The organism is Rhodoferax potami (assembly GCF_032193805.1).
Classification (GTDB): Bacteria; Pseudomonadota; Gammaproteobacteria; order Burkholderiales; family Burkholderiaceae_C; genus Allorhodoferax; species Allorhodoferax potami_A.
On the sequence record NZ_JAVBIK010000001.1, the window covers coordinates 3,473,745 to 3,589,087 of the forward strand.

The following is a 115,343-nucleotide window of genomic DNA, read 5'->3' on the forward strand; positions in this document are numbered from 1 at the left end:
ACACCAGGCGTACCTGTGCGACCGAACTTATTGAGATAGTTGATAACGCCCGAGATGTTGTAGGTGGTGTCTCCATCAGGGTTGGCACGTAGCACACCGGTGGTTTGATCCCACTCGATATTGGGGTTGCCGGTAACAGGGGTGTTCTCTTGGCCGGTTTCGTTAAAGGTGCGGTTGCCGACGTACTTCATGGGCGCACGCAGCACACCACCGTACCTGCCAGAGCTGTAGCTGGCCGTTTGCTCAAGCGCGTAACCAAAGGCGGCCAGGCGCAAGGCATCGCTGTATTTTTGGATAACCCCAGTGGGCTTGTACTTGCCGTTGGGGTATTGCTTGCAAAGGTTGTAGTCGCGAACATCTGTAAGGGTGCCTGCAGTGCTGGTGCAGACACTTACTCGGGCATAAAAAAAGCCATCGCTATTAAGCCCTGCAGTGCCTGCGGGCGGTGTGCCGTCTCTGTAATAGCAACGCTTGGCAGTACCTACAATGGGATCACCGAAAGTTGCGTTGTTGCACGCTACCCCAGTGGTGCTGGTGACGGGGGCGACTTTCCAAGTTGTGCCTGCGCCGTACCACACCTCTTTGCTGCCACTAAACGAGCATGTCCCGTTCTCTGCTGCACAGTTGGTCATTCCGGTTGTTGGGAGTGCTGAGGATGAATTGGCGACCGGTCCAAAGGCCGGCGCTGGAACCGCAACACCGAGCGTGTAGGCTGTGGTGTCCCCGCAGCTACCGGTTCGTGATGTACCGAAATAAATCCGGTTCAGAGTGTTGGCGACCCAAATGTCGTTGGCGCCCGCTTGGGTAATCAACAAGTTGGGCACGGCGCCCCAATACCGGCCAGTGCCTCCCCCATCTCTTGATAGTTGTTTTGCCGGGAAGTTGCCGTTGTTCCACATACAGGTGGGATTCCCGTTGGGAATGACCGCGCGCTGTAGCAGGGTAAGCGAATCGGTATCGATATAGCGATCGCCCCCTGAGAGCGCGAGCCGTAGCATGTCAATCGCTGAGCTGGATGCCCAATTCAAAAAGTTGCCGCTGAAGGCGTCAGTGCACATCCGGGACACGGCAGCCCCAGAACGGTCAAAGCGCTTGTAGTCTGCCGTGGTCTCCGTACCGGTTAGGGTTTCAGTTGGAGCATTGTTATAGGTGTAGCAACTCTCTGCGTCGTAGTAACCCAGGTACTCTGTGGTGTTGGAGTAGTTGTTATCTGTGCCGGAGCCGGAAGGGTATTGAGACCCCACTGTGGGGAACTCTACTGATAGCGAGAGTGCAATCGCCGGTTTGTCGCTGGCGGGTGGGGCATACAGCGGGTCTGCGGCCAAATTCACGGCGGGTATGTTGGGTGGGGCGAGTTGGCTGTTAGCGAAGAATGCAACTCCGATGCCCCCGAAAAGTAGGGCAGCACTGACCACGAGGCTGGTCTTCGACTTCAGGAGTCGGGGGATGTTAGACAGATTCAGTTGCATGTGAGGTCTCCGGTTATTTCCGGTAAATCATTTGGAGTACGGCTTGCGCCTCCAGGCGCGGGCCAAAGCCCATCGCAGTGACTCGGTAGATGTGCGCGGGAGTAGGGTTGCTCAGATCGCGGTCTGCCGGGTCTCTGATAGGTTCAATCACATAGCGCGGACTCTGGAAGGGTTGAATTCCGCTGCCGGTTTGTAGGGTACGACCGGTGTATTGCCCGTATCGTGTGGTCTGGGCACCGGTGGTTGTCGTTTCAAAGTTAACGGTCAGCCACGCGGGCTTGCCGGAGCTCACCATGGCGCAGAGCCCGATAAAGTTGCCTGTAGAGCCGCACCCGGCAGCGAAGCCGGAGATATCTTTAGGGTCGTTAAAAAGCGCGCGGCGGGTGGATGTGCCGGGGCCGAAGATGTCGTTTTCAGCATCGACCAAGCCTGCCTCCGCTGACTGCCAGGCGACTTGCATATCCCGATCGGACCGTGCGCTCCTTTCACTCAGCATGGAAATTTGCACACCGGCAATGCCCGCGATGGAGACCACCGTGAGGATCATCAGCACCACAATCAAAGAAGAACCCTTGTGCTTTGCAGGCAACGCCGGTGCTGGATGGAGGGGGGAGTTTTTGCTCACAGGTTTTGCTCGTTTCGGAGGTGGATCGTGAAGCTTGTCTGGAGACGCAGGCGTCTGTCGGCAGGGGCACTCACGACAGTGCCCGGGTCATTGGCAGAGTTTGCAAATGCAGAGCCCAATGCTGCACTGGCTGACGCTCGGGCATTGCCAAAGGGGTAGAGAGTTTGAGAAGCTGTTTCTTGGGTTGCGCCAACGCCACTGCGCAAAATCAAGCCGATCTTGATGCTCCGGACCATGTCCCAATTGGCTTTGGTCGCAGCATCGTTGCCAGCCACGATCAATTGATCGGCTCTCATGTATCGGTCGGTAACGGAATCGTTATCACCATCAACCCCATAAAGGACTTGGAAATTTTCAACGCCTTCGACCAAGGGTTGTCCCGAGCCTGACTCGGTACGACACATAAGGGCTGGTTGGCCGCGACTTTCGGCCACATATAAGACGCTGAGTAATCGATCGTCGCGATCTATCGGTATGTCATCGTCGTCGGCCTTCGATCTCCCCATGCAATCGATAATCCCTTTGTCCACCTTGCCCGAGCCGGGGTAAGTTTCCGGTGCTTGGTAACGCAAAATGAGTACATCACTGCCATACCCTGTGGTGCCCAAGGCTTTTGTGGTTGACGTAACCAGGATTCCAGAAACACTGGGTGTGCCGTTAGTAAATCCCGAAACGTTTGCGGGCGCGGTGCTCGAGGCCGGTCTTATAGTTGCTGAGTAAGCAACATCCTGATAGCCGGTCTGTAGCGCAAGTCTTTGGATAATCTCCGTAGCAAACCGTGCGTTGTCTCTCAGCTGTGAGGCGGCATCGACCGTAGCAAAACCTTGCCGACTTACCACGATGGCAGAGAATGCTGCGAGTGCGATCACCGAGCTGATGACCAAGGCCACCAACAGTTCAATCAAAGTCAGGCCGCCCTGCTTGTTTTGGAATGTAGAGTTCATTACAGGCTGTTCCCCGGGGTCAGAGCCAGAATCACTGAGGGCGCCGCAGCGCCTGCGCCGGTTGCCTTTTCTATTGCACTTGCAGCGGTCAACGCTTTGTTGGTGGACGTTTTGGTCCAACCTATCTTTACCACTTTCGTGGCGTCCGTACCCGCTGTGCACGCCCATTGTGGTTGTCCGCCAGCTGTATAGGGGGCCGCATCATCGCAAACGACGACTCGTGCGCCGGGCAGCTCTTCCTCTACCCTTGCAAGCCATTCCGTCATAGAAGCGTTGGCAATATTTGTTTGAGTTTCTGTTGTATTTGCTCCTGCACAAGGGGTTGCTGCTGCTGTCGTCAATGAGTTACTGACCTTCAAGCAATATGAAGGTGTGGGAGCAGTCATCGGTGTACTAAAGTCACCATGAAAAGGGTTGCTGGTCGTGAGCAACGCAACGTCTTTGTTGCCTCGAATCATTTCTGCTAGTTCTCTCGCCAAGGCTAGCGCGGATGATTGGATGCGCGCCTCCCTGTTAGATTGAAGGGCGGAGGCTTGCAGCCCCACGGCTCCCAATAGTCCAAAGGACAAAACCACAACTGAGATCAACACCTCAATTAGGGAAAAACCACCCATCTTTGCCGCGTTTGGTTTTTCAAAGCCTAGTGAGTGACATATAGATTTCTGCATGACTGGAGTTTATTTATCCATGCTGAGGGAGCAAGGCCCCACTTCACCGCTCATCCAATTGAAGTAGCCGCTTGGCAGGGGTGCCCGAGGTAAATGAACGAATACTTCTTTCATTGTTATTTCCTAGCTCGATGGGCTCTTAGGAGATTGGGTCAAATAGAATAAGACAACAATTTTGGGGGCGAATGTCGATGTATTTGGCGGGTTTTTTCGTGACTGCGCTTGCGGCTGTCTTCTTGGTGCTCTCAAAGGATTGGCATGGTCACTTCAGTATGGACGGCACCTCTGGAGTGCAAAAACATCATGTAAATCCGACGCCGCGTATCGGCGGTGTGGCTGTTATGTGCGGATTGGCAGCTGTTTGGCTGCTTGCAGCTGAACCAGTTAAAGAATTGCTGAGTCCGATGCTGATTGCGGGCCTGCCCGCGTTCGCGGCTGGTTTGATTGAGGATGTCACTAAAAAGGTGGGCGTTTTACCGCGCTTGCTCGCGACGATGTTTAGTGGTGCTGTTGCTTGGTACATCACTGGCGTAGCGATGCAGAACACAGGCGTTGACGTGCTTGACCAACTACTAGCCTTTACTCCAGTTGCGGTTTTGTTTACGGCGTTCGCTGTTGGGGGCGTTGCCAACGCGGTCAACATCATCGATGGCTTCAACGGCTTGGCCTCGGGCTCTATCGCGATCATGCTCGCTGCAATGGGCCTTATTGGTTTGCAAGTTGGCGACGTAGCCGCAGCAACCGTCTGTTTTTCAGTGGCAATTGTTGCTCTTGGCTTTGGTGCCGTAAATTGGCCACTGGGCAAGATTTTTCTGGGCGATGGTGGTGCTTATTTACTGGGTTTTTTGTTGGCATGGCTCGCGGTACTGCTACCCATGCGAAATCCAGAACTTACTGCTTGGACGACCATGCTCGTGTGTGCCTATCCTGTTTTAGAGGTGGCGTTTTCTGTGCAGCGTCGCAGGAAGCGTGAGGGGCATCATCCAGGCCAACCTGATAAGGCTCACTTGCACCACTTTATTCACCGACGTGTGGTCAATAAACTTTTTCCTGCCTACGGTGCTGAGTTGAAGAATGGGCTTACCAGTCCTTTTTGTTGGCTGTACGCTGCTCTTCCGTCGGGATGGGCCGTTATATTTGCAAAAAATCCGGCTATGTTGGCAATGGGTATGGTCTTGGCCGTTGTCACCTATGCCTTGGTTTATGCTCGGCTCACTCAGTTTCGGTGGCGTTTGACTTGGCAGAAGGGGTGAGTGTTTTCAATTGTTTGGGATGCGCTCCCAAAGCAGCACGTGCGGGGCACGCTCCCCGCCTTTGCATCGATTTTGGTGCGCTGCTGGTAGCCGACCTTCGGTCAGGCGCTATTTGTCCCGGTTCGAGCACTGTTCGTGATCCGAAGAACCGTAACGTGTACCACGCTTTCTAAGCGTTAACGACTTACCTCATCCACCAACGTCTTGAATTCATCAATGTCTTCAAAGCTACGGTAGACGCTGGCAAAGCGCACATAGGCGACCTTGTCCAGTTTCTTGAGTTCGCGCATCACGAGTTCCCCGATGCGGGTGCTCTGGACTTCGCGCAGTCCCAGATTCAGGAGTTTTTCTTCGATACGCTCGATGGCGCTGTCGATTTGTTCGGTGCTTACTGGCCTTTTGCGCAGGGCCAAGTTCATCGAGGCCAATAGTTTGGCGCGCTCGAATTCGATACGGCGGCCATCTTTCTTGACGATGGACGGAAAGTTGACGTCCGGCCGCTCGTAGGTGGTAAACCGTTTGTCGCAGGAGCCGCACTGGCGCCTGCGACGGATGAAGTCCCCATCTTCAGAAATTCGTGTCTCCACCACTTGGGTTTCGGAATGGCTGCAGAAGGGGCACTTCATCGTAAATATTGACCTTGCTTACTTGTAAACCGGGAAGCGTGAGGTCAGGGCATGGACCTTAGCGCGAACGGCAGCAATGTTGGCTTCGTCGCGGGGGTTGTCCAGCACATCGGCAATCAGGTGGGCCGTGGCGCGGGCTTCTTCATCTTTGAAACCGCGTGTTGTCATGGCGGGGGTGCCTACTCGGATACCACTGGTCACCATGGGCTTTTCGGGATCGTTGGGAATGGCGTTCTTGTTGATCGTCATGTGGGCAGCGCCCAAGACCGCTTCAGCTTCTTTGCCGGTAATGCCCTTGGAGCGCAGGTCCACCAGCATCACATGGCTTTCAGTACCGCCGCTGACGATACGCAGGCCACGTGCAGTCAAGGTTTCTGCCACGATCTTGGCATTGCGCACCACCTGGGCCTGGTAGGCCTTGAACTCGGGGGTAAGAGCTTCTTTGAAGGCGACTGCCTTGGCAGCAATCACGTGCATCAGAGGGCCGCCTTGCAGGCCGGGGAAGATGGCGCTGTTGATGGCTTTCTCATGCTCGGCCTTCATCAGGATGATGCCGCCGCGGGGGCCACGCAGGCTCTTGTGGGTGGTGGATGTCACCACGTCTGCGTGAGGCACGGGGTTGGGGTACACGCCTGCAGCGATCAGGCCGGCGTAGTGGGCCATGTCCACCATGAAGATAGCGCCAACGTCTTTTGCCACTTTGGCAAAACGGGCGAAGTCAATGGCCAAAGAGTAGGCAGATGCGCCGGCAATGATCAGCTTGGGCTTGGTTTCGTGGGCCTTGCGCTCCATGGCTTCGTAATCGATGGCTTCATTGGCGTCCAAACCATAGGACACGACGTTGAACCATTTGCCGCTCATGTTCAGAGGCATGCCGTGCGTCAAGTGTCCGCCTTCAGCCAAGCTCATGCCCATGATGGTGTCGCCAGGCTTCAAGAATGCCAGAAATACAGCTTCGTTGGCCGATGCGCCGCAATGGGGCTGCACGTTGGCGGCATCTGCGCCAAAGATTTGTTTGATGCGATCGATAGCCAGTTGTTCAGCTACATCGACGTGCTCGCAGCCACCGTAGTAGCGGCGGCCGGGGTAGCCTTCGGCATATTTGTTGGTCAGCTGGCTGCCTTGGGCAGCCATGACGGCGGGCGAAGCGTAGTTTTCGCTGGCAATCAGCTCGATGTGGTGTTCCTGGCGAGCGTTTTCGGCCAGGATGGCGTTCCAGAGTTCGGGGTCGGCTTGTTCAACAAGAATGTTGCGGTCGTACATGGCAGTCCTTTGAGGAGATCGGGCCTGTGGGTCAATGGTGACAACAGGGCTGCCCAGGCGAACGGCTGATCGCACAAACTGTGAAAGTAGTGCGGCACGCTTCCCAGTGGTGTCCCACGTCAGCAACCGGCTTCCTGAGGAAGACGGTGCCTATCGCCAGTCGCGTGCGGATGAGAGTTTAACCGACTCGGGGCGCCCCGCGTCTGGTCAGGAAGGTTGAGTCAGCGCCGCCACATTCTCAACGGTGGGTGGAGCAGACGGCTCAACCACGGGCGTTATCACCGCAGGGTTAGGCTGAATGCTCTGGATAGGTTTGCCGGACACAACACTTTGCAAGCGCGCGTATTCGGCCAAAACTTTGGCTGTATAGCCGCCATCTGATTCCATGTTGCCGGCCCCTACATACAGCTTGAGGCCGCCCTCGACCGAGCCAGCGCGGGCTATGCACTCTTTCAAAACCTTGGCACCAACCCGCAAATTGGAGACAGGATCGAACGCTGCCAACTTGCCGCCATAGCCCTCGTATTTTTCGCTGTGTACTTTGGTCATGACCTGCATCAGGCCTTGGGCGCCTACATGGCTTTGTGCGAAGGGGTTGAAGCCTGATTCCACCGCCATGACCGCCAGGATCAAGGTGGGGTCCACCTTGGCTCGTCGACCTGTTTCAAAGGCTTCTGCCACCAGTGCACTCAGGGGTTCCGGTGCGACGCCGTACTTTTTGCTTAACCAAAATGCAACTGCTGCCTGTTGTTTGGGCAGTTCTTGGGGGTTGGTGGCTGTTGCACGCTCGATAGCCTCTGGCTCCAAGTTAACGCTGGCTGTTGGCGCGTGGCGGTCTTGGAGCCAGCCCATCAGGCGAACTTCGCTTTCGGTGCGGATTTCGGGGTGTGCAACCAGAGTAATGATTGCGAACATGACGGCTAAGCCAAGAAGTGCAAAACCGTTGTGTGTAATTTCAAAAAAACCTTGGGCGATGTCGTTCGCAACAGTGCGAATGCCTTTGGTGATGCGGGTAGTCGCTGTCATAGCTCTTCCTTCTTTGGCGGGGGTGGCCGACTAGGTTTGCCAAGTCGGCAAGTCCTTGCAGGTCCCCTCGTTTGGGTTGGTACGCTATCAATATCCTGCGGCGTCGTCTCGACATGTGCAGCGATTTGAATATGCCGGGTTCGGCAGCGGGGCGGGTAATCCCTAGGCGGGATTTGGATTGGGCGGATTCTATGGGTGCTTTATATGCCAAGTCAACCATATCAATCCTATTTGATATGGTTGACAGATTCTAAAAGACCGATTTTTCTCCGTTTTTGGGCTGAGACCTAACTTAGGGCAGGGTACTTGCAATGCAAGTCCAAAGGGTGCAAGAAAGGCTTTGCTTTTTCATCGGGTGTGTTTCTGGGGACCTATGCAGCATCTATATATAGAGCACCCGCCGCTGCAGTGCACTTACCCTAAGGGGAGGTCGGAGTGTCCGAATGAAGCCGCCACCCCTTTACATTTTTGGTCTGCAAAGCTTACGCCTGAAGCACGCTCTTCGGTCAAGAGAGGAGGGGCAAAACTCGCTGCCGTCGAGGACTTGCTCCCCGGCTTTTTCGGCTCCTGCGTGGAATGCGCCAAAAACAATGCGGATTGTGTTGAAAACGCAGCGAAAATACGAGGTTGCTTATTTCATACCCACTTTACTCTGAGCTCGCTGTGACGTCGAACCAATCTGCTAAAAACACTGATATCGCCTCTCTGGACCGTCTGACTGGCGGAGCCTTTACCGCTGCCACTGCGGGGGAGCGTGCGTCCCGCATTCGTGACTGGTTGTTGACCCAGCCGGGCCACGAACAGTTGGCCGACGTCTTCAAAGAGCTGAGCGTGAAGGACAAGGGCGCCGCCAAATTGGTGCGAGAAAAGCTCGATGAGGCCCGTCGTGCCAAAGGTCAGGAAGCACTGGGTGCTGAATGGTCTGCCAAAGCGCAAGCCCTGATCGATACCGCCAAACTCAATATTGCAGACGCCCTTGCTTGGCAACGTGATGCCGCCAAAGCGGGTGCACCGTTGAGTAAAGAGCCATTGCTCACCCTGAAGGGACAGCTTTCCGAGCGCGTGAAAGGGATCGAAGACCTGCAACACCAGGTGCAGGTCCAGCGCGAAGCGGCAGTATTGCTGGCTCAGCGTATTGAAGTGCTGTCCACCAAAGCATTGGCAGATGCTCAAACGGCAGTTGATGCCCTGCGCACCGATGTGCAGCACTGGCAGAGCCAAGCCGAAACCTTGGTTTCCAACAGCAACTGGGTGAGTGTGGATGTCAAGTTCCCGGCTTTGTTGGATGCGTCCAAAGGCCAGTTGTTGGTGGTGTGGGACGCTTTCCAGGCCGCATTGGCACTCGCCCTGACTGCCGCGCAAGATGCGGCGGCACCTTTGCCTCCAGTGCCGGTGTGGGCCGACGAGATCCGTGCGCTGCGCGGCGTGCCGGCAGAGGTGGCCCCCAAGATTTCCAAGCCCAAGGTAGATCCCGAGTTGCGCGCACAAGCGCAAGCTGCGGTCAAGGCAGCGTTGGCCACCGTTGAGCAAGAAGTGGGCGAAGGCCATGGCAAAGCTAGCGCCGGTGCCGCTGCAGGCTTGCGCAACGCCCTAAAAGAATTCGGCAAACTGATTGATGCCAAGCTTGAAAACCAGGCCCACGCCGCTTTGTCTGCTGCAGGTGAGTTGGAAGGTTGGCAGCGCTGGCGTGCAGACCAGATTCGTGAGGAGCTGGTGGGCAAGGCTGAAGGCCTGCTCAAGCGCCCCGATGGACAGGCGATCGGTGGCCGCAAGATGCAAGAAACCTTGCGCAGTCTTCGTGACCAGTGGAAGCAAACCGACCAAGGCGGTGTGCCCAACCATGCGCTTTGGAAGCGTTTTGACGAAGCCTGCAACGAAGCTTACAAGGTGGTGGAGAGCTGGTTGGAAAAGGTCAAGGCGGAGTCTGCCGAGCACCGTGCCCAACGATTAGCGCTTATTGACGAGGTCAAGGCATGGGCTGCGGCAAACCGCACCGCATTGGATGATGACTGGAAAGGTTTCAATCGCATCCTCTATCAGTTTTCCGACCGTTGGCGCGAAGCTGGCCATGTGGGCGAAAAAATGTTTGCGGAGCTGCAACCCTTGTGGAAAGCAGCTTTTGCAGAGGCCGCGGCTCCGCTGGAGGCGGTTCAGGCTCAGAGCCTTGCAGCTCGCCAAGCCATGATCGAAGAGGCCAAGCAGCTCGGTGCCATGCCGGTACTGCGGATCGATGCGGTCAAATCCTTGCAGCAACGCTGGCAAGCCCAGGCCCACGCGATCCCGGTCGATCGCCGCCAAGAGCAAAAGCTGTGGGATGCCTTCCGTAAGCCCATTGACGATGCCTTTAATCGCAAAAGTGCTGACCGTGAAAAAGCGGAAGCTGCCTTGGGTGCGCGCGACCGCGCGGTGCTTGATGCAGCCAAGGCGTTGGAAGCTGCTAACGCCTCTGGCGATGCAACCGCCATCCGCGCAGCCATGACAGCGCTCGACGCTGCGCTGCATGGTCAAGCCCAAGCCCAGGCGGATGTGGCCGCGGAAGGCGCCGGTGAACAGGCAGCACAAGGCTTGGTTCAACAAGAAAATCCGGTGTCTACCCAGGCGGAATCTGCGTCGGTAGCTATCGAAAGTGTAGCAATGGAAGCAGCTGCTGAAGAAGTTGAGTCCTCGGCCGCCGTAGCGCCTGTGGTCGCTCCCAAGCCAGCTCCTAAGCCGGTGGTGGCGGTGCGCGGAGACGACCGTCCCGGTATGAAGAAGGAAACGCCTGCAGATCCCCGCGCGTCCAAATTTGGCGACCGCAAAGATGCAGGGCGCGGTGGGCGTGATGCCGGCAAGCCCGGGTTCGGCGACCGTGCGCCTCGTCGCGATGACCGCGCCGGCATGGGTGACCGCAACCGTGCGCCCATGAGCAGCGCGCCACGTTTGGGTGACACCGCTTTCCGTGCGCAACGCGAAGCGATGGAAAACGCCCAATTCGCACTCAAAAAGTTGGCGGCCCAAGCCCACGGCGAAGCCTTGGTGCAGTTGTTGTCTGCGTGGGAAAAGCGCGATGCTGCCCTGTTACCTACGGCTCAAGACTTGGGTGGCCGTGCCGCGGGTCAGGCCCGTAATGCTTGGGTGAAGGCTGTCAGTGCCTCGGCTGCTGTGAAGTCCGAGGTGGCTTCGCAACACTTGTTGCGCCTGGAAATGGCAGCGGAGGTGCCGACTCCCGCCGAGCATTTGGATGCCCGACGCGGCATGCAGTTGCAACTGTTGACCCGTCGCAATGACCCCGCACCCGCTCAAACCTGGGCTGAAGATACAGCGCAGGTATTGGCAGCAGCGTACGACGCGACACAAGCGCGCCGTTTGCAAAATGTGTTGAAAGTTCTGTTGAAGCGTTAAACACGCAGCTCCGTGCCGTTTGGCTCTGCGGCACGGAGCACGCTATCAATCTGCCTGATCAGCAGGCGTTGTGCGGGTCGAGGCGGGTCCACATGAGCGAGTCCGAGATCGGCTGCCGTTCTAGCCTCAGTACCTCTGCTCTGTCACTAGCTTTTCCCTGGATATGCCAGTCGCTCAGGACCCAGCGCTGTGTTCCGTGTTCCATCTCGTGGGTAGCGGGTTTATGCGTGTGGCCGTGGATGAGGTAGCTTGCGTCGGCGGACGCGAGCGCTTCTTGCGCTACGGAGTGGTCCACATCTGCGTAGCTGGCCACTTCTTTCTTTTTTTCACTCTGCAATCTGATATCGCTCGCAATCGCCCTGCGTTCTGGTAGCGGGCGCTTGAGAAAGTTGGCTTGCCAGTCGGCAGACCTTACGGTGCGACGGAAGGCTTGGTAATCCACATCGTCCACACACCAGGCGTCTCCATGGGTCAACACAATCCGGTGAGATGCGAAAGTCAGCGTAGTCGGGTCGGGCAAGAGCTGAGCTTGTGCCGCAGCAGAAAACGTTTGGCTGAGCAAAAAATCGCGATTGCCGACGATGCAATACACCGGTATCCGCGCTGCGGTGCTGCGAATAGTCGATACACAGGCGGACTCAAAACTCTGGGCATCCGTGAGGGTGTCATCGCCCACCCAGACTTCGAACAAATCGCCGAGGATGAAGAGTGCGTCTGCCTTGGTGTCTCGCATATAGCGGGCCCAAACTGCGTGTGTTTGGAGCTCGCTGGAGTGCAGGTGGAGATCCGAGATGAAATCCACCCGCCGCCAGTGGGGCTGTGCAATCAGTTCCACCGGCATTTTTCCATTTACAGCGCCACGGCTTTTTCGATGATCACATCCTCTTTCGGCACGTCATCATGGAAGCCTTTTTTGCCGGTCTTGACGGCCTTGATTTTGTCAACCACTTCAGAGCCGGCGATCACTTTGCCGAACACAGCGTAGCCCCAGCCTTGCATGCTGGGTGCGGTGTGGTTCAGGAAGCCGTTATCCGCGACGTTAATAAAGAACTGTGCAGTCGCAGAGTGCGGGTCGCCAGTGCGTGCCATAGCCAGGGTGTACGTCGAATTCTTCAAGCCATTGTTGGCTTCATTTTCGATAGGAGCGTCGGTTGGCTTCTGGGCCATTCCCGGCTCCATGCCGCCCCCCTGGATCATGAAGCCCGGAATCACGCGGTGGAAAATTGTGTTGTTGTAGTGGCCTTTGTTCACATACGCCAGAAAGTTGGCGCTGGACTTGGGGGCTTTCTCTTGGTCCAGCTCGATGGTGATAACGCCGTAGCCGGTGATGTGGAGTTCGACTTGAGGATTGCTCATGATTTAAGGGGCCAAAGTGGCCGAGTTGATAACGACAGGGGTTTGTGGCACATCTTGATACATGCCTGCATTGGTGGTCGGAACACCACGAATTTTGTCAATCACATCCATGCCCTGGACGACTTTGCCGAAAACAGCATAGCCATGGCCATCAGGGCGAGGTGCATTCAGGTTTTGATTGTCCACCACATTGATAAAGAACTGCGCGGTCGCGCTTTGCGGGTTGGCAGTGCGTGCCATCGCGATAGTGCCCCGGTCATTCTTCAAACCGTTGTTGGCTTCCAAGGGAATCGGCTCCCGGGTCGTTTTTTGCTGCATATTGGGCGTGAAGCCGCCGCCCTGCACCATGAAATTGGGGATGACGCGGTGAAAGATAGTGCCGTTGTAATGCTTGTCTTTCACATACCGCAGAAAGTTTTCGACGGTCTTGGGTGACTTGTCTGGATAAACCTCCACCGTGAAATTGCCTTGGGTCGTTTGAAACACGACTTTAGGGGCAACATCTTGAGCCACCGCTGCTTGTTGCAAGAGCAGGGCGGTGCAAACGGTCAGGGCTTTGAATCCTCGTTGAATCCATACGTGCATCACAGTACTCCTTCGTAAAAAATTTTCCATTGACCATTCTGGTAGCTCCAGTACTGCCGCTTTGTCCAGCCAATACGGGAGCCTTCGGCCACCTCGCCGAAGGTGGTCACCATGGTTTCGTTGCTATCAATCCAGTGGAGGTAAGAGACATCCTTCAGCTGGATCGTTCTTCCCCTGATTTTTTCCATCTCTCCGCGCAACAAAGGAGTCCATTGCTGGAGCGTTTTCCCGTTGCTGTTGAAGTCCGGGGTGTAGAAACTCAGCACCTGCTGCACATTACCGCCAGTTTTTGCATTGCGCCAGGCGAGAAGGGCACTTTCAAATCCCTTCGCGGCGTTTTTCGCGTTCACTGCCGGCACCCATTGCAGTTGCGGCGCGATGACGACCGGTGTTGCCCGGATCGCGACTGTTTTGATGATGCGCTCCAAGTCCGGATTGGCAAGGACGATACAGCCATCCGTTGCCAGAGGTGCACGGGCGAACTGAGTGGGCGGGGTTCCATGCAGCCAGATGCCACTGCCGGTTTTCCCGCGTTTCGTATCCAAAACATTCGGATAGTTGATGGGGAGGGCACCGGACCCGTAAAAGTCTTTAAGTGTCTTGGGGTCCAAATTGCTGGTGATGTAGTAGACGCCCAAAGGCGTTCTCTGGTCACCCTCTACGGCTTTGGAGATTCCCGCTTTTCCGACGGAAATGTAATAGTCCGCAATCAGCGTTAAGCCGTTTCCTGAGTTCTCAAACAAATACAAGCGTGACCGGGAGGCGTCGACTGCAATCGCGTGGCGGGTGGTCGGGGCGAGTTGCAGAAACTGCGCAGGAACCATGCCTGTCGGTGGCCGCTCTTTCAGCGCCTTCACCCGCTTGCTGGATTCCTCACGCAGTTCCTTGAGCGCTTCGCTCGCGCTTTTGGCCATCGCAGGCGGAACGTCGCCCAGTGTGGTCACCTGCCGTACCCGTGAGGCCAGCAGGTCGCCGTAGACCAGTTGTGCAAGCTGGAAGGTGGGGAAGTCAGCCGCAAGGCGTTCTGCTTTAAGAAGGGCAGACCGATTTTCACCCCGCCCAATGAGGCCGTAGACCTCAATCAGCCGGGCTTCTGCAGCACCAGTGTCGTCCTTGGCAGGATTTTTCGAAGCTGGGCTAACTGCCGGTTTTTGAGCCGGAATAGTCTTAACAGGATTTGCCGATGCATCGCCTGGATACAAACCCAGTCCTGCGGCAAACAACGGGAGGGTCCACAGAAAGGCACGGATATGGAGCACATTGGATTTCAATGTGCGCAAAAGGCTATCGAACACGTTCCGACAGTGCTCCGACGCCTCAGTTGCCAACAGATTCGCGAACAATCAGCCAGCGATCACCAGTTTTGGTGAGCTCCAGAACTTTCCGGCTGGACACTGCCAGCTCGTTGGCTTTGTAATCTTGGCGAAATTTCGCGGTCGCCTTCGAGCCGTTAACAGTGATGTTGAGGTTGCTGACTGTCACGGAGATCTTTGACTTTCCGGTAATGCGTTGGCGACGCTCTTCTTCCCAGGCAGACCGCTTCACACCACCTGGTGTATCGAAGTCCCGTCCGTAGGCTGACAAGTAGCCTTTCATATCGCGGGCAGCCCACGCTTTCGCCCAATTCCGTACCGCAGTTTCGACGTCTTTGCGTACATCGGCACCTGACGCTGGTTCGGCTTTAGGTTGGGTAGCAGGGGCGGCTGCCGCTGTTGCCGTCTGCGCCGGTGTTGCGTTCGCTGCCGGCATGGCGGGGGTTGCGGGCTTGCTGGCTACAGGCTCTGGGGCCGGCTTTGCCGGCGCTGCCACGGTTGGAGGCGCCGCGGGTGCCGGGGTAGACAGTGTTGACGCCGGACGCTGGCCTTTGGATGTGGCCGGATTAAACAGCTCGCGGATTAGAGCGAGCTTTGGTGGCACCGCTGCGTTGTTCGCATCGAGTTGCAATGCCTTTCCGTAGGCTTGGCTAGCCAACTTGGCATACACATCCCCCAAGTTCTCGTGGGCCGTGGTGTAGCTGGGGTTGGTGCGGATCGCCATCTCAAGGGCTGTACGCGCTTTGTCAAATTGACTTTGACCGGCGTACAGGACCGCCAGGTTGTTATAGGGCTCCGGGAGCTCAGGATAGTCTTCAGTTAACCGTGTGAAGGTTGCGATCGCTTCGGTGTTTTTGCCGGAATCACGTTGGATCACGCCCTTCAGGAAGCGCATTTGTGGGTCACGGGGTTTGGCTGCAAGATACTGATCCGCCTTGGCCATGGCCTCCGGGAGCTTTCCATTGCGCACCAGTTGCGCAACATCTGCGTAGTCGTCGGCATGGGCTACTCCAAACGACAAGGTAGCGGCCAGTGCAACCCAGCGGATTGCGGAAAAAAGCGGGGATGGGGCTTGCTTCATAGTGCCTTTGAAAACTTGCTCGGTGAGTCACCCTCGGCGCAGGGCTTTATACTGGGGGCATTATAGCCGAGGGGTTAGCGTGCAGCCCCGAGGACATCCCCCCCGATTTGATTGTTTGCGAGCCCTCTTTGCGTCCTTTTGTGATGTAGCGGGCTCGTTGTTTTTGTGTTCAGGTTTTTGATACCCATGAGTTTGCGCATTTTCAACACGCTTACGCGTTCGTTGCAACCCTTCACTCCTCTTGAGCCCGGTCACGTGCGCATGTATGTCTGTGGCATGACGATTTATGACCTGTGTCACATCGGCCACGCACGAATGATGATGGCTTTTGATGTGGTTCAGCGGTGGCTGAAGGCCAGCGATTTGAAGGTGACCTATGTGCGGAACATCACTGATATCGATGACAAGATCATCAGGCGTGCTCTGGAGCGCGGCATCACGATCCGCCAGTTGACCGATGAAATGATCGAGGCCATGCATGCCGACATCGGCGCGCTGCGCATTGAGGCGCCTACGGTGGAGCCTCGCGCCACTGAATATGTGCCGCAAATGCTGTCGCTGATTGGTGAGCTGGAGGCCAAGGGCTTGGCTTACCGATCGGGCAATGGCGATATGAATTACTCCGTCCGCAAGTTTGAAGGCTACGGGAAGTTGTCCGGCAAGTCTCTGGATGAGCTGCGCGCCGGCGAGCGAGTAGCAGTTCAAGACGGAAAGGAAGACCCCTTGGACTTTGTGCTCTGGAAGTCTGCTAAACCCGAGGAGCCACCTGAGGCGAAGTGGGATAGTACTTTTGGTTCAGGCCGACCCGGTTGGCATATTGAATGCTCGGCCATGAGCTGCGCCACGTTGGGAAAGACCTTTGATATTCACGGTGGCGGCGCGGACTTGCAGTTCCCCCACCACGAAAATGAAATTGCCCAAAGTGAAGGCGCCCACGGCCAGCCGCTGGCGCAGTTTTGGATGCATAACGGCTTTGTGCGCGTGGACAACGAAAAGATGAGCAAGTCGCTCGGAAACTTCTTCACCATCCGCGACGTACTGAAGCAGTACGACGCTGAAACCGTTCGCTTTTTCATCGTGCGGGCCCACTACCGCAGTGCCCTGAACTACAGCGACGCGCATTTGGATGATGCCCGCCAGGCACTCAAACGCCTGTATACCGCACTGACGGTCGCGGCGCCGTTGGACCTGGCCATTGATTGGGCCAACCCCTTCGCGGCCCGTTTCAAGGCTGCGATGGACGAGGATTTTGGGACCCCTGAAGCCATTGCTGTGCTTTTTGATCTGGCGGGCGAGGTCAACCGTACACGCTCGGTGGAGAGTGCTTCGCTCCTCAAGGCCTTGGGCGGCTGCATCGGCCTGCTGCAAGCGGACGCGAAGGCGTACTTGCAATCCGGAGCAGGGCTGGACGAAGCGACCATTGCGCAGCGTATTGCTGAGCGCGCCGCGGCGAAAGCCGCCAAGGACTTTGCGTTGGCAGACACGATCCGCAAAGAACTGCTCGCCCGGGGCATTCTGCTGAAGGACTCCGCCGCAGGGACGACCTGGGAGGCGGCAGAGTAATGGCGGTTGGAATTCCTGCGACTGCCGAAGCAGTCATTACCCCTTATTTTTGGGAAGAGGCCTGCAAACATCTGATGAAAAAGGATCGGGTGATGAAGCGCCTGATCCCGCAATTCGGGGATGCGTGCCTCCAAACCCGGGGCGACGCCTTTGTGACCTTGGCGCGCAGCATCATCGGTCAGCAGATTTCGGTGAAAGCCGCCCAAACGGTGTGGGACCGGTTTAGCCTGTTGCCCAAGAAGCTGACGCCCGCCAATGTCTTGAAGCTCAAGGTGGATGACATGCGCGCAGCTGGCCTCAGTGCCCGCAAGGTCGAATATCTGGTGGACCTGGCTTTGAACTTTGACAATGGTGCCTTGCACGTCAAAGATTGGGACAGCATGGACGATGAAGAAATCATCGCAGAGCTGGTATCCATACGCGGTATAGGCCGCTGGACGGCAGAGATGTTCATGATTTTCCACCTCATGCGTCCCAATGTGCTGCCATTGGATGATGCCGGTTTGATCACCGGCATCAGCCAGAACTATTTTTCGGGTGATGTGGTGAGCCGCAGTGATGCACGCGAAGTCGCGGCAGCCTGGGCGCCATATTGCAGTGTTGCAACTTGGTATATTTGGCGGTCTCTCGACCCCTTACCGGTCGCGTACTAACGGGTGGAGCGCTTGGGCGCTCGTACCGCAAGAAGGAGAAAAACGTTGGCAAAAAAGACTTTCCTCGATTTCGAGCAGCCCATTGCGGAGCTCGAAGGCAAGATTGAAGAGTTGCGCTACGTGCAAAACGAGTCCGCGGTCGATATTTCTGCGGAAATCGACCAGCTGAGCAAAAAAAGCCAGCAGCTGACCAAAGACATTTACAGTGACCTGACTCCTTGGCAGATCACCAAAATCGCTCGCCATGCAGAGCGCCCCTACACCTTGGACTACGTGGGCGAAATCTTCACCCATTTCGTGGAGCTCCATGGTGACCGCCATTTCGCGGACGATCTGAGTATCGTGGGTGGCTTGGCCCGGTTCAATGGCACGCCTTGCATGGTGGTCGGCCAGCAAAAAGGGCGTGACACTAAAGAGCGCGGCTTGCGTAACTTCGGGATGAGCAAGCCCGAGGGTTACCGCAAAGCTTTGCGCCTCATGAAGCTGGCGGAAAAATTCAAACTCCCGGTCTTCACCTTCGTCGACACACCCGGTGCCTATCCGGGGATTGATGCCGAAGAGCGTGGACAGTCCGAGGCGATTGGCCGCAACATTTTTGAAATGGCGCAGCTCGAAGTTCCGATCATCACGACCATCATCGGCGAGGGCGGTTCAGGCGGTGCGCTGGCGATTTCGGTGGCCGACCAGGTCATCATGCTGCAGTACTCTGTGTACTCGGTGATCAGCCCTGAAGGATGCGCCTCGATCCTCTGGAAAACCTCTGAAAAGGCGCAAGAGGCCGCTGACGCATTGGGCATCACAGCCCACCGCCTCAAGGCATTGGGCTTGGTGGACAAAATTGTGAACGAACCGGTGGGCGGTGCTCACCGCGATACCAAGCAGGCAGCCGCTTTCTTGAAGCGGGCGCTGGCCGATGCGTACCGCCAAATCAGTGACTTGAAGGTCAAAGAGCTGCTGGATCGCCGTTACGAGCGTCTCCAGAGCTACGGCCGTTTCACCGACACCAAAGCCACTGGGAAGTAAATGCCTGGCCGTGTTGCATGACACAGTCTCTTGAACACGCAATGCGGGCCTTCGGGCCCGCATTGCCTTTGGGGGTAGCCTACAGTGGCGGCGCAGATTCCACCGCGCTGCTGTTGGCGTGTGTAGCGCAGTGGCCGGGACAGGTTGTCGCAATTCATGTGAATCATGGTCTGCAGTCTGCGGCGCAACAGTTTGAACAGCATTGCCAAGAAACCTGTGCGCGCCTTGCTGTGCCTTTGCACATTGCGAAGGTGGCCGCCCACCCGGCACCGGGTCAAAGTCCTGAAGATGCTGCCCGCATCGCGCGGTATAAGGCTTTTGAGTCTCTAGCCGTCACCAATATTGCGGGAGGTGCTATTCAATCGATAGCACTGGCTCAACATGCGGACGACCAGGTCGAGACCATGCTGCTGGCGCTGAGCCGCGGGGCGGGCATGGCAGGCCTCAGTGGAATGCCGGCACACTGGCAGCGCGGCGGTTTGCATTTCCACAGGCCGCTGCTTCAGGTTGCCGGCAAGACATTGCGTGAGTGGTTGGCGCAGCAAGGCGAATCATTCGTAGACGACCCTACCAACGCGGATGTCCGTTACACCCGCAACCACATTCGTGCCCAAGTGATGCCGGCACTGGAGACTGTGTTTCCGCAGTTTCGCGATACCTTCAGCCGCAGTGCGCGACATGCTGCGCATGCGAACACGCTTTTGGAGGAGTTGGCATCTGAAGACTGGACCAAAGTTGCGCACGCCGAGATGCAATTGCCGCTGATCCGGCCTTTGCAAGCCATATCTATTGCGCGCCAAGCCAATGTCATTCGCCATTGGCTTAAAACGCTGTATGGCGAGATACCGCAAGCGGCACAGCTATCTGAGCTGCTGCGTCAGATCAAGGCCTGCACCACCCGAGGCCATCGCATTCATTTGAAGGTCGGCTCTGGCCATGTACAGCGGCGGGGAAGTACGTTGGTCTGGTTGAAAGAGCTTAAATAGGTGCTTGTGCGCCGATGAAATGTGGCTCTCACGCAAGCTTTTGTGATGAAGGTACGCGAGTTTGGAAAAAAGCGCCCAGACTCATGCGATAATTCTGGCTGCTAGGAAACGTGACCGAGTGGCCGAAGGTGCTCCCCTGCTAAGGGAGTATGGGGTGTAGAGCCTCATCGAGGGTTCGAATCCCTCCGTTTCCGCCAAAAATGAAAAAAGCCCATGTCAATCATGGGCTTTTTTTTGTCCGAAATTCCGGATGGCAGGAGGTATTCACCATGCGCATTATTTTTCTGGACTTCGATGGCGTACTCCACAAAGCGACAGAGATCGTCGATTGGCCGACCTCCGGGCTCAGCCTGAGTGAGTTTTCCGAACGCTTGCAGCTTTTCTATTGGGCACCGTATCTGGCCGGGCTCTTGGAAGCGCACCCTGAGGTGCAAATCATCATCCATTCCACCTGGCGCAAGCAGTGCTCTGTGGAGCAAATGCAGGTCTTGTTGGGCCCACTGGGCCCTCGTGTATTGGGAATGACCCACCGTGGGTTGTTACGGGTGGAGTCGATAGCTGACGCCATCAAACGCCACGATATCGAGGACTACCTTATCCTAGACGATGATGCAGGCGCGTTTCCCGAGGGTACGACCGGTTTGGTTCTGTGTGACCCACTCACCGGTGTTTCAGATCCTCACACTTTGGCGCGCATCGAAGCCTGGTTGAAACGCGCATAGCGCTTCTTTGGTAGCGATGCCTGCACTCTGCTGGCGTTTTGTCGGCTACTTTTAAAAGGTGATGCCTGCGGGGTTAGACGGGGAGGGCGCTGTTGGTCGGGGCAGCTCTGCAGGCTCAATGGGCGGCTTGGCCGCTTCTGGCGCTTTCGCAGGTGCTGCTTTCTGGATGCTCACCAGAGGCGTAGCTGCCGGATAGCGATAGGTTTTTGGCAGAATGGAGTCTTTCGGATAGCCTGCCGCATCCAGATACTGCACCCATTCCGCGTCTGAATAGCCTTTGAGTTTTTGCCCACCGATGGTGGCAAACGGCAACGTGGATTCGCCAGAGAGCCGTTGCAACGCCTCGTTGTCTTCCGCGTTGGAGACGGTTTTTTCGTTGAAGGGAACACCGCGGGACTTCAACAAGGTGCGGCCGGAGTCACAAGGAGCGCATTGTGCAGAGGTATACAACGTGACAGGAAATTTGGCCACGATCTGGCGCAGCTCATAAGGCAGGCCTGCGGTGGCACCCGCTCCCCCTGCATTGGCCGCTTGTACGTTTGCGCCGCCTGCTGCCTGTGCTGCGCTAGGGGGCTTGTCGGAGAAAGTCACCTTGCCATCCGGCCCCACAATTTTGTATACCCCTTGTGCCTGAGCCAGTCCGGTTAAAGACGCGGCGATCAATCCGATGGCGATGGTAGTTCGAGTCTGCATGATCGTAGAGGGCATCAATAGGTGTAAAAAACTAAAAAGGCAGCAGGGGAGCGGTGTTTACTGTACGGACATTCCTTGGTGCCGCAACAGCGCATCGATGGACGGCTCCCGACCCCGGAATGCTTTGAAGGACTCCATGGCCGGGCGACTTCCACCGGCCTCCAGGATCGCGGTGCGGTAGCGTTCGCCGGTTTTGGGGTCGGCTGTTCCATCCGCCGCGGCGGTTTCCTCGAAAGCCGCATAGGCATCTGCGCTGAGCACTTCCGCCCACTTGTAACTGTAATAGCCCGCAGCGTATCCGCCCGCGAAAATGTGACTGAATGTGTGCGCCGAGCGGCTCCAGCTCGGAGATTGGAGCACGGCGACTTCGGTGCGCACCTGCTGCAGCAAGGGCATGATGTCGTCGCCGGGCGTGTGCTGCGAGTGCAGCAGCATGTCGAACAATGCGAACTCAATCTGGCGCAGTGTCTGCATGCCACTTTGGTAGTTCTTGGCGGCCAACATCTTGTCAAACAATGCGCGGGGCAATGGTTCACCAGTGTCGACGTGGGCAGTCATGTGCTGGAGCACATTCCATTCCCAGCAGAAGTTTTCCATGAACTGGCTAGGTAGTTCCACGGCATCCCACTCGACACCGCTGATGCCCGACACATCGCGCTCGTTCACCTGGGTGAGCATGTGGTGCAGTCCATGACCGAACTCGTGGAACAGGGTGGTCACGTCGTCATGTGACAGCAAAGCCGGTTTTTTGACGCCATTCACTTCAACACCATCGGCAAAGTTACAAACCAGGTGGGCCACCGGGGTTTGCAGGGTGCCGGTGTCTGGGCGCAGCCAACGGGTGCGCACGTCGTCCATCCAGGCGCCACCGCGCTTGCCGCTTCGGGCGGTCGGGTCCAGGTAAAACTGGCCGATCAGGCTGCGGCCTTGCGGGCCGACGCGCTCCATGCGGTAGAACTGGACGCCGGGATTCCAGACCGGTGCGGTGTCGGGGCTGATTTCCACATCGAACAGCGTTTCGATGATTTTGAACAAGCCGGCCAGCACTTTGGGGGCGGTGAAGTACTGTTTGACCTCCTGCTCGCTGAAGGCGTAACGGGCTTCTTTGAGTTTTTCCGAGATGTAGGGCCAATCCCAGGGCTGCGGGTCGTTGAGCTGCAACTCATCTTTCGCAAACGCGCGCAGGTCAGCCACATCCTTTTCGGCGAACGGACGAGCCTTGCGGGCCAAGTCGCGCAGGAACTGAATCACGGTATCTGGGGAGTCCGCCATTTTGGGCACTACCGACAGCGTGGCAAAGTCGGGGTAGCCCAGCAACTGGGCCTCTTCTTTGCGCAGGGCCAAGATGCCGTTGATCACGTCCGTGTTGTCGAACTTGCGAAACTCCTCGGCCGCTTCCTGGGACGCACGGGTTGCATAGGCTCGGTACAGCATGCCCCGCAGTGCGCTGCTGGTCGCAAACTGCATGACCGGCAGGTAGCACGGCATTTTGAGGGTGAGTTTGTAGCCTTCCTTGCCTTCGGCTTCTGCGGCACTGCGGGCAGCTTGCACCACATCGGCCGGTACACCATCGAGTTCTGCCAGGCTGGCGTAGTAGCTGAAGGCGTCGGTGGCATCGAGTGTGTTCTCGCTGAACTTCTGTCCCAGTTCTGCCTGCTTTTCCTGGATTTCGGCAAAACGTTCGCGCGCTGCGCCTTGCAGGTCCGCGCCACCCAGCACAAAGTTGCGCACCGCGTTTTTGTGGGCCTGCAGTTGCTCCGGGTTCAAGGTGGCTTTGTCAATGGCCTTGTACTTGGCAAACAGGCGCTCGTCTGCACCTAGGCGCGTCCAGAACTCGGTCACTTTGGGCAGCGCCTCGTTGTAAGCAGCTCGCAGCTCAGGGCTATCAGCGACGCTGTTGAGGTGGCTCACGGCGCCCCAAGACAAACCCAAACGCTCGGTAGCGACATCGAGTACCGATGCGATAGCTTTCCATTCGGCAGGAAAGTCGTCTGCTGTCACCTGCTGCAACGCTGCATCGGCCTGTGCCAGCAGCGCATCCACCGCAGGGCCGACTTCCGCCGGGGCGATTCGGTCAAAAAGGGGCAGGGGCGCGTTTTGGAGCAGTGAATTCATGGTGCCAGAGTGTGTGAGGTGAATACAGGTCAGATACGGGCGAGGGCGGATTAAACAAGCCCCCGTGCAGCCGCATCCCGCTCGGCCGACTCCATGGTGTTGACCAGCAGCATAGTGATGGTCATCGGGCCGACGCCGCCGGGCACCGGGGTGATGTGGCTGGCGACGGTGCTCACGCCGGCAAAGTCGACGTCGCCGCAGAGTTTGCCTTCGTCGTTGCGGTTCATGCCCACATCGATCACTACTGCGTCGGGCTTGACCATATCGGCCGTCAAAACATTACGCTTGCCGACGGCAGCCACCACCACGTCGGCCTGCAGGGTCATGGCTTTAAGGTCGGGTGTCGCGCTGTGGCAGATGGTGACGGTGGCATTTTTTTGCAGCAACATCATGGCCATGGGCTTGCCCACGATATTAGAGCGGCCGATGACTACTGCATGCTTGCCGCGCAGGTCGTAGCCGATGCTCTCGAGCATCTTCATGCAGCCATAGGGCGTGCAAGGCCAGAAACCGGGCTGACCGACCATCAAGGCACCAGCGCTGGCGATGTGGAAACCATCCACATCTTTGGCGGGGGCAATGGATTCGATCACCTTGTTCGCATCAATATGGGCGGGGAGTGGCAGCTGCACCAGAATGCCGTGGATGGCAGGGTCATTGTTCAAGGCTTCGATCCGCGCCAGCAATGCGTCCTCGGTCATGGTGGCTTCGTATTTTTCGAGCACCGAGTGCAAGCCTGCGTCTGAGCAGGCTTTGACTTTGTTGCGCACATAGACCTGGGAGGCCGGGTTGTCACCAACCAGTACTACGGCTAGACCGGGCGTGAGCCCTTTGGCTTTGAGCGCTTCGGTGCGGCGCGCGACATCCGCGCGGAGTTGGGCGGCGAGGGCGTTGCCATCGATGATTTGGGCGGTGTGGGAGGTGGTCATTCCGGATCTTGAAGTAAAAACGCCCGCAGCGGAGGCAGAGCGGGCGCGAGTAGCTATAAAAGTGATAGCGTCAAGTTTTGGGGGCGTTTTGGCCGAGTGCGATTTTCAGCAGATCGGCCACGGTGTTGGCGCTGAGCTTTTCCATGATGTTGGCGCGGTGCGCCTCCACCGTCTTGATGCTGATGCCCAGGTCGTCGGCGATTTGCTTGTTCAGGCGACCCGCAACAATGCGCTCCAGCACTTGGCTTTCACGCAAGGTGAGTTTGGCGAGCAGTGCGTCGCGGTTCACAGCCAGCTGGTAGTCGGCAAAGGTGTCTTTGGCGTGTTCCAGCATGCGCTCAACCAAGCCCACCAGCTGCTCTTCATTGAAAGGCTTCTGGATGAAGTCCATCGCGCCTTTTTTCATGCTATCGACCGCCATGGGCACGTCGCCGTGGCCGGTGATGAACACGATAGGCAGAGGCGATTTGGTCTCAATCAAGCGGGTTTGCAGCTCCAGCCCGGTCATGCCGCCCATCCGGATGTCAACAATCAGGCAGGCGACTTCGCGCGCGTCGTAGCGGCTCAAGAAAGATTCTGCGGAGTCGAAGCAACGTACCCGGTACCCCTTGCCCTCCAGCAACCATTGCAGCGAATCGCGCACTGCTTCGTCATCATCGACTACGTAAACCGTTCCTTTTTTAGGGATCAAGCTCATTCAGTTATCCGAGGTTGGGTTGGGAGGGCGGCTCCGAGAAAGTCAGCGTGCCGTTGTCGTTCAAGGGCACCCAGAAAGAGAATCTGCAGCCCACAACGTCGGGCCCATTGTAGATGTTCTCCGCCGTCATTCGGCCCAGGTGCGACTCCACGATCGAGCGGCACAAAGACAGCCCGATCCCCATGCCATCGGCCTTGGTGGAGTAGAAGGCTTCATACAGCCGTGCCATGACTTCCGGCGCCAAGCCCTTGCCGGTGTCTTGGACCGAAAACTCGACCACGGGCTTGCCTTCAATGCGCTTGGGCCCGACCCGCAGCTCCACGATGCGGTCGGATGTTTGGCGCAGGGCCGAGTCAATCGACTCTGCTGCGTTTCGCAGCAGGTTGACCAGCACTTGCTCAATCAAAATCGGGTCCACCATCACCATGGGAATGCGGGCTGCGACATAGGGGTTGAGCCGGACATTGAAGCGACGCAACTCAATTTCAGCCAGCTCCACCGCCTCTGCCACCATGGTGGTGACCTCGGACAGGGTGCGGTTGGGCTCGCTGCGCTTCACAAAGCTGCGGATGCGCTGAATGATTTGCCCTGCACGTTGGGCTTGTTTGGCCGTCTTTTCAAGGGCGACCAACAGGTCCGGCTCCGAGATCTGTTTGTCTTTGATGCGGGAGACCATCCCGTTGCAATAGTTGTTGATCGCGGTGAGTGGTTGGTTGAGCTCGTGGGCCACACTGGAGGCCATCTCGCCCATGGTGATCAGGCGGCTTGCGGTTTGCGCCCGTTCAGTCTGGATGGCTGCTTGCTCTTCGGCCAAGCGACGCGTTGTGATGTCGGTGGCAATCACCATTTGGGCAAGGCGGCCATCGACCCAGCTCAGGTAGCGGGTACGCACCTCCAGCCATTTCCCAAGTGCGGTGATAAAAATCTCGGCGCTTTCGGAGTCGCTGTCTTGCAGGGTGGTGGTGGGCAGGCCCGCAAAAGAGTCCACACTGTCGTCGGAGTCGTGATTGGTCGGGCTGCTGGGCATGCCTGCTTCCGCCACCAATTGCAAATGCCCGCCGGCCTGCACGCCAAACCACTGGCGGTACAGCTTGTTGGCAAACAGCAGCTCATCACTGCCCAAGGGGGCGACCGAGATGGACGCGTCCAAGGCTTCCAGCACCGTGGTGAACCGCTGGTGCGAGGCGGTAAGTTGCTCGCGCACCCGGTTTGGCTCGGTGATGTCGGTCATCGATGTCACCCAGCCGGTCTGGGTGCCAATGGCATCAATCAGCGGGGAGACATAAAGCCGTGCATCAAACAAGCTGCCGTCTTTGCGCTTGACGCGCACTTGGATGCCGCCCGGGGTGGCGTTTCCGGTCAGCTCTTCCTCCAAGCGGGCTGCCACGTGTTCACGCTCGCTATCCGGCCAGTAGGGGAACGGCGCGGTGCGGCCGACCAGATCGGACTCTGTCCAGCCGGTCATCTGGCAGAAGGCAGCATTCACATAGGTGATGCGCCCTTGCAAGTCCATGGCTCGCATGCCGGTCAGCATCGAGTTCTCCATGGCGCGGCGGAAGTTGGTTTCCGACATCAAGGCTTGCTGGGCCTGCAAGCGGCGGCGGGTGTGGCGCCAGTTGGCGATCAACATCCAAGCCGTCAAGATACTCAGTGCACTCACCAGCCAAAAAAGTCCGCTGCCGATGACGCCCAGCGAAGCGCGATAGGCCTGCGCCCGGATCACCAGGCCGGACCCCACGGGCGAAACCGGCATGGAGTACTCGTTGCTCGGGGCAGCCCAAGGCAAGAACCGGCTCACCAGCTTGCGGGTGGGGATGCTGGTTCCAGCCAAAAGGCGACCGCTGGAGTCTTGGAGGGAGATCGCGTAGCGGGCAGACACCTCAGACGGAACGCCATAACGGTACAAGCCATCGACCGAGTACTCGGTAATCAATACGCCCGAAAAGCGATTTTTGGCATTCAGCGGGATCAGCAGCTGTAGCAGAGGCCCTTCGTCTTTATTTTGAGGCGGCTGCACGTACAGCAGCTGGTTCAGCTGGCGGGCGAGCGTGTAGCCGGCATCGCGGTCTTCCTTTACCAAGACATCGCCCGGCATTTGGTAAGGGCCTGACGAGTTGGCGCCCATGCCCAAGCTGGCACGGGTGCGCTTTCGGTCGTCCACCCAGGCGAGTGCTTGCACTTCCGGGTACTGGTCGACCAGGTTGGATGCGCGGGATTTGAATTCCGAAACATCCAGCTCTCCGGTACTGATTTCTTGCGCGATTCGGCTGATTTGCTCTTGCCGCTCCAGGAGCCGCAGGCGCAAGCGCTGCTGGGTGTATTCGACATCGCGTTGAACGGCTTCTTGCTCGCGGTCCATCTCTTCGAGCCGCAGGTACCCCAAGGCGGCAACGATGGCCGCAAAAAACAACATCACAGCGGCCAGAGGGGCCAGCATGGCGACCCGGTCTTGGCGGTGGGGTGTTAGCCGGTGCCACCAGCGTTTGGCGCCATCCACCGTCGGGATGCTGAGCGGCTTGGGTAAGGAAATCACTTTGGAAAAAGGCATTTCCCAAGTGTAGGGGAGGGGGCTGGCGTGACACGTAAGCAAGTGCTGCAAAGCAGCATAAATATTTCAACAGGTGAAACGCATGGGCATGATTTGAAATTGTGGCGTAAATATGCGAAACTAGATCACTCGCACTAAATTACGCCAAGCATTAGGAGGCATCGATGGCAGCAGTTCCCCAGAATCCTTTGGGCGTGTCCGATATGGACAGCCAGGAAACCCGCGAATGGATGGATGCGCTCAGCGCTGTCATCGAGGCCGAAGGCCCCGAGCGCGCGCACTTCCTGCTGGAGCAACTGCTCGAGCACGCACGCCAGAAGAGCATCGACATGCCTTTCTCGGCCACCACCGGTTATGTGAACACCATCGAGCCCCAGGACGAAGAGCGCTCCCCCGGCAACCTAGAAATCGAAGAGCGCCTGCGCGCCTACATGCGCTGGAACGCCATGGCCATGGTCGTTAAGGCCAACCGCCACAACCCCGCAGATGGTGGGGATTTGGGTGGCCACATCGGCTCTTTTGCATCGCTGGCCAGCCTGTTTGGCGCCGGCTTTAACCACTTCTGGCACGCTGAAAGCGAAAACCACGGCGGCGACTGCCTCTACATCCAGGGCCACGTGTCCCCCGGTGTGTATGCCCGTGCGTACCTAGAAGGTCGCCTGACCGAAGAGCAGTTGCTCAACTTCCGCCAGGAAGTGGATGGCAAGGGTCTGTCGAGCTACCCGCACCCCAAGTTGATGCCCGAGTTCTGGCAGTTCCCCACGGTGTCCATGGGCTTGGGCCCATTGATGGCGATCTACCAAGCCCGTTTCCTGAAATACCTGCACGCCCGTGGCATTGCAAATACCGAAAACCGCAAGGTGTGGGTGTTCTGTGGCGACGGCGAGATGGACGAAGTAGAGTCTTTGGGCGCGATCGGCCTGGCGGCCCGCGAAGGCTTGGATAACTTGGTGTTCGTGATCAACTGCAACTTGCAACGCTTGGACGGCCCAGTGCGCGGCAACGGCAAGATCATTCAGGAGCTGGAAGGCGAATTCCGCGGTGCAGGCTGGAACGTCATCAAGCTCTTGTGGGGCTCCGGCTGGGACCCACTGCTGGCACGCGACAAAGACGGTGCCCTCAAGAAAATCATGATGGAAACGCTGGACGGCGACTACCAGGCCATGAAGGCCAACGACGGTGCCTATGTTCGCAAGCATTTCTTCGGCAAAGACCCCCGCACCCTAGAAATGGTGTCCAAGATGTCGGACGAAGAAATCTTCGATCTGCGTCGTGGCGGCCACGATTCCAAGAAGGTGTACGCCGCTTTCCACAAGGCCGTGAACCACAAGGGCGAGCCGACGGTCTTGCTGATCAAGACCGTCAAGGGCTTCGGCATGGGCAAGGCCGGTGAAGGCAAGAACACCGTGCACCAGACAAAGAAGCTGACCGACGAAGACATCAAAGCCTTCCGCGACCGCTTCAACATTCCTGTGCCGGACAGCGAATTGCCCAAGGTGCCGTTCTACAAGCCCGCAGACGACACCCCGGAAATGAAGTACCTGCACGAGCGCCGCAAGGCCTTGGGTGGCTACCTGCCGCACCGCCGCACCAAAGCGGACGAGAGCTTCACCGTGCCTTCACTCGAGGTGTTCAAGGCCGTCATGGAGCCGACCGCTGAAGGCCGTGAGATCTCGACGACCCAGGCGTATGTGCGTTTCTTGACCCAGTTGTTGCGCGACCAGGCCTTGGGCCCACGCGTGGTGCCGATTCTGGTGGACGAGGCCCGTACCTTCGGTATGGAAGGCTTGTTCCGCCAAGTGGGTATCTACAACCCCGCAGGCCAGCAGTACACCCCGGTCGACAAAGACCAGGTCATGTACTACAAGGAAGACAAAGCCGGCCAGATCCTGCAGGAAGGCATCAACGAAGCCGGCGGCATGAGCAGCTGGATTGCAGCGGCGACTTCCTACTCCACCAGCAACCGCATCATGGTGCCGTTCTACGTGTACTACTCGATGTTCGGCTTCCAGCGCATCGGCGACCTGGCCTGGGCGGCTGGCGACATGCAAGCCCGCGGCTTCCTGTTGGGTGGCACTTCCGGACGCACTACGCTGAACGGTGAAGGCCTGCAGCACGAAGACGGCCACAGCCACATCATGGCTGGCACCATCCCCAACTGCATTTCTTACGACCCGACCTTCGCCCACGAAGTCGGCGTGATCCTGCACCACGGTTTGAAGCGCATGGTCGAGAAGCAAGACAACGTCTTCTACTACCTGACCCTGTTGAACGAAAACTACCCCATGCCCGGCCTGCAGCCCGGCACGGAAGAGCAAATCATCAAGGGCATGTACCAGTGCAAGGCCGGCCCTGCGCTCACTGCCAAGGCACCTCGCGTGCAGTTGCTGGGCTCCGGCACCATCTTGCGCGAAAGCATTGCAGCGCAAGAGCTGCTGGAAAAAGACTGGGGCATCGGCGCCGACGTATGGAGCTGCCCAAGCTTTAACGAACTGACCCGCGACGGCCAGGACGCTGACCGCTGGAACCTGTTGCACCCGCTGGAAACACCACGCGTGCCTTTCGTGGCCGAGCAACTCAACAAGTCCACCGGCCCCGTGATCGCGTCTACCGACTACATGAAGGCCTATGCCGAGCAGATCCGTCCGTTCGTGCCCAAGGGCCGTACGTACAAAGTGCTGGGCACCGATGGCTTCGGTCGCTCCGACTTCCGCAGCAAGCTGCGTGAGCACTTCGAGGTAAACCGCCACTACATCGTGGTTGCCGCCCTGAAGGCCCTGAGCGAAGACGGTACCGTGCCGGTGGCCAAGGTGGCAGAAGCCATCGCCAAGTACGGCATCAACACCGACAAGGTCAACCCCCTGTACGCCTAAGAACTCCGGAGACAACAACATGGCATTGGTAGAAGTAAAAGTCCCGGATATCGGTGACTTCGACGAAGTCGCAGTCATCGAACTGCTGGTCAAAGTGGGTGACACCGTCAAGGTCGAGCAGAGCCTGATCACCGTGGAGTCTGACAAGGCCTCCATGGAGATTCCTTCCAGCACCGCGGGTGTGGTCAAGGAAATCAAGATTGCGCTGGGCGACAAGGTCAAGCAAGGCTCCGTGGTCGTCATGGTGGAAGCCGCTGGTGCTGTTGCCGCACCCGCTGCAGAGCCAAAAGCGGCTCCAGCGCTCGCAGCATCTGCGCCAGCAGCTCCTGTTTCTGTAGCGGCCACTCCGGCTGTGGCACCTGCAGCCTCCGGCCCTGTGAATGTGTTTGTGCCCGACATCGGCGACTTCAAGGACGTCGCCGTCATCGAGCTGCTGGTCAAGGTCGGCGACACCGTCAAGGTGGAGCAGAGCCTGATCACGGTGGAGTCTGACAAGGCCTCCATGGAGATTCCTTCCAGCACCGCCGGTGTGGTCAAGGAAATCAAGGTCAAGCTGGGTGACACCGTGAACATCGGTGACTTGGTGGTCATCTTGGAAGGCGTAGCTGCTGCTGCACCAGCGGCCGCCCCCGCAGCGGTTGCCGCCGCACCTGCTGCTCCCGCAGCGGAGCCAGCACCCGCTCCGGTAGCCGCTGCTGTTGCAGCGCCTGCTGCTGTGGCTGTGCCCGCGCATGCGCCCGGTAGCACCACGCTCGGTTTGCCCCATGCATCCCCCTCCGTGCGCAAGTTTGCCCGCGAACTGGGTGTGCCTTTGAACGAAGTCAAGGGTTCCGGTCTCAAGGGCCGTATCACCGAGGCAGACGTGCAAGGCTTCACCCGTTCCGTGATGAGCGGTGCGGTGCAAACGCTGGCCATTGCAGCGCAAGCCAAGGCTTCCGGCAGCAACGACGGCGCCGGCTTGGGCCTGATCCCTTGGCCGAAGGTGGACTTTGCCAAGTTCGGCCCGATCGAGCGCAAGGAAATGTCCCGCATCAAGAAGATCAGCGGTGCCAACCTGTTGCGCAACGCGGTCATGATTCCGGCCGTCACCAACCACGACGACGCCGACATCACCGACCTCGAAGCCTTCCGCGTCTCTACCAACAAAGAGAATGAGAAGTCGGGCATCAAGGTGACCATGCTGGCCTTCCTGATCAAGGCCTGCGTGGCCGCGCTCAAGAAGTTCCCTGAGTTCAACAGCTCGCTGGACGGCGATGCTCTGATCTACAAGCAGTACTACCACATCGGTTTTGCGGCCGACACGCCTAATGGTTTGGTAGTGCCCGTGATCAAGGACGCCGACAAGAAAGGCATTTTCCAAATCAGCCAGGAAATGGGTGAGCTGGCCAAGAAGGCCCGCGACGGCAAGCTCGGCCCTGCCGACATGAGCGGCGCGACCTTCACTATCTCTTCATTGGGTGGTATCGGTGGCCGTTACTTCACGCCCATCATTAACGCGCCTGAAGTCGCCATTTTGGGCGTCTGCAAGAGCCAGATGGAACCCGTGTGGGACGGCAAGGCCTTCCAGCCACGCCTGATGCTGCCCTTGTCGCTGACCTGGGACCACCGTGTGATCGACGGCGCCGCTGCGGCGCGCTTCAACGTGTACCTGGGCCAGATTCTGGGTGACTTCCGCCGCGTGCTGCTTTAAGACAGGAACCTGAATATGGCAATCGTAGAAATCAAGGTTCCGGACATCGGTGACTTCGACGAAGTCGCGGTCATCGAGTTGCTGGTCAAAGTGGGCGACACCATCAAGCCCGAGCAAAGCCTGATCACCGTGGAGTCCGACAAGGCCTCCATGGAGATCCCGGCCAGCCACGGTGGTGTGGTGACCGAACTCAAAGTCAAAATCGGCGACAAGGTCAAGCAGGGTTCTGTGGTCGTGATGCTGGAAGCCGCTGGTGCAGTTTCTGAAGCTAAACCGGCTGCAGCCCCCGCCGCGTCTGCGCCAGCAGCTCCTGTTTCTGTAGCGGCGGCTCCGGCCCCAGTGGCCAGCAGCTTCGGTGGCAGTGCAGACTTGGAGTGCGACGTGGTCGTCATCGGTGGCGGCCCCGGCGGTTACTCCGCGGCCTTCCGCGCGGCAGACTTGGGCCTCAAGGTCATCGTGGTCGAGCGTTACGCCACCCTGGGCGGCGTGTGCCTGAACGTGGGTTGCATTCCTTCCAAGGCGCTGCTGCATGTAGCAGCTGTCATGGACGAAGTCAGCCACATGGCCGACCTGGGCGTGGACTTCGGTGCGCCCGTGGTGAACATCGACAAGCTGCGTGGCCACAAAGAAAAGGTCATCGGCAAGCTGACCGGTGGCTTGGCTGCCATGGCCAAAATGCGCAAGGTCACGACCGTGCGCGGTTACGCCAATTTCGTAGGTGCCAACCACCTCGAAGTGGAAGAAACCAGCGGCACAGCGCAAGAGAAGACCGGCAGCAAGAAAGTTATCGCTTTCAAACGCGCCATCATTGCGGCCGGTTCGCAAGCCGTGCGTTTGCCTTTCATGCCCAACGACCCGCGCGTCGTGGACTCCACCGGCGCTTTGGAGCTCAAAGAAGTCCCCAAGCGCATGTTGATTTTGGGTGGCGGCATCATCGGCCTGGAAATGGGCACCGTTTACAGTACGCTGGGCGCTCGCCTGGACGTGGTGGAAATGATGGACGGCCTGATGCAAGGGGCCGACCGCGACCTGGTCAAGATCTGGCAGAAGATGAACGCCAAGCGTTTCGACAACATCATGCTCAAAACCAAGACCGTGTCGGCGCGCGCCTTGCCTGAAGGCATTGAAGTCACGTTCGCACCAGCGGAAGAGGGCGGCACCGCCCCCGCACCGCAGGTGTACGACCTGGTGCTGCAAGCCGTGGGTCGCACACCCAATGGCAAGAAAATCAGCGCCGAGAAGGCCGGTGTGGCGGTGACCGACCGTGGCTTCATCAACGTCGACATCCAGATGCGCACCAACGTGCCGCACATCTTCGCCATCGGCGACATCGTGGGCCAGCCCATGCTGGCGCACAAGGCGGTGCATGAAGCGCACGTGGCAGCCGAAGTGATTGCCGGTGAACTGCAAGGCAACAAGGAACTGGCCGCTGCGGCGTTCAACGCGCGCGTCATTCCTAGCGTGGCCTATACCGACCCCGAAGTGGCATGGGTGGGCTTGACGGAAGACCAGGCCAAGGCCCAAGGCATCAAAGTCAAGAAGGGCCTGTTCCCCTGGACCGCATCAGGCCGCGCGATTGCCAACGGTCGCGACGAAGGCGTTACCAAACTGCTGTTTGATGACTCCCCGGAAGCGCACGGCCACGGCAAGATCCTGGGCGGCGGCATGGTCGGCACCCATGCGGGCGACATGATCGGCGAGATCGCACTAGCGATTGAGATGGGTGCTGATGCAGTAGATATCGGCAAGACCATCCATCCGCACCCCACGCTGGGCGAAAGCATCGGCATGGCAGCGGAGATTGCGCACGGTAGCTGCACGGATGTGCCGCCAGCTCGCAAATAAATCTTTGCCATTGCTACTGATTCAGTAGCTAGCTGCGCAGATTCCGTAAGGGCTGCGCGGCTTTTTTATTTGTGGGTGAGAGGTTTTTGAGGCTCTTTGAGGTTTCTGCGACTTTCTAGCCTAAACGGTTAGCTGGTGGTGCTCGGACCCTGGCATCAGGCAGTTGTGTGTGTAAAACCGGTTGTTTCAGACTCTGGGAGCAGGGGATGTCACCGCAGGTGCGCTGTTGAATGAAAAAAGGCCGCCTTATTGGCGGCCTTTTTTTAAGGGGAAGCGTCAGAATTTTTGTGGAGCTGAGGCTGCATCAAAAACAGCCTTAGCCTGAGCATGGCAGAAAGGGGGCTCGTAGGTGCCGTGGTAGTTGCCGTAATAGGTTGCAGGTGAGGCCGCTAACACTTTGCCGTAGGTCGCTTTGATGAGTGGGTCTACGTCTACCGAACTTACGTTGCTCAGGTTGCGCGTATCAAAGTCTGCTTTCATCACCGATTGGTGCACCGCAGGTGGAACTGTGGGATCCCCAGAACCACCACAGAGCAAGAGCTTGGACTTGGGGCTCCAGCCCAAAAGATCATTCTTCTTGCCAGCCAGATAGAGTGGACTGTTGTCGTTGGTTTGGGTATCCGAGATGAAAGCTGCTTGGAACAATGCGTCTCGGGCCTGGTCAGGTGTTTCGCCCAAAGCGCCCGGGAGTTTGCCGCTGGTGACCAAGGTCGTGTAGTTCAACGTAGCGCTTGGCAACAAGTTTTCAATACCACTGGCATAGGCCGGTTTGAAGGTCGAATTTACGTCGGTGTAAATGTCCTTGTAAACCTTTTGCCAGGCAGTTACCAAGTAAGTGACAAAAAACTGGTACCCCGCGATCGCGTTCGGCAGCTTGAACGAGCCCGACAAGTTGTACGGTCCAGCCAGGTGAGCGCCTGCGATGACCGTTATCTCCTTGGCATTGTCGCGCTCTATGGCTCGGTGCGCCGCCATAGAGGCGTGCCCGCCTTGTGAGTAGCCCGTTAACATGACCTTGCCGGAGAGATTGGCATTCACCTTGGTGGCCGCATTTCGAGCGGCGCGGATGGAGTCAATGATCACGCTGGCCTCGGAGTCAGCGTGGAGATATGGGTGGTAAGAGTAGTCGGAGTCCGCAAAGCCGAGATAGTCAGTTGCAACCACGGCATAGCCGTTGGCGGCGTACATGGCGGTGAGCAAAAAGGTCTCGTCGTCGCCCGGATTGGCTAAAGTTCTCAATTTTTGTACGTCCGTACCCTTTGCGTATGCGATCAAGCCGGCCGCGGAGGTGCAAGTCCCGGCTGGCGCCAGCATGACAGCTGAGGAGCTAGTCGCTTCTCCCTCCACTCCGATAGTTTTGTATTTCAGTTTGATAACTTTGACGTCGCATTTGGCTGACCCAGTCAAAGCCTGCAGGCCATTTCCAGCCGTCACAGTGTTGATGGAGCTCGCTGAAAGTGTGGTGAGCGTGATGGGTTCACCTATCAATTTGCCACGGTCAAGGGTTGCCTCCAGTGTTCCCCCCGTCGCCGCGCCGACGCGCAAATCATCGTAGGACTTACCAGCCGCATCGAGTGAGACTTTCAATTTGTCCAAGATGACGTCATCAGCGTCGCCCACCTTGAAAATGCCTGTGAGGATGTCACCTGAGGGCGAGCTCCCCGCCAGCGCGGTAGCCTGTGTTTTGGCATAGGCCTTGGCTGCAGCCAATCCGGTTTGAATTTTGCTACCGGTTGCGGCGCTGAAAGAGCCCATCGCATCCCCCGGGCGTCCACCCAATGCTCTGGCAACGACGATGTCGGTAAGTGGCGTCACGTTAACCCGACCAGAGGCACTCGCAAAGCTGTGGAGCGTGGTGGAGCCTTGTGTGACCTGAATAAGGCAAGGTGCAGTCCGATCGCCTAATTTCAGCTCGAACATTCCATTCGCATCGGTCGTTCCAGTGATCGCGTTTCCCGTGGTGCACTTTGCGGTGATTGGCGCATTGGCCATCGCGGCACCTGTGGCAGCTAAACCGGAGATTGATGCACCATCGCCGTTGCTACCTCCCCCACATGCTACGAGCATGCTGAGGAATGCAGAGCTCACTGCGATACGCTTGAAATTTGACATAGTCCCGGCTCCAAGTTTATGAAATAGAACGACCGTTCTTTTTTAAATCTTAGTCATAGCCATGCGTCATGGGCATACGGATAAACCCGCCGTGTGTCGCATGAGTTACCGCCAGGCGCATATCCTCGCTACCACTGTTGTGAAAGCGTGAGCCTAATGAGAAGCTGGCTTGCACCTTGCCTAAGTTTTTATAGCAGCCTGTGTATATTGCGCCTGAGCAGCGAAGCCATTCGATCTTTTAAACGGGTCCTTGAACCCGGTCTGAAATCTCCCAGCCCTCCATGTCATTTTTTACCCGCCCTCGAAATGTGTTTCTGCTTGCAGGCCTGTGTTGCCTGCTGTGGGGGAGTGCCTATCCGGCCATCAAGCAGGGCTATGCTTTGTTGGAGATCAGTCGCAGCGACTTGGCTGCGCAGATTCTGTTTGCGGGCTACCGGTTTGTAGGGGCTGGCGCTTTGCTCCTGATGTTCGCCAAGCTCACTGGTAAGGACTTGCGATTGCAACGTGCGCAGGTGGGTGAAATGGCTGCACTGGGGGTGTTCCAAACCACGCTGCAGTACATCTTTTTCTACATCGGCGTCGCCAACACCACGGGGGTGAAGGCATCCATTCTCAACACCTCCGGCGTGTTTTTCAGTGTGCTGCTGGCGCATTTTCTGTACCACAACGACACCCTAACATGGCGCAAGATGTCAGGTTGCGTGCTGGGCCTCGCTGGGGTGCTGGCAGTGAACGCGGGCGGGCTGCTGGGCGATGCCCATCCGGCAGACACAGGTTTCTCGTGGCTGGGAGAAGGCTTTGTGGTGCTGGCTGCGCTGGTGTTGTCGTCCGCATCCCTCTACGGAAAGCGGCTTTCACAGCGGATGGACTCGGTGGTCATGACAGGCTACCAACTCGGTATCGGCGGGGTAGTGTTGGTCGCCATAGGGTGGGGCGCTGGCGGCCAAATTGGTGGCTTTACGTGGCCGGCTGGCTTGCTGCTGGCCTACATGGCGCTTTTGTCAGCGGTGGCCTTTGCACTCTGGGGCGTGCTACTCAAACACAACCGCGTGAGTACGGTGGCTTTGTATAGCTTCCTGGTGCCGGTGTTTGGGGCAGGCCTGTCCGCACTCTTTTTGGGCGAGTCACTTCTGGAGTGGAAGTACCTCGCCGCTTTGGTGCTGGTGAGCCTGGGCATCTACCGCGTTACCCAAGAGGCTTGAACACCGCCATTGAAATCACTCGAGGGTGGCGCCAGACACCTTGACCACGCGCTCCCACACCGGTGCGTCTTTCTTGAACTGAGCGTTGAATTGTTCGGGGCTACTACCCACGGGGATAAAGCCCATCTGCAAGATGCGGTCACGCACATCGGGCAGCGCCAGGATGGCTTGCACCTCTGTGCCTAGGCGGGCCACCACCTCGGGCGGCGTTTTGGCAGGCGCGCTCATGCCCAACCAACCGGTGACCTGAAACACCTCGTCCTTGATGCCTTGCTCGGCCATGGTGCTGACTTTGGGCAGTGCGTCCATGCGCTGGCCACCGGTAACGGCCAGCGCTTTGAGCTTGCCTGAGTCGATATAGGGGCGGGCAGACTGCAAGCTGGCAAAAGCCATCTGGAACTGGCCGCCCACCAAATCTTGCAGCATGGGGGCCTCGCCCTTGTAGGGCACATGGTTCATCTCTGCCTTGAGCTTGTCAGAGAGCCAAGCGCCTGCAAGGTGAGAGTAAGAGCCCATACCCCACGACCCGTAGGCCACCTTGTTTTTGTTTTTCTCAATGTAGGCCAACAACTCGGGTGCGTTAGACACCTGCAGCTGCGGGTTCACCAGCAACACGACCGGGGCTAGGGCGATCTGCGTGATCAGGGCTTGGTCTTTTTGCGGGTTGTAGGGCAGTTTTTCGTACAGGTACTGGTTGATGAGCATGGTGGTGCCCAGTGACAGCAGCAGGGTGTGGCCGTCTGCAGGGGATTTGAGTGCCGCATCAGTGCCGGTAACGCCGCCGGCACCGCCACGGTTGTCTACCAGTACCGATTGGCCCAAGCGGGCTGAAAGTTTTTCACCGATTGCACGGGCCGTGATGTCGGTGGCACCACCGGCTGCGTAGGGCACGATCAGTTTGATGGGTTTGCTGGGCCAGCTTTGGGCCATGGCGGTACCTGCGTGCCCGAGAGTAGCCAGTGCTGTTGCAGCCGCCAGGGCGGTGACCAGTGTGCGGCGTGGGATGGGTGTTGTCATGTCTATGTCTCCTCGTTGTGGTTTGGGTGAAAGGGTTTTATTCGGGTAGCGTCAGTACGCCCCGGGCACGCAGCGCCTCCAGTTGGGCGTCGGTCATGTGTAGCAGTTGTGTCAGCACCTCACGGGTGCCTTCGCCCAGCGTGGGCGGCGCATTCCGGATCGGCAGGCGTTGCCCGTCCAGCCGGTAGGGCGGCGAAAATACGTGGGTGGTACCCGCCACAGGGTGCGGCATGTTCTGCACCAGCCCACCACGTTGGGTGCGCTCGCTGGTGAGCGCTTCGTGCAAGCCCGCCACCTTGCCGCAGGGGATGCCCTGGGCCATCAAGCGCTCCAACAGCACGTCGCGCGGGAACTGGCAGATCAGCTCGGTGAGAAGGGGTGCCAAGGCCACCCGGTTGCGGGCACGCTCCACGTTGGTGGCAAAGCGGGGGTCATCCACGATGTCAGGCCGCATCACCACCTGGCGGCAGAACTTGTCGAACTGGCTGTTGTTGCCCACGGCAATGATTAAAGGGCCGTCGGCCGCCTCAAACATGCCGTACGGCATGATGGACGGGTGGGCATTGCCATAACGGGCGGGGTCTTTGCCCAAGATCAGCGCGTCCAGACCGTAATAGCCGGTGACCATCACGCCGCAGTCGTAAAGCGCCATCTCGATCAGTTGGCCTTTGTGCGTGCGCTCACGGCGGAACAGTGCGGCCAGCACGGCCTGTGCAGCGTACATGCCGGTCATCATGTCTACCACTGCCACGCCGAACTTCAGTGGCGGCATGCCGGAGTCGCCATTTAAAGCCATCAAGCCGGCCTCGCCTTGAATAACGAGGTCGTATCCCGGGCGTTTGGCCTCAGGGCCGCTGGTGTCGTAGCCCGCGATGGCGCAGTAGATCAGGTCGGGCTTGAAGGCCTTGAGCTGCTCAAAGCCCAGGCCCAGTTTCTCGGCGCCACCGGTCTTGAAATTGTGGATGACCACATCGAACTGCGGCAGCATCTCCCGGACGATGCTGATAGCCTCGGGGCTTTGCAGGTCCAGGGTGATAGACCGCTTGTTGCGGTTCATGCCGTTGTAGTACGTGGTCTCGGTTTTGCCGATGCGAATACCCCAGTCCCGGGTGTCGTCGCCGCGACCGGGGTGCTCCACCTTGATAACTTCGGCGCCAAAGTCGGCTAACACCTGGCCGCACAGTGGCCCGGCAAATACGCGTGAGAGGTCCAGCACCCGCACGCCGCTTAAGGGCAGGTCGGGTTGGTCAGTGCCGGGGTTTGGTAAGGTGGGTTCCATGTCGGTTCAGGTACTCAGTAGGTTCAAGCCGCGGGGCTGCGCAGTTTGACGAAATCGGCGGTGCGCTTGTCAAGAGCGGCACTGATGCCCCGGTAGAACTCCGGGGTCAGCGCGTTGCGGGCTGCCGGGTTGTGGTTTGACAGAATGAGCACCGCCCCTTCACGGCGGGTCAATAGGGCGTGGGTCATAGTCGTCACGGCTCAAGCGCAGGCCGCTGCCTGCCCCAGTGCGATAAAGCGGGCCAGGTGATGGTCTTCGTCGCCAAACTGGTGGTCGATCATTACCAGGCGTTTTGCATAGTGCGCCAGTGGCAGCTCCCAAGTCATGCCGATACCGCCATGCATCTGGATGCTTTCTTCTGCCACCAGCGTGCCGATACGGCCTACGCTGTATTTTGCGGCAGACAAGGCTCTTTCCCGGGCCGTGCGATCGGTGTCCTCCACCGCAGCGGCGGCGTTGATTACCGCCGAGCGAGCTTGCTCCACTTCCAGCAGCAAGTCAGCCATGCGGTGCTGCAGCGCTTGGAAGCTACCGATCGGCACCCCAAATTGTTTGCGGGTGCGCAGGTATTCCAGTGTCTGGTCCTTGGCCATGTCCATGGCCCCCAGGCTTTCAGCTGCCAGCGCCAACAGGGCGTAGCCGCTGATGCGCTCCAGCACAGTCAGGCCTTGACCCGGTGCGCCGAGCAGGGCGCTGGCATCTACCGCTACGTTTGTAAATGTCAACTCGGCGGTGCGGCCGCCGTCGATGCGGCCGTTCCCGCGCCGGCTCACACCCGGAGCATCGCCCCGAACAAGGAACAGGCTGATACCGTCGGCGTCCAGCGGCTGGCCCGTGGTGCGGGCGGACACCAACAGCAGGTCGGCCGCATCGCCCATGGGTACCACCGCCTTGCGGCCATTCAGCACCCAGCCGCCGGCTGAAGGGTCGGACGCCGCTGTTGCGCTCAGGGTGACATGGCTTAGTTCGTAATGGCTGCCGGGCTCCTCGTGCGCCAGTGCCGCAACGCTCGTGCCCGCCATGATGGATTCCAGAGCGGCCCGCTGTGCATCGGTGCCCGCCGCGATCAGGGCTTGCCCGACCACCAGCGCGCCCAGCAAGGGCTCTACCGCCAGGTTACGGCCCAGGCATTCAAACACCACGCTCACGTCAAAACCGGTGCCGCCAAAGCCACCCGCATCTTCCGGAAACAGCGCGCCGATGGTGCCCAACTCCGCCAGACCGGCATAGACCTCTCGGGAAAAGCCAAGCGCGCTGCCAGCGCTCTGGTGGCGGAGCCCGATGCCATTTTTTTCAGACAAAAAGCGATTCAGTGAATCCGCCAGCATGCGGCGGTCTTCGGTGTGTTGGAAGTTCATGGGTGAGTCCCTCTCGCCAAGGCTCAAAGGCCCAAAATCATCTTGGAGATGATGTTTTTCTGGATTTCGTTGGAGCCACCGAAGATCGACAGCTTGCGGTAGTTGAAGTAGTGGGCCGCTGCGGTGGTCGCCTCGGGCTCGCCCAGCGGGGGCTCGGCATAGCCGGCGTATTGGGCTTCTTCTTCAAATGGAAGGGCATAGGGCCCCATAGCACGGCGGATGAGCGACAGGATTTCTTGCCGGATCTCGGTGCCGCGGATCTTGAGCATGGAGCTTTCAGCCCCAGGAACACCACCGCTGGCGGCAGCGGCAATGACCCGCAGGTTGGTGGTTTTCATGTTCTCGAGATCGATGTCTACACGGGCCATACGGGCTGCGAACAGCGGGTCTTGGTCGAGGGGTTTACCGTTTTTCAAGACCCGCGCGGCAATCACCTTGAGCTTGGCCAGCGCCGCAATACAAAAGCCCACGCCCGCGATACCGGTGCGCTCATAGGTGAGCAGGTATTTGGCGTAAGTCCACCCCTTGTTTTCTTCACCGACCAAGTTTTCGGCGGGCACTTTCACGTTGGTGAAAAACACCTCATTCACCTCGCAGTCGCCATCCAGCGTGCGGATAGGGCGCAAATCCACACCCGGTGAATTCATATCCATCAGCAAGAAGCTGATGCCCGATTGGGCTTTGGCCTCGCGGTCGGTGCGCACCAGACAAAAAATCATGTTGGCGTGCTGGCCCTGAGTGGTCCAGGTCTTCTGGCCGTTGACGATGTAGTGATCGCCGCTTGCATCAGTGACCCTGACCGCAGTGGTTTTGACCGATGCCAGGTCTGAGCCCGCGCCGGGCTCGGAGTAGCCCTGACACCACCAGTCTTCGCCGCTCAGGATGCGCGGCAGCCAGTGCGCCTTTTGCTTCGCATTGCCATATTTGATGAGCACCGGGCCCAGCATATTCACGCCAAACGGCACGATGCGCGGGCCACCCGCCAGCGCACATTCAGTGTCGAAAATAAACCTCTGCACGGTGCTCCACCCGGGGCCGCCATGGGCCTCGGGCCAATGGTTGGCCAGCCAGCCGCGGGTGTTGAGGATGGCGTGCCATTCTTCCTGGTCGGCTTTGCTCAGGCGTTGGCCGGCTTTCACCTGGTTGGCAATGCGGGAGGGCAATTGGTCTTTCAGGAAGGCCCGCACATCCTCGCGGAAGGCTTGCTCTTGGGGGGTGAATTGGAGATCCATATCGACGCTTCGGCAAGCCTGCTCAGAAAATTTCAAACAGTCCGGCGGCACCCATGCCACCGGCAATGCACATGGTTACCACGCCCCATTTGACGCGCTGGCCCTCTGCGTTGCGGCGGCGGCCTTCCAGCAAGATGTGACCCGCCAGCCGCGCACCTGTCATGCCAAAGGGGTGACCGATGGCAATCGCGCCGCCGTTCACGTTCAGGCGGTCGGCCGGAATATCCAGCGTTTGCTGGCAGTAAATGGCTTGTGAGGCAAATGCCTCGTTCAGCTCCCACAGGTCGATGTCGTCCACCGTCAGGCCGTGGCGCTTGAGCAGTTTGGGCACGGCATAAACGGGGCCGATACCCATTTCATCCGGCTCGCAACCGGCTATGGCCATGCCACGGAAGGCTCCTAGCGCTTGCAGCCCCAGGCGCTCGGCTTCTCCAGCCTCCATCAGCACGCAGGCGCTGGCACCGTCGGACAGTTGCGAGGCATTTCCGGCGGTAATGAACTGGTCTGCCCCTTTCACAGGCGCCAGTTTGGCCAAGGATTCATAGGTGGTGCCCACGCGGTTGCAGGTGTCCCGGTCGACCGTGGCCTCGCGTTGGCTTACCGTGCCGGTGTCTTTGTCCGTCACTGCCATGGTGGTGGTGATGGAGACAATTTCTTCGGCATACCGCCCGGCGGCTTGCGCCTGGGCCACCTTGCGCTGGCTCTCGACCGAGAAACGGTCTTGCTCTTCGCGGCTGATGTGGTAGCGGCGGGCCACCACATCGGCGGTGTCGATCATTTCCATGTACAGCGCGGGTTTGTGCTCCAGGATCCACGGGTCCAGGCCGCTTTGGCCATCCTGGCGCGAGCGGATGCCTGAAATACTTTCCACACCACCGGCAATCATGGCCGGTGCTCCGTCCACCACGATGCGTCCGGCTGCGATGGCAATGGCTTGCAAGCCCGATGCGCAGAAGCGGTTCACCGTGGTGCCGCCGATGGACAAGGGCAGTTGCGAGCGGATGATGGCTTGGCGTGCCACATTGCGCCCGGTGATGCCCTCGGGGTAGCCACAGCCCAGTATGGCGTCCTCGATCAGCGCGGGGTCAATTCCTGCGCGGTCGACTGCAGCATGGACCGCAAAGCTGGCTAGCGTAGGGCCTGGCGTGATGTTGAGCTCGCCACGGTGCGATTTGGTCAGTGGTGTGCGAGCGGTCGAGACGATAACGGCCTGGCGCATAAAAAGGGTCTCCTTAGGTGCGGTACGGTGCGATGTGGGGTTTGCCACTTACCGTCGCAGCAAGCGGTCGGCGAAGGGCAGAGTTGAGTGGGTCGGTTGCAATCAGGAGGGCAGCTGGTTCAGACTCGCGAAATCCTGGCCCTCTGCCACCAGTTTTTCCAGCAAGGGTGCGGGCTGCCAGAACAGCGGGTCTTCTTGGGCGAAGGCCCGTATATCGGCCAGGATGTTGGCAAGCCCAACGGTGTCGGCGTATTTCATGGGGCCACCCCGGAAGCGCGGGAAACCGTAGCCGTAGAGAAACGTCACATCAATGTCCAGCGGCCGCAGCGCGATCCCATCGGCCAACGCCTTGGCTCCCTCGTTGACCATGGCGGCCATGTAGCGGCGCATGATTTCCTCGGGGGTGAAGCTGCGTGGAGTGATGCCTTTTTTGGCCCGTTCGGCGTCCACCATAGCGAGCACCTCCGGATCAGGCTGGCCGGTGCGGGCGCCTTGCGGGTAAAGGTAAAACCCGCGGCCGGTTTTCTGGCCGAACCAGCCGCGCTCGCAGATGCGGTCAGCGATTTCGACATAACGGGCTCTCGGGTCGCGTGTGGCTGCACGGCGTTTGCGGGTGGCCCAGCCGATGTCTCCACCGGCCAGATCGGTCACTTGGCAGGGACCCATGGGGTAGCCGAAAGCCCGCACTGCGGCATCGATCTCGTAGGGGCTGGCACCGTCTTCCATCATGTAATCAGCTGCCTGCTTGTAGCTCGCCAGGATGCGGTTGCCAATGAAGCCGTCGCAGACCCCTGCGCGGACCGGCACTTTTTTCATGCGTTTGGCCAGCTCAAAGGCGGTTACCACTACATCGGGGCTGACGCGTGAGGGCACCACAATTTCCAGCAGCTTCATGATGTTTGCCGGGCTGAAAAAGTGCAGACCAATCACGTCTTGCGGGCGGCGGGTGGCTGCAGCAATCGCGTCGATATCGAGGTACGAGGTATTGGTTGCCAGCACCGCGCCGGGCTTGCACACCGCGTCCAGTTGGTGGAACACGGCTTTTTTGACTTCCAGGTCTTCGAACACTGCTTCGATCACCAGGTCGGCGGCTGCCAGGTCGGCAAAGTTAGTACTGGGCCTGAAGCGGGCGAGGGTGGCCGCCTTGTGCGCCTCAGTGATACGGCCTTTGGTAATCAGACCGTCGTAGACCTTGGTCACATTGACAATGCCGCGGGCAAGCGAGTCCGCATCGCGCTCCACCATGGTCACCGGTAGTCCGGCATCCAGCGCCGCCACGGCAATGCCTGCGCCCATGGTGCCCCCGCCGATGACAGCCAGGCTCGCCACCGTGCGTGGCGCGGCGCCACGGGCTTCGGGTACTTTGCTCACCTCGCGCTCGGCGAAAAATGCGTGGATCAGACCTGCACGTTGCGGACTGTCGATGCAGCCCATGAACAAACGGCGCTCTAGGCTCAGCCCTTCGTCAAACGGCAGCTCTACTGATGCGCGTACCGCTTCAAGGATCTTGAGTGGTGAGTACAGTCCGGGCGACTTCTTGGCCGTGTCTTGGGCCAGAACACTCAGCTCTGACAGGGCAATCTCAGGGTTGGTTATGGCGATGTCGCGCACACGCCGTACCGGCGTACCTTGGGCCAGCAGTTCGTTGGCATAGGCCAAGCCGGCATCCAGGGCGGTGAGGCTGCTATCTGTGACGTGGTCCACCAAACCGGCTTCAAGTGCGGCGTGCGCGCCCACTGGTTTGCCGCTGAGAATGAACTCCGCGGCAGCCTTCACGCCCATGAGGCGGGGGGCGCGTTGTGTGCCACCGGCGCCGGGCATCAGGCCTAGGTCGACCTCTGGCGAGCCCACTTTGGCCCCGGGCAGGGCTAAGCGGTAGTGCGCACCCAGGGCTACCTCCAGTCCACCACCCAATGCGGCGCCTTGCAGGGCAACCACTACCGGTTTGCTGCACGCCTCAATGCGGTTGCACACGTCGGGCAGCGACGGTGGCACGGGGGGCTTGCCAAATTCGCGGATGTCTGCGCCGGCGATAAAAGTTTTGCCCTCGCTCACGATCAATACCGCGCCCACCTCCGGCTGGGCCTCGCCCTGTTCGATGGCGGCAAACAGGCCCAGGCGCACCGCTGCGCTCAGCGCGTTGACGGGCGGGTTGTTGACGGTGATGACCCACACGCGGCCATGCCGGTGGCTGGTCACTGCGGGTGACGCGTTGTCGTGCTCCATGCGTTTGTCTCCGTTGTTGTTGTCGTGAGAGCAAAGGCTATTCTTTTGGAGCGGCTCTTTTTTTACAATCACAAAATTTATTGACAAACTGTCAAATATGATTTGACGCTTTGGCCATCGGATGACCCGTATGCTGTTTTACGCCACCACACCAAGATACCGGCAGGTCCATGAGTCTTGACCTTTCTTCCCTGACCCTGCTGGTGGAAATCATCGACGCGGGCAACCTGAGCCAGGCGGCCCGCAAGCTCAAGATGACGCGGGCCAATGTGAGCTACCACTTGAGCCAACTTGAGAAAACAGTGGGCCTGCAACTGGTGCACCGCACGACCCGCCGGGTGGAGCCCAACGAGGTGGGCTGGCGCCTCTACGAGCACGGCCGCGCCATCAGCAACGAGATCCTTGCCGCCAAAGAAACCATCAGCAACTTGGGGCAAGAGCTGCAAGGGCGCGTGGGCCTCAGCATGCCCAGCGGCTTCGGGCAGATGGTGATGTCGCACTGGCTGATCGAGTTCAAGGGGCTGTACCCCGGCATCGTGCTCGATGTGGTGTTCGAGAACCGGGTGGAAAACCTGCGCGACGAGGTGGACATTGCCATCCGCATCCTGCCCGAGCCGCCTCAACAACTGGTTGCGCGCGACATGGGCACCGTGCGCTACCTGGCGTGTGCATCTCAAAGTTATGCCCAGGCCCATGGCCTGCCGACCCAGCTGGACCAACTGCGCACGCTGCCAGTAATCACCGCCAATGTGGTGGGGCGGCAGCTCTCGTTGCGCGGCTACAAAGGCAACGAGCGGCACGATGTGCTGTTGGCCCCTACCTTGATTTCAGACCACTATCCGTTTTTGCGCCAAGGCGTTCTGGCTGGCCTGGGTATCGGGCTGGTGCCGGACTATGTGGTGCAGGATGTGATCGCCAGTGGGGAAGTGGTGACCGCGCTCGATGACTACCGCCTGAGCATTTTCGGCACCCAGATGTACCTGTTGTACCTTCCGAACCGCCGCCAGACGCGCGCAGTGCGCACCTGCATTGACTTTCTCTTGGCCAAAGCGAATGGGAGCGCTGGCTGAGCTGCTATAGCTCGCGCAGATGGGCCAGGTTTTGAATGCTCCTGATTTGGTAGCGACCTGCGCTTTATTTATAAGGGCTAAGCGGACTTTTTCTCAAAAATCTATGTAAAAGAAGCCACCATCGCTTCGCTCTGCTCCCACAAACTGCGCGCTGCGCTGCCATCAGCATCCTGAAAACGCAGGGGCATGGGTTTGGCTTTGTTGTACATCTTACCGGGTTGCCAGTCGGTGCCGGGCTGTCCTTCGGCAAGTGCAGTCAGGCGCTGCCCGCTGGACTCCGGGCTGATGGTGAAGAGGTATTTCAAGGGGGTGTGGTACAGCACCCGCATGAGGTGGCTGGTCTCGCTGGCAAAGTTGCTGCGCACTACGCCGGGGTGAAATGCCACTGCCGAAATACCGTCGGCACCATGCCGGCGCTGGAGTTCGCGGGTAAAGAGAATGTTCTCCAGCTTGCCGTTGCCATAGGCCTGCTCCGGCCGGTAGTGGCGTTCGTTGTTCAGGTCGTGGATATCAAAGCTGCCGCCAAACACATTGGCCGCAATACTGGCGGTTTGAATCACTTTGGCGTTGCCCGCTATCAGCTGCGGCATCAGCAGCTTGGTTAAAAGGAAGGGAGCGAGGTGGTTCACTTGAAAGGTCTTTTCGAACCCGTCTTGGGTGAGCTCCCTCGGGCCCATGATGCCGCCTGCGTTGTTGGCCAGCACTTCGATGCGCGGGTGATGTGCAAGCTCTAAGGCCAGCCGCTGCACATCGGCCAGGCGGGTGAAATCGGCCAGATGAAATGGCGCCCCCAGCTCGCGGGCCAGCGCTTCGGTTTTGTCGCGCGAGCGGCCCACGAGGATGACGTAGTGCCCTTTGGCCTTGAGCTGCCGTGCACTGGCGGCGCCTATGCCATCACTGGCGCCTGTGATAAGAATGGAGTTCATGCACTCACTGTGCCACAAGCGCAAGGTGGCCCATCAACGTATTCAGGCGTCCCCGGTGGCTAGCGCAAAGCCTTCATCCAGCCAGCCGGTGATGCCACCGGCCATGATCTTGACCGGTCGCCCCAAGCGCGCCAGCTTGAGCGCGCCACGGGCGGCACCATTGCAGTGGGGCCCGGCGCAGTAAGTCACAAACAGCGTGCCCTCCGGCCACTGGGCCATCTTGCTCTCTACGATCTTGCCGTGGGGCAGGTTGACGGCGCCGGGTACATGGCCGCGTGCAAACAGGGCAGGGGAGCGCACGTCCAGCAGCACAAAGTCGGCGCCTTGTGCCAGGGCATCGTGCGTATCCCAGCAGTCGGTCTCAAAGGTCAGCTCGGCGGCAAAGTGCGCCTCGGCAAGGGTGGCGCTGGCGGCGGGTATAGCGGTCACTGCGGTGGGCATGGGGTTCTCCGGTGCGTTGTAAGAGGCTCTATGGTGCAAACAGGCGCAAATTTCTACAATTGGCGTAAAAGACATATATGACAAAAATCACGCCAAACTCTGCCCGCTCAAACTCAAGTGCGTCTTGGTCAACCACCGGGCCGCTGGTAGTGGTGCCCGTGTATGACGGCCTGTGTACTTTTGAGTTTTCTATTGCGGCCGAGATCTTTGGCCTTTCCCGGCCTGAAATGGGCTCTGGCTGGTACCGCTTTGCCAGCGCGGCCATTGAGCCCGGCCCGCTGCGCGCGCACGGAAGATTGCAAGTTACGACCGATGGCGATGCCCGTTTGCTGGAGCACGCGGACCTGATCGTAATGGCCGGCTGGAAGGGCGCTCAGGTGCCTGTGCCTGATGCACTGGCTCAGCAGTTGCGGGCTGCATGGCAACGTGGCGCGCGGCTGGCGTCAATTTGCTCGGGGGCTTTTGTGCTGGCCGCTACCGGCTTGCTCGATGGCCACCGCGCAGCCACCCATTGGCGCTACGCCAAAGCGCTGCAAGCCCAACACCCTGAGGTGGAGGTGGACGCCAGCGTGCTGTATGCCGAGGGCGATCGCGTCTACACCTCTGCCGGTAGCGCCGCTGGCATTGACCTGATGCTGCACATCGTGCGCAGTGACTTTGGGGTAGAGGCTGCCAACAGCGTGGCGCGCCGTCTGGTGATGCCGCCGCACCGCAGCGGGGGACAAGCCCAGTTCATGGAGCGCCCGGTGCCGCAAGAAGGTGACTATCGCTTAGTGCAGCTGCTGGACGACGTGCGCAACGATCTGCAATCGCCGTGGACGGTGCAGCACATGGCCGATCGTGTTGCCATGAGTCCGCGCACATTTTTGCGCCGCTTCGCCGAACTCACCGGCCAGTCCCCCGGCCAGTGGGTGGTGGCTGAACGGGTAGAGCAAGCCAAGCGCCTGCTAGAGGGCAGTGCGCTGCCGGTAGAGCGCATCGCCACCGAGGTGGGTTTGGGCAGCATGCAGGCCCTGCGCCACCACTTTCAGCAGCAGCTGGGTTTATCGCCCAGGCAGTATCGGGCGATGTTTTTAGGTTAAATCGACCTCTAGCGCTGGTATTGATTGCGCGAGTAGCTATTGATTTGATAGCATTTTGAATGGCGACAGAGGGCGTCCAGTGGGTGACAGCTGGCTCTCCAGTGACTTAACCGCAGATGGAGTTTCGCGAGCTGAACACCGCTGCTAGCGCACTGCACGGCGTGCGCGGGAACTTTTGCAGGCCCCGGGATTCCGATACGCACTTTTGTTTCACCACCCAAAACGCCTATGCACCCACCTCACTCTCGCCGTTCCCTGTTGGTTCGTGGTGCCGGCATGCTGGCTGCCACCGGTGCGCCGGCGTGGCTTGCACCAACGGTTGCGCAAGCTCAGTCGGTTTTGCGGCCCACACCCCGGCAAACCGAGGGCCCGTTTTATCCGGTAGCACTGCCCGGCGACCAAGACTTTGACCTGCTGCGCAATGGTGGTGCGGTGTACTCCAAAGCCCAGCCGGTCTGGGTTGAGGGGCTGGTGATGGACACCCGCGGAATGCCAGTTGCTGGCGCGGTGGTTGAAATCTGGCAATGTGACCACGAGGGGCACTACCACCACCCGCAAGACGGTGGCAAAGCGGACCCGAAGTTCCAGGGCTTTGGCCGGGTGGCGGTGGGCAAAGATGGGCGCTACCGCTTCCGGACCATGCGGCCGGCCCCCTACAGCGGGCGCACGCCTCACATCCATGTGAAAGTCAAGCTGGACCGCAAGGAGCTGCTCACGACGCAGCTTTATGTGGCGGGCGATCCGGGTAACCCGCGCGACGGGCTCTGGCAGCGCCTGGATCTGCAAGACAGGGCGGCGCTGACCCGCGAGTTCAGTGCCTCTACAGATGGGCTGCGTGTCGACTTTCCCATCGTGGTACAGGTCTAAGCGCTAAAGCCAACTCTGCAATGGATTCTTTAACCCAGATAGCGCTTGGTTCAGCGGTGTGTGTGGCCGTCATGGGCAGGCGCACCGCGGTGTGGAAATCCGCTTTGGTTGGGGCAGTGGCCGGCACCTTGCCGGATTTGGATGCCCTCATCGACCATGGAGACGCCATTTCCAATATGGTGCTGCATCGGGCGGAAAGCCACGCCTTGTTCTTTTTGACTCTGGCGGCCCCTGTGTTTGCCTGGTTGGTGGCGCGGGGGCGCGACTTTATGCGCTGGTGGCTGGCACTTTGGCTGGTGCTGGTGACCCATCCTTTGCTAGACACCATGACGGTGTACGGCACCCAGTTGCTGCAGCCGTTTTCCAGTTACCCCTTCGGGGTGGGTAGCGTGTTCATCATCGATCCGGCTTACACATTGCCGCTGATCATTGGGGTGGCGGCGGCCTGGCGCTGTAGGGATCTGGCGCGCGGGCTTCGGTGGAACATGGTGGGCTTGGCCTTGTCGACTGCCTATCTGGGCTGGAGTGTGTTGGCGCAACAGCATGTCGAACAACGTGCGCGCGCTTCCTTGAGTGAACAGGGTGTGTCTGCCCAGCGGGTGCTGGTCACGCCGGCGCCCTTGCAAACCTTGCTCTGGCGGGTGGTCGCCTTGCCAGAAGATCCGGCTGATCCGAAGTTTCATGAAGCTTATGTATCAGTGCTGGACGGCCAGTCCCCGGTGCAATGGGAAGCGCATGCGCGGGGTAGCGATCTGCTGATCGAACACGCAGCCTCCGCACCAGTGGCGCGTTTGACGGCGTTCAGCCACGGGTTCGTGAAGGGCGCAATCGCCCCTGACGGACAGCTGCGGATTACGGACCTGCGCATGGGGCAGGAGCCGCACTATGTGTTCAGCTTTGACCTGGGACTACCAGACGCCGTCGGCCGGGCGCCCGCCACACAGGTCAGCGCCCGCCCGTAGGTCCTACGCTGCGTTGGATCGGCCAGCGGATGTGGGGTCCAGCGGCGCGGCCATAGGGCTTGGGTCGATCAGGGGCATCAGGGGGCGCGCCAACGCAGTTAACTTCTGTCTGCGGCAGCTATGATGCAGTCAACGATGGAACCAAAGATTGCCCCGCAGCTCAAGCCGGTCAGCAGGAGTGACGAAGAGGTCTACCGACCCGTGACTTGGGAGCCCTCTTTTACTTTTCTCAAAGCCGCAGTGGTCGCCATCTTTCTGAGTGGTGTATTGGTTACTGCAGCAATCTATGTCTTCATCCCCAATGACCTGAACGCAGCGCTGCGCACCAGCACTATCTTGCTAGTGGGCGCTGCAGGTTGGTTCTTCTTGTGGCAAAAGAAGTTGCAGACTACCGTTACCGCACTGGGCGTGGGCATGTGGTTTTACGTCGCTGTGATGATGTTTGTGGGCGGCGGCGTTACCGCACCTGTTCAGTATGTGTTTCCGCTGATCATTTTCATGCTGGGTTGGCTGGTCAGTACCAGGGTCGCGCTGATCGTCGCTTTCCTGACGGCAGGTGTCACCATCCTCACCGTTGTCGCCACAAAAGGCGGCTGGCTGCCGCAATCCGCCGATTCCCCCCCTTGGCTGCATGCGCTGGTACAGATTTGCGTCTTCCTGATGGCGGCCGTCTTGATGCATTTCCTGGTCTTGGCTTATCAGCGCCGGCTGCGTGAGCTGGACCTCGTTAACACCCGTATCGCTCTGCGAAGTCGTGACTTGGAGTCCGCAAAGTTGGAGTTGCACCAAGCGCAAGCGCAAGCCCAGGTCGGGAGCTGGGTGTACACGGTCGCGTCCGACACGATGCAGCTGTCCGACGAGGCCTGCCGGATTTTTGGATTACCGAATGGCGCTACCTTGAGTCGTGATTCGTTCCTCGACCTGATACCGGTCGACGAGCGTGAGGCCGTCTTTGTCCTTTGGCGGGAAGCGGCACGGACTCAGCCCATCTTTGAGGCTGAGCACCAGATCAGGGTGCATGGGGGGCTGCACTGGGTTCTCCAAAAAGCGAAATTTGAGCAGGATGAGCAAGGTGCCGTGTTCCGGGTGACCGGTACCACCCAGGACATCCACACCCGTAAATTGGTGGAGCTGAACCTGCGGCAGTCTGAGCAGAAGTTCGCGACTGCATTTCAATCCAGTCCGGTGGCGGCCTCGATTGCGACTCTAGCGGAAGGGCGATTCGTTGAGGCCAACGAGAAATACCAGCGTGACTTCGGCTGGGCCCGTGCCGAGTTGTTGGGCAAGACCGCGCTGGAGATGGGCTTCTGGCCTGAGGGCGAGATGCGGCTCCAGTGGCTGCGCGCATTGAAGGCCAGGGGCAGTGTGGTGGACTACGAGACGAGCTGGGTGCACAGGAATGGCGACATCCGCAAGGTCAGCATCTCGGGGGAGATCATTGATCACAGTGGCGTCCCGTGCATATTGGCTTTTGTGACTGACATTACGGAGCGCAAGGCGGCCGAGGCCCAGATACACAGCTTGGCTTTTTTTGACGCACTGACAGGTCTGCCGAACCGCAGACTGTTGCTGAACCGGCTGGAGCTCGCACTGGTAACGGCCCAGCGTAACCACCGTTTGGGGGCGTTGCTGTTTATTGATCTCGACAACTTCAAAACACTGAACGATACCTTTGGCCATAACAAGGGGGACCAGCTATTGCGGCAGGTTGCGGAGCGCCTGGTCGCCGCAGTCCGTGACGGCGATACGGTGTCGCGTTTGGGGGGCGATGAGTTCGTCATCTTGCTCGATGACTTGGCGGATGACGCGTTACTGGCGGGTCGGCAAGCCGAGGTCATTGCAGGAAAAATTCTGCTGGAGCTTGACCGCAGTTACGAGATTGGAGAGATCCAGTTCCACAACACGCCCAGTATCGGCGTGACTTTGTTCGGCGACCGGCTTGAAGACACTGAAGAGCCACTCAAGCGGGCGGATACGGCCATGTATCAGGCCAAGGCTGCGGGCCGAAACACGGTCCGGTTTTTTGATCCGATGATGCAAGCCGCTGTTTCCGCCCGCCTGCAGCTGGAGACGGACTTGCGTTCCGCCATGGGCGGGGCAGAGCTTTTTTTGCTGTACCAACCTCAGGTCGATGAGCCCGGCCGGATCATCGGTGCTGAGGTGTTGGTACGCTGGGAGCACCCGCAACGTGGGTTAATTTCGCCGGTTGACTTTATTCCCGTGGCAGAGAGCAGTGGGCTGATTTTGCCCTTGGGGGAGTGGATCATTCGCAGCGCGTGTGAACAGCTGAGGTTATGGGCCGATCAGCCCGACCTAGCATCACTGGAATTGGCTGTAAATGTCAGCGCCCGGCAGTTTCGGGATCCGGAGTTCGTGCCCATCGTTCTGAGGATCCTGCAAGAAACGGGCGTCAATCCCCAGCGCCTCAAGCTGGAGTTGACCGAAAGCATGCTGATTGAAGGCGTTGATTTGGTGATTTCCAAAATGAAGCTGCTCAAGGCCCATGGGCTGGGCTTTGCTCTTGACGATTTCGGCACGGGCTACTCTTCGCTGGCCTATCTCAAGCAGTTACCTTTTGACCAGATCAAGATCGACCAGAGTTTTGTGCGCGACGTGCTGGACGACCCGAACGACGCGGCCATCGCCCGCATGGTGATTGTGTTGGCGGAAACGCTGGGCCTGAAGGTGATCGCGGAGGGGGTAGAGACCCAGGCGCACTGCGCGCTCTTGATGGAGCTGGGGTGCAAGGGTTTTCAGGGCTTCTATTTCAGCCACCCGGTGAGCGCCAGTGCGATAGAGCAGGTTATGCGCCGTCCGACGCTGCCGCAAGCTTCTCAAAGTAGGCGAAAATAGAGAGCTTTTCGTAACCGGCGCTACCGGCATTCATTTCCGGCCGGTTTTTTTCATCTTTTGCCCACCCCAAGCTTGTCCATGCACGACGTAAATTCCTCGAAGATCTCTGTTGAGAAGATCGGCGGCACCTCGATGACCGCCTTTGGTGATGTGCTGCGCCACATCATGCTGCACAACCCTGCACGCATTTACGGCCGTATTTACGTGGTGTCTGCCTACTCCGGCGTGACCAACCAGCTGCTGGAGCACAAGAAAACCGGTGAGCGCGGCATTTACGCTCTGTTCGCTGAGGGCAAGGGTTACCAGGACGCACTGACCGGTTTGGCAGCCAGCCTTAAAAAGCTGAATGCCGCCTATGCCGACATTGGTTTGCCTTTAGCGGTGGCAGATGCGTTTATCGACCAGCGCATTGCCCAGGCGCGCGAGTATTTGGGCGCCATGCACCATGTGCTGGCCAGCGGCTACCTGAGCCGCAAGGATGTGCTTTTGGCTGCCCGCGAGGTGCTGGCCTCCATCGGCGAATCGCACAGCGCGTTCAACTCGGTGGAAATCCTCAAGGCCAATGGCGTGAACGCGGTCTTGATGGACCTCGCCGGTTTCGACGACAACGAAGCCTGGAGCATCGATGAGCGCATCGCTCACAGCTTCAAAGACCTGGACCTGGCCAATAACGTGATTGTGGCCACCGGTTACACCAAGGGCACCGAAGGCATCATGCGCGAGTTCGACCGCGGCTACTCTGAGGTTACCTTCAGCAAGATCGCGGTAGAGGTGCGCCCCGCCGAAGCGGTCATCCACAAAGAATTCCACCTGTCGTCTGCCGACCCCAACCTCGTGGGTCTGGAAAACGCCATTGTGGTGGGTGCCACCAACTACGACGTGGCCGACCAGTTGGCCGACGTGGGCATGGAAGCCATTCACCCCAAGGCGGCCAAGCCGATGGAACTTGCCGGTATCCCGATTCGCCTGAAAAACACGTTTGAGCCAGACCACCCCGGTACCTTGATCACCAAAGATTTCGTGGGCGAGCGCGCCCGTGTGGAAATCGTCACTGGCACTGACAAAGTCACGCTGATTGAGATCCATGACCCCAGCATGGTGGGCACGGTCGGCTTTGACGCCAGCTTGATGCAAGTGTTCTGCAAGCACGACATCAGCTACATCCTGAAAGCCACCAACGCCAACTCCATCGCCCACTTGGTGTGGGACAACCAGGTCACGCCTGAACTCGTGGCCGAGCTGGAAGAGCTGTACCAGGTGGTCACCGTCAAGCCCAGCGCGATTGTGTGCACTATCGGCTCTAACATCGGCATTCCCGGTGTGCTGGCCAAAGCAGCCCAGGCATTGGCGGACGCTCAGGTCAACGTGAACTGCGTGTCGCAAACCCTGCGCCAAGTGAACATGCAGTTTGTGATTGAGCGTGCAGACTACAAAACCGCCGTTATCGCGCTCAATATGGCGCTGTGTGTTAACTCGGGTACACCAGTGCCCCGCGTTTAATCACATTTCAGTTCGCTGTAAATTTGATAGCAAGCTGCGCAGCTCCTTCAAGGGCTGCGCAGCTTTTTTATGGGTCAGGCGAAAACCCGTTCCCAGACCCAGTAAGCGGCCAGTGCGAACAGTGCGATAGACCCGCCGCGCACCACCACGCTGCCGTACCAAGCTTGCCGCACAAAGAGTTGGGATACCGCAACCCACAGCAACACCGCTAGTAGTTGCCCGGCTTCGACTCCGAGGTTGAATCCAAACAAGGCCCAGCCTAAGAGGGCAGAGGGTGCCGCCGCTTCGGTGAGCAGGCCCGCAAACCCGTAGCCATGAATCAGCCCGAAGCCCAATGCAAGCCGCCATGGGCTGAACACTTTGACAGGGAACACGTTCAGCAGTGCAGTCACGCCGATTGAGGCAGCAATAACGGGCTCCACCCATTCTGGTGATGCGGACGTGATGCCCAAACTAGCCAACGCCAGCGTGATGGAGTGCCCGACTGTGAAGGCTGTGACAGTGCACAGCAAAGCCCACCACGGCCTGGTATCGGTGAGCGGTCCCGGACCAGACTTGCGGCCCAGAACAAGCTGTAGTGGCAAAACCAGCGCGAGCAAAAACGCAAGGTGGTCATAACCCTCCAGCAGGTGGTGCATGCCCAAGCCAAAGTAGCTCAGCACAGTCTGGCCTACGCCGGTAGGTGCCGCTTGGCTCGCTGCATTGCGGGTCACCAGCATGATGGGCGCTGATTGCTGTGGAGAAGCGGTCATCAACAGGTCACGCCCGTTGACATTACCGCTCACGAGCAGGCGGTGGTTTTCGTCTTCAGTTTTGAATAGCGTGTAGCGGATGCTTTCTAGCGCTGCACAGTTTGCTGTGCCGGAAAGCTTGATATACGCCCCGTCGCTGTAACGTTCCAGTCCTGCATATCGCCATTGCAATGGGCAGCTTCCGCTGGCACTCTGGATTGAGGCGTTGCTTTGGATGAGGGCTTCCACCGCAGGCGTGGCATCTTGTATTTCACCGAAGGTGACAAGTCCGTCTGCATTGGCGTCCACGGGTAACGCCACATCCAGGTCTTTGATGGCCACTGCCAGCTGCAGTGTCACTTGATCAGCGGTCTGCTTTACATCGAGGTAGGCATCACTACCCTTGTGCGCCAAGGCGGGTATGGCGAAGAGCGCGCTGCACAAGAAAGCGATCAAGTGCTTCATGATTTTTCTCCCTGGATGCGCGCATCCACAAGGCCAATGCGTTGCATCTCACCGCGCAAGCGGGCCAGCGCAGGCATGTCACTGGCGGCACGCGCACTCTGAATGGCTACCCACCAGTCAATCGGCTCTCTTTGCAGATCAAGGTTGCGCTCTGCCATCGTCACAGCGCCTGCGAAATCTTCATCCAGCCACAGAGCGACTAAAGCCTCCTCGCGGCCATGCAGTTCCAGTTTGTCACCGCGTCGCTTCAGCTCGGCCTGCCGCTCGCGCAATGTTTGCCGTAACTCTGCCCAGGTCGGGTCTCCCGCCCGTTTTTTCGCGGTCGCTTGCCTGAGCAGGACTGCGTCTGTTGCAGGCAGGCCTGTTAGAACCTTGAGTGCGTCTTGGTGTTTTCCGGTGCGCAGCAGCAAATCAGACAGTGCGATGCTGGTGTAAAGGTCCGCTTCTTGTTTCAGGCTGCTTTGGTAAGCCTTGAGGGCAGCGCCATCCTTGCCAGCTCGCTCTTCGCTCTCTGCTAGGAGCGACAAGAGCCAGCTGCGGATTGCTGCGTTGTCGGCGGCAGAAATCAGCGTTTGCAGACCCGCGCGCGCCTCGTTGGTTTTGCCTTGGAGCGACTGGGTTTCTAACTGGCAAGCTTGGGCGTACAGCGCTTGTCCAGCCTGGCCCACCGCCTCGCAAGCCTGCAGCGCACGCGCATAGTTGCCTGCGAGCCGCTCGAGGGTTGCCAGATTGAGCCAGCCTTGCGCTTGCGCGGGGTTGAGTTTGAGTGCACGCGTGAGCACACTGCGGGCCTCGCTGAATTCATGGCGACCTTGCTGAATAGTGGCTTGCAGCACCATTAGATCGGTGGGGGCGTCGGGCTTGTTCCACCATGGCGTCAGCATGGCTTGGGCGCGGCCCCAGTAGCGGGTGTCGCCCGTCTGGCGCGCGGCGGTAATCAGCTCGCGGGCCGCCTGAGCTGCAGCGTCAGGGTTGGCCGAGGTGGTTGTTTGGCCAGCGGCACGATTTTTGGTGATCAGAGGCAGCTTTTCAATGACCTGATCACGCTGCGTCGCGGTGATCGGTGTTGCGGCATGCGCCGCGTGCAATGTCACAGCAGTTCCGAGGCAAACCCACCAAATCTTGTTCATCTGAAGACTCCCTGAAGTCGCTCACACATTGTGGTTTGAAATGAAAACGGGAACAAGAAGTTCCCGTGACGCAGGGCACAGCGTGTGCTGTGCCCTGGTGGTTGGAGTGCACTCAGTGCATCAAATGTCTGCAGGTTCGTCGGTTTCGCTGGTTGCCAGTGTTACCGAGCCCAGGGATGCTGGTTCTGCGGTGTCATTGGTGCTGGCTGCAGTTAGGCGTTGAGCCTCAGATACAACCACTGAGGTCTTCACCTCCACACCCGCCACTACGTCAGCGCCAGGGGCGTTTTGGGTGAGTGGATCTACACTGCCACCACCGCAAGCACCCAGCAAGCCGAGCGCTAACACCGCAGGGATCGTCCATTGCTTTATTTGTTTCATGTTGGTTCCTTAGTAGGTCGCGGAGCCAGAGTTTGGTGTGTTCAGATAGGGGAAACGATCTAGAAAGGGAACCGTGGCTTGGTCCACCGCATCATGAATTTTTGCCGAGTCCGCGCCCTTAGGAACACTCGCGAGTTTGCAAGCTGAAGTCACACCTGCTACGCCCGGTACGCTGTTTAACTTCAAAGCATCGTCATCACCGTTGATTACACACAATCCACCTAAAACAGCGACCAACGCGATGTCAACCACGTCATCCTTGGGACGGCGACCATTTGGGAAGCCTGCAAGATCCTTCGCTGCGCTGAGGTTAGCAACCCCGCCCACGCGCAAAACTTCTCCAGCTACGCCCAATCGGTTTTGCTCGCTCGCAGCGACGGGAGCTAGGTCCGTGTTAAGGCGCAACATCTCCGAGGCGGTTGGAGTGGCGGGTTTGTTGACGTTCGTGATTCCTGTCAAGAAAACGGTCGCCAGATCGGTACGAGGCAAATTTGTCGGTGCCAGAGCTCCCTCAGCGGTGCCAAGAGCCACCTCAAGCAACCTTGGCAGTGTCGGCCTGACAACATAGTCCAAAAACTGTCCGTCGTCTTGAGGCTTCGATGCGTTGAATTTGTCCTTATCTTTTAAGCCAATAACCAGCTCGTTTACCAGCGGGTTACCAAGTCGGGACACCTGTACCCATGCGCCACCGGCTTTCTCGCTCGCTTGATGGGCAGACCCCGGCTTACCATTTAGCAATCGTGCCTGACGCAAGCTGGCCGTTGTCCAGCCGCCGATCACTTTTTCCGAGCCCGCCGTCAAGCATGTCTTGTGAACTTCAAGGGCAATGCTCGTAACGTTTGATTTTTGAATGACGTGTTTACCACCGTTCCCCACAGCATCCTTGTTTGCTGGATCGAGAAGTACAGTGGCTTCCGCATTTACCAAATCAAAAACGGTACCTAGGTTGACAGCAAAGCCCTCTTGGCGCTGGCCGACGAACACTTTGCCCGGCATGCTGCAGCCAGGGATAGTGACGTTGTGAATGTGCCTTTGAGCGTATGTCTCATATTCAGCGGCACTACCCAGTGTTTTTGATCCAATGTAATCCACGGGTTTTTCAAAATCTTTGCTTCCGCCCGTGGCCTTTACTACAGATGACACGCTGCCCTTGCGTCGGTCGCCGCGTACCACATTGAGTGTGTAGCTCTCGTTCAAATTCAATTTTTGGTCGTTAGGTTCGGAGATCTTGCCTAACTGAATTAACGGAGTGCTGATTTGCTTGTCTCCGATCTTGAGTCCGAGATCGTTTAGTTTGTTTTTAAACTTGAATTGAAAAGTTATGTCTTCCTTGGCGTCACCGTTGTTGTCGATATGGATTTCGTACAGTGCGTTCGGATCCATCGAGAAGTAATTGGGGCCGCCATATGGTGTCTGCAACGGCTGGTAGTTGGCAATCAGAGTGACGTAGTCAGAGCGACCGCCTGTGCCGTCAGCTTTCACGTCTTCATAGCTGCGGAACATATAAAAGTCCGTGCCATCCACTTTGGGGCTGGTGGTGATGAAAGGCGCTTCACGATGGCTGGAGGCCATTGCGCTACCTGCTACTGTGGCCATCAAGCAGGCCACGACGATACTGCTGCGTTTGAATTTCATGCTTTGCTCCGGTGTGTTGGACAAGTTCGTGCCAATCGGCACACTGGATACGCGACGCACAGCATGGTGGATTCAGATTTTTTGCGCAAAGTCGAAATTTTTTTCGATTGACGCCTTGCCACTGAGCCACCAGTCCTACATTGCGACCAGTTGGCTCAAATATAACGTTTATTTGTGATTTGTGTTTTAAATCATTAAAAAATCAAACTCTGTGCTTTTCTAATTTCCGGCTGAGAGTCCGCCGGTGCATCCCAAGTCGCCGGGCTGCTTCGGAAATATTGAAATCACTCTCGGCCAGCACTTCGTGGATGCGCTCCCATTCCAAAGTCTTGATCGAGCTGGACCGGTTGGTCAGGGCCACCTCGGTATTCCCTTCGTCCAGACCAAAGGCGGCCTCGATGTCATCGGTATTGGAAGGTTTGGCCAAGTAATGGCTTGCGCCCAGTTTGATCGCCTCGACGGCCGTAGCGATGCTTGCAAATCCGGTGAGCACCACAATGCGCATGGTCTCGCTGTGGGCGTGAAGCGCGCGTACACAGGCGAGCCCGCTAGCTTCACCTTTGAGCTTGAGGTCGACCACGGCAAACTCAGGGGTGTGCGCGGGTAGCAAGGCCTCCAGGCCTTGAAGACCATCTGCACGCAGCACCCGGTAGCCGCGACGCTCGAAAGAACGGGTCAGGGTGCGGGCAAAGGCTTCGTCGTCTTCAACGATCAGGAGTAGGCGGTCAGTGTCCATGGGGTACTTCGGTTACGGTTTCAGGCATGGAGAGTTCGTTCATTGACAGCGTAATCGTGACGCGGGCACCGCCGGACTGCAGGTTTTCGGCGCGCAAACTGCCGCCGAGAGTGCGAGCTACGTTCATAGACAAAAACAGCCCCAGTCCGCCGCCAGGCTTGCCCTTGGTGGATTGATAGGGTTGCCCAAGTTGGGACAGCACATGGGCATCAAAGCCGGGTCCGCGGTCGGTAATGGTGATGCACAGCACATCGGCATCGCGGCTGGCATGGAGTTGCACCCAGTGGGGCGAAGCGTCGCGCGCGTTGTCCAGCACGTTAAACACCATTTGCTCAAAGGTGGTGTCCGCGACCATGGCCGCGTCGTCGATGATCAGGTTGTCGTACACAAAGGTCCCGACATTGCGGGTGGCTCGCCACTCGCGCACCAAGTGATCCAGGAATTCGCGTGCAGTGGTTTGGCTGGAGTGTTCGCCGCGGGTTTCGCCTGCAGAGAGCAAGATGCCGCTCACAATGCTTTTGCAGCGTTGCACCTGGGCCTCCATTTCGGCAATGTCCTCTTTGAGGCTGGTATCCCGCATGACGGCGGGCATGTGCTTCCAGTCCCCCAAGATCACGGCGAGGGTGGCTAAAGGGGTGCCCAACTCATGGGCGGCGCCCGAGGCGAGCAAACCCATGCGAACAATGTGCTCCTCCTCAGCGGCGCGTTGCCGGGCTGCAGCCAGGCGCGCATCGCGGCGGCGCAGGTTGGTGTTGATGCGGGTGATAAACACCACCACAAGCACCGCGTTAAGCAGAAAGCACACCAACAAGCCCAGTACATAGGGGCTGGACAATCCATCCTGCAAGTTCGGTGCAAGTGGCAACGGCAGGCTGGAGGTTGCCAAAAACGCGACGCAGGCCGACGCTATAGCGACGATGGAGCCGATATACCCACCCCTGAGTAGCATCGCCCCCACGGCGATTTGCAGCAGATACAAAAAGACAAATGGGTTGCTGATGCCTCCGCTCAAATAGAGCTGAGCGGTCAGTGCCGCCACATCGACCAGCAGCCCGATGAACAGCTCCACCTCATGGACTGCTTGTCGGGTGTGCCAGCGCAGCAAACAAGCGAGGTTGAAAAACGCCATGGCGCCAACGATGGCCAGCATGGGCTCCACCGGAATCTTCATGCCCAGGCTGTGATGCGTGGCTTGAATGGTGAGTAGCTGTCCGGCCGCAGCAATCCAGCGCAGCTGTATCAGCTGGTGGAGGTTTCTCAGGCCGGCGTAGGCATCGTTGCGCGGGGAGGGCGCAGTCGGCGCTGCGGTGGGGGAATTAGCGCGGGTATCCATGGGCGGTATTGTGGCCCCCACGGCGCAAGCGCCGCTCGTAACGGACCACAAACCCTCCAGCCACCAACACCATCACGGCCAGACCGAACCAGGTAATGGCGTATACCAAGTGGCTGTTACTAAAGCGAACCACGGTCAACCCTTCCCGCGGCCATGGGCCAGTGAGAGAGGGACGGGCTTCAAGGTTGTTATTCAGGGTGTTATCCGGCAAGCCGGAATCCAGGAAAAAAGGCGCAGGACTTTTCAGTTTTTGCGCTTGGGCAATCGCGGTAACGTCGCGTGAAAACCAGCGTTGAGACGCAGGGTCGTTTTTCCGCAAAAAACCACCGTCGGGCTCTGATTTGCGCAGCAAGCCCTGAATGCTGACATTTCCCACAGGAGCACCGCTCGCACCGGAAGGTGGCTGCCACTGCGCGCGTTGGGCGGCAGGAACGAAGCCCCGGTTCACCAGCAGGCTGGAACCGTCTGATAGAACCAGTGGGGTCAGGACCCAAAACCCGGAGCCCAGCGCGGTGGTGGCTTGTGTGAGCACCGTTTTGTCAGTCAGCCACTGGCCGGTGGTTTTGACATAAAGATATTCGAATTCAGCAGGCTGCAGGCCAGCCCATAGCTGGCTGTCGGGCAAGTCCACAGGGGGTTGCTGCAAGCGCTGGGTTACGCGCTCGATCAGCTCCAGTTTCCAGGTGCGGCGCTCCAGTTGCCAGGTTCCGAGCCGCAACAAGCCCACGACAAACACGAGGCAAAGTACAGCCACCAAAGCCAACCGCCACCTTGAGCGTCCGCCGACCTGCGGTTGAAGCGGCGAATCACTCAAGATGCGGTACCTGTGCTGGGTTTAGAGGCCGGTCTTGGGCGCAGCGGCTGGCGCCGCTTGCTCCATCGCCGGCATGTCGGTGTGGCTCGGCATCATGTTGGTGTTCATGTGGAACATGACCCACAGAGTGCCCGCAATCGCGATGGCGACGAACACCACGGTGAAGATGGTGGACAGCAAGGTCCAACCGCCCTCTACCTTGCCGTTCATGTGCAAGAAGTAGAACATGTGAACCAGAATTTGAATGACCGCAAAGGCACCGAGCACCATGACGGCCGTGGGGCGGTCAGAGATGACCTTGGCCATGACCAACCAAAACGGGATAGCCGTCAAGATGATGGACAGCAAGAAACCGGTCATGTAGCCCGAGAAGGTGCTGTGAGGTTCATTGGCATCGTGGCCGCCGTGTGCGTGGTCATCGTGCCCGTGCGACGCCCGAGAATTGTGTGCGCTCATTTACAGCACTCCCATCAAATAAACGAAAGTAAAGACACCGATCCAGATCACGTCCAAGAAGTGCCAGAACATGGACAAACACATGAGGCGGCGGTTGTTGGCGGGTGTGAGACCGTGTTGCTTGATCTGGATCATCAGAACGACGAGCCATACCAAACCAAAGGTCACGTGGAGACCGTGGGTACCCACCAGGGTGAAGAATGCCGACAAGAATGCGCTGCGTTGCGGTGTAGCCCCTTGGTGAATCAAGTGATAAAACTCGTACAACTCCAGAGCCAGGAAACACAGGCCGAAAAGGCCCGTCACTGCCAGCCAAATCAGGGTTCCTTTCACATCGCCGAGTTGCTTGCGCAGCATGGCAAATCCGAAGGTGATGGACGACAGCAGCAGAAACGCCGTATTGATGGCGACCAGCGTCAGATCAAACAGCTCCGCTCCGGTAGGGCCAGCCGCGTAGCTGCGGCCCAAGACGCCGTAAGTCGCGAACAGGGCCGCGAAGATGAGACAGTCGCTCATCAGGTACAGCCAGAAGCCGAGGGCCGTTCCGTTTTCAGGATGCGGCTCATGGGCCAAGTGGTACTCGCGGGGCGAGAGCGCGCCGGCAGCGGCGCCGTGTGAGTTGTTCATGTTAGACATGGCGGGCCAGTTGGAATGTGCGGGCTTCTTCGGAGGCATTCACTTGCGCAGCCGGAATGTAGAAGTCACGCTTGTAGTTGAAGGTGTGGGCGATGGATACCAAGAGCAGCGCAGCGAACGATGCACCGGCGAGCAACCACATGTGCCAAATCAAGGCAAAGCCGAATACCAGAGACAAAGCAGAGATCACAACGCCTGCAGCGGTATTGGCCGGCATGTGGATCGGCTCAAAGCCACTCAAAGGGCGCTTGTAGGCGTGCTTTTTCATGTCCCACCAGGCGTCAATTTCGTGCACCACAGGTGTGAATGCAAAGTTGTAGTCAGGTGGTGGGGAAGAGGTCGCCCATTCCAGGGTGCGGCCGCCCCATGGGTCGCCGGTCCAATCCCGCAGTTCTTCACGCTTAAGGTAGCTAACCAGCAATTGGATGATGAAACATGCGATACCGGCGGCAATCATGGCAGCGCCGATGGCTGCAATGACAAACCAGATTTGCAACGATTGGTCTTCGAAGTGGTTCGCGCGGCGTGTAACACCCATCAGGCCCAGCACGTAGAGCGGGGTGAATGCCACCCAGAAACCGACGACCCACAGCCAGAAGGAGCGGACACCCCACTTGTGGTCGAGTTTGTAGCCAAAGGCCTTGGGGAACCAGTAGTTGATGCCTGCGAACATGCCGAACACCACACCGCCGATGATCACGTTGTGGAAGTGTGCAATCAGGAACAAGCTGTTGTGCAACACAAAGTCAGCGGGTGGCACAGCCAACAACACGCCCGTCATGCCGCCCAGGGCAAAGGTGATCATGAAGGCAACCGTCCACATCATGGGCAATTCGAAGCGGATCCGCCCCTTGTACATGGTGAACAGCCAGTTGAAGATCTTCGCGCCCGTGGGGATCGAGATGATCATGGTCGTGATACCGAAGAAGGTATTCACGCTTGCGCCGGATCCCATGGTGAAGAAGTGGTGCAGCCACACAACGTAAGACAGGATCGTGATACACACTGTCGCGTACACCATGGAGGTGTAGCCGAACAGGCGCTTTTTGCTGAATGTAGCCACGATTTCCGAGAACACACCGAAAGCCGGCAGGATCAGGATGTAGACCTCTGGGTGGCCCCAGATCCAAATCAGGTTCACGTACAGCATGGGGTTACCGCCCAGCTCGTTGGTGAAAAAGTTGGTGCCTACGTAGCGGTCCAAGGACATGAGCACCAAAGCCGCTGTCAGGACCGGGAACGACGCCACGATCAAGGCGTTGGTGCAAAGTGCTGTCCAAGTGAACACGGGCATGCGCATCAAGGTCATGCCGGGGGCGCGCATTTTGATGATCGTCACGATCAAGTTGATGCCGGAGAGCGTGGTTCCGACCCCCGCGATCTGCAGCGCCCAGATGTAGTAGTCCAAACCGGTGCTCGGGCTTTGTGCACCCAAGTTCGAAAGAGCCAACCATCCGGAAGTAGAGAACTCACCCAAGAACAGCGAAAACATCACCAGAATGGCACCGGCGGTCGTCATCCAGAAGCTGAAATTGTTCAGGAACGGGAACGACACGTCCCGCGCGCCAATTTGCAGCGGAATCAGGTAGTTCATGAGTCCGGTGACCAATGGCATGGCCACGAAGAAAATCATGATCACACCGTGGGCGGTGAAGATCTGGTCATAGTGGTGCGGCGGCAAGTAACCCATGTTGTCGCCGAAGGCCATGGACTGTTGCAAACGCATCATCACGGCATCTGCAAAGCCGCGCAGCAGCATCACCAAACCGAGCACCATGTACATGATGCCGATCTTTTTGTGGTCGATGCTGCAAACCCAATCACGCCAGAAAGGACCCCAGAGGCGGAACTTGGTCATCAGGGCAAACACGCCCAAACCACCCAATACGACCATGATGAACGTTCCCAAAATAATGGGGTCATGCGTCATGGGCACAGCATCCCAGCTCAGCCGGCCTAGCGCCCAGTGGGTATCAGTCAAAGTTTGTGAGGACATATAAAGTCTCTTTAGCAATGCACCCGTGGCCACGATAGGCCACCGGAGCGAAAGTTATTGTTGGACGACGGCGCGGTTGGCGTTGCGTGTCTCGAGCGCCGCGATCACTTGGTTCGCGTTTTGCACGGTGCAAACATCTTGCGGCATGCTCAGCCCCATGGCTTTCACGTAGGTTTGGCCACCACGGGCGTCGATCGCCATCATGTGGTGCATGCACATTTTTCCGTCTTCGACGCAACGGTTCAGCACCTTGTCGTACAGGCCGGCTTCGACACTGGCAAAGCGCTGCACCGGGTCACGTTCGCTCGGCTTGACCAAGTTTTGGTACGTGGCGCGGTCCAAGGCCTTGCCTTCGGTTTTTGCTTTGTTCACCCACTGCGCAAAGTCTTCATTGCTCAAACCGTGAAATTTGAAAGTCATGCCCGAAAAACCAGCGCCGCTGTAGTGCGAAGACATGCCTTTGAACACGCCAGGGCGGTTGATCACAGCGTTCAATTCGGTTTGCATGCCGGGCATGGCGTAAATCATGCCGGCCAAGTCCGGCACATAAAACGCGTTCATGGTCGATGTGGACGTCAGTTTGAAAAGGATGGGCCGGTCCACAGGTGCAGCGAGCTCATTCACCGTGGCAATGCCTTGTTCGGGGTAGAAGAACAACCATTTCCAGTCCATTGCCACCACTTGCACTTCCATGGGCTTGACATCAGGAGACAGGGAGCGCTGTGCATCAATACGGTCCAAGGGACGGTAAGGATCGAGTTTGTGGGTGCCAATCCATGTCAGGGCGCCCAGCGCGATGATGATCAAGAGGGGAACTGTCCAGATTACGAGCTCCAAGGACGTGGAGTGGTGCCAATCGGGCTCGTATTCCGCCTCGGTATTGCTTTGGCGGTACTTCCAGGCAAAAAACAAGGTCAGAAAGATGACCGGAACGATGATGATCAACATCAGCAAAGTGGCTGTGATCACCATTTGGCCTTGCTGCGCTGCAATATCTCCAGCGGGGTTCAGCACTACAGCTTTGCTGCAGCCCGAGAGCGCAGCGGCCATTGCAATGGTCGCCAGCGCAGAGCACCTTTTAAATGCTTTGATTTTGAACATGTTGTTAATGCCTGGGTGAGGCACCTTTGTTAAACACTTTATTGACAGCTTCTGACTGTAATTTCGTTAACAAATTTGTCCATTGGACATTTTGTCCAAGGTCAACCGATCCGCTTTTGAAGTTGCAATCAGGGTTTTCCTGAGGAGGAGATTAGTGCAAGCCGAGGTTTTCTGCCTCGCGCGGGTGTAAAACATGGTCGTAGAAGTTGATTTAAGGACGGCATCATGTACACACCAGCATCCACAGCCCCCAGCGGGCACGGGTTCGAGAGCTCGGTATCGCTTTCAGGCGCACACACCGACGAAGATGTCACTCCGGGTGAGATTGCGGTAGGCGTCATCATCGGGCGAGCATCTGAGTATTTCGACTTCTTTGTATTCGGCATCGCCTGTGTGCTGGTCTTCCCGGGATTGCTATTCCCTCAGATGGCGCGCCTGGATGGCACTTTGATGGCTTTTGCCATTTTTTCTCTGGCATTTGTTGCGCGGCCGGTCGGCACAGCGCTCTCCATGGCCATCCAGCGGCGCTGGGGTCGGGGCACCAAGCTCACGATTGCACTCTTTTTACTGGGATCCAGCACCGCCGGCATGGCCTTCTTGCCAAGCTATGCAGACGCCGGGCTCACCGCTATCGCCGCCATCGTAATTTTGCGGATCGGCCAAGGGCTGGGCATGGGCGGCTCGTGGGACGGTTTGCCCTCTCTGCTGGCCATGAGCGCACCCAAGGAGCGCAGAGGCTGGTTCTCGATGGTGGGTCAATTGGGCGCGCCAGTAGGTTTCATCTTGGCAGCCGGCTTGTTTGCCTATCTGCATAGCAGTCTGACTCCGGCAGAGTTCCTGAGCTACGGCTGGCGCTATCCGTTTTTTGTCGCGTTTGCCATCAACGTCGTGGCGCTGTTTGCCCGCTTGCGCTTGGTAGTGGGGCAGTCTTATGCCGAACGCTTGCAAGAGTTGGAGCTTCAGCCGGTGAGCGTGCGGCATGTGTTGCGCGATGAAGGGGGCAACGTGGTCTTGGGCGCATTTGCCGCGCTGGCCAGCTTTGCGTTGTTCCACTTGGCAACGGTATTCCCCTTGTCGTGGATTGCCATGTACTCGGAGCAGGCTATCGGTGACGTGCTGCAGATCCAAATCATCGGGGCTATTTTGGCTGCCGGCGCTATCGTGTTTTCCGGTTGGTTGGCAGACCGTATCGGACGACGCAACCTTTTGGGCACCATGGCCCTGTTGATCGGTCTTTTCAGCTTCGTGACCCCATGGCTATTGGGTGCCGGTGAAGTCGGCAACAACCTTTTTTTGTTGACCAGTTTCGTGTTGTTGGGGCTTTCCTATGGCCAAGCCTCCGGCACGGTGACATCCAACTTTTCTCCCAAGTACCGTTACACCGGTGCAGCCTTGTCAGCTGACCTGGCGTGGTTGCTAGGTGCGGGCTTTGCACCGTTGGTAGCGCTGGGGCTATCAGCCAAGTTCGGTCTGGGTGCGGTATCTTTGTACCTGCTGTCGGGAGCGATCTGCACGCTGTTGGCTCTGCGCATTAACCGCCTGATTGAACAAAAAGAGTAAGTCACCTACCCAGGTTCGCGCGTTTAACGCAGACATTTTTGTGTTGAACAGGCCCGGCACCTCCAGGTGGCCGGGCCTTTTTGTTGGTGACGGCAGGGGCGCGCAAACTTATTGGGTGGAAATAGACAATAAAAAAGGGAGTTGTTATGCCGCAATATCGTTTCGGGGCGGGTGAGCCGCCCCACCAACGCTGGCCTGTCGCTTGGTACAACCCCGCCGTATTGCTGCAATCCGCGCGTGAGCTGGTGTCCAGCTCTGATGTGATTCGGAATGCCGATCCCCGGGAGCTCTGGACCGGTGTGTTTGAAGCGGAAGATCACACCGCAGAGGTCGGGCCGGATGGCGAGTTCTGGTTCGACTTTTTGTCCGACACCGGCGATGGCGGCAATGCGACCTATACCGTTGCGCGAGCGGTGCAGACTGAAGCCATGGACGATGGCGAAGGCGAGCTCTGCCCCCGGGGTCGCGTGTTGTTTTTGGGTGGCGATCTCAGCTACCCGGGCGCCAGCGCCTATGAATATCAATATCGTTTTCTGGAGATGTTCGAGGGCGCCCGCGCCACGCCGGGCTCTGACGCCGCTGGCCGCAGCAGCTATGCGATTGCGCAAAACCACGATTGGTTTGACAGCCTTTCCACCTTCAAACGCTACTTTGTAGACCGTGACAATGGCGAGGTTTTCGGACTGCGCACGCCACAAAAGCGCTCCTATTTCGCCACACGCCTACCGCAAGGGTGGTGGGTATTGGGTTTTGACTTTGCCTTGACGGGTGACCTGGACCGCGGCCAGTACGAGGCCTTCCAGCGACTGGCAGGCGAGAAGATCAACGGGGCGCCCAATCCCAACCATGTGATGGCCTCCGGTGACCAGCTGATCCTGATCTACCCTGAACCATATTGGACGAGACCACTGGGCGATGCTGCCCCCGAAGGCTACCCCAAACGCTACCAGCGGCTGGAGGCCATTCTGGAGGCCAAAGGTCTGCACATCCGTATGCGTATCGCGGGGGACGTGCATCATTACTGCAGGGAGGCATCTCCCGGCCCGGATCCCACAGCGGCCGATCAGCTGGTGACCTGTGGCGCCGGCGGTGCGTTTTTGCATCCCACGCACGCGGTATCTTTGTCGCAGCCCAAGGTCCGCCAAGCGCTCCACGACCCGAATGCCATTAGCCCGGAACTGGGGCAGGCGACCTTCATCGGCACAGTTCTGGCGGAGCCCAATGCAGCTTCAGCCTATGCAGCCCAGTGCCGCTATCCCGCACCAGATGTCTCGCGCGCCTTGGGTCGCCAGATTTGGTGGTCCTTGTTCAAGTTCGCCTGGAACAGTCTCGACCCGCGAGGCGGCCCTTTGCTGCGCGGTGTAGGGCAGGGCAATCTGATGTTTCCTTTGGTGCTCGGCCTGGCATATGCCACCGCCTTTTGGCTCGCGTGTTCAGACGGTGCCCGGCTGGCCGTGTGGGTGGCAATCGTTGCGATGTGCTTCAGCTTGTCTAAAGACGAGCCGGGCAAGCTCGCGCGATGGGGGTCGCCAGTGATCCACGCAGCCCTCCAGCTGGGCGCTATATGGTGGGTCACGCAATTTGTTTCAGACCTCAGCTGGCGAGGTTTTGCCGCTGGCGTCTGTTCATCACCGGGCGTATCGAACCTGTTGGCTGCGCTCGGTTGTGCAGTTTTCGGCACGGTCGCAGGCGGGCTGATTGCGGGGGGGTACTTCTGGGCCATGGCGCGGTGCGGTCTGATGTGGAACAACGCCTTTTCACCGCTGGCCTGCGAAGACTACAAAGGTTTTCTGCGTTTTCGCTTGGATGCCAAGGGTGACCTGACGGGCTACTTTTTCGGGTGTGACGAAGTGCCCAAGCAATGGGCCTTGAATAGGGCGGACCTTGACAAGCCCCCGGGCCAAACCCGTCCGGTCTGGCTGGAGGCCGCCAGCACGCAGCCCGCGCGCTGGAAAGTGGTGGATCGGTTCACCCTTCGCTGGCATACCACCGGCTAGGCTGCTTCCCTGTGAGGGTTGGGCTGTGTCCAAGTGGTCTGGCTTGAGTGCGTAAAGTGGCTCCTATGGCGCAGCCTCATTGGAGGTATCGTAGGAGCCACTTTCCACCCTGGCCGCGCACAACCCACTTGGGCATCACCCTATGACAAAGCTTGACACTTCTTCGCCTTGGCACGCCCGGGCCGCCGCACTGCAACCCGATGGTCGCTTGTTTATCAATGGCGCCCGTGTGGCTGCGGCAGATGGCCAGACCTTCGACAAGCACTCCCCGTTGAATGGACTTCGCCTCGGCACCGTGGCTCGGGGTCAAAAGGCCGATGTGGATGCCGCCGTCGCGGCGGCACGGCGCGCATTTGCCGATCGCCGGTGGGCCGGTAAACCCCCGCGTGAGCGCAAACGCATCATGCAACGCTGGTCGGAATTGGTATTGGCGGCGCGTGACGAGCTGGCGCTTCTGGAGACGCTGGATATGGGCAAGCCCATCGGGCACAGCCTCGCAGTGGATGTGCCCGCCACTGCCAATTGCTTGGCCTGGTATGGCGAAGCCGTCGACAAGCTGTACGACGAAATTGCCCCCACGGCAGATACCGCGCTGGCCCTGATCACCCGCGAGGCGATGGGTGTGATCGGTGCCATCGTTCCGTGGAATTACCCCCTCATCATGGCGGCCTGGAAGCTGGGCCCCGCCTTGGCCTCGGGTAACAGCGTGGTACTCAAGCCCAGTGAAAAGTCTCCCTACACCGCCCTGCGATTGGCCGAGCTCGCGTTACAGGCCGGCATTCCTGAAGGGGTGTTCAATGTGGTGCCCGGCTTTGGCCACGAAGCAGGTGAGGCACTCGCGCTGCACATGGATGTGGATGCCATCGGGTTTACCGGCTCCACCCGTATCGGCCGGCGGATGCTGGCCTGCGCCGCTGAGTCCAACCTCAAGCGGGTGTACAACGAACTGGGGGGCAAGTCTGCCTTTGTGGTGTTCAACGACGCCAAAGACGTGGCTGCCGCGGCCCGCGCGGCTGCAGGCTCGGTGTTCTACAACCAAGGCGAGTCGTGCAACGCGCCCACCCGCTTGCTGGTGCAGCAAGACGTAGTGCCCGAATTCATGGCCGCGCTGCAAGACGAGGCGCGCAAATACCTGCCCGGTGACCCGCTGGATGCGGCCACCGAGATGGGCGCTTTGGTGGATGCGGGGCAAATGAGCACCGTGCTGGGCTATATCCACCAAGGGCAGGCCGAGGGCGCAAACTTGGCGTTCGGCGGTCGCCGTGTGCGCACCGAAACCGGTGGCTATTTTGTGGAGCCCACCATTTTTGAGGGCGTGCGCAACGACATGACAATCGCACGCGAAGAGATTTTCGGCCCCGTGCTTGGGGTGATTCCTTTCACCACCGAAGCCGACGCCCTGGCGCTGGCCAACGACAGTGTCTACGGGCTCCAGGCCAGCGTGTGGAGCGGGCAGATCGACCGTGCCCACCGCGTGGCACGCGGGCTCAAGGCAGGCACGGTTCATGTCAACCAATATGACGAGGACGACATCACCGTGCCCTTCGGTGGCTTCAAGCAGTCCGGCAATGGCCGAGACAAATCGCTGCACGCCTTCGACAAATACACCGAGCTCAAGACGACTTGGTTGCGCATCGACGCCTAACGTTCTGCAAAGGTTTTGCCCATGTCTCAGTTTGTCCATGCGGCGGCACCGCCCGCGCACGCCCCTTCTTATTACGCAGCCAGCGGGCTGGCCCAACCTCAGCGCGCCCCTCTGCGGGGCAGCGTGGAGGCGGACGTGGTGATCATCGGCGCCGGCTACACCGGCCTGTCATCCGCTTTGCATCTGGCGGAGGCCGGTTTCAAAGTGGTGGTGCTGGAGGCTGCCAAAGTAGGTTGGGGCGCATCTGGCCGCAACGGTGGGCAGCTGGTGCACAGCTACTCGCGGGACATGGATGTGATTGAGGCGCGCTATGGCGCCACCACCGCCCAGGCCCTGGGCAGCATGGCTTTTGAGGGCGCCAAGATCATCCGGGAGCGGATTGCTAAGTACCAGATTGACTGCCACTTCAAACCGGGTGGCATGTTTGCTGCCATCACCGTCAAGCAGGTCAAGCAGCTAGAGCACCACAAGCAGCTCTGGGAGCGCTACGGCCACCAGCAGCTGAGCCTTTTGGACGCGACAGAAAGCGAAGCCGCCATCGGTACTGGGCGCTACCGCGCCACTTTGCTCGACCACAGTGCCGGGCACATGCATCCCTTGCGCTTGGCACAAGGGGAGGCAGCGGCTTTCGAGTCCTTAGGCGGTGTCGTGCACGAGGGCTCGCCAGTGCTGCGCATTGAGCGCGGCGACCCTGCTGTGGTGCACACTGCACAGGGTCAGGTGAAAGCCCGTTTTGTGATCGTCGCCTGCAACGCCTACATTGGCGGGCTAGAGCCGCAACTGGCCTCGCGGTCCATGCCCTGCGGTACCCAGGTGATCGCGACAGAGCCCTTGGGCGATCGTTTCCCTGAAATCCTGCCCACCGACTACTGCGTGGAAGACAGTAACTTTCTGCTGGACTATTTCCGCCTCTCCGGTGACCGGCGCCTGCTGTATGGCGGCGGGGTCATATACGGCGCGCGGGACCCGCAGCACGTGGAGTCCATCATTCGGCCCAAGCTGCTGAAAACATTCCCTCAGTTGAAGGACGTGCGCATCGACTACGGCTGGACGGGTAATTTCCTGCTGACCCTGTCGCGCCTGCCGGAAGTGGGGCGCCTAAGCTCCAACATTTACTACTCGCAAGGCTGCTCAGGGCACGGGGTTACCTTCACCCATTTGATAGGCCGGGTGCTCAGCGAGGTGATTCAAGGCCAAGCCAACCGCTTCGATGCCTTTGCCAAATTGCCGCATTACCCCTTCCCGGGCGGGCGCTGGTTCCGGGTGCCGCTCACCGCGTTGGGTGCTTGGTACTACGACCTTCGGGACAAGCTGCAAATCTAGCGTTTCAGGGCGATGCGGGGGTAGCTCGGGCCACCAGCCGGAACTTGATCTTGACAGTGTCCTGCACCGTCAGCGCCCCCATGGCAATGCTCAATGGGGTGATGCCGAAGTCCGACTGGCGGATCTCAAAACTGCCTTGAATTGCCAAGGCGCTGTCTGTCTCGGTCAACGTGACGGGCAGCCGTATCTCGCGGGTTTGGTCCTTGATGCGCATGCTGGCCACGACATCGGGGCTGGCAGTGCTTCCGGTGATACGGGTGGCGCGGATGCTGATCTCGGGGTAGCGTTCACCGTCCAGCAGGGTAGGGCGCAGCATGTTCGCCTTGGTGCCCGCTTTGGCATCTTCACTCACATTGAGGGGGAAGTCTTCTCCCTCTTCGGCCCGGGCAGCGTTGTCATCGACGATCAGGGTGTTGACTGGTACTGTGATCTCAAACCCGGAGCTCTCTAAAGTGGCTCCGCGCCATATCTGCCCTCGCAGGTCGGCAGAGCTGATGACATGGTTGTGCCCCAGTCGCGCCATGGTGCCGCCCCGGTACACCAGAATGCGCAAGCTGGATTGCTCGGCGACCACGCGATATTGACGCGCCGCGGTAGTGGACGGCACGCCGTCAACCGGCCGCGTTTGTACCACTGGCTCTGTTACCGAGGCCTGTGGCGGCATGGGCTCCTGAACCCGCTCAGTGAAACCCGAGCAACCAGTGAGCGCCCACGCCAGTGCCAGCGCCCAGAGTCCCGTGCGTCTCCTATCTGATCGGGGTGCTGCCCTATGGTTCCGGCCAAAAGGTGTGCTGCTGGGGGGATTCATCGCCATGCTCCTTGGTGGGTAGCCCAGCGTAACAGGAAAGAAGGAGAGTGTTGTTTTGCTATATTTTCAGGAGCGTATGGCGTAGTCCATATGCGGGCTAAGTACCAGTTTGGCTATAAATCCAGCACCAGGCGCGCGCTCTTAGACCTGGAGCAGCATGGCAGGAACTGGTCGTTCGCAGCCTGTTCTTCGGGCATAAGGTATTGGTCGCGGTGGTCAGGCATGCCGGCTTTGACGCGGGTGAGGCAGGTGCCGCACACGCCTTGCTCGCACGACATGGGGATATCGATACCGCCTGCGTGCAGCGCCTCGAGTGCCGTCTGGTCGGGCAGCACCTTGATGACCTTTCCGGTGCTGGCTATCTCCAGCTCAAAGCTGCCGTCGTCTGCTTTGGCAGTGGGCGCGGCACCAAAGTACTCGCGGTGCAAGCGTTCTTCGGGCCAGCCGGCGGCGCGGCCTGCGCTAAGCACCGCGTCCATAAAGCCTTGCGGGCCGCACACATACAAGTGGGTGCCTGCCGGGGCGCTTTGCAGGGTGGCGGCAATGTCCAGCTTTTGAGACGCATCGCCATCGTCAAAGTGGTGGTGGGCGTGTGCTGCAAACGGCGCTGTACCCAGCCGGTCCATAAACGCGGTGCGCGCTTGGCTGCGGCTGCAGTGGTGCAGAGTGAAAGAGCCGCCAGTGGCCGCCAGGTGTTCCGCCATCGCCAGCATGGGCGTGATGCCGATGCCACCGGCCAGCAACAGGTGGTGGGGGGCCGCGCTGTCCAGTGGGAACAGGTTGCGCGGGGCGCTGATGGTGAGCACACTGCCCTCGGCCACCAGGTCGTGCACGGCGGTGGAGCCGCCGCGTGACGCTGCATCGCGCAGCACGCCAATGACATAACGGTTTGTTTCGCTGGGCGCGTTGCTCAGCGAATACTGGCGCACCAGCCCATTGGGAAGGTGGACGTCAATGTGTGCCCCAGCGGTGAAAGCGGGCAGGGCGCTGCCGTCTGCGGCCACCAGCTCGAGGCTGCAGATGTCCTGCGCTTCGGTGCGCTTGGCGGCTACCTTTACCTGCAACGTTGCAGGCGTATTCGCTGGCGTGTTGGCGGGCCCGCTCATGCCGCCGCCTCTGCTGCAGCCGGGTTGCGCTCTGCGGCCACCACGCGGTCAATCACCTTGCGGGACTGCACGCCGCCGGTGTCAATGTTCAGCATCAACAACTTGCGCTCGGGGTAGGCCAGCAGGTTTTGTTGCTGGCGCTCCAGCATCTCCTGGTCTTCCGCAAAGATCTTGCCTTGGCCTTCGCGGATCTGGGCGGTCAGCGCCGTGTCCTGCGGCTTGAACTTGCGCGCCATGCCCCAGAAGTAGTGGATGCTGGTGTCGGTCTCGGGGGTGATGAAGTCCACCACCCAGCTCGCGGCCTTGAACTCGTCCGGCGCCTTGTAGCCGCCGTGGCCCTGCAGCGCCACGCCTACCTCAATCATGATGTGGCTGGGCGGCGTGAAGTGGCAGATCTGCCAGCGGTCCACCAGCTGGTCGTCGGGCAGGCCGTTCATGCGCAGCGCCATCTTCCAGAAGGGCGGTGCCTCAATGCCTTCCATATAGCGCTCGGTGATCACATGGTCGCCGTCCACGCGGGTTTGGCAGGGCACTTCGTCAATTTCCTTCTGGCCGATGCTGGTGCTGTGCACATAGGTTTCGTGCGTCAGGTCCATCAGGTTGTCGATCATCAGGCGGTAGTCACAGGCAATCTCGTACAGGCCGCCGCCATAGCCGAACTGCGGGTTGCCCAGCCACTCAAACTTGGGGATGCTGGCCACATCGGCCTTCGCCGCGTCGCCCGGCCACACCCACACAAAACCATGTTCCTCATGCAGCGGGAAGCTGCGGTTGGCCGGAAAGCCGCGCACGCGCTGGCAGGGCATGGACACGGTTTTGCCGTCGCAGCCCATGGCCAGGCCGTGGTAGCCGCAGACCAGGGTGTCGCCCTCGACCTTGCCCAGCGAGAGCGGGGCGCCCCGGTGCGGGCAAAAGTCTTCCACCGCGGCGGGCACGCCCGCACTGTTGCGGAACAGCGCCATGGGGATGTTGCAAATGCGGCGGCCCAAGGGGCGGTCGGTGGGGATCTCTTCGCTGCGGGCGGCAACGTACCAGGTGTTGAGAGGAAACATGGCTTGGCTCCTTGGATGGGAAATCTTCATTCAGTATGCTGAATGACGTAAACCATAGACCGAAGTCAATTCCACGGCTAGTGGCTGGGGATGAGGGTTTTCCCTTGAAACGGGATGAATCCGATGGCTGATCGTGGTTGGGATCGGGGGCCTTGGGTTATGCGCGGTCGGAGGGCTGGTCCGGCACATCGCCCGGGCTTTCAGGGGCTGGCGTGTTCAGGTGCACAAACTTGCGCAGCAGGCGCAAAAACTCCTCGCGCTCGGCCGGCTCCAGCGCGTCCAGCAACTGCCCGTACATGGGCGCCACGCGTGGCAGCATCTCGGCCAGCACCGCTTCGCCCTCTGCGGTCAGACGCAGGGCGCGCTGGCGGCGGGGCAGTAGCTCCCGCACGATCCAGCCCTTGGAATCCAGCCGCGCGGCAATGTCGGCGGTGGTCGATGTGTCCAGCGCCACCCGGTCCGCCAGCGTCACCTGGTCCATGCCCGGCGCGTCCTGCAGCGCGCGCAACACCGCGTACTGCACCGGCGTGATCTGCTTGCCATGCGTCTTGGCAAACGTGCCCACCGCCAACTGGTGCGCTCGCCGGATCAGGTGGCCAGGTTCGGCTTGCAGGGGGATAGGGTTCTCAGAGACGGGGCTGATTTCTGTCATGTGCATGTACTTTTTGCTACTTATTCCATAGCTACTTGGGCATATTACATCAGGGCTAGCAGCGAATTTGGCACCCAAGCAACTCCGCCTGGCATCATGCGGCCTTTTCAGGTGGCTGATGGCAGTGGGGTCGCTCAGGGCCGATGGGGCTGGGAAAGGGGCAGACGCTCACATGGTGTGCCGCTCTTCCAGCAACATGGCATACAGCGACTGGGCGGCGATGGACAGGCTTTGGTCCCGCCGACGCACCAGATAAATCTGGCGGGTCAGGCCCGGCAGGGTCAGCTGCCGCGTGACTAGCCCGGGCTGGGCGAAGTGAAACAAGGCGAGTGCAGGCACCACACTGATGCCCAAGCCGGCGCGAACCATGCCCATGACGGTCGCCAGTTGTTCCACCTCCATCAGCGTGCGCATCGTTTGCGGATGCATAGCCGCTTCCAGATATTGCCGTACGCTGCTGGTGCGGGCGAGGTGGATAAAGGGCCACGCTGCCAAGTCGCCTACACCCAAGGGGCGAGAGACTTGAAGTAAGGGATGGTCGTCACGGCACACTAAGTGAAAGTCGTCGCTACAAAAGAGCTCGGCCTGCAGTGCCGGCGTATCTGCGCGGATCGCAGCAAGCGCGAAATCAGCATGGCCAGCGGCCACACGCTCAATACAAGGCTCGGACAAGACATCGGCGATGCCGATATCGATGCCGGGATACCGGTCTCGGTAGCGTGCCAAAACACCGGGTAACCACCCCGCTGCCAGGGAGGGCAGCAAGGCCAGCTCGACCCGGCCCCGCTGCAGGGTCGCGGCACTGCGCACGGCGGCCAACGCGCTCTGGATATCGGCCCTTATCCGCCGTGCGGACTCCAGAAAACCCTGCCCCTCTGGTGTGAGGTCGACATGGCGGGTGCTTCTGTCAAACAAGCGCAAGCCGAGGGCTTCTTCCAGGGTTCGTATGAGTGCACTGAAGGCGGGTTGCGACAAATGGCACAAGGCTGCGGCGCGGGTAAAGCTGCGTTGTTCTGCCAGCGCAATAAAAGCATCCAGCTGCCTACTGGAGAGGTGGGGGTCACTCATGTTGCGAGTCTTTTAATCTGATTCGCAGATTAATCTATCTTAAAAATCGATTTTACAAAATAGCCTTGGATTTTTAGACTGCACCGCAGGAGACCTAAAAAACATGGTGAACAACACCCCCTTTCGCATTGGTTGTGCCGCCGGCTTTTCGGGCGACCGCACGGATGCCGCCTTGCCTGTGGTGCGTTCTCTGATTGCGAGTGGCCTGCCGTCTTTCCTGATGTTTGAGACGCTGGCTGAACGCACCCTTGCATTGGCGCAACTGGCCCGCCGCACCTCGCCTGATGAGGGCTATGAGCCGCTGCTGGTGGACTTGCTGGAGCCTGTACTCGGACTGTGCCTGGACCACGGCATCCGCATCGTGAGCAATTTCGGTGCGGCGAACCCGTCGGGGGCCGCCACTCGCATCAAAGCGCTGGCTCAAAAGCTTGGACTACGTGCCCCCCGCGTGGCAGTGGTTGAGGGGGACGACTTGAGCGGTCTGGAGCACCGGGCCGTCTTGGAGCGAGCTCTAGGTGCATCGATGCCGACGGAGCCCATGGTGAGCGCCAACGCCTATATCGGTGCCCAGAGTATTGCTGGGGCCCTGCGCGCAGGCGCAGAAGTGGTTGTGTGCGGACGCGTCGCAGACCCTTCACTGGTACTGGGCCCGGCCCTTGCTCATTTTGGATGGGCGACCGACGATTGGGATCGTTTAGCCCGCGCCACCATGGCAGGCCATTTGTTGGAGTGCGGAGCGCAGGTCACGGGCGGATACTTTGCCGACCCCGGCTACAAAGATGTCCCCGATTTGGCGCAACTCGGTTATCCGATCGCGGAAATTGATGTGGAAGGGCACTGCACCATCACCAAACCGGTGGGGACTGGCGGTTGTATCAACGAGCAAACCGTCAAAGAGCAGCTGCTGTATGAGTTGCACGATCCATCGTCCTACCTTACGCCCGATGTCATTGCCGACATCACACAGGCCACGGTGCGCTCTTTAGGTCCGGATACGGTCCGGCTAGAAGGCGTAAAGGGGCATGCGCGCCCTGAACACCTGAAGGTCAATGTGTGTTTCGAGTCGGGCTGGTTTGCCGAGGGCGAAATTTCGTATGCCGGTCCCCGGGCCGAGAATCGTGCCCGCCTTGCCGCCCGAGTCCTGCAAGAGCGCCTGCAACACATTGGCGCATTGCGTATAGACCTGATTGGAGTCACCAGTGTGCTGGGGGATGACCACAGTCGCTGGTTGGCCTCAAGCCCCGGCAGTGCGGACACTTCGCGTGATGTGCGCCTGCGCGTGGCTATGCAACACCCTCAGCGTGACAGTGCACAGAAGTTGATCCGTGAGGTGACGGCGCTCTACACCTGCGGGCCGGCCGGGGGAGGCGGCGTACGCACCGCGCTGCGCCCCCGTCTGGGCACTGTTTCTTGTTTGGTGCCTCGCACTGCGGTGACCGAGCGTTTTCGCATGGTTGACTGACCGGATGAACCATCAAGCCCTGATTTATCTGTCATGAACGACTACATCACTATTCCGCTTTACCGCCTCGCCCACAGCCGCACAGGGGACAAAGGAAATCGCTCCAACCTGAGCGTGATCGCCTGGCATCCCGCCTTGTGGGAAGTTTTGGTAGCTCAGGTCACCGAGGCGGCAGTGGCACAACATTTCGCTTCGCGTCAGCCTCGCCGTGTGACGCGCTATTTATTGCCCGCCTTGCACGCCATGAACTTGGTACTGGACGACGTGCTCGACGGGGGCGTGAACGACTCGCTCAATCTGGATGGCCATGGCAAGGCCCTGAGTTACTGGCTTCTCGACCTACCCATCCAGTTACCCATCAGCTTGCAGCCTTATCTGGCAGGCACTGACGCCCAACCCGCAATTTCATAATTTCAACAAGGAGACAGCATGAAGACATTTCCCCATTCCCTCCCTACAAGCCGCCGCAGCGCTGCTGCCTTGGTGGCAGCCCTCGCTTTGGCCGGGCTTTCAGTCAACGGCGCCGCCTTTGCCCAGGGCACGTCTTATCCGAACAAGGCGGTTACGTTCGTCGTGCCGTTTGCGGCCGGCAGTGCAACCGACTTGTTGGCCCGCGCGTTGGGGCAAGCCATGAGCAACGACAGCAAGCAGCCGGTGATCGTGGACAACAAGGCAGGTGCCAGCGGGATGATCGCAGCCTCCGCTGTCGCAAAAGCAGCGCCTGACGGGTACAGCGTGTTGATTACGACAAACACCACCCACGCAGCCAATGAACACCTGTACAAAAAACTCTCCTATCACCCGGTGAAAGACTTCACCCCTGTGACCGGCCTGGGCAAAGGTGGGCAGGTGCTGGTGGTGAGCGCCAGCGCACCCTACAAGACGGTGGCGGAACTTTTGGCATTTGCCAAAAAGAACCCGGGCAAATTGAGCTTCGGGAGCGGGAGCTCATCCAGCCGCGTTGCCGGTGAGATGCTGCAGCAACTCGCAGGCGTAGAGCTTCTGCATGTGCCCTACAAGAGCAATCCTCTGGCCATTACGGATCTGCTGGGTGGACAGATCAACTTGATGATCACAGACACGGCCACCGGAATCCCCCAGATCAAAGCGGGCAAATTGCGTGCCCTGGGTTACTCGACGCCCAAGCGCAGCCCCATGTTGCCCGAAGTTCCGACGCTGGAAGAGGCCGGAGTCAAAGGGTATGACATGGGTTACTGGTTTGCTGCCTATGTACCTGCCAACACCCCGCCTGCGGTGGTGACTCGCTTGAACGAACTGCTGGCGGCTGCCACCAAGAGCCCTGCAGCCAAAGCGTTTTTTGAGAACAGTGGTTCAGAAGCCTGGACAAGCAGCCCAGAGGAGTTGGCAAAGTTCCAAGTCAGCGAGACGCAAAAGTGGGGCAACGTCATCAAGGCAGCGGGCATCGAGGCGGAATAGGGCGACCGGCCGCACCGCTTGTTTTGCAGTAAAAATGGCAGCTGACCCCCGCCGATAGGGCGTGGGTTGCTATTGAAAGAGGAGCGTAAATCGTGGCGCCTGCGGGGTGGAAGTGGCGTTCAGACTCCCTCCACCCGGCTCCCCGTCCGCCCCCAACCAGCAGCACCGGCACTTCCGGGTTTTGAAAACGCTGCACGACGTCGCCGCGCTGAGCGCGGCGGGTGTTGCCGGTCAGGCTCAAAACGGCAGGCGCAGTGTCGCGAGTGCATCGGTGATCAGTTCCAGCAGCACGGTGAACTGCGGTCGGCAACATACAGAGTGTGTTTGTCATACGGGCTGCGTAAACCAACCGAATACCGAGGAGCATTCACGTGTCCCCCCGATCCGACAACGACAGCCACAGCAAACCGGTACCAGCGCAGTCCTCTTATCATGGACGACACCGGTGCGGCTGAACGTCCATTTCTGCGCCGGGCTCTCCTAAAGAATGCTTCCATGCGCGTATTACTTGCCGAAGACGAAAACGAACTAGGTACCTGGCTGACCAAGGCACTGGCGCAAAGTGATTTCCAGGTGGACTGGGTGAACGATGGCCGCCAAGTCCGACGAAGCCTCAAGGCTACCAAATACGACGCCCTGATTCTCGATCTGGGACTGCCCGGTCTGGGCGGGCATGACGTGCTTTCAGATCTGCGCGAAGCGGACGAGCGCCTGCCTGTCCTCATCCTCAGCGCGCGGGACTCTCTCATGGAGCGTGTGAGTTGCCTGCACGGGGGCGCAGATGATTTTCTGGCCAAGCCCTTCGAGCTGACCGAGCTGGAGGCGCGCCTTATTGCGCTGGTCCGCCGCTCTCGCGGCATCGAACACCCGCGCTTTGCCTGTGGCCCCTTGAGTTACGACAGTGCGACCAAGCAGTTCCGCCTGCAGCATGAGCCCTTGACACTGACCCCGCGCGAGCACGCTGTGCTGCGCGCACTGATTCAGCATAGTGGCGAGGCCCTGTCCAAGCGCGAGTTGGTCGAGCGCGTGTTCTCGGATGAGCAGGACGTCAGCCCCGAGGCCATCGAGGTTCTGGTGCACCGCCTGCGCAAACGGCTGGACGCGTCGCCGGTCCACATCACCACCCTGCGTGGCATGGGCTATATGTTGGAATGCGCACCATGAGCGAGGTCGATCCGCTTCAGGCAGGCACTGTTCCGTACCAACCCCTGCGGCCCCTGCTGCGCTGGATGGGTGGAAGCATCCGGCGCAAGTTGTTGCTGGTGTTGGTGCCGGGCATGCTGCTGGTGTTTTCGGCCGAGCTGTGGCTGGCCTGGCGCACTGCCAGCGAAGCCGCCGACGCAGCCTATGACCGTTCTTTGCTGGGTGCTGTCAAGTCGATCGACTCCAGCATCTCGACGGCCAGTGGCGGTTTGGGGGTGGAGTTGCCGTACCGCATGTTGAAGTTTTTCGAACTGACCGCCAACGGACAGGTGTACTACCGCGTGGCCACGGAGGATGGTTTGGTCGAGATTGGCAGCTCTGCACTCCCGCTTCCGCCCAAACCATTGCTGGACGGTGTTCCCCAGTTTCATGAGGGCATGTACTTTGGCGAGCCGGTGCGGGTTGGCAGCTATGCGCGGGAGTTGACGACGCCACTAGCTGGCCAGTCTGCACCTCAGCGGGTGGTGGTCCAAGTCGCGGAAACGCTCGAAGCGCGCACTGATTTCAGGCGGAGTTTGGTGTTGAATTCTGTGGCGCGCGACTTTCTGCTGGTCGCCGTGGCAACCACGTTGTTCGGTCTCACCATTGCCTGGGCCATGCGCCCGCTGGCCCGTTTGCTCCGCGATGTGGAGGCGCGCGCCCCCGAGGACCTGACGCCCATGCGCAGCGATGCCGTGCCCGCTGAATTGCTGCCGTTGGTGGGCGCCATCAACCATCACATTGAACGCAACCGTGAACACACAGAGGCGCGTCGCCAGTTTGTAGACGATGCATCCCACCAGCTGCGCACCCCGTTGACGACGCTGGCGACCCAGGTAGCCTACGCACAGCGCGAGGCAGACCCGGCTGCCCTGCGGGTGGTGATGGACAACATCCGCCAGCAGTTGGATGAGACTATCCGCCAGACCAACCAAATGCTCTCACTGGCCAAGGCCGACAGTGCTGCGCCCGAGCCTGAGGCGCTGGATGCCGTGGTGCTGGCTGAGGACATGGTGCGCCGCTGGTGGCCCATCGCCCGCGAGCAGGGGGTGGACCTGGGTCTGCACGCCCCGGCAGACACGCTGCCCTTTCTGGGTGAATCCGGTTTGTTGAAAGAGGCGCTCTCCAACCTGCTGCACAACGCCATCCGGCATGGCGGCGCGGGCTGCCACGTCACGTTGGCGGTGGCTGGTGAGGAGCAGGCGGTGCGTTTTAGTGTGGTCGACGATGGCCCCGGCCTGCCGCCCGAGGACTTGGCGCGTGCTGGTGAACGCTTCTTTCGGGGGCGTAACGGCCAGTTGCCAGGCTCCGGCCTGGGGCTGGCGATTGCGCGCACCGTAGCCCAGCGCCATGCAGGCACCTTGCAGGTGCGCCCGGGGCCCGAGGGACGCGGACTGGCGGTGATCCTTCACCTCGCACAGACCCGGGACATGGACATGAGCGCCCGCAACTAAAGCTCGGGTAAACCCTCAAAAAATCACTCCGCCGCTGAAAGCGTTCTGAAAGTGCGCTTTTTCTACAGTGCGGCTATCGCAGCCTGACCGCTGCGAGCGCCCCCACATTCCAAGGAGACACATTCATGCGCATCGCTTCCAAATTCATCGCCGTCGCCGTATCTGCCATGGCACTCACGGCTACAGCCGGCCCGCTTGACAAGACCGAGTGCATCGCACCGGCCAAGCCGGGTGGTGGTTTTGATCTGACCTGCAAGCTCGTCCAGAGCGCACTGCAGGACGGAAAGTTCATTGCCGACCCCATGCGGGTGACCTACATGCCCGGCGGCATCGGTGCTGTGGCTTACAACACCGTGATCGCGCAAAAGCCCGACGCGGCCAACGCCATCATCGCTTTCTCAGGTGGCTCTCTCTTGAGCCTGGCACAAGGCAAGTTTGGCCGCTATACCGAGAACGACGTGCGCTGGCTTGCCGCCATTGGCACGGACTACGGTGCGGTGGTGGTGGCAGAGAATTCGCCATTCAAGACCCTGAAGGATGTGATGGCTGCCATGAAGGCCGACCCCTCCAAAGTGGTCCTGGGTGCTGGCGGCACCGTCGGCAGCCAGGATTGGATGAAGGCCGCTTTGACCGCGCGCGCTGGGGGCGTGAATCCCAAAACCATGCGCTACGTCGCTTTTGAAGGTGGCGGCGAGGCGCTGACAGCCTTGCAAGGGGGACATATCCACGTATTTACCGGCGACGCTGCCGAAGCGGGCCAGCAGATCAAGGCCGGCGCCAAAGTACGCATTCTGGCCGTGATGAACGACAAGCGCCTGAGTGGCGACATGGCCAACATTCCCACGGCGGTGGAACAGGGTTTTGATGTGAACTGGCCCATCGTGCGCGGCTTCTACGTTGGCCCCAAAGTCAGCGATGCAGACTACAAGACGTGGACAGATACCTTTAACAAGCTCTTAGCTACTCCCGCCTACGACAAGTTGCGCAGCGAACGCGGCCTGTTTCCCATGGCGCTGACCGGTGCGCCCCTCGACACCTACGTCAAGAAGCAAGTCGAGGGTTACCGCAAGATGGCGGAAGACTTCGGTTTGAACGTGGTCCCTGCCAAGTGAGTGTGAATCGCTTGGTTTGCCCCTGAATCTTTCATATTGCCAAGTTGCACCTTGGCCAGGTCCCGCGGGTGTGTCCTGCGGGACCTTGGGCGAATGACGCCCGTTCCCTTGATATCTCCGGAGTTTCCCCATGAGTGACCGCCTGCTCGGTGCTGTCTGTATTGTTGCGTCTGCCGCCATGGCTTGGGCTGCGCAAGACTACGCTGCCGCCATTTCTTATGAACCTGTGGGGCCCCGCGCTTTCCCGCTGCTGCTGTCTGCCTGCATGAGCCTGTGTGGCCTGTGGCTGGTGCTTCGCCCGGCGCAAGGGGCTGGGGCTTTTCGTGGTGTCCCGTGGACTGCTACTGCCTTGTGCGCTGGCGCTGTGCTGGCATACGCCATACTGTTCCAGTGGATGGGGTTTGCGCTGGCTACAGCGCTGATGGCGCTGCCCGTGGGCATGGCTTTTGGCGGCAGCTGGAGACAGTCTCTCGCCGGTGGTGCCGGATTGGGCGTTGCTTTGTACCTGCTGTTCGACAAACTGCTGGATGTGGTGCTGCCCATCGGTCCCATCACTGCACTGCTGGGAGGGAATTAGTATGGAAGTCTTGCAACACCTCGCCACCGGTTTTGGCGTGGCACTTACGCCTACCAACCTGCTGATCGCTGCCATGGGCTGCTTTATCGGCACCATTGTCGGCCTGTTGCCGGGCCTGGGCCCGATCAATGGCGTGGCCATCCTGATGCCTTTGGCTTTCGCCATGAAGCTGCCGCCTGAGGCGTCCCTGATTCTGCTGGCTGCTGTTTACATCGGCTGTGAGTATGGCGGCCGCATTTCTTCGATCCTGCTGAATGTGCCGGGTGACGCCGGCGCCATCATGACCGCGCTGGATGGTTATCCCATGGCCCGCAACGGCCAGGGCGGCGTGGCGCTCTCCATCTCGGCCTGGAGTTCATTTGTCGGCTCCTTGATCGCCACGGTGGGTATTGTGCTGTTCGCACCCTTGCTGGCGCAGTGGGCGCTGTCATTTGGTCCGGCAGAGTACTTTGCGCTGATGTGCTTTGCATTCGCCTGCATTGCCGGACTCATGGGGGAATCGCCGGTCAAGGCTGCGCTGGCGGCCATCATCGGCCTTTCCATGAGCTGCGTGGGCCTAGACTCGAACTCTGGTGTCTACCGCTTTACCGGGGGCGATGTCCATCTCTCCGATGGCATCCAGTTTGTCGTTGTGGTGATTGGTGTTTTCTCCATCAGCGAACTGCTGCTGATGCTCGAACAGCACCACAGCAGCAGCGGAATCATCACACAGACCGGACGGATGATGTTCAACCTGAAGGAGCTGGCACACACCTGGTGGGGCACGGTGCGCTCTAGCGTGGTGGGGTTTGCAGTGGGGGTATTGCCCGGCGCGGGTGCGACCATCGCCAGTGCCATGACCTACTCCATGGAGAAAAGTCTGACTGACAAAGACAACACTTTCGGCAAAGGTGATATCCGTGGTGTGGCAGCACCTGAGGCTGCCAACAACGCAGCAGCCACCGGATCGTTTGTACCCATGTTGACCCTGGGTGTGCCCGGCTCGGGCACGACGGCGGTGATGGTGGGGGCCCTCTCGCTCTACAACATCACGCCGGGTCCGGCGCTGTTCAGCCAACAGCCTGATCTGGTATGGGGCCTGATCGCATCCTTGTTCGTGGCCAACGTTATCTTGTTGCTGCTCAATATTCCGCTGGTGGGGGTGTTTACCAAAGTGCTCCGCGTGCCGAACTGGTTGTTGGTGCCAGGCATCGTCGCCGTGAGTAGTGTGGGCGTGTATGCCGTGCACGCCACCACCTTTGACCTGATTCTGATGAGCGGACTGGGCTTTGTGGCCTACCTGTTGCGCAAACAAGGCATTCCGATGGCGCCATTGATCCTCGGTTTTGTGTTGGGTGACATGATGGAGCAAAACCTGCGTCGCGCACTGTCCATCAGCAACGGCGACAGCAGCATTCTGGTGGGCAGCCCCATCACACAGGGGTTGTGGTTGGCTGCGGTGTTGATGTTGGTAGTGCCCGTCACACTGCGTGTCTGGGGCAGCAAGCGCAGTAGCGCAGCGTCTTTGTGAAACCCAGGGGGCAGCCTGTTCAATCCGAGCTGACAGGTGCGGATGGCAGGCCATTTGATGCCTAAACCCCCTCCACCCGGCCCCCCGTCCGCCCCCAGCGCCGGGCGGCCTCTTCCGGCGTTTGGCCTTGCTCCATGAGGGTGCCGAGCGGCGCAAGCAACGCTTGCAAATCGGCTTCATCAAACTTGGCAGCGCCTTCGGCGTCGTGGCCGAGCACGCTCTCAGACAGGGCGAGTTTGCGGGCCTGCAGTTCCAGCATGCGTTCTTCGATGCTGCCTTCCACCACCAGTTTGTAGACGAACACCGGCTGGTCCTGGCCGATGCGGTGGGCGCGGGCGGTGGCTTGTTCTTCCACGGCAGGGTTCCACCACGGGTCCATGTGGATGACGGTGTCGGCGGCGGTGAGGTTCAGGCCGACGCCACCGGCTTTCAGGCTGACCAGCAGCACCGGTATTTCTTGGTTTTGAAAACGCTGCACGACGTCGCCGCGCTGGGCGGGGCGGGTGTTGCCGGTCAGGCTCAAGAAGGACAGGCGCAGCGCGGAGAGGGCATCTGCAATCAGCTCCAACAGCTCGGTGAACTGGGAGAACACCAGCACGCGGCGACCTTCATCGACCAGCGGCACCAAAAGGTCTGTGAGCGCATGCAGTTTGGCGCGCTCCATGTCGGGCGCAATATCGCTGCCCTTCACCAGGTAGGGATCGCAACACACCTGCCGCAGCTTGAGCAGCGCATCGAGGATGCTGATCTGCGCCCCGGCAAAGTTCTGCCGTTGCAGCACGCGGCGCACTTGTTTGTCGGCGGCCACGCGCACGCTTTCGTAAAGTTCGCGTTGGCGGCCCTGCAGTTGCACGCGCTGGATGACTTCGGTGCGCGGCGGCAGCTCAGTGGCCACGTCTTGCTTGCGGCGGCGCAGGATGAAGGGGCGCACGCGCTGGGCGAGCAGGGCGGCGCGCACGGTTTCGCCGTTCTCTTCAATCGGTTTGCGCCAGCGGGCGGCAAAGCTGCGCTGGTCGCCCAGAAAGCCGGGCATCAGCCAGTCGAACTGGGCCCAGAGTTCGCCCAGGTGGTTTTCCAGCGGGGTGCCGGTCAGGCACAGGCGGTGGCGGCTTTGCAGCTGGCGCAAGGCGCGGGCGCTGCGGCTGGCCGCGTTTTTGACCATCTGCGCCTCATCCAGAATGACCAGATGGAAGGGCTGCGCGGCCAGCACATCGATGTCGCGCCACAGCAGCGGGTAGGTGGTGAGCACCAAGTCGTGTGCGGGCATGTCGGCAAACAGCGCAGCGCGGTCCGGGCCGTGCAGGTTCAGCACCCGCAAGTCCGGCGCCATGCGCGTCGCCTCGGCCTGCCAGTTGAACAGCAGCGAGGTGGGCAGTACCACGAGCACCGGGCGATCCAGCCTGCCAGCCTGTTTCTCCAGCAGCACATGGGCCAGCGCTTGGGCGGTTTTGCCCAAGCCCATGTCGTCGGCCAAGATGCCGCCCAAGTGCTGCGCGCGCAGATATTGCAGCCAAGCCAAGCCTTCGAGTTGGTAGGGGCGCAGTTGCACTTGCAAGCCGGCAGGCGCCTCTACCGGTTGGGGCTGGCCTATGGTGTGCAGGCGCTTGGCCAAAGCGGCCAGACCCACATCGCCTTCCAGTTGCCAGCCTTGGTGGACGCCCACGCGCGAGGCTTCCAGCAGGCTGGCGCGCAGGGTGTTGATGCGGCGGGCTTCCCATGCGCCCAGCTGGATGGGGCCCTTGGGCGCCATGCGCTGTGGGTCGGTCAGCAAGTCCACCATGGCGCCGACGATGGCTTTGAGCGGGCCGGCTTCGGCGTCAATGCGCTTGCCGCCCGGCGCGCGCAGCGAGACGGTGGCCAGGTCGTCCAGCGTGTCAAGGTAGTTGCGGATCAACCAGCGCGGGTCGCGCTTGATGAGGTTGGCCAGCATGGGGGCGAGGTCCAGCGTTTCGCCATCAATCTCGATACCCAGGCTCAGCAGCCATTCGCCTTCGCGACCCGGCAGGGCCAGCTTTTCGACGCCGCGTGCGGGTTTCACCAAGGGGCTGTCCAGCACTTTGCCCAATACTTCTCCAGTGTCAGGGCTCAGGATGAGCTTCCAGCGCTCTACAGCCACGCTTTCGTGCGCAAAGCCGGGTTGCACCACCACCGTCCAGCCTTGGGCTTGGAGCTGGGGCACCTGGTCGGCCCAGAAGTCACCAAAGTGGTCTTCCTGCGGCAGCGTCCACACGCTGCCCAGATGCGGGCGCTGCTTTTGGCTGCGCCACTGGAAGGTGGCGTCTGCCAGCGGCACAAAGCCCATGTCCCACACCGCGTCCATGGCGTCGGCCTCTGCCACCAGGTTGCGCTGCAAGCGCACCACCGGGCCGCCGGTGTCGAACAACTCTTCAAACTCCGCCGGGCGGCTGTTGAGGATGGAGCTGGGGGCGGGTGTCTCCCAGCGGTCGCCGGTCGGGGTGCGGTAGGTCCAGTCGAACTGCGCGAGCGTCACGCTGTCGCCACGCGGCCCCAACTTGCCCTGGGGCTTGAGGCCCAGCAAGCCTTCGCCCCGGCCCAGCGTCATCAGTATGATGCGGGGGCGGAACTGGCCGATAACGGCGCCATCAGCGTCGGGCTCCGGGTGGCTTGGGTCAGCAGGCAGAGGCGGTGTGCGCTTGCGGTTCATAATCAAAACGGCTGCTGGGGCAGATTGGGTGTGCGCGAGCAGCTATCAAAAGAGGAGCAAATCTTCGTCAATGCCTGCAGGTCAAATGCCCATGCTCTGCAGCGTGACCAGGCCCTTGGGCGTTTTGAGCGTGGCGCTCAGGTTGGCCGGGCCCTCCGAGATGGCCACGCCTTCCAGACCGATCGCCGCATAGGCGGCTTGCAGTTTGGCCGCACTCGGGTGGCTCACCGCGATGCTGTCCAGGCTGACGCGGCTGCGCGGCAGGCTGTTGCGCGGGTGCAGGCGCTGGGGCTCGACGTCGTCCGGTTTACCCCATTGGATGAGCGTGGGCAGGCAGCCTTCAAACAGGCGGTAGCCGTCTTCGCGCACTGTGATTTGCCAGTGCAGCACGCCTTTGCGCGAGTGGCGGCTGGCGGGCATGGCCGGGCCGCGGTCGATGCCCAGGCCCTTGAGTGCGATGCGGGCGGGCAGCATCTCGTCGGTGCCGGCCACAAAGTGCACCAAGCGTGGCTCCTTGGCAACTGCTGCACGCAGCTCGGGGTTGTCGAGGTCAAACCAGCGCTTGGCGTTGGGGTTGGCCGGGCCCTTGGCGCCGGGGTTGATGGCAATGATCTCGAAATACGCCAGCGGGTGGGCGGGCGTCGCGATCTTAAAGAGTTTGTTATGGGTGCCGAACTGGCTGTGTTCGCCGCCGGCTTCCGGGGTGATGCCGAGGGTGGCTTCGCACCACTGCACACCCTGCTCCAGAGTGTGGGCTGCAACGACGAGGTGGTCTATCTGTGTTTTCATCGCCGCACGATACCACCCCGGCGCCGTCTCAAACTTCTAGCGGCTGACCCACTTCACCAAGAAGTTCAGCAGTTTGATGCGGCCCGCCGTGTAGGGCGGGAAGAACATGCGGATGCTGGGCAGCCAGCCGCCCTTGAGCACCGCGCGCTCGTGCGAGAAGGCCTTGAAGCCGTAAATGCCGTGCGAGCTGCCGATGCCGGAGTTGTTGACCCCGCCGAAGGGCAGGTTGCCGTGGGCCACGTGCAGCACGCAGTGGTTCACGCAGGCGCCGCCGGAGCTGGTGTTGGTGAGTACGGTGTCAATGTTGCTCTGGTTGCTGCTCCAGATATACAGGGCCAGCGGCTTCTGGTCGGCATTGATGGAGGTGATGACCTGCTGCAGGTCGGTGTAGGGAATGATGGGCAGCACCGGGCCGAAAATTTCCTCCTGCATCAGGGTGGAGTCCATGGGCACGTTGTCGACCAGGGTCGGGGCGATGTAGTTGCCGGCGGTGTCCACCTCGCCGCCACTCAGCACCCGTGCGCCGCGCGACGTGGCGTCTTTGAGCAGGCCTTCGATGCGCTGTGTGTGGCGCTGGTTGATAATGTGGGTGAAGTCTGCGTTGCTGCGCTGGCTCTGGGCGCTGTCGCCATAGCGGGCTTTGATGACGGCCTGGCAAGCCGTCACGAAAGCATCTCGCACCGAGGCGTGCACATACAGGTAGTCGGGCGCCACACAGGTCTGGCCGGCGTTGACAAACTTGCCCCACATGATGGTTTCAGCCGCTTTTTGCAGGTCGGCGGTCTCGTCCACGATAGTGGGGGACTTGCCGCCTAGTTCCAGGGTCACGCTGGTCAGGTTTTTGGCCGCAGCCGCCATGACCACCTTGCCCACGGCGGGTGAGCCGGTAAAGAAGATGTGGTCAAACGGCATGGCCAGAAGGGCCTGCGAGGTGGCCAGTGCCCCTTCAAACAAAGCCACTTCATGTGCCGGGAAGGCCTTGGCCACGATGCTGGCCAGCACTTGGGCCACGCGCGGCGCCATCTCCGAGGGCTTGAGGATGGCGGTGTTGCCTGCCGCCAAGGCGGACACCAGCGGGCTGAGCATCAGGTACAGGGGGTAATTCCAGGGCGCAATGATCAGGCAGCGGCCGCGGGGCTGGTACTGCACATGGGCGCTGTTGCCCATGGTGAGTTCGGTGGCGCGAATGCGGGTAGGGCGCATCCAGCCCTTGAGGCATTTGATGTTGTGGCGAATTTCGTCCAGGCTGGGCACGATTTCGGTGCCGTCTACTTCAAAGCGGGGTTTGTGAAAGTCGGCGGCAAAGGCTTCGTAAAGCGCCTCTTTGTGCGCCATCAGGCTGGTGCGCAGCCGCTCTAAACGTTCAATGCGTTCGGTTGCGGTGGACTGGCGCCAGGCCAGCGCAGTGGCCCGCTGAGCCTCGAAGGTGGTTTGCATCAGTTGCGGGTCGGCGTCTTGATTGGCTTGGCTCATGCGGTGGCTCCTGGCAATAGAGGGGGGCGCGCGCGCTTATTCTGTGGCGCTGCGCTTTGGCAGCAGGCATTGTGGGGGCAAGTGCAGGGGCCCGCTGTCGCTGGAGTGCAGTTTTGAGCCGCTACTCCAAACCAGATGGGGGTTGACCCTAGGCCGCTTGGCGAAACGTCAGGTTGATGCGGCAAGCGCCCGTCAAAGGGTGGTTGCCATGCGGCACAGCGCGCACTCCGTGGTAGCGCAGCCTGGCCGGGCCACCCCACACCAGCACATCGCCATGGTGCAACAACACGGTTTGCACCGGCTCGCCCCGCTCCAGCCCGCCCAACTCGAACACGGCCGGAAGACCCAGCGACACCGACACGATGGGCGCCCCGTAATCCACCTCGTTTTTGTCTTGGTGCAGGGTCATGCGGGCACCCGGCGCATAGCGGTTGATCAGGCACGCATCTGCCTCAAAACCGGGGTAGCCGGCAAGCGCTGCCATGCGGCTGGCCAAGGTTTTGAAGGCTTGCGGCATGGCCGGCCAAGGAGCGCCAGTGAGCGGGTCAAAGCGCTGGTATCGATAACCCGCTGCATCGCTCACCCATCCCCAAGGTCCGCAATTGCTCATGGCCACCGACATGCGAAGCCCGCCCGGCGTGCTGAGGTGGCGCCACGGGCTGATCTGGGTGATGAGTTGTACCTCCGCCCACAGCGCAGGAGCGTCCGCAACGGCGATGCCGGCCAAGGCGTAAGCGCCAGGGCAAAGTATGTGGGGCGGTGCAGGGGTGGGCGACGAGTCGCCAAAGAGATCGAGGTTCACAGTGAACCCAGTCAAGGTGCGCCGATGTGGCGACTTGGCTTTTCAGGGCTGCTGTTCGGTGTTGACCCGACGGGCGCCGTCAAAGCGCTTGGCCCAATAGCTGATACCCATGTCTTCCACCCGCACTTCGGCACCTGGCTTGGGGGCGTGGATGAATTTGCCGTTGCCGACATAAATGCCAACGTGACTGAAGGTACGGCGCATGGTGTTGAAGAACACCAAATCGCCGGGTTGCAACTCGTGTTTGTCAATTTTTTGAGTAGCCGCAGCTTGCTCAGAAGCCTGGCGTGGCAGCAGCAGTCCGGCAGTTTGCTGGTAAATAGCGCGCACAAAGCCGCTGCAATCAAAACCGATGTCGGCCTCGGTGCCGCCGCGTTTGTAGGGCACACCCAGAAACGCCATCGAGTTCATTACCAGTTCGGTAGCGCGGTTACCAACTTTGTTGCCGACATCACCAATCCGGGACAGCAAGCCGCGCTCCGCCAATAAGCGGGACATGTCATCGCTGGGGGCGGGGGATTGTTGGGCGTGGGCGACGCTCAAAGTGAGCATCAGGGCACAGGCAAGGAAAAAACGCATCGGCGCACTCTAGTGGGGGAGGGCCAGTGTGTCAAGCGGTCAGATACATTTGATTTCACCTCTAACGCATTGATTCGCTTGGATATTCTGTGTGGGGCGGGATAACCCGGAGGCCCTGACCGCTCGAGAGGTTATGCTCGCGCTACGTTTTTTGAGAAGGATTTCGCTATGTTGATGGATGTCGACACAAGCCAGTTGGTGCTGGTGGACTACCAGGCGCGTTTGATGCCCGCCATGTTTGAATCTGAATTGGTGCTGGGCAATGCGGTGCGTTTGGCCAAGCTGGCGGCTTTAATGGAAGTGCCTGCTTTTTATACAGAGCAAAACCCAGGCGGCCTGGGTCATACGGTGCCCGATTTGGCAGCCGCGCTGGCCGAAGCGCGTGCCAAGGTGCTGAACAAAATGCAGTTCAGCGCGATTGAAGAAGGCTTGGGCGAATGGTTGCGCCCACCGGCCAAGCCGGTGCAGGGCAACGCCCGCAGCTTGCCCAAGCATTTGCAGAAGCCGCCGGCATCTGAGCGCGGTGCCATTGTGATTGCCGGTTGTGAAGCTCATGTGTGTTTGATGCAAACCGCGCTCGATTTGCTGGAAGACGAGTTTGAAGTGTGGGTGGTGACCGATGCCTGCAGCTCACGCACCGAGCGCAATCGTGACGCTGCCTTTGACCGGCTGGCCGGCGCTGGTGCCGAACTGGTAACCACTGAAATGGTGGTCTTTGAATGGATTCGCACGGCGGAGCACCCGGTATTTAAAGAGGCGCAAGCGCTGATCAAGTAATCAGCGCCGAGCAGCGCTCTTGATGCCCGGTAAAGGCGGACCCATCAGCATGGGCCGCCTTTTTTTATGGCCATACGGCTAGCGGGGCTTGGGCGGAACCGGAGTCAGCTTGCCGCAAGTTGCTTATCCATAATTATGAATTCAGTTTTATGGACCCGACTGGAGACAAACAATGACAGGCTACGCCGATTTTTACCGCCGTTCCATCGATGACCGCGATGGCTTTTGGTCTGAACAGTCCGGGATGATCGACTGGCGCACCCAGCCCACCCAAGTGTGCGACTACAGCCGGCCCCCTTTCGCCAAATGGTTTGTCGGCGGAACCACCAATCTCTGCCACAACGCCGTCGACCGGCACCTGATAACCCGCCCGGACCAGCCCGCGTTGATTGCCGTCTCTACTGAAACCAATACCGAGCAGGTGTACTCCTTTGCACAACTGCACGCGGAAGTGCAGCGCATGGCCGCAGCATTGCAAGCCTTGAGCGTCAAGCAAGGTGACCGGGTTCTGATCTACATGCCCATGATTGCCGAGGCATCGTTTGCTATGCTGGCGTGTGCCCGGATTGGTGCGATCCACACGGTGGTGTTTGGCGGCTTTGCTGCAGGCTCACTCGCTTCACGCATTGAAGACGCTTCACCGGTGGTGATCGTGAGTGCAGATGCCGGCTCACGCGGCGGCAAAGTGGTGGAGTACAAGCCCTTGCTGGATGAGGCGATTGCCACCTCCAGCCACAAGCCAGCCGCGGTGCTGATGGTGGACCGCAAGCTGGCTCCGATGCCGCTGGTCGCCGGGCGGGATCACTTGTGGGCTGAGTTGCGCCAAGCGCACTTGGAAACCCAAGTTCCGTGCGTCTGGCTGGATTCAGCCCATCCCAGCTACACCTTGTACACCAGCGGCACCACCGGCAAACCCAAGGGGGTGCAGCGCGATACCGGAGGCTACGCAGTGGCCTTGGCGGCCAGCATGAAGCATATTTTTTGCGGCAACCCGGGGGAAACCTTCTTTTCCACCAGCGACATTGGTTGGGTGGTGGGGCACAGTTACATCATTTATGGCCCTTTGATTGCCGGCATGGCCACCATCATGTACGAGGGACTGCCAACTAAGCCTGACGGCGGAGTGTGGTGGAGCCTGGTCGAGAAATACAAGGTGACCGTCATGTTCAGCGCGCCGACCGCGGTGCGGGTGCTCAAGAAACAAGACCCGGCGCTGTTGAGTAAATATGACCTGTCGAGCCTGCGGGCCCTGTTTTTGGCCGGAGAGCCGCTCGATGAGCCGACCGCCCAATGGATCAGCCAGAGCTTGGGCAAGCCCATCATCGACAACTATTGGCAAACAGAGACCGGCTGGCCGATCCTGACGATAGCGAACGGGGTTGAAAAAGCGCCGAGCAAGTTCGGCAGCCCAGGTGTGGCAATGTATGGCTACGACATCAAGCTTATCGATGAAAACACCTCGGAAGAGCTGACCGGTCCTGATCAAAAAGGCGTGGTGGCGATAGAGGGCCCATTGCCGCCAGGGTGCATGCAAACTGTGTGGCGTGATGACGAGCGTTTCGTAAAGACGTACTGGAGCAGCATTCCCGGCAAGCAGCTCTACAGCACCTTCGACTGGGCTGTTCGAGACAAGGATGGTTACTTCTTTATTCTGGGCCGCACCGACGATGTGATCAACGTGGCGGGCCACCGTTTGGGCACCCGGGAGATTGAAGAAAGCATTTCCAGCCATCCCAATGTGTCTGAAGTTGCCGTGGTGGGGGTGGCAGACGCGCTCAAGGGGCAGGTGGCGGTGGCCTTTGTGGTGGTGAAAGATGCCAGTGGTTTGGGCGATGAGGCTGCGAAACTCAAGCTGGAAGGCGACATCATGAAAGTGGTGGACCAGTCGATTGGTGCCGTGGGGCGCCCCGCGCGGGTGCGGTTTGTCTCGGTTCTCCCCAAAACCCGGAGTGGCAAGTTGCTGCGCCGCGCCATTCAGGCAGTGTGCGAGGGGCGCGATCCCGGTGACCTGACCACCATGGAAGATCCTGGCGCATTGCAGCAGATCCGCGAGCTGCTCGCATAAATCGGCATGAGGGTATGCACAAAGTGCATACCCTCGCCAAGTCTTTACTATCCCTCAAAATCATTCAGTGGCACAATTCGCGCTGCAATGAAGGCCCTTCCCATGCCACAGTCGCATCCGCCAATCGGTTCAGCCGTGTCGCGGAAGGTTAATTAACCAGCTTTAACCAGCTTATGTTCCCTGAAGGGGAACGGAGGTCAGCGCAAGATGAGTGATTCAAACTCCAAAGGGGCGAACACGGGTTCCACCGTGTACCAAACCTATCAAAACAACACCTACCTGTTTGGTGGCAATGCTCCCTACGTCGAAGAGATGTATGAGAACTATTTGGCCAACCCCGGTAGCGTTCCCGACACATGGCGCGATTATTTCGACGCGCTGCAACACGTTCCCGCCTCTGACGGCAGTACAGCCAAAGACGTAGCCCACATGCCCGTGATCAACGCATTCGTTGATCTGGCTAAAAAAGGCGTCAAGCAGACCGTGGTTGCCACCGGTGCCGATTCCGAAATGGGCCGCAAGCGCACTGCAGTGCAGCAGTTGATTGCGGCCTACCGCAATGTGGGCGCACGTTGGGCTGATTTGGACCCTTTGAAGCGCATCGAGCGCGATGACATCCCCGAACTGGAGCCCTCGTTTTACGGCTTCAGCGATGCAGACCAGGAAACGGTCTTCAACATTAGCAACACATTCTTCGGCAAAGAATCCATGAGCCTGCGTGAGCTCATGAACGCTTTGCGTGAAACCTACTGCGGCACGATTGGCGTGGAGTACATGTACACCACCGACCAGAACCAGAAGCGCTGGTGGCAGCAAAAGCTGGAGGCAACCCGCAGCAAGCCCCAGTTCAACGCAGAAAAGAAAAAACACATCCTCGAGCGCCTGACTGCGGCTGAAGGCTTGGAGCGCTACTTGCACACCAAGTATGTGGGCCAGAAGCGCTTCTCCCTGGAAGGTGGTGAGAGCTTTATCGCCGCCATGGACGAGCTGATTCAGCAAGCCGGCGCCAAGGGTATCCAGGAAATCGTGATCGGCATGGCCCACCGCGGCCGTCTGAACGTGCTGGTGAACACCCTGGGCAAGATGCCTGCGGACCTGTTCGCTGAGTTTGACCACACTGCGCCCGAAGACCTGCCTGCCGGTGACGTGAAGTACCACCAGGGTTTCAGCTCGGACGTGTCCACTGCTGGCGGCCCCGTTCACTTGTCTCTGGCGTTCAACCCATCTCACCTGGAAATTGTGAACCCGGTGGTGGAAGGCTCCGTGCGCGCCCGTATGGACCGCCGTGACGACCCCAAGGGCTCACAAGTGTTGCCAGTGCTGGTGCATGGCGATGCGGCTTTCGGCGGTCAGGGTGTGAACCAGGAAACACTGGCTTTGGCTCAGACCCGTGGTTACACCACAGGCGGCACTGTCCACATCATCATCAACAACCAGATCGGTTTTACGACGTCTGACCCGCGTGACATGCGCTCCAGCGCGTTCTGTACCGATATCGTGAAGATGGTCGAGTCTCCCGTGTTGCACGTGAATGGTGATGACCCGGAAGCCGTGGTGTTGGCGACCCAGCTGGCGCTGGAGTTCCGCATGGAGTTCCGCCAGGACGTGGTGGTTGACATCACCTGCTACCGCAAGCTGGGCCACAACGAGCAAGACACGCCTTCGCTCACACAGCCTTTGATGTACAAAAAGATCAGTGCCCACCCCGGCACCCGCAAGTTGTACGCAGACAAGCTGGCCGCTCAAGGTTTGGGTGCCGAGCTTGGTGACTCCATGGTCAAGGAATACCGCGCAGCCATGGACGCCGGCAAGCACACCGTGGACCCCGTACTGACCAACTTCAAGAGCAAGTACGCGGTGGACTGGTCTCCATTCCTCGGCAAAAAGTGGACGGACGCTGGCGACACCGCCATACCGTTGACCGAGTGGAAGCGTTTGTCTGAAAAGCTGACAACCATTCCTGAAAGCGTCACACCTCACCAGCTGGTGAAAAAGGTCTACGACGATCGCGCAGCCATGGGCCGCGGCGAAATCAATGTGGATTGGGGCATGGGCGAGCACATGGCCTTCGCATCCTTGGTGGCCAGCGGCTACCCCGTGCGCTTGTCGGGCGAAGATTGCGGACGCGGTACCTTTACCCACCGCCATGCTGTGATTCACGACCAGAAGCGTGAAAAATGGGATGCTGGTACCTATGTGCCTTTGCAAAACGTGGCCGACAAGCAGGCTCCGTTTGTTGTAATCGACTCCATCCTGTCTGAAGAGGCTGTGTTGGGCTTTGAGTACGGCTACGCATCCAACGACCCGAACACCTTGGTGATCTGGGAAGCCCAGTTCGGCGACTTCGCCAACGGCGCTCAGGTGGTAATCGACCAGTTTATTGCGTCCGGCGAAGTGAAGTGGGGCCGTGTAAACGGCATCACGTTGATGCTGCCGCACGGCTACGAAGGCCAAGGCCCTGAGCACAGCTCTGCGCGTCTGGAGCGCTTCATGCAATTGGCAGCTGACACCAACATGCAGATCGTGCAGCCGACTACGGCCAGCCAGATCTTCCACGTGTTGCGTCGTCAGATGGTGCGCAACCTGCGCAAGCCGTTGATCATCATGACGCCCAAGAGCTTGTTGCGTAACAAAGACGCGACATCTCCACTGTCCGAGTTCACCAAGGGTGCGTTCCAAACCGTCATCCCTGAGAGCAAAGAGCTCAAGGGCGACAAGGTCAAGCGCGTGATTGCCTGCTCTGGCAAGGTTTACTACGACTTGGTGAAAAAGCGCGAAGAAAAGGGCGACACCGACGTTGCCATCATCCGTGTGGAACAGCTGTACCCGTTCCCGCACAAGGCATTTGCGACCGAACTGAAAAAGTACCCCAATGCCACCGACGTGGTGTGGTGCCAGGACGAGCCGCAAAACCAGGGTGCGTGGTTCTTTGTGCAGCATTACATCCACGAAAACATGTTTGACGGCCAAAAGCTGGGCTACTCCGGCCGCGCTGCTTCTGCATCGCCGGCAGTGGGCTATTCCCACCTGCACCAAGAGCAACAAAAGGCTCTGGTCGAAGGCGCTTTCGGCAAGTTGAAGGGCTTTGTTCTGACCAAGTAAGTCAGCAGCTCTTCACACCTACAACACATTACGGAAAGAATTTGATATGGCAATCGTAGAAGTCAAAGTCCCACAGCTGTCTGAATCTGTGGCGGAAGCAACCTTGTTGCAGTGGAAGAAAAAGGTCGGTGACGCGGTCGCGGTCGATGAGATCCTGATCGAAGTAGAAACCGACAAAGTGGTGATGGAAGTTCCCGCACCCTCCGCCGGCGTGCTGGTCGAATTGGTAGTGGCCGACGGCGCTACTGTGGCTGCCGAGCAGCTGATCGCTCGTATCGACACTGCTGCAGTGGCCGGTGCTGTAGCACCCGCTGCGGCTCCTGCTGCTGCGCCCGCAGCTGCTGCTCCGGTGGCAGCCGCTGCTGCGGCGAACAACTCCAAGGCAGGCGTTGCCATGCCTGCTGCAGCCAAGTTGCTGGCCGACAACGGCATTGCGGCTTCGAGCGTTGAAGGCACAGGCAAAGACGGCCGCATCACCAAGGGTGACGTGTTGGCTGCTGCCGCTGCTCCTAAAGTGGTAGCAGCTGCCGTAATCCCCACGGGTGCTCCGACCAAGTCTTTGCCTCAAGTGGCGGCCCCTTCTGTGAATCTGGGTGACCGTCCTGAACAGCGCGTGCCCATGAGCCGTTTGCGTGCGCGCGTGGCTGAGCGTTTGCTGCAGTCCCAGTCGACCAACGCCATCCTGACCACCTTCAACGAAATCAACATGGCTCCGGTCATGGACATGCGCAAGCGCATGCAAGAGCGTTTCGAAAAAGAACACGGCTGCAAGCTGGGCTTCATGAGCTTCTTTGTCAAGGCTGCTGTGCACGCCCTGAAGAAGTTCCCAGTGCTGAACGCGTCTGTCGATGGCACCGATATCGTGTACCACGGCTACTTCGACATCGGTATCGCCGTGGGCTCGCCCCGTGGCTTGGTGGTGCCCATTCTGCGCAACGCAGACCAGATGAGCTTCGCCGATATCGAGAAGAAGATTGCTGAGTTCGGCCAGAAGGCCAAGGACGGTAAGCTGGGCATTGAAGAAATGACCGGCGGTACCTTCTCCATCTCCAACGGCGGCACTTTCGGTTCCATGATGTCTACCCCCATCATCAACCCGCCCCAGTCCGCCATTTTGGGTGTGCACGCAACCAAAGACCGCGCCATGGTCGAGAACGGCCAAGTGGTGGTTCGCCCCATGAACTACTTCGCCATGTCTTATGACCACCGCATCATCGACGGCCGCGAAGCCGTTCTGGGCCTGGTGGCCATGAAGGAAGCGCTGGAAGATCCAGCTCGCTTGCTGTTTGATATCTGATCGGGCTCACCCCCGGGCGGCATTGCCGCTTCCCCCTTGCAGGGGGCAACACCAGCGGCCCGGCATAGCCGGTTCCGCGGTGTTTCTGTAAGCAGGCACTGTGATCCTGCTGAATCTCTGGAATTAGAAGCGAGAAATTCATGAGCAAACAATTTGACGTGGTCGTCATTGGCGGTGGCCCCGGTGGTTACATAGCCGCCATCCGCGCAGCCCAGCTGGGCTTCAACGTGGCCTGTATCGACGAGTGGAAGAATGCCGCTGGCGGTCCCGCTCCCGGCGGTACCTGCACCAACGTGGGTTGTATTCCTTCCAAGGCTTTGCTGCAATCGTCTGAGCACTTCAACCATGCCAACCACCACTTTGCCGAACACGGCATTACGGCCACTGGCGTGAGCATGGATGTGGCCAAGATGCTCGCCCGCAAGAACACCGTGGTGAAGCAAAACAACGACGGCATCTTGTACTTGTTCAAAAAGAACAAGATTGCGTTTTTCCACGGTCGTGGCTCTTTCGTCAAAGCCGCTGAAGGCGGCTACGAAATCAAGGTGGCCGGCGCTGCCGAAGAAACCATCACCGGCAAGCAAATCATCATCGCGACAGGCTCCAATGCCCGCGCATTGCCCGGTACGCCTTTTGATGAAGTCAATGTGTTGTCCAACGACGGCGCTTTGAACATCGGCGAAGTGCCCAAGAAGTTGGGCTTGATCGGCTCCGGCGTGATCGGCCTCGAAATGGGTTCCGTATGGAAGCGTTTGGGTTCCGAAGTGACTATTTTGGAAGGCCTGCCGACCTTCCTTGGTGCCGTGGATGAAGGCGTGGCAAAGGAAGCCTTCAAAGCTTTCACCAAGCAAGGGCTGAAGATTGAGCTGGGCGTGAAAGTTGGCGAGATCAAAAACGGCAAAAAGGGCGTGTCTGTTGCCTACACCAACGCCAAGGGCGAAGCACAGACGTTAGATGTCGACAAACTCATCATCTCCATCGGCCGCGTGCCCAACACCATCGGTCTGAACACCGAGGCAGTGGGCTTGGCGCTGGACGAGCGTGGCGCGATCGTGGTGGATGGCAACTGCAAAACCAATCTGCCCGGTGTTTGGGCGGTGGGCGACGTGGTGCGTGGCCCGATGTTGGCGCACAAGGCGGAAGAAGAGGGCGTTGCCGTGGCTGAGCGCATTGCCGGTCAACACGGTCACGTGAACTTCAACACGATTCCTTGGGTGATCTACACCAGCCCTGAAATCGCATGGGTCGGCCGCACAGAGCAACAGCTCAAGGCAGATGGCGTGGCGTACAAGGCTGGTCAGTTCCCGTTCTTGGCGAATGGCCGTGCACGCGCTTTGGGCGACACCACCGGTTTCGTGAAGTTCTTGGCCGATGCCACGACGGACGAAATCCTGGGCGTTCACATCGTTGGACCACAAGCCTCCGAGCTGATTTCTGAAGCCGTGGTGGCTATGGAGTTCAAGGCCAGTGCGGAAGACATCGCACGCATCTGCCATGCACACCCCTCCTTGAGTGAAGCCACCAAGGAAGCGGCGTTGGCCGTGGACAAGCGTACGCTGAACTTCTGATCGGTTTTTTTGCCAAATAAGCTGCTAGCCCGCATGAATAATGCGCTAGCAGCTTCTCTTTTTGTTGCATACCGGAGTAAGCCTTGAGCGTTAAAGAAGCCTACGAGGCGGAGTTGAAGGTCCGTGGATACACAGCCGACCCTGCACAGTTGCGTGCCGTGGAGGCTTTGGAGCGCTGTGCCAGCGATTGGGCTGCGTACAAAGCGAAGCGCTCGAATGCCCTCAAGAAGCTGATCAATCGGCCCGAGATTCCAAAGGGCGTGTACATGTTCGGCGGGGTAGGGCGGGGAAAGAGCTTCCTGATGGATTGCTTTTTCAATGCCGTTCCGCTCAAGCGCAAAACCCGCTTGCATTTCCATGAGTTCATGCGCGAGGTACACCACGAACTGGTGAACCTGCAAGGCACGGTGAATCCGCTGGATGAGCTGGGTAAGCGTATGTCCAAGCGTTACCGCTTGATTTGCTTTGACGAGTTCCACGTGGCGGACATTACCGACGCCATGATCCTTCACCGTTTGCTCAACGCCCTGTTTGACAACGGGGTAGGTTTTGTGACGACCTCGAATTTCAAGCCGGATGACCTCTACCCCGGCGGCCTGCACCGGGACCGCATCTTGCCGGCCATTGCTTTGTTGAACGCGAAGCTGGAGGTGCTCAACGTGGATAACGGGACCGATTACCGCCGGCGCACCCTGGAGGATGCCAAGCTTTACCACGTGCCCAATGGCCCGGTGGCAGATGCAGCGATGACGGCCACCTTCAATGCATTGGCCGAGCAGCATGATGAAGACCCTCTGCTGCATATCGAGTCGCGCCAGATCGGCGCGGTGCGCAAAGCAGGGGGCGTGGTGTGGTTTGACTTCAAGACCTTGTGTGGTGGTCCCCGCTCGCAAAATGATTACCTCGAAATCGCCTCACGTTTCCACACCGTCTTCCTGAGTGGTGTGCCGCACATGCCGGTGCGCATGGCATCCGAAGCCCGGCGCTTCACCTGGTTGGTGGATGTGCTCTATGACCGCCGCGTAAAACTGATCATGTCTGCAGATGTAGCCCCGGAGCAGTTGTATACCGAAGGTCCCATGTCCCATGAATTTCCGCGCACGGTGTCCCGCTTGACAGAAATGCAGTCCAAAGAGTTTTTGGAGCTTGAGCGTCGTACGGTGGATACCCGATTGACATGAAAATTTTGTCCTTCGTGGTCCGCTTGGTCTTGCTGCAGGCAGTTTTCTTGCCCGCCTTTGCTGACTCGCTGGAGGCAGTAGAGGCTGAGCGACAGCAGTTGCAGTTCGAAGGTTCTCGTATCGAGTCGGCGTGCTATGACCGGTTTGCGGTCAATGCCTGCTTGTCAAAGTGGAGCGCTGAACGGCGTGCTCGCGCTGCAGCCTTGCGCAAGCGTGAACTCGCTTTGCGTGATTCAGAGCGCACGGAGCGTACACGCGAACAGCTAGAACGGCTTGAGGACAAGAAAACCGAGCAAACCAAGCGGCTGGAAGAAATGGCCAAAGAACCTGTCGCGGAGCGCGTACCCAAAACAGCGCCGGTGCCACAGCCCCTTGACCGACCAGAAGTAAATGACTCGCCGGCTGCGATAAGCCCGGAGCAAGCCCAAGCCAATCGCGCGGCGTTCGAAGCCAAACTGGAAGAAGCCGCACGCCGCAAAGCCGAGGTAGAGAAGCGCATCCAAGACAAGCCCGACAGGGCAGAGCCGCTTCCGATCAGTCAGTGATTTGGAAGGTCGGTCGGGAACCCCTCTTAATGCTGAAGGGTTTCGACTTTGACAATCACGACAGATAAGTTGTCACCGCCGCCGTGGGCCCGCGAACGTGCTTTCTCGATCAAAAACTCGGTAGCCTCGCGGGCGGAGAGTGTGGAGAGCACGGAGCCCAGTTCGCCATTGTTGAAGTAGTGCCAAACTCCGTCGCTGCACGCCATGAGTACATCACCAGCCCGGAGCTGCGGGATAAAGTGAAAATCGATGGGTGGATCGTTATCAGTACCGAGGCAGCCCATCAAGATATTTGACTGGGGGTGGGTAGCGGCCTGTTCTTCCGTGATTTCCCCGCGATTGATCAAGGCTTGCACGTAAGAATGGTCCATGGTTCGTTTAACGAACCGGTTTCCATGGAACTGGTAAACCCGGGAGTCACCGGTATGGGCCCAATGACAGTCGCCGCCGGGATTGATCAAGAACGCTGCAAGGGTGCTATGCGGCTCTTCTTCTGAGGAAATCGCAGTCAACTTGATCACGATATGCGCTTCTTCCACCACTTGGCGCAATGTAACGGCGGCATCGTCCGTAGCGGGATCGTAGCGCTCAAAGAGCTGCTTCGCTGTGAGCATGACTTGGTCTGAGGCTTTCCTGCCGCCACTGCGTCCACCCATGCCGTCAGCCACGATCGCCAAAATGCATCCGTTTACCCTCGGATGTTTGAATAGCGAGACTTGGTCCTGCTGATATTCGCGGTCACCCTTGTGGATGCCGGTAGAGGCGCTGAGGCGGTAACCAGAGGACATGGAGTGGTGCTTGCGAAAAAATCGGTCGTGTGCGGGTATGGCAGGCCGTATTATCGAGCGGCCGTTGCTTCTGGCGGTCAGTTTAACCACCTTGTCGGCCGCTTTTACCTTTGGAAACTAATCTACATTCACCTGAGCGTCGGCTCATTGAGCTCCGTATGGCGCACAGCGATCTTGACGCATGCATTGATCTTGCATCCTCGCAAGGCGGCATCAAAGATGAGTTGCTGCTTCAGCGCCTCAAGAAACGGCGCTTGGGGTTGCGCGATGCCATTTTCCAGCTGCAGCGCAGTTTGGGTCCGAACGAATCCGCCTGATGTCTGAAGTGGTTGCTGCCGTTGAGGCTGTGTTCAGTGATGCGGGCGCGCTCGCACAATCCGTCCCGGAGTACGTGCCACGTACTGGGCAGATCCAAATGGCGCGCGTGGTCGCTGAAACAATGGAAACCGGCGGAACACTTGTTGTGGAAGCCGGCACGGGGATTGGTAAGACCTATGCCTATCTCGTTCCCTCGCTGCTCAGCGGGCATAAGGTGTTGATATCTACCGCTACCAAAGCGCTGCAGGACCAGTTGTTCGGTCGCGACATTCCGGCGGTCATAGCCATGCTCAAAAGCCCAGCCAGAGTGGCACTGCTCAAGGGTCGTAGCAGTTATCTTTGCCTGCACCGGCTGACTAATGCGCGGCATGACGGTATGCTGCAGACCGCGGCGCCGTTGCGTTTGTTGGGGCAAGTCGAGCAATGGGCGGTATCGACCCGTTTCGGGGATGTTGCAGAGGTGCCTGCTTTGGAGGAGTCTGCCCAAGTTTTGCCGTTAGTGACCTCCACCCGGGAAAACTGCGGAGCATCCAAGTGCCCCCGTTACACCGATTGTTTTTTGTACAAAGCGCGGCGTGACGCCATGAATGCAGACATGGTGGTGATCAACCACCATTTGTTTTTTGCTGATGCGAATGTGCGTGAGTCCGGAGTGGCTGAATTACTGCCCACCGTGAACACGGTGGTCTTTGATGAAGCGCACCAACTCAATGACATCGGTGTTCAGTTTTTGGGGCGTCAATGGTCGACAGGCCAGGCCTTGGCTTTGGGGCGCGATGCGGTCTTTACGGGTGCACAGTGTGCGCGCGGACTTGCCGATTGGCCTCACCTGGTCGAGCAGATGGAAATGGCGGTGGTCGCTCTGCATGCGGTGTTCACGGAGCAAGGGGGTGCGCCGCAACGTGCCTTGTGGGCGCTGGGAGTTCCAGATGGTTTGTCCCCTGCAATTTGGACTTCGCGGATGGTGCGCTTTGTGGACACGATCCGGACGCTCACGATGGCGCTCCGTAACCGGTCACTGTCCGGCGTTCTTGCGAACTGATTGCAGGTACCAAAGAATGCGCCCTGATCAACAAACAGGACGGGGTCGGATATGGAAGAGACGCAGAGCGTGCTCAGGCGTGCAGTGTTGAGTGAACAGACTTGGGCTGAGGTACTGGATCGTTTTGACCGCGCTGGATTGACGATAGATGAATTTTGCAGCCGCGAAGGCATCAGTCGCAGCAGCCTTGCTCGCCGACGCACGCTTAGGAATAAACAGAGGGGAATCGCGTCCCCGCTGCGAACGAACAAGGTAGCCCCCACCACCGTGCCGAAGGCGGCGTTCGTTGATCTGGGCGACCTTGCTGGAGTGCACGGCAGCGGCAATGGAGCCATGGAGTTACGCATCGAACTCGGCTCGGGCATGAGTTTGCATCTGGTACGCCGGTAATGTTCTTTCCCGAGGGCCGCATTCGCGTGTTCCTGTATGGCCAAGCTGCCGATATGCGCCAGTCCTACGACGGCTTGTACGCTCTGGCACGCCAGGGGTTTGAAGTGGATGTGCTGGCCGGACACATGTTTGTTTTCATCAACCGGCGGCAAACACAGATGAAGGTGCTGTACTTTGACCGCAGCGGCTGGTGCCTGTGGTGCAAGCGTTTGGAGAGCGGCAAGTTCTCCCGTAAAGGCGTTCAAGGCGGCAGTGGCGAGATCGACTGCACGGCGCTCAAACTGATGCTCGAAGGCATCGAAGTGCGCCGACGCCACAAACGCTACCAACACCCTGCGCGGAGGTGACGATGTGCCCATTTTCAATCCGGAGAAGCACTCTTTTGCTTTGTCCCTAAAGGCCGCAAGATAAGGCCCATGTCGATGCCCAATACCAGCACTCCCACATTTACCGTCGAAACGGTCATGGGGCTGTCGCCGCAGAGCATCGCGCAGACACTGCAAGCACAGGCCGCCAGCATCAGCGCGCTGGAGCAGCAGCTCGAATGGTTCAAACGCCAACTCTTTGGCAAGAAGAGCGAGCGCTTTGCACCCTTGCCCGATGCGCAGCAAATGCACCTGGGGCAACTCCTGGGCGACCTCCCTGCCACTGATGCGCCCGAAGCCGACTCCGACTCCAACACCATCCCTGCACACCAGCGACGCAAACCCCGCAGCAACTTTGCCGACGAGGGCACGCCCGCATCGTTCTTTGACGAAACCAAGGTGCCCGTGCACACCATCGAGCTGGCCAACCCCGAGACCAAAGACCTCTCGCCCGATCAGTACGAGGTTGTCAGCCAGAAGGTCAGCCACCGCTTGGCACAGCGCCCCGGTGCCTATGTGGTGCTGAAGTATGTGCGCTCTGTCATCAAGCGCCACGACACGCAAACCCTGCACTGTGCGGGCGCGCCAACAGGCATCATTGAGGGCAGCCGCGCTGACGTGAGCTTGCTCGCAGGCGTTGTTGTTGACAAGTTTGCCTGGCACATTCCGCTGTACCGGCAGCACCAGCGCCTGAGCCAAGCGGGCTTCAAACTCAGCCGGGCGTGGCTGACGCAACTGGCGCAAAAGACCATTTCCCTGCTGGAGCCGATTTACGACACGCAGCTCGAGTCGATCCGCAACAGCCGGGTCAAGGCAATGGACGAGACCCCCATCAAGGCCGGGCGCAGTGGGCCCGGCAAGATGAAGGCGGCCTACTTCTGGCCTGTGTACGGCGAACTCGATGAGGTGTGCTTTGCCTATTTCGAGTCGCGCCGCCACGAGCACGTACAGCAGGCATTGGGGCTGCCAGGGGCCACAGATGCCGTGTTGCTCACTGACGGCTATGAGGCCTATGCACGTTACGCTGCCAAGACCGGCATTACGCATGCCCAATGCTGGGCGCACTGCAGGCGTGGCTTCTTTGAAGCTCTAGGGGCCGAGCCACAGGCCGCTGGCCAGGCGCTGCAGCAAATTGGCGAGATTTACGCCCAGGAAGAAGCCATTCGTGAACGTGACCTCTACGGGGATGCCAAACGAGAGCACCGTCTAAGCCACAGCAAACCGCTGGTGCAGAACTTCTTTGAATGGGTGGATTTGCAGTTCGAGCGGCAAGGCTTCCTGCCCAGCAATCCGTTGACCAAGGCATTGGCCTATGCACGCGAGCGCCGCGCGCAACTGCAGGTGTTTCTGGGCGATGCGGATGTGGCCATGGATACGAACCATCTGGAACGCGCCTTGCGCGCGATACCAATGGGCAGGCGCAATTGGTTATTCTGCTGGACGGAGGTGGGCGCCAAGCGCGCGGGCATCATGCAGAGCCTGATCGTGACATGCCGTTTACATGACATTGACCCCTACACCTACCTGGTTGATGTCTTGCAACGCGTAGGCCACCACCCCGCCTCCAGAGTTTCAGAACTGACGCCTCGTCAATGGAAGCAGCACTTCGCCGAGAATCCATTGCGTTCACCATTACACGGTTTGGTAACGTAGGCAATAACGCCGGACAGTGACCGGTTACGGCGCTCCAAGGGGTGTGCGATGCGCATCCTGATTTGCGAACCCTTTTTGAGCGTGCAAGTGCGCTCTTAGAGCAGGTCGAGCGTGCGCTTCTTCCGGTTCAGGACGGGCTGATTCGCTGGGTGGAATCGGGTGCACGTTTGCGGTGCGTAGAGTCTCCGATGGATATCTCTGAGGCGATGCAAGCCAAGGTGGTCTCTGGTGGTGGGGTTGATTCGCTCAAGTCTTGGGTCTTTACATCGGCCACCTTGGGTGTGGGCAACGACTTGGACTGGTTTCTTGCATCTAGCGGTTTGCAAGATGCGGCTTGCTTGCGGATCCCGAGCCCATTCAACTACTCGCAACAAGCGGCTTTGTATGTTCCCAAGTCGTTTGCGCTTCCGTCCTCTCAACAACACAGTAGCGCCGTAGCGGCACTGGTGGCGCAGTCGGCGCAGTTACTCGGTGGGCACACGATGGTACTGACCACCACATTGCGTGCCATGCGACACATCGCAGACAGCATACGCAAGCTGTTGCCTGAGCACTTAGACATTCGTGTGATAGTGCAAGGCGAAGCTTCAAAGCGCGACTTGCTCAATCACTTTCAGTCAAAGCATGGGACGGGTTTGATCTTGGTGGGGGCGGCCACGTTTTGGGAAGGCGTCGATATTGCCGGGCGCGCTTTGCAACTGTTGGTCATCGACAAAATTCCATTTGCACCGCCCGACGACCCCTTATTGCAGGCGCGCTGTGCCAAGGTGGAGGTTGAAGGGGGAAGCTCGTTCAATGAGGTTCAGCTGCCAATGGCGGGAATCGCCTTAAAACAAGGGGTTGGCCGCTTGATACGCCGGGAATTCGACCGCGGCGTTTTGGTGGTCTGTGATCCCCGCTTGCGCACGATGGCGTATGGTCGAAAGTTGCTCTCTGCTTTGCCCGCCATGCGCCCCTTGTCTGAAGAGTCTCAGTATTACGCAGCGCTTGGCGAACTTACCAAAGCTTCCACCACGGATTGGAGTTAGCCTTTCCGCCGCTAGCAACAAACTCCGATTGCGGGTAGTTTTTGTCGAGGATTCGCTTTGCATCGTCCCGCAACTGAACCATGCCCAGCGCGTCGTACGATTTGTACAAAATAAACAATGCTTCCTCGGTAGCGGGTACATCCCGGTAATCTGTCAGGCATTGTTGGGCGCGGTTTGCGGCTGCAAGGTAGGCGCCCCGCTTGTAGTAATAGCGTGCCACGTGCACTTCAGACTGTGCCAGTGAGCCCACGATGTAGTTCATGCGTTGGCGTGCATCGGGGGTGTATTTCGAGTCGGGAAAGCGTGAGGTCAATTCTTTGAAAGATTCGAACGATTCTTTGGCCGCTTTTTGATCACGTTCTGCCAGATCCTGGCGAGTAACCGCCGATAGCAAGCCCAAGTCATCGTTGAAGTTCACGATGCCCTTCAAGTAGATCGCATAGTCTAAAGCCGGGCTGGCTGGGTGGAGTTTGATAAATCGCTCTAGTGTGGCGAGAGACTGCGCCTGTTCGCCAGCCTTGAAGTGCGCGTAGGCTTTGTCGAGCTGGGCTTGTTGTGCCAATGGAGTTCCTGCCGCGCGCGCTTCCAGCTTCTCCAACAAGGGTACCGCTTTGTCCCATTGTGAGGAGCCCATTTCGTCTTTTGCTTCCGCGTACAAGCGATTCGGGCTCATGCCTGCGGTTTTGTCGACGGGAGCACTGGAGCAGGCCACGAGCAGACTGGCCAAAGCCGCCAGCATGGGGGCATAAACGACCGATAATTTCGCACGCAGCATTTTGGGGACCTTCTTGATACAGACCACGGGAATTATATCGACGCACTCTGCGGAACAAGAGGCAGAAGACCCCTCGGATATCGCGGGTGAAACGGAGCTGCGTCACCTCGTTTTCTCGGGGGATGTCCATGGCGAGCGCTTGGATCGCGCGCTCGCTTTTCATGTGGAAGAATTCTCGCGCAGCTATTTGCAGCAACTGATAGAGCTGGGCTTGGTGCAACTGAATGGTCGCGTGGTCTTGAAGACTTCAGTCAAGGTCAAGGTAGGCGACTCTGCAGTGATTGAACTGCGCCCGACGCCGCAAAGCCAGGCTTTCAAGCCTGAGTCCATGTCTCTGGATGTGGTGTACGAGGATGAGCATGTTCTGGTGATCAACAAACCACCGGGTTTGGTGGTTCACCCGGCGCCGGGCAACTGGAGTGGAACTTTGTTGAACGGATTGCTGGCTTACAGTGCTCACGCGGCTTTGGTTCCTCGTGCCGGTATTGTCCATCGCTTGGACAAGGACACCAGTGGCTTGATGGTGGTGGCACGCACACGGCTTGCCATGGATTTTTTGGTGAAGGCAATTGCGGCCAGGGAGGTCAGTCGCCAGTATTTCGCGATCGCCCACAAGGCATGGCCGTGGCAGGGGCTAAAGACTGTCAGCGCGCCGATTGGTCGGGATCCGCGAAACCGGTTGAGAATGGCGGTGGTGGACTTGGGTCTACACGCGGGCAAAGAAGCCAGAACAGACTTTGAGTTGCTGTCAACCAGTCAGGTCGCTTGCTGGGTTCGCTGTATTCTGCACACCGGCCGCACGCACCAAATCCGGGTCCACATGGCGCACCTCGGGCACCCTTTGGTTGCTGACCCGGTTTATGGTGGTGCCCCGGCGGCGGATATGGGTCGACAAGCCCTGCATGCCTGCCGACTGGCATTTCAACATCCTGTCACAGGGGCCAATTTGACTTTTGAGTCGCCACCGCCGCCCGATTTCTTGGCACTTTCTGTTCAATTGGGGCTCGGTTACAATCCCGCTACCAAACCGGGAGGTTTGTAACTACGTTTCACGTAGGGTAGTCGATCCAAGCAACCAGCTTCTCCTACCTAGTGCGGTTGACTCCGGTCCGCAACAAACACCGGTTTCCATCTTTGAGTCCAGACTATGAACATGGTCGATGCTAAGCGTGTGCTCGAAACCGCTTTGATTTGTTCACCTCAGCCTTTGACGGTTCGCGTGCTGAGAGAGCTATTTGCCGATGAAATCGGTGCAGATACGGTCAAGTCCTTGTTGCTGGAACTCCAGACGGAGTGGGCTGAGCGCGGTGTAGAGTTGGTGAGTGTGGCGTCTGGCTGGCGATTTCAGAGTCGTCCCGAGATGCGGGAGTTTCTGGACAGGCTCCACCCGGAGAAACCCCCCAAGTACACCCGTGCGACGCTGGAGACTTTGGCCATCATCGCTTACCGCCAACCGGTTACGCGCGGGGATATGGAAGACATTCGGGGAGTCACGATCAGTTCACTGTTGATCAAGCAGTTGGAGGATCGGGGTTGGGTAGAAGTTATTGGGCATCGTGAGGCGCCCGGGAGGCCGGCGCTTTATGCGACAACGCGGCAGTTTTTGGACGATTTGGGCTTGAGCTCGTTGGATCAGCTTCCTTTGTTGGAGTCGCCAGATCGCGGCACAGACCCTGTGAAGGATTTTGGCGATATGTTGGGGGTTGCGGATCAGGCCTCCATGAAAGCCGAACCGACCGAGGGTCAACAGTTAACTATGTCATTGCAAGCGACTTCGCACGCAGTGGAAAACGGAATATCACTATGAACGATAACGACAATATCAACGATGCTGAAGCTTCTCAGGAGATTGAAGCCCCCGCTCCATCGGACGGCATTTCTGTGAAAGTGGGGGGGAACCGCTTTGATGATGTTATTTCCGGCCAATTCGATGCAGATGAAGCCGCAGAAGATGTCAGCTTGCCCAAGCGGGTCTTGGCGCCGCTCGCCGAGACCCCGAAGTTGCATAAAGTACTTGCCCAGTCGGGAATGGGGTCGCGGCTTGAAATGGAGCAGCTGATTCTCGAAGGGCGGATTTCGGTGAACAACGAACCTGCCCACATCGGGCAGCGGATTCAGTTTGGTGACAACATCAAGGTCAACGGTAAGCCGATTCGCTTTCGCATCGATCCGCCACCCGCACGCGTGATTGCTTATCACAAGCCAGTCGGTGAGGTAGTGACCCATGATGACCCCCAAAATCGGCCCACCGTGTTTCGCCGTTTGCCAAAGCTCCACCAAGGGAAGTGGCAATCCGTCGGGCGATTGGATTTGAATACAGAAGGCTTGTTGTTGTTTACCAGCTCTGGCGAGTTGGCTAACAATCTGATGCATCCGCGATTCGGCTTGGAGCGAGAATACGCAGTGCGTGTTTTGGGCGCCCTCACGAAAGAGGAAAAGCAAGCCTTGATAAGCGGCGTTCAGCTGGACGACGGAATCGCACAATTCGGCTCTATTGAAGATGGCGGTGGTGAAGGATCCAACTGCTGGTACCGCGTGACCATTTCTGAAGGCCGCAACCGCGAGGTTCGCCGTATGTTGGAGTCTGTCGGGCATGCGGTGAGCCGACTCATTCGTATTCGCTACGGCGCCATGGTGCTTCCACGGGGTCTTAAGCGCGGTGCTTGGATGGAGTTGGATGAATCAGACATCCGCTTGTTGATGCAGGCAGCCGGAACACCCAAACCCCGCCTCCATGAAGAGGGAGCTGCCGGTGGCGGTGGTGCGCGCTCGCGTGGGCGCGGCGGTCGGCAGGGCGGGCGTGGTCCTGCGTATCCGAGGGATGCTGCGCTACCAACACCTCCTGCCCGTCAAGGACGGGGAAAACCCCCTCGTCAAGCCACACGCCAAGAGGGCAGTGGTCAACCTGATCCGATGAAAACATCTTTAGGTTACATCGGTGCAGACAGCTTTTCGCGACAGCGGCAAGAGGCAAGCGGCCGAGGTCGCCCGGGTGGCGGTCAGCGCCGTTCTGGCGGCAGAAGTCGTTAATGCGAGTGTTAAACTCGTCGGCTTTGTCCATCTAGGGCAAATACAATTTTTTTCTAATCGGGAATTACTATGGCAATCGAACGCACACTCTCTATCATCAAACCTGACGCAGTCGCCAAGAACGTGATCGGTCAGATCTATGCTCGTTTTGAAGCCGCTGGACTGAAGGTTGTGGCTGCACGCATGGCACACCTGTCGCGCGGTGAAGCAGAAGCTTTTTACGCTGTGCACAAAGAGCGTCCTTTCTTCAAGGACTTGGTGGACTTCATGGTTTCCGGTCCTGTAATGATCCAGGCCTTGGAAGGCGAAGGCGCAATCGCTAAAAACCGCGACCTGATGGGCGCAACTGACCCTAAAAAGGCTGCTGCAGGTACCATCCGCGCTGACTTCGCTGACAGCATCGATGCCAATGCAGTGCACGGCTCTGACGCTCCAGAAACTGCAGCTGTGGAAATCGGCTTCTTCTTTGCCGGTATGAACGTTTACTCGCGTTAATTCAGTATGGCGGTCAACCTGCTCGATTTCGACCTCGAGGGTCTGGCCGCCTTCTGCGAAAGCTTAGGCGAGAAAAAGTTTCGCGCGACTCAACTATTTCGTTGGGTCCATCAAAAAGGCGCAGACCAATTTGATGACATGAGCGACCTCGCCCGATCTCTCAGAGACAAATTAAAAGGCAATGCTGAAATCACCGCATTGCCGGTAATGACGCAGCATATATCTGCTGACGGAACCATCAAATGGCTGTTTGATGTCGGTGGCGGTGACGCTGTCGAAACAGTCTTTATCCCGGAGTCCGATCGAGGAACGCTTTGTATTTCTTCTCAGGCGGGTTGTGCGGTGGGTTGTCGTTTTTGCTCGACAGGCCACCAGGGATTCAGTCGAAATTTGAAGACGTGGGAGATTTTGGCGCAGCTGTGGTTTGCTGAGCACTTCCTGCGCAAACATCTCGGGGTTCAAGAGCGCGTTATCTCCAATGTGGTGATGATGGGCATGGGGGAACCGCTCCAAAATTACGCCGCCTTGGTGCCTGCACTGAGGACCATGCTGGACGACCATGGTTATGGTTTGTCGCGACGGCGAGTGACGGTCTCAACCTCTGGCGTGGTTCCCATGATGGATCGTCTCAAAGACGATTGTCCAGTGGCTTTAGCCGTGTCTTTGCACGCACCTACAGATGTACTGCGCGACAACTTGGTGCCCTTGAACAAGAAGTATCCCCTGGTAGAGCTTCTGAGCGCATGCAAGCGTTACCTCGAAAGAGCGCCGCGCGATTTCATTACGTTTGAATATTGCATGCTCGATGGCGTTAATGACAGCCCCGAACACGCGCGAGCCTTGCTGACATTGGTTCGCGAGGCCGATATTCCTTGCAAGTTCAATCTGATTCCGTTTAACCCTTTTCCAGCGTCGGGGCTTTTGCGCTCAAAGAACAATGTGGTCCAGGAGTTCGCCCGGATTTTGCTGGATGGTGGGCTTGTGACTACGGTTCGTAAAACGCGGGGAGATGATATCGACGCAGCGTGCGGACAGCTCGCCGGTGACGTCAAAGATCGCACGAATGTGAGCAACCGGATAAGCAAGCAACGCACGATCATGCTGCAGCAAATCGGTGAGCAAAAAAACTTCAATTGAAATGGGGCCCGCGATGACTGAAAGTAGGCAATCGACGGTGAAAGTCGCTACGCGTAAGCTCGCCCTTATGTTGGGGGGGGCTTTGGCGATTGCTGTGTTGGGTTTCCTTCAAGGCTGCTCATCCGCTCCCTCCATTTCACCGGGTACGGACATTGCAACCGATTCCGACGAGACGCCAGCCCGCAAGCGTGCCAAGATTCGATTGGAGTTGGCGGCTGGCTATTACAGCAATGGTCAAACGCGGGTTGCGCTTGACGAGATCAAGCAGTCCATTGCTGCTGACCCGGGAATCTACGAAGCGCACAATTTGCGCGGTTTGATTTACATGCAACTCAATGATTTTGGGTTGGCAGATGAGAGCTTCAGGCGTGCGCTTCAGTTAAGCCCGCAGGCGGCAGCTGTTCAGCACAATTATGGTTGGATGCTCTGTCAGCAAGGGCGGATGCCAGAGGCCTACGCTAATTTTTCTGCAGCAATTAACAATCCCCTGTACCAAGAGCGTGCCAAATCGTGGATGGCGCTTGGCGTTTGTCAGAAAACTGCGGGTTTGCGAGACGAGGCACTGGTGAGTCTGACCCGGGCGCTCGAGCTGGAGCCGGGCAATCCGGTTGCAGGCTACAACTTGGCTCTGTTGTTTGTCCTGCGCGGAGATTTATCGAGAGCGCAATCCCAGATCCGTCGCGTAAATAACAGCGAGTTTGCAAATTCTGAGACGCTATGGCTGGGCGTAAAGATTGAGCGCAGGTTAGGGAACCGAGATTCTGCGGCCCAGTTGGGCACACAGTTGGCGAAAAGGTTCCCGGTATCTAAAGAGGCAAGTTTGCTTGAGCGAGGGGCGTTTGATGAG

At 59.1% G+C, this 115,343-nt stretch carries 98 protein-coding genes, 1 tRNA gene, 1 pseudogene and 1 riboswitch (3 of these 101 running past the window's edge); of the genes and pseudogenes, 50 read left to right on the forward strand and 50 right to left on the reverse strand.

All coding sequences use genetic code 11. The features are described 5' to 3' along the window. The 4 genes in view from RAE19_RS16720 to pilV are tightly spaced (at most 13 nt apart) and all read right to left on the reverse strand, a layout consistent with a single transcriptional unit that may run on beyond the window. Positions 1–1,469 carry the 5' end (the start) of a pilus assembly protein gene (locus RAE19_RS16720; RefSeq protein WP_313875935.1) on the reverse strand. Its footprint begins 2,932 nt before the window's first position, so 1,469 of the gene's 4,401 nt are visible here — the first part of the coding sequence; the start codon lies at positions 1,467–1,469; its stop codon lies beyond the left edge, outside the window. Positions 1,470–1,482: 13 nt separating this feature from the next. After that, on the reverse strand, positions 1,483–2,094 hold the full coding sequence (locus RAE19_RS16725; RefSeq protein ID WP_313875936.1) for a pilus assembly PilX family protein: 612 nt from the start codon (positions 2,092–2,094) through the stop codon (positions 1,483–1,485). Further along, the gene (locus tag RAE19_RS16730; protein ID WP_313875937.1) at positions 2,091–3,038 is read right to left on the reverse strand and encodes a PilW family protein; all 948 of its coding nucleotides are present in this window, start codon (positions 3,036–3,038) and stop codon (positions 2,091–2,093) included. The genes RAE19_RS16725 and RAE19_RS16730 overlap by 4 nt, the downstream gene beginning before the upstream one ends. Continuing rightward, positions 3,038–3,706 carry a type IV pilus modification protein PilV gene (gene pilV / locus RAE19_RS16735; RefSeq protein ID WP_313875938.1) on the reverse strand — a complete coding sequence of 223 codons (669 nt, stop codon included), beginning with the start codon at positions 3,704–3,706 and terminating at the stop codon, positions 3,038–3,040. Before pilV ends, RAE19_RS16730 begins: the two co-directional genes overlap by 1 nt. Positions 3,707–3,891: 185 nt before the next feature. Here pilV and RAE19_RS16740 point away from each other — a divergent pair, with 185 nt between their 5' ends. After that, positions 3,892–4,959 (forward strand): MraY family glycosyltransferase, encoded by a 1,068-nt coding sequence (locus tag RAE19_RS16740; protein WP_313875939.1) that lies wholly within the window; start codon positions 3,892–3,894, stop codon positions 4,957–4,959. A gap of 176 nt (positions 4,960–5,135) precedes the next feature. Here RAE19_RS16740 and nrdR read toward each other — a convergent pair whose 3' ends face one another. The 3 genes from nrdR to RAE19_RS16755 all read right to left on the reverse strand — a co-directional run bounded on the left by nrdR (position 5,136) and on the right by RAE19_RS16755 (position 7,874). After that, positions 5,136–5,585 (reverse strand): transcriptional regulator NrdR, encoded by a 450-nt coding sequence (gene nrdR, locus RAE19_RS16745; RefSeq protein WP_313875940.1) that lies wholly within the window; start codon positions 5,583–5,585, stop codon positions 5,136–5,138. An 18-nt stretch (positions 5,586–5,603) separates the two neighbouring features. Beyond that, entirely contained in the window at positions 5,604–6,848 is a 1,245-nt protein-coding gene (glyA, locus tag RAE19_RS16750) for a serine hydroxymethyltransferase (RefSeq protein ID WP_313875941.1), read from the reverse strand. A 44-nt stretch (positions 6,849–6,892) separates the two neighbouring features. After that, positions 6,893–7,022, reverse strand: a riboswitch (ZMP/ZTP riboswitch). A 33-nt stretch (positions 7,023–7,055) separates the two neighbouring features. Further along, on the reverse strand, positions 7,056–7,874 hold the full coding sequence (locus RAE19_RS16755) for a lytic transglycosylase domain-containing protein (protein WP_313875942.1): 819 nt from the start codon (positions 7,872–7,874) through the stop codon (positions 7,056–7,058). Positions 7,875–8,537: 663 nt separating this feature from the next. Here RAE19_RS16755 and RAE19_RS16760 point away from each other — a divergent pair. Beyond that, a complete protein-coding gene (locus tag RAE19_RS16760) occupies positions 8,538–11,255 on the forward strand; it encodes a DUF349 domain-containing protein (RefSeq protein ID WP_313875943.1) in 2,718 nt (905 codons plus the stop codon). Positions 11,256–11,313: 58 nt separating this feature from the next. Here RAE19_RS16760 and RAE19_RS16765 read toward each other — a convergent pair whose 3' ends face one another. The 5 genes from RAE19_RS16765 to RAE19_RS16785 form a co-directional block, all read right to left on the reverse strand. Further along, positions 11,314–12,090 (reverse strand): UDP-2,3-diacylglucosamine diphosphatase, encoded by a 777-nt coding sequence (locus tag RAE19_RS16765; RefSeq protein WP_430962554.1) that lies wholly within the window; start codon positions 12,088–12,090, stop codon positions 11,314–11,316. Positions 12,091–12,104: 14 nt separating this feature from the next. Next, positions 12,105–12,611: a peptidylprolyl isomerase gene (locus RAE19_RS16770; protein WP_313875945.1), complete on the reverse strand. Its 507-nt coding sequence runs from the start codon at positions 12,609–12,611 to the stop codon at positions 12,105–12,107. 3 nt (positions 12,612–12,614) lie between these two features. Next, positions 12,615–13,196 (reverse strand): peptidylprolyl isomerase, encoded by a 582-nt coding sequence (locus tag RAE19_RS16775; protein WP_313875946.1) that lies wholly within the window; start codon positions 13,194–13,196, stop codon positions 12,615–12,617. After that, positions 13,196–14,404, reverse strand: coding sequence for a L,D-transpeptidase family protein (locus RAE19_RS16780; protein WP_313876270.1), 1,209 nt, complete (start codon positions 14,402–14,404; stop codon positions 13,196–13,198). The genes RAE19_RS16775 and RAE19_RS16780 overlap by 1 nt, the downstream gene beginning before the upstream one ends. A gap of 109 nt (positions 14,405–14,513) precedes the next feature. Further along, complete coding sequence (locus RAE19_RS16785) at positions 14,514–15,590, reverse strand: L,D-transpeptidase Cds6 family protein (RefSeq protein WP_313875947.1); 1,077 nt, start codon at positions 15,588–15,590, stop codon at positions 14,514–14,516. 186 nt (positions 15,591–15,776) lie between these two features. Here RAE19_RS16785 and cysS point away from each other — a divergent pair, with 186 nt between their 5' ends. The 6 genes from cysS to RAE19_RS16815 all read left to right on the forward strand — a co-directional run bounded on the left by cysS (position 15,777) and on the right by RAE19_RS16815 (position 20,537). Beyond that, entirely contained in the window at positions 15,777–17,153 is a 1,377-nt protein-coding gene (gene cysS, locus RAE19_RS16790; protein WP_313875948.1) for a cysteine--tRNA ligase, read from the forward strand. Then, positions 17,153–17,806 carry a DNA-3-methyladenine glycosylase family protein gene (locus RAE19_RS16795; protein ID WP_313875949.1) on the forward strand — a complete coding sequence of 218 codons (654 nt, stop codon included), beginning with the start codon at positions 17,153–17,155 and terminating at the stop codon, positions 17,804–17,806. Before cysS ends, RAE19_RS16795 begins: the two co-directional genes overlap by 1 nt. A gap of 45 nt (positions 17,807–17,851) precedes the next feature. Then, complete coding sequence (locus RAE19_RS16800) at positions 17,852–18,829, forward strand: acetyl-CoA carboxylase carboxyltransferase subunit alpha (protein WP_313875950.1); 978 nt, start codon at positions 17,852–17,854, stop codon at positions 18,827–18,829. 17 nt (positions 18,830–18,846) lie between these two features. Further along, positions 18,847–19,815, forward strand: a complete 969-nt coding sequence (gene tilS, locus RAE19_RS16805) for a tRNA lysidine(34) synthetase TilS (RefSeq protein ID WP_313875951.1) — start codon at positions 18,847–18,849, stop codon at positions 19,813–19,815. Between the two features lie 104 nt (positions 19,816–19,919). Beyond that, positions 19,920–20,012: transfer RNA gene (locus RAE19_RS16810), tRNA-Ser, on the forward strand. A gap of 72 nt (positions 20,013–20,084) precedes the next feature. After that, positions 20,085–20,537 carry an HAD domain-containing protein gene (locus RAE19_RS16815; protein ID WP_313875952.1) on the forward strand — a complete coding sequence of 151 codons (453 nt, stop codon included), beginning with the start codon at positions 20,085–20,087 and terminating at the stop codon, positions 20,535–20,537. A 51-nt stretch (positions 20,538–20,588) separates the two neighbouring features. Here RAE19_RS16815 and RAE19_RS16820 read toward each other — a convergent pair whose 3' ends face one another. From RAE19_RS16820 to RAE19_RS16840, 5 genes are all read right to left on the reverse strand, one after another. Further along, positions 20,589–21,230: a glutaredoxin family protein gene (locus tag RAE19_RS16820; RefSeq protein ID WP_313875953.1), complete on the reverse strand. Its 642-nt coding sequence runs from the start codon at positions 21,228–21,230 to the stop codon at positions 20,589–20,591. A 57-nt stretch (positions 21,231–21,287) separates the two neighbouring features. Beyond that, positions 21,288–23,345, reverse strand: coding sequence for a M3 family metallopeptidase (locus tag RAE19_RS16825; RefSeq protein WP_313875954.1), 2,058 nt, complete (start codon positions 23,343–23,345; stop codon positions 21,288–21,290). Positions 23,346–23,395: 50 nt separating this feature from the next. Beyond that, positions 23,396–24,274: a bifunctional methylenetetrahydrofolate dehydrogenase/methenyltetrahydrofolate cyclohydrolase FolD gene (gene folD, locus RAE19_RS16830; RefSeq protein ID WP_313875955.1), complete on the reverse strand. Its 879-nt coding sequence runs from the start codon at positions 24,272–24,274 to the stop codon at positions 23,396–23,398. 70 nt (positions 24,275–24,344) lie between these two features. Continuing rightward, a complete protein-coding gene (locus RAE19_RS16835) occupies positions 24,345–24,971 on the reverse strand; it encodes a response regulator transcription factor (protein ID WP_313875956.1) in 627 nt (208 codons plus the stop codon). 4 nt (positions 24,972–24,975) lie between these two features. Beyond that, the gene (locus RAE19_RS16840) at positions 24,976–27,519 is read right to left on the reverse strand and encodes a PAS domain-containing sensor histidine kinase (RefSeq protein WP_313875957.1); all 2,544 of its coding nucleotides are present in this window, start codon (positions 27,517–27,519) and stop codon (positions 24,976–24,978) included. A gap of 164 nt (positions 27,520–27,683) precedes the next feature. Here RAE19_RS16840 and aceE point away from each other — a divergent pair, with 164 nt between their 5' ends. Genes aceE through lpdA (RAE19_RS16855) form a run of 3 tightly spaced genes read left to right on the forward strand, consistent with a single transcriptional unit; the run spans position 27,684 to position 33,927 of the window. Beyond that, positions 27,684–30,392, forward strand: coding sequence for a pyruvate dehydrogenase (acetyl-transferring), homodimeric type (gene aceE / locus RAE19_RS16845; RefSeq protein WP_313875958.1), 2,709 nt, complete (start codon positions 27,684–27,686; stop codon positions 30,390–30,392). Between the two features lie 19 nt (positions 30,393–30,411). After that, positions 30,412–32,082: a dihydrolipoyllysine-residue acetyltransferase gene (gene aceF / locus RAE19_RS16850; RefSeq protein WP_313875959.1), complete on the forward strand. Its 1,671-nt coding sequence runs from the start codon at positions 30,412–30,414 to the stop codon at positions 32,080–32,082. A 15-nt stretch (positions 32,083–32,097) separates the two neighbouring features. Further along, a complete protein-coding gene (lpdA, locus tag RAE19_RS16855) occupies positions 32,098–33,927 on the forward strand; it encodes a dihydrolipoyl dehydrogenase (RefSeq protein WP_313875960.1) in 1,830 nt (609 codons plus the stop codon). Positions 33,928–34,203: 276 nt separating this feature from the next. Here the strand turns inward: lpdA (RAE19_RS16855) and RAE19_RS16860 are convergent, their stop codons facing one another. Next, positions 34,204–35,742: a lipase family protein gene (locus RAE19_RS16860; protein WP_313875961.1), complete on the reverse strand. Its 1,539-nt coding sequence runs from the start codon at positions 35,740–35,742 to the stop codon at positions 34,204–34,206. A 578-nt stretch (positions 35,743–36,320) separates the two neighbouring features. Between RAE19_RS16860 and RAE19_RS16865 the strand changes: the two genes are divergently transcribed. Continuing rightward, positions 36,321–37,241 (forward strand): DMT family transporter, encoded by a 921-nt coding sequence (locus RAE19_RS16865; RefSeq protein ID WP_313875962.1) that lies wholly within the window; start codon positions 36,321–36,323, stop codon positions 37,239–37,241. Between the two features lie 15 nt (positions 37,242–37,256). On the opposite strand, the gene RAE19_RS16870 is transcribed toward RAE19_RS16865, so the two are convergent. The 7 genes and pseudogenes from RAE19_RS16870 to RAE19_RS16900 form a co-directional block, all read right to left on the reverse strand. After that, on the reverse strand, positions 37,257–38,258 hold the full coding sequence (locus RAE19_RS16870) for a Bug family tripartite tricarboxylate transporter substrate binding protein (RefSeq protein WP_313875963.1): 1,002 nt from the start codon (positions 38,256–38,258) through the stop codon (positions 37,257–37,259). Positions 38,259–38,295: 37 nt separating this feature from the next. After that, entirely contained in the window at positions 38,296–39,537 is a 1,242-nt protein-coding gene (locus RAE19_RS16875) for a CaiB/BaiF CoA transferase family protein (RefSeq protein ID WP_313875964.1), read from the reverse strand. 53 nt (positions 39,538–39,590) lie between these two features. Next, positions 39,591–39,725: pseudogene (locus tag RAE19_RS16880) on the reverse strand (enoyl-CoA hydratase); the annotation flags it as partial. Positions 39,726–39,737: 12 nt separating this feature from the next. Next, positions 39,738–40,895, reverse strand: coding sequence for an acyl-CoA dehydrogenase family protein (locus RAE19_RS16885; protein ID WP_313875965.1), 1,158 nt, complete (start codon positions 40,893–40,895; stop codon positions 39,738–39,740). 23 nt (positions 40,896–40,918) lie between these two features. Continuing rightward, entirely contained in the window at positions 40,919–42,127 is a 1,209-nt protein-coding gene (locus RAE19_RS16890) for an acyl-CoA dehydrogenase family protein (protein ID WP_313875966.1), read from the reverse strand. A gap of 22 nt (positions 42,128–42,149) precedes the next feature. Next, positions 42,150–43,346, reverse strand: coding sequence for an acetyl-CoA C-acyltransferase (locus tag RAE19_RS16895; protein WP_313875967.1), 1,197 nt, complete (start codon positions 43,344–43,346; stop codon positions 42,150–42,152). A 102-nt stretch (positions 43,347–43,448) separates the two neighbouring features. After that, positions 43,449–45,572: a 3-hydroxyacyl-CoA dehydrogenase NAD-binding domain-containing protein gene (locus RAE19_RS16900; RefSeq protein WP_313875968.1), complete on the reverse strand. Its 2,124-nt coding sequence runs from the start codon at positions 45,570–45,572 to the stop codon at positions 43,449–43,451. A gap of 170 nt (positions 45,573–45,742) precedes the next feature. Between RAE19_RS16900 and RAE19_RS16905 the strand changes: the two genes are divergently transcribed. Next, on the forward strand, positions 45,743–46,642 hold the full coding sequence (locus RAE19_RS16905; RefSeq protein ID WP_313875969.1) for a LysR family transcriptional regulator: 900 nt from the start codon (positions 45,743–45,745) through the stop codon (positions 46,640–46,642). A gap of 101 nt (positions 46,643–46,743) precedes the next feature. Here the strand turns inward: RAE19_RS16905 and RAE19_RS16910 are convergent, their stop codons facing one another. Further along, positions 46,744–47,568 (reverse strand): SDR family NAD(P)-dependent oxidoreductase, encoded by an 825-nt coding sequence (locus RAE19_RS16910; RefSeq protein WP_313875970.1) that lies wholly within the window; start codon positions 47,566–47,568, stop codon positions 46,744–46,746. A 42-nt stretch (positions 47,569–47,610) separates the two neighbouring features. Further along, entirely contained in the window at positions 47,611–48,009 is a 399-nt protein-coding gene (locus RAE19_RS16915) for a rhodanese-like domain-containing protein (protein WP_313875971.1), read from the reverse strand. A gap of 77 nt (positions 48,010–48,086) precedes the next feature. Here RAE19_RS16915 and ftrA point away from each other — a divergent pair, with 77 nt between their 5' ends. The 5 genes from ftrA to RAE19_RS16940 all read left to right on the forward strand — a co-directional run bounded on the left by ftrA (position 48,087) and on the right by RAE19_RS16940 (position 55,273). Then, the gene (ftrA, locus tag RAE19_RS16920) at positions 48,087–49,091 is read left to right on the forward strand and encodes a transcriptional regulator FtrA (RefSeq protein WP_313875972.1); all 1,005 of its coding nucleotides are present in this window, start codon (positions 48,087–48,089) and stop codon (positions 49,089–49,091) included. Positions 49,092–49,319: 228 nt separating this feature from the next. Continuing rightward, a complete protein-coding gene (locus RAE19_RS16925; RefSeq protein WP_313875973.1) occupies positions 49,320–49,958 on the forward strand; it encodes a protocatechuate 3,4-dioxygenase in 639 nt (212 codons plus the stop codon). 20 nt (positions 49,959–49,978) lie between these two features. Beyond that, positions 49,979–50,920 carry a metal-dependent hydrolase gene (locus RAE19_RS16930; RefSeq protein ID WP_313875974.1) on the forward strand — a complete coding sequence of 314 codons (942 nt, stop codon included), beginning with the start codon at positions 49,979–49,981 and terminating at the stop codon, positions 50,918–50,920. A gap of 135 nt (positions 50,921–51,055) precedes the next feature. Then, on the forward strand, positions 51,056–53,773 hold the full coding sequence (locus tag RAE19_RS16935) for a putative bifunctional diguanylate cyclase/phosphodiesterase (RefSeq protein WP_313875975.1): 2,718 nt from the start codon (positions 51,056–51,058) through the stop codon (positions 53,771–53,773). Between the two features lie 78 nt (positions 53,774–53,851). After that, a complete protein-coding gene (locus tag RAE19_RS16940; RefSeq protein ID WP_313875976.1) occupies positions 53,852–55,273 on the forward strand; it encodes an aspartate kinase in 1,422 nt (473 codons plus the stop codon). 74 nt (positions 55,274–55,347) lie between these two features. Here the strand turns inward: RAE19_RS16940 and RAE19_RS16945 are convergent, their stop codons facing one another. The 11 genes from RAE19_RS16945 to cyoA all read right to left on the reverse strand — a co-directional run bounded on the left by RAE19_RS16945 (position 55,348) and on the right by cyoA (position 66,687). Next, a complete protein-coding gene (locus tag RAE19_RS16945; RefSeq protein ID WP_313875977.1) occupies positions 55,348–56,469 on the reverse strand; it encodes a HupE/UreJ family protein in 1,122 nt (373 codons plus the stop codon). Further along, complete coding sequence (locus tag RAE19_RS16950) at positions 56,466–57,563, reverse strand: tetratricopeptide repeat protein (protein WP_313875978.1); 1,098 nt, start codon at positions 57,561–57,563, stop codon at positions 56,466–56,468. Before RAE19_RS16950 ends, RAE19_RS16945 begins: the two co-directional genes overlap by 4 nt. 156 nt (positions 57,564–57,719) lie before the next feature. After that, positions 57,720–57,980, reverse strand: coding sequence for a hypothetical protein (locus RAE19_RS16955; protein WP_313875979.1), 261 nt, complete (start codon positions 57,978–57,980; stop codon positions 57,720–57,722). A gap of 9 nt (positions 57,981–57,989) precedes the next feature. Beyond that, on the reverse strand, positions 57,990–59,615 hold the full coding sequence (locus RAE19_RS16960) for a DUF4331 domain-containing protein (protein ID WP_313875980.1): 1,626 nt from the start codon (positions 59,613–59,615) through the stop codon (positions 57,990–57,992). Between the two features lie 202 nt (positions 59,616–59,817). After that, positions 59,818–60,351 carry a response regulator transcription factor gene (locus RAE19_RS16965; RefSeq protein ID WP_313875981.1) on the reverse strand — a complete coding sequence of 178 codons (534 nt, stop codon included), beginning with the start codon at positions 60,349–60,351 and terminating at the stop codon, positions 59,818–59,820. Beyond that, positions 60,341–61,684: an ATP-binding protein gene (locus RAE19_RS16970; RefSeq protein ID WP_313875982.1), complete on the reverse strand. Its 1,344-nt coding sequence runs from the start codon at positions 61,682–61,684 to the stop codon at positions 60,341–60,343. The genes RAE19_RS16965 and RAE19_RS16970 overlap by 11 nt, the downstream gene beginning before the upstream one ends. After that, positions 61,668–62,438, reverse strand: a complete 771-nt coding sequence (locus tag RAE19_RS16975) for an SURF1 family protein (RefSeq protein ID WP_313876271.1) — start codon at positions 62,436–62,438, stop codon at positions 61,668–61,670. Before RAE19_RS16975 ends, RAE19_RS16970 begins: the two co-directional genes overlap by 17 nt. Before the next feature lie 81 nt (positions 62,439–62,519). Continuing rightward, a complete protein-coding gene (cyoD, locus tag RAE19_RS16980) occupies positions 62,520–62,954 on the reverse strand; it encodes a cytochrome o ubiquinol oxidase subunit IV (RefSeq protein WP_313875983.1) in 435 nt (144 codons plus the stop codon). Continuing rightward, a complete protein-coding gene (gene cyoC, locus RAE19_RS16985) occupies positions 62,955–63,590 on the reverse strand; it encodes a cytochrome o ubiquinol oxidase subunit III (protein WP_313875984.1) in 636 nt (211 codons plus the stop codon). It abuts the gene before it with no gap. Next, on the reverse strand, positions 63,583–65,586 hold the full coding sequence (gene cyoB / locus RAE19_RS16990; RefSeq protein WP_313875985.1) for a cytochrome o ubiquinol oxidase subunit I: 2,004 nt from the start codon (positions 65,584–65,586) through the stop codon (positions 63,583–63,585). The genes cyoC and cyoB overlap by 8 nt, the downstream gene beginning before the upstream one ends. A 54-nt stretch (positions 65,587–65,640) precedes the next feature. Next, positions 65,641–66,687 carry a ubiquinol oxidase subunit II gene (cyoA, locus tag RAE19_RS16995; RefSeq protein WP_313875986.1) on the reverse strand — a complete coding sequence of 349 codons (1,047 nt, stop codon included), beginning with the start codon at positions 66,685–66,687 and terminating at the stop codon, positions 65,641–65,643. A 225-nt stretch (positions 66,688–66,912) separates the two neighbouring features. On the opposite strand from cyoA, the gene RAE19_RS17000 reads away from it, so the two are divergent. From RAE19_RS17000 to RAE19_RS17015, 4 genes are all read left to right on the forward strand, one after another. Continuing rightward, positions 66,913–68,247, forward strand: coding sequence for an MFS transporter (locus RAE19_RS17000; protein ID WP_313875987.1), 1,335 nt, complete (start codon positions 66,913–66,915; stop codon positions 68,245–68,247). Between the two features lie 146 nt (positions 68,248–68,393). After that, complete coding sequence (locus RAE19_RS17005) at positions 68,394–70,244, forward strand: hypothetical protein (protein WP_313875988.1); 1,851 nt, start codon at positions 68,394–68,396, stop codon at positions 70,242–70,244. A gap of 142 nt (positions 70,245–70,386) precedes the next feature. Next, positions 70,387–71,889, forward strand: a complete 1,503-nt coding sequence (locus tag RAE19_RS17010; protein ID WP_313875989.1) for an aldehyde dehydrogenase — start codon at positions 70,387–70,389, stop codon at positions 71,887–71,889. A gap of 21 nt (positions 71,890–71,910) precedes the next feature. After that, on the forward strand, positions 71,911–73,212 hold the full coding sequence (locus RAE19_RS17015; protein WP_313875990.1) for an NAD(P)/FAD-dependent oxidoreductase: 1,302 nt from the start codon (positions 71,911–71,913) through the stop codon (positions 73,210–73,212). Between the two features lie 4 nt (positions 73,213–73,216). Here the strand turns inward: RAE19_RS17015 and RAE19_RS17020 are convergent, their stop codons facing one another. The 5 genes from RAE19_RS17020 to RAE19_RS17040 form a co-directional block, all read right to left on the reverse strand. Beyond that, positions 73,217–73,819, reverse strand: coding sequence for a YceI family protein (locus tag RAE19_RS17020; protein WP_313875991.1), 603 nt, complete (start codon positions 73,817–73,819; stop codon positions 73,217–73,219). A gap of 314 nt (positions 73,820–74,133) precedes the next feature. After that, positions 74,134–75,126, reverse strand: a complete 993-nt coding sequence (locus tag RAE19_RS17025) for a PDR/VanB family oxidoreductase (protein ID WP_313875992.1) — start codon at positions 75,124–75,126, stop codon at positions 74,134–74,136. Further along, positions 75,123–76,178, reverse strand: coding sequence for an aromatic ring-hydroxylating dioxygenase subunit alpha (locus tag RAE19_RS17030; protein WP_313875993.1), 1,056 nt, complete (start codon positions 76,176–76,178; stop codon positions 75,123–75,125). The genes RAE19_RS17025 and RAE19_RS17030 overlap by 4 nt, the downstream gene beginning before the upstream one ends. Positions 76,179–76,335: 157 nt before the next feature. Then, positions 76,336–76,836, reverse strand: a complete 501-nt coding sequence (locus RAE19_RS17035; protein ID WP_430962555.1) for a MarR family winged helix-turn-helix transcriptional regulator — start codon at positions 76,834–76,836, stop codon at positions 76,336–76,338. Between the two features lie 162 nt (positions 76,837–76,998). Continuing rightward, a complete protein-coding gene (locus RAE19_RS17040) occupies positions 76,999–77,898 on the reverse strand; it encodes a LysR family transcriptional regulator (protein ID WP_313875994.1) in 900 nt (299 codons plus the stop codon). Positions 77,899–78,001: 103 nt separating this feature from the next. On the opposite strand from RAE19_RS17040, the gene RAE19_RS17045 reads away from it, so the two are divergent. From RAE19_RS17045 to RAE19_RS17080, 8 genes are all read left to right on the forward strand, one after another. Beyond that, complete coding sequence (locus tag RAE19_RS17045; RefSeq protein WP_313875995.1) at positions 78,002–79,360, forward strand: acyclic terpene utilization AtuA family protein; 1,359 nt, start codon at positions 78,002–78,004, stop codon at positions 79,358–79,360. A gap of 33 nt (positions 79,361–79,393) precedes the next feature. Continuing rightward, a complete protein-coding gene (locus RAE19_RS17050) occupies positions 79,394–79,771 on the forward strand; it encodes an AtuA-related protein (protein WP_313875996.1) in 378 nt (125 codons plus the stop codon). A gap of 18 nt (positions 79,772–79,789) precedes the next feature. Then, positions 79,790–80,797: a Bug family tripartite tricarboxylate transporter substrate binding protein gene (locus RAE19_RS17055; protein ID WP_313875997.1), complete on the forward strand. Its 1,008-nt coding sequence runs from the start codon at positions 79,790–79,792 to the stop codon at positions 80,795–80,797. 495 nt (positions 80,798–81,292) lie between these two features. Further along, entirely contained in the window at positions 81,293–81,961 is a 669-nt protein-coding gene (locus RAE19_RS17060; protein ID WP_313875998.1) for a response regulator, read from the forward strand. After that, positions 81,958–83,433, forward strand: a complete 1,476-nt coding sequence (locus RAE19_RS17065; protein ID WP_313875999.1) for a sensor histidine kinase — start codon at positions 81,958–81,960, stop codon at positions 83,431–83,433. Before RAE19_RS17060 ends, RAE19_RS17065 begins: the two co-directional genes overlap by 4 nt. A gap of 167 nt (positions 83,434–83,600) precedes the next feature. Then, positions 83,601–84,545: a Bug family tripartite tricarboxylate transporter substrate binding protein gene (locus RAE19_RS17070; protein WP_313876273.1), complete on the forward strand. Its 945-nt coding sequence runs from the start codon at positions 83,601–83,603 to the stop codon at positions 84,543–84,545. A 130-nt stretch (positions 84,546–84,675) separates the two neighbouring features. After that, on the forward strand, positions 84,676–85,122 hold the full coding sequence (locus RAE19_RS17075; RefSeq protein ID WP_313876000.1) for a tripartite tricarboxylate transporter TctB family protein: 447 nt from the start codon (positions 84,676–84,678) through the stop codon (positions 85,120–85,122). A gap of 1 nt (position 85,123) precedes the next feature. Continuing rightward, the gene (locus RAE19_RS17080; RefSeq protein WP_313876001.1) at positions 85,124–86,632 is read left to right on the forward strand and encodes a tripartite tricarboxylate transporter permease; all 1,509 of its coding nucleotides are present in this window, start codon (positions 85,124–85,126) and stop codon (positions 86,630–86,632) included. A gap of 61 nt (positions 86,633–86,693) precedes the next feature. Here RAE19_RS17080 and RAE19_RS17085 read toward each other — a convergent pair whose 3' ends face one another. From RAE19_RS17085 to RAE19_RS17105, 5 genes are all read right to left on the reverse strand, one after another. Further along, positions 86,694–89,297 (reverse strand): DEAD/DEAH box helicase, encoded by a 2,604-nt coding sequence (locus RAE19_RS17085; protein ID WP_313876002.1) that lies wholly within the window; start codon positions 89,295–89,297, stop codon positions 86,694–86,696. 81 nt (positions 89,298–89,378) lie between these two features. Continuing rightward, positions 89,379–90,086, reverse strand: coding sequence for a VOC family protein (locus RAE19_RS17090; RefSeq protein ID WP_313876003.1), 708 nt, complete (start codon positions 90,084–90,086; stop codon positions 89,379–89,381). Between the two features lie 36 nt (positions 90,087–90,122). Beyond that, positions 90,123–91,559, reverse strand: a complete 1,437-nt coding sequence (locus tag RAE19_RS17095) for an aldehyde dehydrogenase family protein (RefSeq protein ID WP_313876004.1) — start codon at positions 91,557–91,559, stop codon at positions 90,123–90,125. 148 nt (positions 91,560–91,707) lie between these two features. Beyond that, positions 91,708–92,361, reverse strand: coding sequence for a DNA oxidative demethylase AlkB (alkB, locus tag RAE19_RS17100; RefSeq protein ID WP_313876005.1), 654 nt, complete (start codon positions 92,359–92,361; stop codon positions 91,708–91,710). Between the two features lie 42 nt (positions 92,362–92,403). Further along, on the reverse strand, positions 92,404–92,940 hold the full coding sequence (locus RAE19_RS17105) for a C40 family peptidase (RefSeq protein ID WP_313876006.1): 537 nt from the start codon (positions 92,938–92,940) through the stop codon (positions 92,404–92,406). 168 nt (positions 92,941–93,108) lie between these two features. On the opposite strand from RAE19_RS17105, the gene RAE19_RS17110 reads away from it, so the two are divergent. The 7 genes from RAE19_RS17110 (at position 93,109) to RAE19_RS17140 (ending at position 103,475) form a co-directional block, all read left to right on the forward strand. Then, the gene (locus tag RAE19_RS17110) at positions 93,109–93,717 is read left to right on the forward strand and encodes an isochorismatase family protein (protein WP_313876007.1); all 609 of its coding nucleotides are present in this window, start codon (positions 93,109–93,111) and stop codon (positions 93,715–93,717) included. A gap of 172 nt (positions 93,718–93,889) precedes the next feature. Next, on the forward strand, positions 93,890–95,782 hold the full coding sequence (locus tag RAE19_RS17115) for a propionate--CoA ligase (RefSeq protein WP_313876008.1): 1,893 nt from the start codon (positions 93,890–93,892) through the stop codon (positions 95,780–95,782). 207 nt (positions 95,783–95,989) lie between these two features. After that, the gene (locus RAE19_RS17120) at positions 95,990–98,884 is read left to right on the forward strand and encodes a 2-oxoglutarate dehydrogenase E1 component (RefSeq protein ID WP_313876009.1); all 2,895 of its coding nucleotides are present in this window, start codon (positions 95,990–95,992) and stop codon (positions 98,882–98,884) included. A 46-nt stretch (positions 98,885–98,930) separates the two neighbouring features. Further along, positions 98,931–100,181 (forward strand): 2-oxoglutarate dehydrogenase complex dihydrolipoyllysine-residue succinyltransferase, encoded by a 1,251-nt coding sequence (gene odhB / locus RAE19_RS17125; RefSeq protein WP_313876010.1) that lies wholly within the window; start codon positions 98,931–98,933, stop codon positions 100,179–100,181. Positions 100,182–100,321: 140 nt separating this feature from the next. After that, a complete protein-coding gene (gene lpdA, locus RAE19_RS17130) occupies positions 100,322–101,749 on the forward strand; it encodes a dihydrolipoyl dehydrogenase (protein WP_313876011.1) in 1,428 nt (475 codons plus the stop codon). 83 nt (positions 101,750–101,832) lie between these two features. After that, positions 101,833–102,930 carry a cell division protein ZapE gene (zapE, locus tag RAE19_RS17135; RefSeq protein WP_313876012.1) on the forward strand — a complete coding sequence of 366 codons (1,098 nt, stop codon included), beginning with the start codon at positions 101,833–101,835 and terminating at the stop codon, positions 102,928–102,930. Continuing rightward, on the forward strand, positions 102,927–103,475 hold the full coding sequence (locus RAE19_RS17140) for a hypothetical protein (RefSeq protein WP_313876013.1): 549 nt from the start codon (positions 102,927–102,929) through the stop codon (positions 103,473–103,475). The genes zapE and RAE19_RS17140 overlap by 4 nt, the downstream gene beginning before the upstream one ends. Positions 103,476–103,501: 26 nt before the next feature. Here RAE19_RS17140 and RAE19_RS17145 read toward each other — a convergent pair whose 3' ends face one another. Beyond that, positions 103,502–104,263: a PP2C family protein-serine/threonine phosphatase gene (locus tag RAE19_RS17145; RefSeq protein ID WP_313876014.1), complete on the reverse strand. Its 762-nt coding sequence runs from the start codon at positions 104,261–104,263 to the stop codon at positions 103,502–103,504. A gap of 158 nt (positions 104,264–104,421) precedes the next feature. On the opposite strand from RAE19_RS17145, the gene RAE19_RS17150 reads away from it, so the two are divergent. The 6 genes from RAE19_RS17150 to RAE19_RS17175 all read left to right on the forward strand — a co-directional run bounded on the left by RAE19_RS17150 (position 104,422) and on the right by RAE19_RS17175 (position 109,059). Next, positions 104,422–104,580: a YdcH family protein gene (locus RAE19_RS17150; protein WP_428983995.1), complete on the forward strand. Its 159-nt coding sequence runs from the start codon at positions 104,422–104,424 to the stop codon at positions 104,578–104,580. Then, on the forward strand, positions 104,580–105,623 hold the full coding sequence (locus RAE19_RS17155) for an ATP-dependent DNA helicase (RefSeq protein WP_313876016.1): 1,044 nt from the start codon (positions 104,580–104,582) through the stop codon (positions 105,621–105,623). Before RAE19_RS17150 ends, RAE19_RS17155 begins: the two co-directional genes overlap by 1 nt. 51 nt (positions 105,624–105,674) lie before the next feature. After that, positions 105,675–106,013, forward strand: coding sequence for a hypothetical protein (locus RAE19_RS17160; RefSeq protein WP_313873005.1), 339 nt, complete (start codon positions 105,675–105,677; stop codon positions 106,011–106,013). Further along, positions 106,013–106,360 carry an IS66 family insertion sequence element accessory protein TnpB gene (tnpB, locus tag RAE19_RS17165; protein WP_313873004.1) on the forward strand — a complete coding sequence of 116 codons (348 nt, stop codon included), beginning with the start codon at positions 106,013–106,015 and terminating at the stop codon, positions 106,358–106,360. Before RAE19_RS17160 ends, tnpB begins: the two co-directional genes overlap by 1 nt. 69 nt (positions 106,361–106,429) lie before the next feature. Beyond that, positions 106,430–108,031, forward strand: a complete 1,602-nt coding sequence (tnpC, locus tag RAE19_RS17170) for an IS66 family transposase (protein ID WP_313872998.1) — start codon at positions 106,430–106,432, stop codon at positions 108,029–108,031. A gap of 188 nt (positions 108,032–108,219) precedes the next feature. Continuing rightward, complete coding sequence (locus tag RAE19_RS17175; RefSeq protein ID WP_313876017.1) at positions 108,220–109,059, forward strand: ATP-dependent DNA helicase; 840 nt, start codon at positions 108,220–108,222, stop codon at positions 109,057–109,059. On the opposite strand, the gene RAE19_RS17180 is transcribed toward RAE19_RS17175, so the two are convergent. After that, positions 109,028–109,834, reverse strand: a complete 807-nt coding sequence (locus RAE19_RS17180) for an outer membrane protein assembly factor BamD (RefSeq protein ID WP_313876018.1) — start codon at positions 109,832–109,834, stop codon at positions 109,028–109,030. The genes RAE19_RS17175 and RAE19_RS17180 overlap by 32 nt on opposite strands. 13 nt (positions 109,835–109,847) lie before the next feature. On the opposite strand from RAE19_RS17180, the gene RAE19_RS17185 reads away from it, so the two are divergent. Further along, entirely contained in the window at positions 109,848–110,876 is a 1,029-nt protein-coding gene (locus RAE19_RS17185; RefSeq protein WP_313876019.1) for an RluA family pseudouridine synthase, read from the forward strand. Between the two features lie 105 nt (positions 110,877–110,981). Next, positions 110,982–111,641 (forward strand): SMC-Scp complex subunit ScpB, encoded by a 660-nt coding sequence (gene scpB / locus RAE19_RS17190; protein ID WP_313876020.1) that lies wholly within the window; start codon positions 110,982–110,984, stop codon positions 111,639–111,641. Next, positions 111,638–112,864, forward strand: a complete 1,227-nt coding sequence (locus RAE19_RS17195) for a pseudouridine synthase (RefSeq protein ID WP_313876021.1) — start codon at positions 111,638–111,640, stop codon at positions 112,862–112,864. The genes scpB and RAE19_RS17195 overlap by 4 nt, the downstream gene beginning before the upstream one ends. Positions 112,865–112,933: 69 nt before the next feature. After that, a complete protein-coding gene (gene ndk / locus RAE19_RS17200) occupies positions 112,934–113,359 on the forward strand; it encodes a nucleoside-diphosphate kinase (protein ID WP_313876022.1) in 426 nt (141 codons plus the stop codon). Between the two features lie 6 nt (positions 113,360–113,365). Beyond that, positions 113,366–114,496, forward strand: coding sequence for a 23S rRNA (adenine(2503)-C(2))-methyltransferase RlmN (gene rlmN / locus RAE19_RS17205; protein WP_313876023.1), 1,131 nt, complete (start codon positions 113,366–113,368; stop codon positions 114,494–114,496). Further along, positions 114,474–115,343, forward strand: the 5' portion of a protein-coding gene (pilW, locus tag RAE19_RS17210; RefSeq protein WP_313876024.1) for a type IV pilus biogenesis/stability protein PilW. Its footprint extends 3 nt past the window's final position; only the first 870 of its 873 coding nucleotides appear in the window; it begins with the start codon at positions 114,474–114,476; the stop codon falls past the right edge of the window. Before rlmN ends, pilW begins: the two co-directional genes overlap by 23 nt. Further along, positions 115,339–115,343, forward strand: the 5' end (the start) of a protein-coding gene (locus tag RAE19_RS17215; RefSeq protein ID WP_313876025.1) for a helix-turn-helix domain-containing protein. The gene runs 898 nt beyond the window's last position; only the first 5 of its 903 coding nucleotides appear in the window; the start codon lies at positions 115,339–115,341; its stop codon lies off the right edge, out of view. Before pilW ends, RAE19_RS17215 begins: the two co-directional genes overlap by 8 nt.

What these genes read in the sequence shown, in the direction of transcription:
- RAE19_RS16730 (WP_313875937.1), bottom strand. Translation starts at nt 3,038, where the DNA reads ATGAACTCTACATTCCAAAACAAGCAGGGCGGCCTGACTTTGATTGAA.
- pilV (WP_313875938.1), bottom strand. Translation starts at nt 3,706, where the DNA reads ATGCAGAAATCTATATGTCACTCACTAGGCTTTGAAAAACCAAACGCG.
- RAE19_RS16740 (WP_313875939.1), top strand. Translation starts at nt 3,892, where the DNA reads ATGTCGATGTATTTGGCGGGTTTTTTCGTGACTGCGCTTGCGGCTGTC.
- nrdR (WP_313875940.1), bottom strand. Translation starts at nt 5,585, where the DNA reads ATGAAGTGCCCCTTCTGCAGCCATTCCGAAACCCAAGTGGTGGAGACA.
- glyA (WP_313875941.1), bottom strand. Translation starts at nt 6,848, where the DNA reads ATGTACGACCGCAACATTCTTGTTGAACAAGCCGACCCCGAACTCTGG.
- RAE19_RS16755 (WP_313875942.1), bottom strand. Translation starts at nt 7,874, where the DNA reads ATGACAGCGACTACCCGCATCACCAAAGGCATTCGCACTGTTGCGAAC.
- RAE19_RS16770 (WP_313875945.1), bottom strand. Translation starts at nt 12,611, where the DNA reads ATGAGCAATCCTCAAGTCGAACTCCACATCACCGGCTACGGCGTTATC.
- RAE19_RS16775 (WP_313875946.1), bottom strand. Translation starts at nt 13,196, where the DNA reads ATGCACGTATGGATTCAACGAGGATTCAAAGCCCTGACCGTTTGCACC.
- RAE19_RS16785 (WP_313875947.1), bottom strand. Translation starts at nt 15,590, where the DNA reads ATGAAGCAAGCCCCATCCCCGCTTTTTTCCGCAATCCGCTGGGTTGCA.
- cysS (WP_313875948.1), top strand. Translation starts at nt 15,777, where the DNA reads ATGAGTTTGCGCATTTTCAACACGCTTACGCGTTCGTTGCAACCCTTC.
- RAE19_RS16795 (WP_313875949.1), top strand. Translation starts at nt 17,153, where the DNA reads ATGGCGGTTGGAATTCCTGCGACTGCCGAAGCAGTCATTACCCCTTAT.
- tilS (WP_313875951.1), top strand. Translation starts at nt 18,847, where the DNA reads ATGACACAGTCTCTTGAACACGCAATGCGGGCCTTCGGGCCCGCATTG.
- RAE19_RS16815 (WP_313875952.1), top strand. Translation starts at nt 20,085, where the DNA reads ATGCGCATTATTTTTCTGGACTTCGATGGCGTACTCCACAAAGCGACA.
- RAE19_RS16820 (WP_313875953.1), bottom strand. Translation starts at nt 21,230, where the DNA reads ATGCAGACTCGAACTACCATCGCCATCGGATTGATCGCCGCGTCTTTA.
- RAE19_RS16825 (WP_313875954.1), bottom strand. Translation starts at nt 23,345, where the DNA reads ATGAATTCACTGCTCCAAAACGCGCCCCTGCCCCTTTTTGACCGAATC.
- folD (WP_313875955.1), bottom strand. Translation starts at nt 24,274, where the DNA reads ATGACCACCTCCCACACCGCCCAAATCATCGATGGCAACGCCCTCGCC.
- RAE19_RS16835 (WP_313875956.1), bottom strand. Translation starts at nt 24,971, where the DNA reads ATGAGCTTGATCCCTAAAAAAGGAACGGTTTACGTAGTCGATGATGAC.
- RAE19_RS16840 (WP_313875957.1), bottom strand. Translation starts at nt 27,519, where the DNA reads ATGCCTTTTTCCAAAGTGATTTCCTTACCCAAGCCGCTCAGCATCCCG.
- aceE (WP_313875958.1), top strand. Translation starts at nt 27,684, where the DNA reads ATGGCAGCAGTTCCCCAGAATCCTTTGGGCGTGTCCGATATGGACAGC.
- aceF (WP_313875959.1), top strand. Translation starts at nt 30,412, where the DNA reads ATGGCATTGGTAGAAGTAAAAGTCCCGGATATCGGTGACTTCGACGAA.
- lpdA (WP_313875960.1), top strand. Translation starts at nt 32,098, where the DNA reads ATGGCAATCGTAGAAATCAAGGTTCCGGACATCGGTGACTTCGACGAA.
- RAE19_RS16865 (WP_313875962.1), top strand. Translation starts at nt 36,321, where the DNA reads ATGTCATTTTTTACCCGCCCTCGAAATGTGTTTCTGCTTGCAGGCCTG.
- RAE19_RS16870 (WP_313875963.1), bottom strand. Translation starts at nt 38,258, where the DNA reads ATGACAACACCCATCCCACGCCGCACACTGGTCACCGCCCTGGCGGCT.
- RAE19_RS16875 (WP_313875964.1), bottom strand. Translation starts at nt 39,537, where the DNA reads ATGGAACCCACCTTACCAAACCCCGGCACTGACCAACCCGACCTGCCC.
- RAE19_RS16885 (WP_313875965.1), bottom strand. Translation starts at nt 40,895, where the DNA reads ATGAACTTCCAACACACCGAAGACCGCCGCATGCTGGCGGATTCACTG.
- RAE19_RS16890 (WP_313875966.1), bottom strand. Translation starts at nt 42,127, where the DNA reads ATGGATCTCCAATTCACCCCCCAAGAGCAAGCCTTCCGCGAGGATGTG.
- RAE19_RS16895 (WP_313875967.1), bottom strand. Translation starts at nt 43,346, where the DNA reads ATGCGCCAGGCCGTTATCGTCTCGACCGCTCGCACACCACTGACCAAA.
- RAE19_RS16900 (WP_313875968.1), bottom strand. Translation starts at nt 45,572, where the DNA reads ATGGAGCACGACAACGCGTCACCCGCAGTGACCAGCCACCGGCATGGC.
- RAE19_RS16905 (WP_313875969.1), top strand. Translation starts at nt 45,743, where the DNA reads ATGAGTCTTGACCTTTCTTCCCTGACCCTGCTGGTGGAAATCATCGAC.
- RAE19_RS16910 (WP_313875970.1), bottom strand. Translation starts at nt 47,568, where the DNA reads ATGAACTCCATTCTTATCACAGGCGCCAGTGATGGCATAGGCGCCGCC.
- RAE19_RS16915 (WP_313875971.1), bottom strand. Translation starts at nt 48,009, where the DNA reads ATGCCCACCGCAGTGACCGCTATACCCGCCGCCAGCGCCACCCTTGCC.
- ftrA (WP_313875972.1), top strand. Translation starts at nt 48,087, where the DNA reads ATGACAAAAATCACGCCAAACTCTGCCCGCTCAAACTCAAGTGCGTCT.
- RAE19_RS16925 (WP_313875973.1), top strand. Translation starts at nt 49,320, where the DNA reads ATGCACCCACCTCACTCTCGCCGTTCCCTGTTGGTTCGTGGTGCCGGC.
- RAE19_RS16930 (WP_313875974.1), top strand. Translation starts at nt 49,979, where the DNA reads ATGGATTCTTTAACCCAGATAGCGCTTGGTTCAGCGGTGTGTGTGGCC.
- RAE19_RS16935 (WP_313875975.1), top strand. Translation starts at nt 51,056, where the DNA reads ATGGAACCAAAGATTGCCCCGCAGCTCAAGCCGGTCAGCAGGAGTGAC.
- RAE19_RS16940 (WP_313875976.1), top strand. Translation starts at nt 53,852, where the DNA reads ATGCACGACGTAAATTCCTCGAAGATCTCTGTTGAGAAGATCGGCGGC.
- RAE19_RS16945 (WP_313875977.1), bottom strand. Translation starts at nt 56,469, where the DNA reads ATGAAGCACTTGATCGCTTTCTTGTGCAGCGCGCTCTTCGCCATACCC.
- RAE19_RS16955 (WP_313875979.1), bottom strand. Translation starts at nt 57,980, where the DNA reads ATGAAACAAATAAAGCAATGGACGATCCCTGCGGTGTTAGCGCTCGGC.
- RAE19_RS16960 (WP_313875980.1), bottom strand. Translation starts at nt 59,615, where the DNA reads ATGAAATTCAAACGCAGCAGTATCGTCGTGGCCTGCTTGATGGCCACA.
- RAE19_RS16965 (WP_313875981.1), bottom strand. Translation starts at nt 60,351, where the DNA reads ATGGACACTGACCGCCTACTCCTGATCGTTGAAGACGACGAAGCCTTT.
- RAE19_RS16970 (WP_313875982.1), bottom strand. Translation starts at nt 61,684, where the DNA reads ATGGATACCCGCGCTAATTCCCCCACCGCAGCGCCGACTGCGCCCTCC.
- cyoD (WP_313875983.1), bottom strand. Translation starts at nt 62,954, where the DNA reads ATGAGCGCACACAATTCTCGGGCGTCGCACGGGCACGATGACCACGCA.
- cyoC (WP_313875984.1), bottom strand. Translation starts at nt 63,590, where the DNA reads ATGTCTAACATGAACAACTCACACGGCGCCGCTGCCGGCGCGCTCTCG.
- cyoB (WP_313875985.1), bottom strand. Translation starts at nt 65,586, where the DNA reads ATGTCCTCACAAACTTTGACTGATACCCACTGGGCGCTAGGCCGGCTG.
- cyoA (WP_313875986.1), bottom strand. Translation starts at nt 66,687, where the DNA reads ATGTTCAAAATCAAAGCATTTAAAAGGTGCTCTGCGCTGGCGACCATT.
- RAE19_RS17000 (WP_313875987.1), top strand. Translation starts at nt 66,913, where the DNA reads ATGTACACACCAGCATCCACAGCCCCCAGCGGGCACGGGTTCGAGAGC.
- RAE19_RS17005 (WP_313875988.1), top strand. Translation starts at nt 68,394, where the DNA reads ATGCCGCAATATCGTTTCGGGGCGGGTGAGCCGCCCCACCAACGCTGG.
- RAE19_RS17010 (WP_313875989.1), top strand. Translation starts at nt 70,387, where the DNA reads ATGACAAAGCTTGACACTTCTTCGCCTTGGCACGCCCGGGCCGCCGCA.
- RAE19_RS17015 (WP_313875990.1), top strand. Translation starts at nt 71,911, where the DNA reads ATGTCTCAGTTTGTCCATGCGGCGGCACCGCCCGCGCACGCCCCTTCT.
- RAE19_RS17025 (WP_313875992.1), bottom strand. Translation starts at nt 75,126, where the DNA reads ATGAGCGGGCCCGCCAACACGCCAGCGAATACGCCTGCAACGTTGCAG.
- RAE19_RS17030 (WP_313875993.1), bottom strand. Translation starts at nt 76,178, where the DNA reads ATGTTTCCTCTCAACACCTGGTACGTTGCCGCCCGCAGCGAAGAGATC.
- RAE19_RS17035 (WP_430962555.1), bottom strand. Translation starts at nt 76,836, where the DNA reads ATGCACATGACAGAAATCAGCCCCGTCTCTGAGAACCCTATCCCCCTG.
- RAE19_RS17040 (WP_313875994.1), bottom strand. Translation starts at nt 77,898, where the DNA reads ATGAGTGACCCCCACCTCTCCAGTAGGCAGCTGGATGCTTTTATTGCG.
- RAE19_RS17045 (WP_313875995.1), top strand. Translation starts at nt 78,002, where the DNA reads ATGGTGAACAACACCCCCTTTCGCATTGGTTGTGCCGCCGGCTTTTCG.
- RAE19_RS17050 (WP_313875996.1), top strand. Translation starts at nt 79,394, where the DNA reads ATGAACGACTACATCACTATTCCGCTTTACCGCCTCGCCCACAGCCGC.
- RAE19_RS17055 (WP_313875997.1), top strand. Translation starts at nt 79,790, where the DNA reads ATGAAGACATTTCCCCATTCCCTCCCTACAAGCCGCCGCAGCGCTGCT.
- RAE19_RS17060 (WP_313875998.1), top strand. Translation starts at nt 81,293, where the DNA reads ATGCGCGTATTACTTGCCGAAGACGAAAACGAACTAGGTACCTGGCTG.
- RAE19_RS17065 (WP_313875999.1), top strand. Translation starts at nt 81,958, where the DNA reads ATGAGCGAGGTCGATCCGCTTCAGGCAGGCACTGTTCCGTACCAACCC.
- RAE19_RS17070 (WP_313876273.1), top strand. Translation starts at nt 83,601, where the DNA reads ATGGCACTCACGGCTACAGCCGGCCCGCTTGACAAGACCGAGTGCATC.
- RAE19_RS17075 (WP_313876000.1), top strand. Translation starts at nt 84,676, where the DNA reads ATGAGTGACCGCCTGCTCGGTGCTGTCTGTATTGTTGCGTCTGCCGCC.
- RAE19_RS17080 (WP_313876001.1), top strand. Translation starts at nt 85,124, where the DNA reads ATGGAAGTCTTGCAACACCTCGCCACCGGTTTTGGCGTGGCACTTACG.
- RAE19_RS17085 (WP_313876002.1), bottom strand. Translation starts at nt 89,297, where the DNA reads ATGAACCGCAAGCGCACACCGCCTCTGCCTGCTGACCCAAGCCACCCG.
- RAE19_RS17090 (WP_313876003.1), bottom strand. Translation starts at nt 90,086, where the DNA reads ATGAAAACACAGATAGACCACCTCGTCGTTGCAGCCCACACTCTGGAG.
- RAE19_RS17095 (WP_313876004.1), bottom strand. Translation starts at nt 91,559, where the DNA reads ATGAGCCAAGCCAATCAAGACGCCGACCCGCAACTGATGCAAACCACC.
- RAE19_RS17105 (WP_313876006.1), bottom strand. Translation starts at nt 92,940, where the DNA reads ATGCGTTTTTTCCTTGCCTGTGCCCTGATGCTCACTTTGAGCGTCGCC.
- RAE19_RS17110 (WP_313876007.1), top strand. Translation starts at nt 93,109, where the DNA reads ATGTTGATGGATGTCGACACAAGCCAGTTGGTGCTGGTGGACTACCAG.
- RAE19_RS17115 (WP_313876008.1), top strand. Translation starts at nt 93,890, where the DNA reads ATGACAGGCTACGCCGATTTTTACCGCCGTTCCATCGATGACCGCGAT.
- RAE19_RS17120 (WP_313876009.1), top strand. Translation starts at nt 95,990, where the DNA reads ATGAGTGATTCAAACTCCAAAGGGGCGAACACGGGTTCCACCGTGTAC.
- odhB (WP_313876010.1), top strand. Translation starts at nt 98,931, where the DNA reads ATGGCAATCGTAGAAGTCAAAGTCCCACAGCTGTCTGAATCTGTGGCG.
- lpdA (WP_313876011.1), top strand. Translation starts at nt 100,322, where the DNA reads ATGAGCAAACAATTTGACGTGGTCGTCATTGGCGGTGGCCCCGGTGGT.
- RAE19_RS17140 (WP_313876013.1), top strand. Translation starts at nt 102,927, where the DNA reads ATGAAAATTTTGTCCTTCGTGGTCCGCTTGGTCTTGCTGCAGGCAGTT.
- RAE19_RS17145 (WP_313876014.1), bottom strand. Translation starts at nt 104,263, where the DNA reads ATGTCCTCTGGTTACCGCCTCAGCGCCTCTACCGGCATCCACAAGGGT.
- RAE19_RS17150 (WP_428983995.1), top strand. Translation starts at nt 104,422, where the DNA reads ATGGCGCACAGCGATCTTGACGCATGCATTGATCTTGCATCCTCGCAA.
- RAE19_RS17155 (WP_313876016.1), top strand. Translation starts at nt 104,580, where the DNA reads ATGTCTGAAGTGGTTGCTGCCGTTGAGGCTGTGTTCAGTGATGCGGGC.
- RAE19_RS17160 (WP_313873005.1), top strand. Translation starts at nt 105,675, where the DNA reads ATGGAAGAGACGCAGAGCGTGCTCAGGCGTGCAGTGTTGAGTGAACAG.
- tnpB (WP_313873004.1), top strand. Translation starts at nt 106,013, where the DNA reads ATGTTCTTTCCCGAGGGCCGCATTCGCGTGTTCCTGTATGGCCAAGCT.
- tnpC (WP_313872998.1), top strand. Translation starts at nt 106,430, where the DNA reads ATGTCGATGCCCAATACCAGCACTCCCACATTTACCGTCGAAACGGTC.
- RAE19_RS17175 (WP_313876017.1), top strand. Translation starts at nt 108,220, where the DNA reads ATGGATATCTCTGAGGCGATGCAAGCCAAGGTGGTCTCTGGTGGTGGG.
- RAE19_RS17180 (WP_313876018.1), bottom strand. Translation starts at nt 109,834, where the DNA reads ATGCTGCGTGCGAAATTATCGGTCGTTTATGCCCCCATGCTGGCGGCT.
- scpB (WP_313876020.1), top strand. Translation starts at nt 110,982, where the DNA reads ATGAACATGGTCGATGCTAAGCGTGTGCTCGAAACCGCTTTGATTTGT.
- RAE19_RS17195 (WP_313876021.1), top strand. Translation starts at nt 111,638, where the DNA reads ATGAACGATAACGACAATATCAACGATGCTGAAGCTTCTCAGGAGATT.
- ndk (WP_313876022.1), top strand. Translation starts at nt 112,934, where the DNA reads ATGGCAATCGAACGCACACTCTCTATCATCAAACCTGACGCAGTCGCC.
- rlmN (WP_313876023.1), top strand. Translation starts at nt 113,366, where the DNA reads ATGGCGGTCAACCTGCTCGATTTCGACCTCGAGGGTCTGGCCGCCTTC.